Source organism: Rhizobium sp. Root1212 (assembly GCF_001424985.1).
In the GTDB taxonomy this organism is placed as follows: domain Bacteria; phylum Pseudomonadota; class Alphaproteobacteria; order Rhizobiales; family Rhizobiaceae; genus Pararhizobium.
Genome location: NZ_LMDA01000006.1, coordinates 1 through 103,256 on the forward strand (window position 1 = coordinate 1; position 103,256 = coordinate 103,256).

Consider the following 103,256-nt stretch of genomic DNA (forward strand, 5'->3'; position numbering starts at 1 on the left):
CATCCCCGCATTTCCTAAGAAACTTCAGAGCGAGTTCGTCGGTCGCCAGCAGCGCCGCCGCCCTCGTTGGTGAGCGGGTTATAGTCCCCCACCAACGAAATAGTCAACAGGGTTTTTCAGAAAAAATCGAAAATAAGTTTTTGGCGCCGACGATCGGGCCGCCGGGGTCACTGCGGCTCAATACGTGACCGTGTTGAGTGTGACGTTTACCGGTGAACCCAGCTTGAGCGGTGCGCTGCCCCGCGCCACCAGCCAGCCATCCGCGCGCTCCAGGCGCACAACGATCCGCAGTGCCGGCGAAACGGTCGACCCGGCGGGCGAAGCCAAGGAAAAGGCGATCGTCTTTGATCCGCCATCGCTCTTGATACGGGTCTGCGCGGAACGACGCGCTTTGCCTTGGACGGCAGGGTCTTCGAGATAAATTTCGAGATGGCCTTTGGGGATAGCACTCCCGCTCTCGAGCGTGACTGCTCCATGAATGTCTGTCGATTGCGCAGCGGCTGGCGTAGCGACTGCGGCGAATGCCATAGCACCGACAGTCATCGACATTGCACGGCGGCCGAACGGGTATCTCATCACACTCTCCCTGATCGCCCCGCAAGACGATTGCGGCCGCGACTTCCTGCTTGGCTTGCAAAGGGCGATGGGGCGCCAAAGCGCCCCATCTTCTGTCAGATCAGACGATAACGAAGTCGTCCGCCGAGAGTTTCAGATTTTTGCTAAGCTGTGCGAACTGAATGGCCGCAACTTCGCCGCTGCCATCCTCATCGTAGGACAAGGCTCCGCTATCGGTATCGTAGATGATGCGATCGTCGGCATCATGAGCGACACCGGCTGCGCTCCTGTAAAATGCGCCCAAGGCAAGAGCTCCGTTGCCACCCACAGTCTCGAAGATGAGATTGTCCAGCAGGATCGTGTCGTCGGTTACCTTGAAGTCCTTGATCCAGTCGATATTGCCGTTGCCAAGCGCGGTCGAGAAGCGGAATGTGTCCTCTCCCGCACCGCCGGTGAGCGTGTCCGCGGCGAGACCGCCATCCAGCAGGTCGCTGCCGCTGCCGCCGTTGAGCGTATCAGACCCCGCAACACCCGGCTGGGCCGGCTCCGGCGGGAACTCAACCGATACATTCACCTTGTATGTGGAACCTGCCGGCACAGCGGCCGTCCAGCCGTCGCCCGGTGCAGTCGGCGACCAGCTGCCTTCCAGGACATAATAGCTTCCCGTCTCCTGGACGACGAAGACCAGGCTGGAATCCCGGTTGCTCGTGGAGCCGGGATCGCCGCCGCCGTCATCGTTCTGGGCAACGACGTTGCCGTCGCTGTCCAGCAACCTCACCCAGCTGTCGTGCACGTCGGGATCGGCAATTCCGTCAATATCGACGGTAATGACCGTGCCGGCCGCAAGATCGACCTTGTAGTATCCGCCCTGACCGTTTCCGGTCGCGTTGACGGTCGTGTGCAGGGTCGTCGTCGAATCGAAGATATCGGGGTCGCTGACCAGGGAGAAGTTGGTGGAGACGTCGAACGCGGTTGCAATGGAGTTGTTCGTGGCGTCCGGTCCCAGCGTGGCATAGCCGGTTCCCATCCCGGGACGTGGCGGAGCATCACCCTGATAGGCGAAGTCGCCAAGCAGGGTGTCATCGCCGCGGCCACCGTCGAGCACATCGTTTCCGCCCTGCCCGGTCAACACATTGGCCGCGCCATTGCCGGTCAGATGATCGTTGAAGCCCGACCCGGCGAGATTTTCGATCGAGATATAGGTATCGCCGGCAGACTTGCCGCCGGTGAGACTGAGCCTGACGGCACTCGTTGCGTCCGCATAGTCTGCCGTGTCGCTGCCGGCGCCGCCATTCAAGCGATCGGCCCCGCGGCCGCCGGTCAGAATGTCGTCGCCGGCACCGCCGGAAAGTTCATTGGCCAGCGCATTGCCGATGAGATGATCGTCAAAGGATGAACCGACGGCATTTTCAAAACCGACAAGTATATCGTGCCGGATGACGGAGCCCCGGCCGACGATTTGCACCGGACCGTCGCCATCACCACCATTGGCCGTGCCATTGGCCAGATCGATTGTGACGCCGCCGGAGCTGCCCGCATAGACCACCGTGTCGATGCCGGCGCCGCCATCCAGATAATCCTGGCCGGCGCCGCCGATGATCGTGTCGTTGCCGGCCTCGCCATAGAGGATGTCGCCATCGTTTCCGCCATCCAGGATGTCGTTGCCGCCGCCCCCGTTGAAATAATCGCCGCCGCCCTGGCCCCAGAAATGATTTGCGGCGGACGTACCGATAAAGCGGTCGATGCGATCATCCGAACCGATGAGGTTTTCGATGCTGTAGAAGGTGTCTCCCGAGGCCGTGCCGCCGCTGGCGACGTTCGTGGCGAGGTTGACGAGCAACTGGAAAGGGCTTTCCTTGCTGTAGTCGACCGTATCTACGCCTGAGCCGCCCCTGAAGATATCGATCCCATCCTGGCCGCTCAGCGTATCGTCGCCGGCGCCGCCATCGAGGATATCGTTGCCCTGGCCACCCAGAATCGTGTCGTTGCCGGCGCCGCCATAAAGCGTGTCGTTGCCGTCATCGCTTTCGGTCTGGTCTTCAAGATCGGCGACATCGATCGTGTTGTTGATGTCGCGACTGGCAAGCGAGTCGCGCCCGCCGATGATCAGGTCGTCACCGCCTTGGCCGAAGATCGTGTCGTCGCCAGCGCCGCCGTCGAGCGTGTTGTTGCCGTTATCGCCGAAAATGATGCTGGTCATGGTGTTGTCGCCGAAGATCGGCGGCAGGTCGTTGCCGCCATTACCCGGCTGGAGCGTCGACTGGTCGGCATAGATAATGTGCTCGACATTGGCGATCTTGCGGATATGCAGGTTTCGGGACAGGAGGACGACCGTGTCGTTGCCGCCATTGGCGTTCTCGCGCACGATGTCGTCGATTGAATCGACGAAGTAGATATCGTCGCCGCCATTGCCAGCCATACGATCGCCGCCAAAACGGCCGTCAAGGACGTTGTTGCCGTCGTTGCCGATCAGGATGTCGTTGTACCGGCTGCCGATGCCATTCTCGATATAGTAGTCGCTCCCGTCGGCATTGTGCCCGGCGAAGATCGACACGTTGTTGCTATGGCCGTTGACACTGGAAAACTGCCCGGCGCGCAGGTCGAGAATGGTGCCGGCCGTGGAGCCGGAGAAGTCCAGCGTGTCCGTGCCACCGGTGTCATGGATCACGAAGCCGATATCATGCTGCATGCCCGACGTTGTGAACCGATATCCTTCCTGCGTGGCTCCGAAACCGTAGACATTGTCGCCGGTATTGAGGTCGATGTGCTGATAGGTGCGCACACCGTTGTCGTCGACGGTCGAGAAAAAGCGGCGGATGACGGCCTCGATGTCGGCCATCAGTGGCGTCGTTGCCGACCAGCGGCTGGTTTCGCCGACATCGATACCATCGAAATAGGACATGACGCTGTATTGCTGGCGATCATAGGTCCAGGTCGCATTGTTCAGGTAGTTGATCTGCACGCCGCCGGGACCGCTGTAGTTGTAAAGGCCCGGATGGTTCAGGCCAAATTCATGGCCGAATTCATGGATGAAGGAATCGAAGACATAGCCGCCGACATCGGTCTTGTTCGGTTCGGTGTCATGGAAGCGTTGGCCGATGCTGACATAACGGTTGGCCGAATAGGCGCTGCCGTCGTCCTCCTCACCGAGCTCGGGGCTGACCACTTCAATCCAGTCTTTTGTACCGTCGAACGGCGCATCATCGACGATCTCGAATTTCAGAGGCGTGACGGACGCCCACATTTCGAGCGCGCCGATCGCGGCAGCCTTGTATTCCGGGTGGTCGTTGAGTTCGGAAACGTTGATCCTGAGCGTTCCCGCGGCGATCTCCGGCGTCAGGCTGCGGGGCAGCGCTCCGAGATAGTCGAGAAAGGACCCGTAGTCCTCGCTCTTGCCGTAAGGATTGTCCGGGGTCTGGTCGTTGACCCACCATTCGTTGCTGGTCTGGCTTGGATTCGGCATTGTGAAGTTCCTCGCTGACGATTGTGAGCAGGCACGGCTACACCGTTCTGCAGCTACCAATTCCTACAGGCATCGCGTGCGTCTGCCTGTCAGCCCCATCATCCCGTCAAGGAATGTAGTCAGGATCGCCAGTTTTCCAGCCCTAAAAAAACAGGGGTAATGCCGCCTCCGGCGGGCAATTCTCTATCGCGCCGCGTCAAGCGTCCGCAGGATGCCGATCAATTGCAGCGCCATCTCGCGAATTTCGGTGATATGCGGCTGCCCTGTCCATCAATGCCGGGGTCTCGCGCGCGGGTCGCATGGCGCGCGATAGCAGCCGCTCGGCCAGCTTGCCAACGGTTATCGCCTCGTCGCGATCGTCGGCGATTTCACGACCGGCCAGCGCCAAAATCTCTTTTGGAAACCGGAAAGCATCGTCGTCACGACTGCATCCACATCCAGCCAGAGCCAAAATTCCGCTCCGACACACACGCCAACACCGCTAATCCGCAAGCTTTTCAAGGGGTATCGCTATCGATATCGCCAGCCCGTCGCCTCGCCATTCGCGAACAAGCGAACCATCAAGCCCTTGCAGTGCGGCCCTCTCCAGAGTTGTGCCGAAGCCTTCCCTTGTTTCACCCTCTTTCGAAGGGGCACCCCCCTCCTCAAACCATTGAAGATGCAGCATGTCGTCGCTCGAAGATATGTTCACGACAAGACGCCCGACGGTCGAAGAAAGCGCGCCGTACTTTGCCGCGTTGGTCGTCAGTTCGTGAAGCAGAAGAGCAAGGGACGTCAAGGCACGTCCTTTGACCGGAGCATCTCCCCCGGTAATTGAAAAACGCGGACCCTCGCTATTTTCATGCGGCGCCATGAGCGCTCCGAGCAGGGTCGAGACCATTGTTGCGTTTTGTCCAACGTCTTCTCTGTCCAGCTCCGGCAGGGTCAGTTCATGGGCGCGCGCCAATGCATTCATCCGTGAGCGGAGATTACCAACGAGGTCGCTGACACTGCTGGCCGACTTGGCGCTTAAGGAAATCAGGCCGGCCGTCAGGCCGAACAGATTCTTGATCCGGTGATTGATTTCCCGAAGCAGGATATCCTTATGACGCGCCGCTTCCTGTAGCGCCGCGGCCTGCTTGGCGAGTTCGTCGCGTTGCTCCGCCAGTTGCTGGCGCTGCCGATAGAGTTCGAAGAACACGTCCACCTTGCTGCGCAGGATGCAAGGCTCGATCGGTTTCTGAATGAAATCGACGGCGCCGGCCTCGTATCCCTGGAACCGGCGCTGGCCGTCGGCGCTTCCGGCCGTGACGAAGATGATCGGAATCCGCCGGGTCCGCTCGTTGCCGCGCATGAGTTCGGCCAGTTCGAAACCGTTGAGGCCCGGCATCTGCACATCCACGAGGGCAAGAGCAACGTCGTGCTGCAGCAGCAACTCCAGCGCCTCGTCACCCGAGCGGGCCTTGAGGATCAGCAGGTCGTCGCGCCGAAGCAAGGCCTCGAGGGAGATGAGGTTTTCTTCCAGATCGTCGACCAGAATGAACGGTACCGGCTTCATGATGTGTCTCAAACCTCTTTCAAATAATCGGCGATGGCCAGGAGCGGCATGACGCGCGCGTCCGGGCACATGTCGAGCGCTGCTTCCGGCATCGCCGATGCGAACGCACCGTCCGGGTCCTGGACGATCACGATGCCGCCGGCCTCGGCGACCGCGCGTAGGCCACGCGCGCCGTCCTGATTGGCGCCGGTGAGAACGATTGCGATCAGTTCCGGACCGTAGGCATCGGCTGCGCTTTCGAACAGGACGTCGATCGATGGACGGGAGAAAAGAACTGGCTCATCATTGGAAAGCGAAAGGCTTCTGTCGGCCTCGATGAGCAGATGATAGTCCGGCGGGGCGAAGTAGACGGTGCCCCCGGCAAGCGGCTCCTTGTCCTCCGCTTCGCGAACGGCGAGCTGGCATTTGGCCTGGAAAAGTTCGGCCATGATGCTCCGCCTGCCGGAAGGGACATGGACGACGACGACGATCGGCAGATCGAAACCCGCGGGAAGCGACGGCAGAATCGCCGAAAGCGCCTCGACCGCCCCGGCCGATGCACCGATGATCACGGCTTTGGTTTGAGTTCGCCTCATTCCACCCGCCTCTGATAGATCTTCTCTTCGCGGACGAAATCCGTGAATGCCCCGGCATGGCGGGAAAACCGCAGGCTTTCCTTCGAGCCCAGCCCCAGAAATCCCCTGCGCGCCAGGGAGTCCCTGAAAAGACCCAGCGCCCGATCCTGAAGCTCGCGGTCGAAGTAGATCATCACGTTGCGGCAGGAGATGAGATGCATCTCGCCGAAGACGGCGTCGGTGACGAGGCTGTGATCGGAAAAGACCACGTTGCGACGCAGGGTCTTGTCGAAGGACGCCCGGCCATAGGCCGCCTGATAATAGTCGGAAAGCGAGGATTTTCCGCCGGATTTTCGATGATTTTCCGTGAAGAGCTGCAGGCGATCCAGCGGGAATATGCCCGCCTCGGCAGACTGCAACGCCTCGTGATTGATATCCGTGGCGTAAAAGATGGTCCGGTCCTCAAGGCCTTCCTCGCGAAACAGGATGACGAGCGAGTACAGCTCCTCCCCGCTGCTGCAGCCGGCAACCCACACCTTGAGGGAGGGATAGGTGCGCAGATGCGGCACGACCTTCTCGCGGATGGTCCTGAAGTAGCTGGGGTCGCGAAACATCTCGCTGACCTGAACGGTCAGGTACCGCAAAAGAAGAGGCAGCATGTCCGCATCATGCAGCAGCGTCTCCTGCAGCGCGGAAAACGTCGCAAATCCAAGCTGCGTGCGGGCCTGTCTCAGGCGGCGTTTGATGGAGGCCATCGCATAGTTGCGGAAATCATAGTGATACTTGAGAAAAAGCGCCTCCAGCAGAAGGCGGATCTCGATGTCCTCTATCTTTTCCGATCGCGCTGGCTCGCTCATTTCGGCATCCACACGCGCACGAGCGAAAGCAGCTTTTCCACGTCGAGGGGCTTGGCCATATAGTCGTTCGCGCCCGCATCGATGCAACGTTTCTGGTCGTCGGGCATCGCCTTTGCCGTCAACGTGATGATCGGCAGCTTCTTCCAGGCCGGATTGCGCCGGATCTCCCGCGTCGCGCTCAGTCCGTCCATGACGGGCATCATCACGTCCATGAGCACGAGATCGATGGGCACACCCGTGTCGGCCGCGGCCTTCTCCAGCACCGCCAGCGCTTCGCGGCCGTTTCGCGCGATCTCGACGATCGCGCCGCGCGGCTCGAGGATGTTGCTGAGGGCATAGACGTTGCGAACATCGTCCTCGACCACAAGGATACGCCGCCCTTCGAGCAGCGCGTCCCTGTGCCTGGCCTTGCGGATCATTTTCTGCTGCTCGTCGGGAAGTTCGGAAATGACCTGGTGCAGGAAGAGGCTCACCTCGTCGAGCAGGCGCTCCGGTGACTTGGCGCCCTTGATGATGATGGACTTCGAATAGCGCCGCAACTGCTGCTCGTCGCTCGCCGAAAGTTCGCGACCGGTATAGACGATAACCGGCGGGAAGGCATAGCCGCTCTCCTGGCTGAGGGTCTCCAGCAGCGAATAGCCCGAGGCGTCCGGCAGCGAGAGGTCGAGCACCATGCAGTCGAACGGGTTCTCCCGCAGGAGATCGAGACATTCGGCGGCCGTGCTGGCGGTGATCGTCGTGACGCCCTGGGTTCCCAGCAGCTTTGCGACGGCCTCGCGCTGCACGGGATCGTCCTCGACGATCAGGACACGATGGACTTTCTGGGAAAGCCGCGCCTCCAGCTTCTGGAGAACCTCGACAAGCTGCTCGCGATTGACGGGCTTGACGGCGTAGCCTGCCGCACCGAGCGAATAGGCGGTTTTGGTATGGTCGCTGCCGGACACCACGTGAACGGGTATGTGGCGCGTCTGAACATCGTGTTTCAGCCGGTCGAGAACGGCAAGGCCCGACTCGTCCGGCAGGCCGATATCGAGCACGATGGCGCTCGGCAAGAAGTCCTTGGCGAGAGACAGGGCTTCCTCGGCAGTGCTGGCCACGATCGTCTGGAAGCCCATCTCGCGCGACAGGTCGCGCACGATGGATGCGAAAGCGGAGTCGTCCTCGATCACCAGGAGAACACGTTTCGAATCGTTCAGTGCATTGCGATCGTCCTCGACCTTGCGGGACGGTCGAGAAGGTGCCGTCCGCGCCGGCTCGGCAGCCACGTCCACGGCCATAGCAGCGGCGGGCGCGTTTGTCTGCCGGTCGCGGGGCGCGACGTTCGACGGATCGTATCTTTCCGGCAGCGTGACGGTAAAGGTGCTTCCCCGCCCCGTCTGGCTTTCGAGCGAAATCGTTCCGCCGAGCAGGCGCACGAGTTCGCGAGAGATCGAAAGGCCAAGGCCTGTGCCGCCGTAGCGCCGGCTGATCGTCCCGTCCGCCTGGTGAAACGCTTCGAAGATGCTCTGCTGCTGCTCTTTCGCGATACCGATGCCGGTGTCGGAGACGTTAAAGGCGATCGTCCCGTTTTGTGCCGGGGCTATCACAAGATCGACCTTTCCGGCCTCGGTGAACTTGACGGCATTGGACAGCAGGTTCTTCAGAACCTGTTCGAGCCGCTGCGCATCGGTCTCCATGGTGGCCGGGCAATCGGGGGCGATCTCGACGGAGAAATCGAGCTTCTTGTCGGCCGCCAGAGGCTGGGCGACCTGTCGAAGATTGTTGACCAGCCTGTCCAGCCTGACGGTTTCGGGGCGGATTTCGACATGGCCGGCTTCGATCTTCGACAGATCGAGAATGTCGTTGATAAGGTTCAGGAGATCGTTACCGGAGGACTGGATCGTCCTGGCGAACTTGACCTGCTCGTCGGTGAGGTTGTCGTCGGGATTGTCCGCCAGAAGCTTGGCGAGGATCAGCGACGAGTTGAGCGGTGTGCGCAGCTCATGCGACATATTGGCGAGGAAGTCGGACTTATACTGGCTCGCCTGTTCCAGTTCGCGGGCCTTGAGCTGGACCGCCGCATTGACCCGTTCCAGGTCGTCGCGCTGCGCCTCCAGCTGTTGGGCCTGTTCTTCCAGCTGCGCATTTGTCTGCTCGAGCTCGACCTGCTGCTGCTCGAGGCGAACCTGAGACTCCTTCAGCGCGCGGCTCTGCTCCTCCAGCTCCTCATTCGAAACCCGCAGCTCCTCACTTTGGGTCTGCAACTCCTCGGATTGCCTTTGGGTCTCCTCCAGCAGGTTCTGCAGCTCGCTGCGATAAACCGCCGAGCGGACGGCGATGGCAATGGCACCGGAGGCGCGCTCCACGAGCTCGACGACGTGATCGTCGATCGGACGGAGGAAACCAAGTTCGATGACGGAATTGACAGCTCCGTCTGCGACGCCGGGAAGGATGGCGAGATGCGTCGGCTTGTGGCGGCCGAGCGCGGAACCGAAGGCGAGGTAACCGTCGGGAACGTCGTCCACCAGGATCGACCGGCCCTCTTCAGCCGCCTGGCCGAGCAGGCCTTCACGCCGTTTGAACCGCAGCGGAACCTGCGCGCCTTCGGGCACGCCGTAGACGGAGACGCGCTGATAGCCGTCGCCGTCGGCTGCGTAGACCGCCCCTGCGGCGGCGCCGACATAGCGCGCCAGAAAATCGAGAATACTATTGCCGAGTTGCTCAAGCGATTGGTCGCCCATCATGGCGGACGCCAGCCCGACCTCTCCCGACTGCAACCAGTCGCTGCGGCGACGCGCCAGAGTGGCCCGCCGGGCAAGAAACGCAATCGTCGCCGTCAGCACAATGCCGAGAGCGGCCGAGAGAACGGCGCTGACAAAAGCCCTTTGTTGCGCATCCGCCATTTCGGTAAGCCGGAGCGCACGAACCTCGCCTTCCGCTTGCGCCATGGCGGCGATTTGCGCGCGGATCGAGTCCATCTCGATTTTTCCGCGATCAGAGCCGACGACCTTCAGGGCCGCCTCGAATCCCTGGCTTCGCCGAAGCTCGATCGTGGTGCCGAGTTCGGAGAGCTTGGCTTCGACATGCTGCCTCAGCAACGTCAACCGTTGAGCCTGTCCGGGATTGCCGGCCGTGCGCCGGGCGATATCGTCCAGCCTGTCCGGAATCGCCCGAAGGGCCGTTTCGTAGGGAGCGAGATAGCTCTCCGCGCCTGTGAGCAGGAAGCCGCGCTGACCGGTCTCGGCATCCTGCACCTGCGACAGCAGCTCATCCAGGCTGACAATGGCGACATGGGTCTGGACAACTTTCTCATTCCCGACCCGCAGGGCCTGCAGATTGAGATAGGCGACCAAACCACTGACGACAAAAAAGACGATGGCGCCGGCAAGACCAAGAGCAACTCCGGGATCGAGACCGAGCGCGCGCGTCGAGAGTTTGGACATTTCCGTTCGGTTCATCGGCTCAGGTTCCAGGATGGCAAGGCAAAGGCACGTCGTACGGCACCAAAGTACCGCTTCAGACATTTTGGGACGGCTGGCAACCCTTGGTATAGGAACTTGCGAACGCCAAGGCGATAGGCGACAGCCGGCAATCCAAACATTCCATCGCCGCCAAGGGCGGTTTCCTTACAGAAAGACCGTTCGCAAATACCTCCGGCGGCCGCGAAGGAGACCCTCGGGGCCTGCGCGCTGGTCAAGGCATTCGTCATTTGGGGGAATACGGATCGCTTCGCGATCCCATGCTCAATGGGCGGCAAAGCAATCGCCTTCGGCATCGCAACGCAAGAGCGAAAGCCGCATCGGCCGCCATCGCGGCGCGCCCCACGCCAAGTCCCGAGCGTCCGGCAATAGCAGCAAAGACTGCCCCCGCGCCCTGTCGGCCCGGTCGGCATGCCAGAGGAAATGCACCTCATTCACCGCATCACGCAGCATCCTGACAACGTCAGGCAACTCGCAGCCGGTTCGGATGAGGCCGGAAGCAAGCAATTTCAGGTCGGTCGCGACAAGCGTCGTCGTCATGCGGAATAAGCCCCAATTCCGTTGCTAAACGCGCGACGCCAACGCTTGTTCCAAAAAAAAACGATTTTTATATGGGGGAGCGATCGCATGTCGCCGGCGCTGAACGGATTCGGCGGTTCCGATGCAGCCGAATTCCTAACCAGGACCGTGATGCCGCGTTCAGCGCGAGAATTACCGCAAGCCTTCGCAGGTCTGACGTTTTTCCCGACACAAGATCAGGTATTCCCAGATCGAGACTAAAACCAGCCCTTGAGTTTGAACCAGATCAAGGGAACGACGGTGCTGAGGATTATCGCGGCCCAGGCATAGGGGTAGCCCCAGGGCCAGCCGTATTCAGGCATGAACTTGAAGTTCATGCCGTAAATCCCCGCGACCAGCGTAGGGGGAATGCCGGCGATAGAGACAATCGTCAGGACCTTGATCACATCGTTCTGGACGATGCCGATCAGCCCGACGAGAGCATCGAGAACGAACTGGACCTTGTTTGCGAGCTGTTCTTCGTACTCGGCCAGCGAATGGATGTCCTGATGCAAGCTGGCGATGGCGGACTTCGGCGCTTGTGCCAACCCGCCGCCGCAGTTTTGCTCGGTATAGGCCACGACGCGTGCCAAGCCCTGTATGCCGTCTCGAACTTCAGAGAGCCTGTCACCGAGCCGGCCAACCTGGCGAAGTTGCACCCGCAGAAGTCTGTTCGAACGAGCCGTATGCCGGCCGCGCGTATCGTCGGCATGAAATGTGTCGACGGCGAGAGCATTCAGTTCCCCGGCCAAATGTTCGAGGATGTCTGCGACGCGGTCCACGATCTCTTCACAGAGAAGAACAAAGACATCGAGGCTCGATTTCGGCGTTTCCCGACCGGACGTGAATTTGTCCGCAACAGCATCGAAGGTCGCCAGTGCCATGAATCGAACCGTGATCAACCGATCGCGCGACAGGACAAATCCCAACGGCGGCGTCACCTGACTTTGTTCAGGATGCATCGCGGCGGACGGTGTGCTCATATACAGGACGCCGTGTTCGTTCCTGAGGCGACGCGAAGCCTGGATTTCGCTGAGCGCTCCCATGGATGGGAGCATCGCGCCGGTCATTTTTTCGATTTGCGCAACCTCGTCGGCGCTGGGATCAAAAACGTCTATCCATAGCGGCGGTGTGGTCCCTGCTGTTTGATCGCTACCGGCCGGATAGAAACGCAGCATCGTCAATCACTCCCAAACAAATCTCGCCATCATCGATATCGACGCCAATAAGACCGGAGGCATCTTCGCGGCTGCCTTCGCCGAGTGTCCTGGGAGCACGCATACATGAATATATAGGCGCGGAGCTGGCGCCATGTACGATTGGACATCGTATAAGGGCAACAACCAACGCGAAAGCGGCTTACGGGTCGACTTCACAGAAACGATGTCCAGATCATACCGGCAACCGCGGCCATCATGACGGTCGTCGCCAGCCAACCGATCCATTGCAAGGGGCCGCCGATGGTGTTCGTGCCCATGATGTCGGCTCGCCGGGTCATGAGCATCATCGTCACCATGACAGGACACGAAACGACGCCGTTGATCACGGCGCTCCAGTAGAGCGCCTTGATCGGATCGATCGGAGAGAAGTCCACCGCCGTTCCCACGAGCGTCGCGAGTGTAATGGTCGCATAGAAGGCTTTTGCCTCCATCGGCTGACGCGCCAGGCCGATCGGCCATTTGCGCGACTCGCCCAAGGCGTAGGCCGCCGACCCTGCGAGAACCGGGATCGCCAAAAGCCCCGTGCCGATGATGCCGAGCGCGAAGATGGTGAAGGCGAAGCGGCCGGCTACGGGTCTGAGCGCCTCCGCCGCCTGGCTCGACGTCTGGATGTCGACCGTGCCGGCGGCATGCAGCGTGGCAGCGGTCGTGACCATGATCGCCAGGGCGACGAGGCTGGAAAAGCCCATGCCGACATAGGTATCGACGCGGATGCGGGCGAAGGCCCGTTTGCTTTGTTCGGGCGCATCGACCAGCGCCTCGCGCCTGGGCATGGCGTTTTCGTCCTCGACTTCCTGCGATGCCTGCCAGAAGAAAAGGTAGGGGCTGATCGTCGTGCCAAGGATCGCGACAACGGTCGTCCAGAAGGCCGTCTCGTTCGAAAACGTCGGAATGAACAGCCCGCTGGCCAGTTCGCCGAAAGGGACCTTCACGAACATGACGGTCCCGAAATAGGCGAAGAGCGAAAAGGTCAGCCATTTCAGGACGGAAACGTAGCGGGTGTATTGCAGGAATATCTGGAGACAGGCGCTGACGACGGCGAAGAACACGACGTAGATCGCCGTTTGACCGCCGATGAGGAGGCCGACGGCATCGCCCATGGCGCCGAGGTCCGCGCCGATATTGATGATGTTGGCGATGAACAGGAGAACGACGATGGCCGGCAGCAGCCATGCCGGATAGTGCTTGCCAAGATTGGACGCTATTCCATGCCCCGTTGTACGGCCGATCCGGGCGCTGATTTCCTGGATCGCCGCCATCAGCGGGTAGCTGAAAAGTATCGTCCAGAGAATGCTGAAGCCGAACCGCGCCCCGGCCTGCGAATAGGTCGCGATGCCGCTCGGATCGTCGTCGGCTGCTCCCGTGATCAGACCGGGGCCGAGAACATCGAGCAGGCGCGGCATCGAGGCGCCCGCTACCGGGTCCGGGTTTTCGGAATCATTGACCTCGGGCATCATCGGCTCTCCCGCCGTCTGTTTCTTGCCACCGGTGGATCGAGCCTGAATCCAGGGAATTGAAGACCGCGGCCAGTCAGGGGTGCGCCAGAGCGTAAACGAACTGCGGGCAGGAAAGTTCAGGTCGTCGCGAATGCGAGCGGATATCCACGCAATGCCTGCTCCTTCATCATGCGTGCGAGGGGTGAAATCTATTCCAGCTGAGCATCGTAGATACTTTCCTGGAGAAACCTATCGCCGGCCCCAGCCGTCGCGAAAAATAAGCTCTTCGAGTGGAAGCCGTTGCCGCCAGCCTTTCACGGCAAGTTCCGGCTGGGTGTAAAGCTGATCGACATAGCCGACGCAAAGCCATGCCACGATCGCGACATGGTCTGGAACGGAGAGGATCGCCTTGACCTCCGTTTCATGGAAAATGCTGACCCATCCCACGCCGATGCCTTCCGCCCGCGCCGCAAGCCAGAAATTCTGCACGGCGCAGACGGTGGAGTAGAAATCCATTTTCGGATTGTGCGTCCGCCCCAGCACCACCTCGCCGCCCCGCGTCGGATCGCAGGTGATGCAGACACCAAGGGGTGCCTTGAGGATGCCTTCGAGCTTGAGCGCCTGGTAGGTTTTCCGGCGCTCGCCCTCGAACATTTCCACTGCCTCGCGGTTGGCCCTGTCGAACGCTTCCCAGACACGTCTTCGAACCGTGGCCTCTTCAACAACGATGAAATTCCACGGCTGCATGAAGCCGACGGAAGGTGCGTTGTGCGCCGCAGTCAAAAGCCGCATCAGCACATCCTCCGGCACCGGATCGGGCCGGAACTGATCGCGGACATCGCGGCGGGTCAAGATCGCACGATAGACGGCATCGCGCTCGTCATCGGAAAAGGCAGACGCGCTTTCGAGCGCATCTCCATGGAAGGGTCGCATCGTCAAATCCCCAACAACGCAACCGTCCCGCCGTCCGCGCGGGATCAGTCTATGGTGTCGGGCCGGTCTTCTGACTCGGCTTCATCCGCCCGCCACAGCCTTCCCGGCCGGAGCCAGTGGCGTTGTTTGCAGCAGGCGTCGGCCTCACAGCGTTGGGCACGTTCCGGTCTTCCACCGAATTCCCGATTCTCCCGCCCATGGCGGGCACCCGACAAGCGTTTTTGCCCGTTTTTTGCTGGTGGTTCAAGCCAGGCGCTGAAATTCCCGGAAGGCCGACCGCTGTTCAGCGAGAAGCGCCGCACGCAGGACCGCCTCCGAGCCGATTGTGACACACCCTAATTCACGATGCCGCCTGCTGGTGGGGGGCCGCAAGAACGCCTCGACACAAGAGAGCAGGCGATTTTGTGGGCCGGTTTTACCTCTCCGGATGGTTTCTGGAACTGGCGAATTGCCCAGGCGCCCATTGCGCGGTGAGGTAGGTCGAGCGTCGTCAACTGCGGCTTCATATGGCGCGCGACCTCGTCGTCGTCATATCCGACAACGGAAATATCATCCGGGATGGAAAGGCCCGCATCGCGGATCGCGTTGAAACAGCCGGTCGCCATCTTGTCGTTCTGGCAGAAGATAGCCGTCGGGCCATCGGCCAGGGACAACAGCTTCTGGGTCGCCTCGTAGCCGGAACTCGGCGTCCAGTTGCCTTCGACGACAAAGCGGTCGTCATAAGGCAATCCCGCCTTCGCCAACGCTTTCCTGTAGCCGCTCAAGCGATCCTGCGCGGCCTCCATAAAGCTTTCACCGACAATGGTTGCAATGCGCCGATGGCCAAGATCGATCAGGATAGACGTCGCCGCCTTCCCACCGTTGATCTCGTCGGGAACCACGGAAGGAAAGCGCTCATCGCCCGTGTAACAGTTGAGAAGGACAAGCGGCACCGGCAGACTGTCGAAGATCGCATCGAGCGCCACGCGGCGCGTGAAGATCGACATATACACGATGCCCTGTGCGCCGGCCCGCAGCAGACGCTCAAGGGCACGCTTTTCCTGCTCCACCCGCCCCTGCGTCTGGGCGACGAGAATGGTGACCTCTTCCTCCCAGGATTCCTGGCGCGCGCCTTCGATGGCATTCACCGCCTCCGGCGTCGTCGCAAGCTGATCGACGATGAAACCGATACAGCCGCCGCGAAGCTCTTCCATCGCCGCCCGGCGGATGGGGCTGCCTGTTCCATAACCGAGCGATCGCGCAGCCTCGAGAACACGCGAGCGTAAATCCGCGGAAATCTTGATGTCCGTAACGCTGTTGAGAACGAAGGAGACCGTGGCTTGTGAGCAACCCGCAAGCTTCGCCACGTCCATCATCGTCACGCGCTTGATCGTCTTGCGGCCGCCCATGCACCCCTCCGTCGGTGCGTTTTTAACCGAACTAAAAATATTGGTCTATTGACTAATAATTATTAGTTGCCGTAGCCTCGACGCATTCCGGAGGAGGAAGAGCAATGACTGCACACACGCAATTCGCCTACGATATCGCCGAGCAGACCGCTCAGTTGCATGAGGACGGGATTATTGGACTGAAGAGCGCCTTCAGCCCCGAATGGGCGGATGAGATGCGCGAAGACATGATGACAGCATTCTGGGCGGCGATCCAAAGACCCGGCGGCGCCGTGGGACGTGGCCCCCGGCGGTGGTATGTCGAAATTCACCCGCAGGATTTCCGTGGCTTCGTCGATCTCGTGACCCATCCCTGGGTGGTGGATGTCTGCAAGAACGTGCTCGGACCGGATTATCAGATTGTCGAGATCGGCCTCGATGTGCCCTTCCAGGGTGCGAAATACCAGCCCTGGCATCGGGATTTTCCCTCGCCGCCGGATACCTATCGCGACCGCAAGATTACTTCGCTGGCCTTTAACCTCACCGGCGTCGACGTCACCGAGGACATGGGGCCGTTCGAGATCGCACCTGGCACCCAATATGACGACGGTCGCGACTGGAAGCATGAGATGTTTCCCGACAAGGCGCTCTGGAGCCGCTTTCAGGACAGGGCAACACGCAAGTATCCGCGCCGCGGCGACATATCCTGCAGATCGGCTCTGACGGTGCATCGCGGCACCGAACATCAATCGCCGATTGCTCGCCCCGTCATGGTTCTGGGCGTCGATGCGCCGGGTGCCGGTCACGCGGAACTGCACGACATGATGGTGACCAAGGACTGGCACGACGCCCTGCCGGATATCGCCAGAAAGCATCTCGTCTGCCGTGTTGTCGATGAGCTTGTGCCGATCACCCAGAAGCATGACATCGAGGGTCTGGTCATGGGGGCCGACCCGACCTGACGCAAGGGATCGAGTTCAGACGGCTGTAGCCAGCGATCAAGATTGCTGCGGTGGCAATCGCCGGCCATTCGTCGAAGGCGAAAGGCTTCGAACCGAAGTTCCGCATAGCCGCCGTCGAGGGATGAACCTGCCGCCATTTTACGGCAGGTTCAAATCTCAATATCGTCTCGGATCGAGCTAGTTTGAAGAAAAGCGCTCGGGCCTGAAGGTGGCAAGCATCGGATGCTCCCTGCGTGTTGCCACCTCAAACGCCAGCAGTTCGCCCACGATAAGGCCGAGCGTTGCGCCGCTATGGCTGAAGGCGACGTAGTAGCCGGGAACCGCCTTGAGCGCACCGACCACCGGCTCGCCGTCGCCTGGGATAGGCTTGCCGCCGATGCCGATGGAAGCAACTTCAAGCTTCGGATTGCCTTCCATCACCTTCGCCGCCTCTTCCAGCAAGGCATCCACGACGGTCTCGTCGATATCGTAGCTGCCATCGGCGCGTAGTTTTACGCCTTCGTCCGCCGCCCAATCGGCATCCACCGAGAAGGTGCCGCCCGGTGCGGGACGGACTGCGACGCGCGGCGTGTTGAGGACGGCGCGCAGGGGATGGGCAAGCGGCTTGGTCTGCACGAGCAGGGCGATCGGCGTTCCGTCGCCGATCGTCTGACCACTATCCGCCACCATCCGCGGCACGGCAGGCCCGGTGGCAAGCACGACGGCATCCGCGGCGAAACGACCGCCGTTCGCGGTTTCCGCCCCCACGGCACGGCCACCCTCGACGGTGACCCGAGCCGCGCCCTGATCCGTCACCAGCACCCCGCCGAGCGCGGAAAGCTCTTCAAGAAGCACGCCGATCAAAGCCGGTAGGTCGACCCAGCCTTCGCCGGGATTGAAGATCGCGCCCTGCGGCGTGATTGCCCTCGCATCGAGACCAGGTGTGACACCGGCGACGTCGCTCGCCGACAGAAGCTGCGCGTCATAGCCAAGCGAAACCTCGTGGCGATAGGCCGCGTCGATTTCGTTGCGCGCATCGTCGGCGTCCCAGCTCAGGCCGCCGTCGAAACGGAGCCAATCGGCATCGGGATATCGCGCCGAAAGCGTCCGGTAACGGTCGATGCCGGCCATGCGCAGGCGGTGATAGGGTTCCGAGCGCATGCGCGCCGAGTTCAGCCAGGAAAGCGAGCGGCCGGAGGCGCCATTGGCGGGCGGCCCGTCGTTGAGGATGGTGACGCGGATGCCGCGGCGGGCGAGCTGGACGCCCGTGGAAACGCCGAAGATGCCGGCGCCGATGATGACTGCCGAAGATATGGTGTTGTCTGTCATGGGATGTCTTTCAATCGGTTGGTCATGCGGATGAAGGGAGCGGGTCAGGGCTCTTCCCAGCGGCCGGTGACGACGGAGCGGAACAGTGCGTCGATCGCCTTCATGTTGGCGACCGCATCCTCCATCCCCGTTGCGGGTGGTTTGCCGGAAAGAACGGCTTCGGCGAAAGCGTCGGCCTGTTCGCGGTACTGGTCGACCGGCTCGATGGCGATCTCCTCGCGTCCGCCGCCGGCAAGGTCGCGGCCGTCATCGAGGACGAGCACGGTCGGTTCGTCGGCCGGTGCGTTGAAGGGAATGGGGATTTCCAAACGCCCACGCGTTCCGAGCACCGTTACCTTCTGCGTAAGGGCAAGCTGCGTCGAGCAGGTGAAGGCGAGTTGCCGCCCCTCGGGAAAGGCCAGCAGCCCGCTCGTCAGCCGATCCGTGCCGAAGGTCGGGTCGCGTTCAGCCAGAGCGATCGCCCGCAACGGTTCTGCGTCGAACAGGAAACGGGCCGTATTGATGGCGTAGCATCCGACATCGAACAGACCGCCCCCGCCAATATCCGCCTGGTTGCGGACGTTGCCGGGATCATCGAGATAGTAGGTGAAGATCGTCTGGATCGCCCTGACCTCGCCGAGCCGCCCCTCCGCCATCAGCGCACGCGCCTTCTTCCATTGCGGATGATGGCGCACCATGAAGGCCTCCACGACGGGCAGGCCGGCAGCCTTTTGCGCGGCCACCAGCGCCATGGCCTCGGCGGCATCGAGGGCGATAGGCTTCTCGCATAACACCGGCTTGCCGTGTTGCAGCGCCTTTATCGTCAGGGCTACATGGAGATGGTTGGGGAGCGGGTTGTAGATCGCATCGATCTCGGGATCTGCAAGCAGGGCCTCGTAACTGCCGTAGGCCTTGGCTATCCCAAAACGCGCCGCCAATGCCTTCGCCTTGTCAAGATCGCGCGACGCAATCGCCTCGACCCTGCCCAGGCGACTGGACTGGATGGCGGGAATGACGGCCTTGGCGGCAATCCCAGCGCAGCCGAGCACGCCCCATCGTATCGTTGGTGACATTTTTCTCTCCTCGTCCGCTTCAAAGGACTTCCGCGAGGAAGCGCTGAAGACGCGGGCTTTGGGGGTTGTCGAAGATTGCCTCGGGCGTGCCCGCTTCCACCACGCGTCCCTCGTCCATGAACACGACCTGATCGGCAACACGGCGTGCAAAGCCCATTTCATGGGTGACAACGACCATGGTCATGCCGCGCTGGCCGAGATCAGCCATGAGGTTGAGCACGCCCTTGACCAGTTCGGGATCGAGGGCACTCGTGACCTCGTCGAACAGAATGACCTCCGGCTCCATCGCCAGCGCACGCGCAATGGCGACGCGCTGCTGCTGACCGCCGGAAAGACCACCGGGCCGGTGGTGCTGGCGGCTGGCAAGACCGACATCGGCGAGCCGCGCCTTGGCGATGCGCTCGGCCTCGGCCGCTGGCAGGCCCTTGATCTTGGTCAGCGACAGCATGACGTTTTCGAGCGCCGTATGGTCCGGGAACAGGTTGAAGTGCTGGAAGACCATGCCCACCCGGCGCCGCAGGCGCTCCGGCTTCATGGCAAGAATGCTTTCGCCGTCGATGAGGATATCGCCACTCTTGGGCTCGACCAGCCGGTTGATGCCGCGCAGCAGGGTCGACTTGCCCGAACCCGACGGCCCGATGACGCAGGTGACGCTGCCGGGCTTCACCGTGAGATCGACACCCCTGAGCACGTCCAGATCGCCATAGGCCATTCCAAGATTTCGCACATCGAGGCTACCCCCCTTGAAGGTCGCCCCGGAGGCGCGGCCGGCGCCATCGAGTTCGCTGACTTCCTCCAGCCCGCTGGTGATGACCGCCGGGCGCTGCTTGCCGATCCGCAGGCGGTTGTCGATCCCGTTGACGACGTGGGTAAGCGGCACCGTGACGACGAGATAGAAGACGCCGGCAAGGAGGAGCGGTGAAAGATTGCCGGTCACCACCGCCTGGTCCTGGCCAACGCGGAAAATCTCGCGCTCGGAAGCCAGCAGGCCGAGGAAGTAGACGAGGCTCGAATCCTTCACATTGCCGATGAACTGGTTGACGAGGGCCGGCAACACGCGGCGCACGCCCTGCGGCACCACGATCAGCCGCATGCCCTGCCCATAGCTCATGCTGAGCGCCCGGCAGGCTTCCATCTGGCCGCGCTCGACGCTCTGGATGCCCGACCGGAAGATTTCGCCGATATAGGCGCCGGCGATCAGGCTGAGCGCCAGGATGCCGAGCGGATAGGGCGAAGGCCCGAAGAGTTCGCGGCCGAGACGGGCAAAGCCCTGGCCGATGAGGAGAATGGTGACGATAGCGGGCAGGCCGCGAAAGACGTCGGTATAGATGCGGGCCGGGATGCGCAGCCACGCCGAGCGCGAAATGCCCATGATGGCCAGCACCATGCCGATGACGACACCGAGCACCGTCGAAGCGGCGGCGAGGATCAGGGTATTCTTGAGGCCGACCGTGATCATGGTCGGCAGAACTTCGGCCATGGCGTTCCAGTCAAGGAAGCTGCGGCGCAGGTTTTCGAGCCAGTTCATCAGGAGATTCCTTGAAGGAAAGGCCGGTCCGACCGAAAACGGCCGGACCGGAAGGTGGCATCACTGCTTGGGAAGATAGGCGTCCGGCATCGGCGTACCGGGGAACCACTTTTCGTGCAGGGTCTTCCAGGTGCCGTCCTGCATGGCGGCGGCGAGACCCTTGTTCAATGCCTCACGCAGCGCGTCATTGCCCTTGCGGATGACGAAACCGGCCGGTGCGTCGAAGCTCGGAATGTTGATGGCCACCTTCAGCTGCGGGTAGCGAGCCGAATAGTCCTTGGCAGCCTCATAATCGAGGAAGTGCGCATCGACCGTGCCGTTGTTGAGCGCCGAGACGGCGGAGTTGTTGTCCGGGAACTTCACGAGGTCAGCGCCGATGAAGTTCTTCTCGGCATAGATTTCCTGCAGCGTCCCCTGCACGACGCCGAGGCGCTTGCCCTTCAGGCCGGCAGCATCGGTGATGGCGGCGTCCTGTGTCAGCACGGTGAGAAAGCCTGCGAGATAGCCATCCGAGAAATCGACCGTCTGCTTGCGCTTGTCGGTCGTGCCGATCGCGGCGGCCGCGACGTCGAAACGGCTGTTGGCGACCGAGGGCATCAGGGCAGAGAACTCCTGGCCGGTGAAGATCACCTGCTCCTTCTTGAAGCCCATGCGCTCGGCGACATTGAGGAAGAGTTCGATATCGAAACCGGTGAAATTGCCGTCGGCGGTGGTGAAGGCATAGGGCTTGGCATCGCCCATCGTGCCGACGCTGATGACGGCGGGATCGATCAGGCCGAGCGGATTGTCCTCGGCGAGCGCCGGCGTCGCGGCGCCGGCCAGAACACCGAGGGCGACCGCGATGGCGGCGCGGCGCATTCGGGTAAAGGGGGAAGTGAAGGCTTCAGTAAATCGCATTGGCTTCGTCTCCTCTGGTGGTTGTCGTCTGCGATCTTTCAGGGCGCATGGGTCCCACCCGGACGACGGCACGACCCGTTCGTCCGGCCCATGCATTTCGCATTCCGGGATTACTATTTTCAATTTGAGACCGGTATCAATTAAAAAGAGACCGGTCTCTTTGGCTTTCGGCAATTGTTATCGTCGCATTTGCCAGTCGTCAAGTTCTCTTGTAAGGCTAACGTCATGGACCAGAGCCCTTCCCGTTCCTCCGCCACCACGGTTGCCGATGTCGCACGCAAGGCGGGCGTGTCGAAAGCCACCGCAGCGCGCGTGCTGGGGGGCTACGGCACCGTCAGCGACCGGGTGCGGGATGCCGTGACGGTCGCCGCCCGCGCCCTCAACTACCAGCCCAATGAACTCGCCCGCAGCATGACGACAGGCCGCTCCGGAACGATCGGCGTCGTGGTCGGCGATATCGAGAACCCGTTCTTCAGCCTAGCCATGCGGGGGATCACCGATGTTGCCCGAGAGGCCGGCTTCACCGTCATCCTCATCAACTCGGGCGAGGATGCCGACGCTGAAAAGGCTGCGATCCGCACCTTGCTTGCCAAGCGGGTGGATGGCCTGATCGTCTCGCCGGCCAAGGAGAGCGATATCGACCATCTGAGGGAGGCCACCCGTTCCGGCCGGCCGCTCGTGCTGCTCGACCGGGGCAGCGAAACGCTCGACGTCGATACGGTGATCGCCGACGACCGGCATGCCGCCGAGGACATCACACGCCGGCTGATCGCGCTCGGCCACAGCCGCATCGCCTATCTCACCGCCTGCGACACCGCGGATCACCGCTTCCACACGCCGGCCGACATCAATACCGGCTCGGTGCGCCGGCGCATCGAGGGTTTCCTCTGCATCTGCCGGAAAGCCGGCCTGGAGGGTATGGAAGAGTGGGTGCATGTGGGTGCGATCACGCCGGACCACACACACCGCATCGTGACCGCGATGCTTAAATCTCCACAGCGCCCGACGGCAATCATCGCATCGGACAGCGTCATCGGCCTTGAAGTGTTCAAGGTCTGCCGCGAACTCGGCCTCGCCATTCCTGACGACCTGTCCCTGGTGTCGTTCCATGATGCGGACTGGACGTCCGTCACCACGCCGCCCGTAACCGTCGTGCGCCAGCCGGTCTATCGCCTCGGCGAGACGGCGGCGAAACTGCTGGTCGAGCGGCTGAACGGCGACGGCACAGAGGCAAACCGCATCGTCCTGCAAACGGAAGTCATCGAGCGCGCCTCCGTCGCCGGCGCACCCGCGTAGAGTTCGATCATATTCGAAACCAGGTCCGAGCCGCTCAAGCTCTGCCTCCGCCGCATGAACGGCAAGACAAGCCGCCCTTCCTAGGGGAACGGCTTTTCACGCGCGAGTCCAAACGAAATTGACGCATTCGCGCGGGCGCCTTTCGGAAAACTCCGTTCATCCCTTCATAGGGCTCAACGCTGAAACAAGGAGATCTGGAGGCGGCATTGCGCATGTGAGAACGTTCGCAAAAAATTCCGCCGACGATGTCAAGGGAGCTTGACGTGGATGATGGTCGTATAATACGTATTATAACGTCATATAGAAAGGTACGATCATGTCCCTCCCCTCCGCCTTCGATGCCGGCGTCGTCGCCGCACTTTCCGCCCTCGATGCAAAATCGGTGAAGCATGTGTTCTTCATCGCCTGCGGCGGCTCGCTTTCGATCATGCATCCGGCCAAGTTTCTGCTCGACCAGCACTCGCCGCTGCCGTCGGACGTCTACAATGCCGCCGAGTTCGTCGCCCGCGCGCCGCGGTCGCTGGACAAAAACGCGCTCGTCATCCTCTGCTCGATGACCGGCACGACGAAGGAAACCACCGCGGCCGCCGAATTCGCCCGCTCGAAGGGCGCGGCGACTATCGGCCTGACGGTCGAGCCCGCCTCCCCGCTCGGCAAGGCCGTAGATCACGTCGTCGGCTTCGAGGCTCCCTATACGACCGGCGTGCCGATCGATGCCAAGAACAGCAATTATTCGCGGATCTACCAGATCGTCATGGGCCTCGTCGCTCTCACCGGCGGCGAAGACCTGACAGGAACGCTGATCGAAAGCCTCCTTGCCCTTCAGCCGGCCATCGACCGCGCGCAAGCCGCCTTCGCACCGATGTTCGAAGACTATGCGCCGCGCTTCGCCAAGGAAGACGTGATCTATACGGTTGCCAGCGGCGCGAGCTACGGCGCGGCCTATTCCTTCGCGATCTGCGTGCTCATGGAAATGCAGTGGATCAACAGCCAGGCGATCCACGCCAATGAATTCTTCCATGGCCCCTTCGAGGTGTTGGACAAGCAGCGCGCTTTCATCCTGATGAAGGGTCTCGACAGCACGCGGCCGCTGGAAGAGCGCGCCGACGAATTCCTGCATCGGTTCGGCTCGGTTGAGAATATTCTGGTTCTCGATGCCGAAAAACTCGATCTTTCCGGCATAGACCCGCAGTTCCGCGGCAATGTCGTGCCGCTGATCTTCTTCGACACGCTCTGGCGTTTCGCCTATAAGATCGCCGACCTGCGCAAGCACGAAATGCTCGAGGCCCGGCGCTACATGAAGAAAATCACCTACTGATCGATCCTGGATGGGCGGATGGAAGACCAAGCAAACCTTTTGCCGCTCTATGAACAGGTTCGGCGCGCGATCCTGGCCGGCATCGAATCCGGCCAGTTCGCGGAGGGTGGCTTCCTGCCCACCGAACCGGAACTGATGGCGCTCTACGGCGTCAGCCGGATCACGCTGAGGCGTGCCATCGGCGAGCTTTGCGCCGATGGCCGCCTGCAGCGGCAGCAGGGGCGCGGCACCGTGATCATGCCGGGCAAGGTCCGGCAGACGCTCGTTTCGCTCTCGGGCTTTTCCGAAACCATGGACGGGCTCGGCCGAAAAGCGGGCCACCGCATTCTCGCCCGCAACGACACTCCCGATGCGCCGGCCATCCGCGACCGCCTGCAGGCCGGGGCGCTGATCCGCTTCGACCGGCTGCTGGAGGACAACGGCCGGCCGATGACGCTCGAAACGCTCTGGTTCGACCGGTCGCGTTTTCCCGACGTCATCGCGCCGGTCGCCGCCGGCGGCTCCTTCTTCGCCGCGCTGCGCGACACGGCCGGCATCGTGCCGACCCATGCGGAACGGCAGATCGATGTCGGCTTCGCCTCGCCCGGCGAGCGCGCCATTCTGGCCGTGACGGCCGCCCAGCCGGTCTACCGGATCGAAAAGATCGTCACCGATGCCGAAGGGCGCCCGCTCGCCCTGTCACAGCTCGTCACTCCAAGCCATCTGGTCACCTACACGATCAAGACCTGAAAGGTTCGATATGCACATTTTCGATGCGCCCGCCGTACACGCGGCGCTCCCCTGGTCTTTTCTGATCGAGGCGTTGCGCAAGGCGCATCTCGGGCCGATGCCCGCCTCGGATGTCATGGTGCAATCCGATCCTGCGGGCGGTGAAGCGCAGTTCGTCACCTTGCCCGGCTGGGCGCCCGGCGGCCCGATCGTCGTCAAAATGGTTGGTGTCTTTCCACAGAATGCCGCGCTGCAGCCGCCACAGCCCGCCGTCCAGGGGCTGGTTGTGCTGTTCGACGGCGCAACGGGCGGGCCGCTTCTCGCAGCGGACGGCGCTGCCATGACGGCCCGCAAGACCGCCGCGGATTCCGCTCTCGGCGCCGCACTTGTTGCGCGGGAAGACGTGGAGGATCTGCTGATCGTCGGCGCCGGCGCGCTTGCGCCCCACTTTGCCGAAGCGCATCTGGCGGCGCGGCCTTCGCTACGCCGGGTCACGATCTGGAACCGTACTACGACCCGAGCCGAAGCCGTTGCCGCACAGCTTCGCGATAAAGGCATCGACGCCACGGTCAGCGACGATCTCGACGGTTCGGTCGCCCGCGCAGATGTCGTGTCCTGCGTCACCATGTCTGACAAGGCGCTTATCAAGGGCGCGCTCCTGCGGCCGGGCTCCCATCTCGATCTCGTCGGCGCCTACCTGCCGACGCTCAGGGAAGCGGACGATGCGGCGCTGACGCGCGGCACGATCTTCGTCGACAGCCGCAACAATATGGAGGGCGGCGGCGATCTCTCGCAGGCCATCGCATCCGGCGCGATCACCTGGGATGCCGTGAAGGCCGATCTTTTCGAGCTTGTTCAGGCTAAACGGGAAGGCCGCACCGGCGCCGATCAGATCACCGTGTTCAAGAACAACGGCGGCGCCCATCTCGATCTGTTCACCGCATCGGCGCTTTCGCAGACGCTTAGCTGACGCGTCAAGCGTCAGCCAGAACCCGCGCCAGGAAAGCCCGCGTCCGGTCGTGCCGCGGGCTCGTCAGCACGTCGGCCGGACGCCCCTGTTCCACGATCACCCCGCCGTCCATGAAGATCAGATGGTCGGCGACATCCCGCGCAAAGCCCATTTCATGCGTGACGACGACCATGGTCATGCCGTCGTCGGCGAGTTGGCGCATGACGGCGAGAACCTCGCCCACGAGTTCGGGGTCGAGCGCCGAGGTCGGTTCGTCGAAGAGCATGACATCGGGCTTCATCGCCAGCGAGCGGGCGATCGCCGCGCGCTGCTGCTGGCCGCCGGAAAGCTGCGCCGGATAATAGTGCGCCCGCTCCTTCATGCCGACACGCTCCAGAAGCAGCATCGCCTCTTCGATCGCCGTGGCGCGCGGCACGCGCCTGACGAGGACCGGAGCCTCGATGACGTTTTCGAGCACGGTCTTGTGCGGGAAGAGATGAAACCCCTGGAACACCATGCCCATGCGCTGGCGCTGGCGGGCAAGTTCGTTGAAGCTCATTTCGTAGAGCTTGTCGCCTTTCCAGCGCACGCCGACAGGCTCGCCACGCAGGAAAATCGCACCGCCCGTCGGCTTTTCGAGATAGTTGAGGCAGCGCAGCAGCGTGCTCTTGCCGGAACCCGAAGGGCCGACGATGCAGGTCACATCGCCGCGCATCACAGCAACATCGATACCGCGAAGCACCTCGTGGGCGCCAAAGCTCTTGCGCAGGCGCTCGACCTTCAAGAGCGGCTCGCCGTTCACATGGTCGTTCATCACAGGATCTCCTGCTGGCGGGCAAACAGCCGGACGCGGAAAATACCGCCCGCTTTCTTCGTGCCGGCGCGGTGTTCGGATTTCAATCGGTGCTCGACGGTATGTTCGACGACCGTCAGGACCGTGGTGAGGACGAGATACCAGACAGTCGCGACGAGCAGCAGCGGCACCGTCTGGTAGGTGCGCGCATAGACCATCTGCGCGGAATAGAGCAGATCGGGCAGCGCCAGCACGGAAACGAGCGAGGTGAATTTCAGCATCGAAATCGTGTCGTTGCCGATGGGCGGAATGACGATGCGCAGCGCCTGTGGCAAAACGATGCGGCGCAGCGTCTGGCCGCGCGTCATCCCGAGCGTTGCGGCCGCTTCCGTCTGGCCGGCATTGATGGCCTGGATGCCCGCCCGGATCATTTCAGCGGCATAGGCGCTTTCGGTGAAGGCAAGGCCCATGATGGCGGCACTGAACGGGGTGATGAGTTCGTTGGTGTTCCAGGAGATGAACTTCGGCCCGCCGAACGGGATGCCGATCGATATCTCAGGCAGGAGCAGCGCCAGATTGTACCAGAAGATCATCTGGACCAGCGGCGGCACGCCGCGGAAGAACCAGATCCAGCCCCAGCTGACCGACTGAAAGACGCTGCTGGCCGAAAGGCGCATGATCGCGAGCACGACCCCGATCGCAAGGCCGAGCACCATGGCAAGAACCGTCAACAGAAGCGTCATGCCGAGGCCCGACAGGATAGCGGGACTGAACATGTATTCGGCAACCACGCTCCACTGCATGTTCTTGTTGGTGACGAGCACCTGCAGGAAGATGACCGCGAGGATGGCCAGAACCACGCCGCCGATCCAGTGGCCCAGCTTCGGCACTGCAATGGGCTTGAGGTCGTGGATCGAGGGGCGGTGTGGCGGTTCTTCAGCCATCGTCTTTCCTTGCTGCCCGTTGCGGGCTGTCTGATCCGGCCCGAGGAAACCCTCGGGCCGATGAGCGGTATTTTGCCCGGCAACGGCGCCTTAAAGGTCTGCCGGGTTCTCTTCGGTGATCAAAAGCGCCTTGCTCAGCATCCCGCTGTCGTTCAGGCCCCACTTGGCCATGATCTTCTCATAGGTACCGTCATCGATCATCGACTGGATCGTGTCCGTCAGGACCTGGCCGAGCGGATCGCCCTTGCGCACGCCGATGCAGCTGTTGACGGGCGAGAGAACCAATTCCGAAATCTTCAGATCGCCTGTCTGCTTGGCCATATAGGCAAGCTTGACCGATCCGCCCACCGTCGCCTGGGCGCGGTTGGAACGAACGGCAAGTTCGGCCTGCGCCTGCGTGCCGTGCGTCTGCATGACGACCGGCTTTTCCTTGCATTCGTTGGCGTTCAGCTTTTCGAGAAGGCCGATGTCCCAGGCGCCGTTCAGGACGGCAATGGTCAGGCCGCAGACATCGGCGGTGGACTTGATGGCGAGCTTGCTGTCCGCCGGATAGGCAAACGAGGTGCCGATGCGGCGCTGCGATACGAAGTCGAGCGTCTTCAGGCGCTCTACCGTCGTGCCGAAGGACGAGAAACCGGCATCGAAACGCTTGGACTGGAGGCCGGGAATAATGGCGTCGAAGCTGGTGCCCTCGAACGTGAAGGGCACGCCGAGGCGCTCTTCCATTTCCTTGGCGATATCGACGCTCCAGCCCTTGAGCTGGCCGTCGGCATCCTGGAATTCATCCGGCGCCCAGTCGTTAAAGACAGCCGCCTTGATACCGTTGTCCTTGTATTCCTGCGCAAGAGCATCGTGCAGCGCGGGGATGACGTCGGCGAATGCCGGCATTGCCAGCACAGCGCTCAAGACGCAACCAGCCAGAATGGATTTAAACATGACAGCCTCCTTGTGGTGGCGAACCGACAGGTCCGCGATTGCGTTCTCCGGTTCCCCTTGCAGATCATGACGAGAACGTTCTCACATATGAGACACGGAGATGGCCTGTCCGTCAAGCGTCCCTCACCCGGATTTGTGGTCAAATGCCGTTGAAAACGTGCCCCAATCTGATAACACCCTATAAAGAACTGCCGTTTTCCTGTGCTCCCGTATGAAAAGATTCTCATCCGTCAGGGGCCGTCATGTGAGAGGGAAGTGCCAATTGGCTCCTAAAAGCAAAGCGACCATCACGGATGTCGCACAGGCAGCCGGGGTCTCCACGGCAACCGCAGGACGTGTTCTCGGCGGCTACGGCTATACCAGCGAGGAGAAGAAGGAGCAGGTTCTCAAGGCCGCACAGGAACTCGGCTATCGACCAAACGCACTTGCGCGCAGCCTCATCACGGGCAAGACCCGCACGCTCGGCGTGGTGGCCGGCGACATCCAGAACCCATTCTACGCTTCGGTTCTGCGCGGCATTTCCAACGTGGCGGAGGCGAACGGCTTTGGCCTGCTGATCACCAACAGCGACGAGGCACAGCCCAAGGAGGTTCACTCGGTCGAACTGCTGGCGCAGAAGCAGGTTGACGGGCTGATCGTTACCCCCAGCGACACGCGCAAGGCGCGGCATTTGCACAACCTGAAGGCCATGGGCGTGCCTCTTGTACTGATCGACCGTGCCGTCGCCGGCCTCATGGTCGACCGCGTGGCAACCGACAACATCGCCGCCGCGGAACACGCGGTCCGCCATCTGATCGCAGCCGGACATCGCCGGATCGGCATCGTCGCGGAACTGGTCGATGAGGAAAGCGGCGGACTGGACGCGTTCCTCACCCGCGCCATCGCAGGCGATCCGATCGAAAGCGAGACGCTCTATCCCAGTTGGCAGCGCCTTCTCGGCTATATCCGGGCGCATCGGATCGCCGGCCTGCCCTTGGACCCGCGCCTGACGTTGCGGGCAGGAAGCTATTCGGCTGTCGCCGCGCAGGCGGTAGTCCCGCGCCTGATGGCAGCGGACGATCCGCCGACGGCACTCTTCACCACAGACGGCACTATGTCCGAAGGCACCATGCGGGCGCTTACCGACCTCAATCTGTCGATCCCGCAGGACCTCTCGATCATCTGCTTCGACGATCTCGACTGGATGAGCTTCCATCGCCCCGGCATTACCACCGTGGCACAGCCGCGATTGGCCATGGGCGAGGCTGCCGCGCGAATGCTCCTGGAGCGCATTCGCGGCGAAGACTATCCGCCACGCACGGTGCTGATGCCCGCTGAACTGATCGAGCGCGGCTCCGTCGCCGGGCTCTGATCCTACCGGCTCGGGCAGAGGGCTCGCCGGCGCTCCTGTGCGCGAGGCTGTACATAAATAGTTGTTTCATATAGATTTTCTCAGTAAAATCCTCGCGGCTTCTACCGCACGCCGTCATGGCCCTGCCTCCCCGGCGCACCCCGTATTCCATGCCAACCGCCCGCCAACCGTGCTCCCGCCGGAGAAACCCCGTTGCACTTCGCGGCGTTGTTCTATAATTGAGAACGTTCTCAGTTTTCTTCTCAGGAGAGCTTTTCAGATGCCGCGCCCCGCCAGAATCCTCGCTTTCGGTGACAATGTCGTTGATTGCTACCGCGACCAGAACCTGATGTTTCCCGGCGGAAACTGCGTCAATCACGCCGTCTTCGCCCGTCGCGCCGGGGCCGAAACAGCCTATGCCGGCGCCGTCTGCGACGACGACGCCGGGCATCTGATCCGCCGGGCGCTGCTTGAGGAGGGCGTCGACATTTCCTCCCTGCGGATCGAGCCGGGACAGACGGCCTATTGCGTGATCGAGACACCGGATGGTGACCGGGTGTTCGTCGGCGCCAATCTCGGCGTATCGATCATCGCGCCCTCCAAGGCGGACCTCGCGCGGCTTTCGGATTTCGACGCCGTCCATACCGGCCGGTCGAGCCATGTCGATGCATGGCTGCCGCACTTCGCCCAGGCAACGAAGGTGTCCTACGATCTCGCGACCGTCTACGATCCAGAGCGCATCGCTCGGGTCGCGCCCCATTGTTTCCTCCTCGCGTTCTCGGCTGGCGGCGTGTCGCGCAACCAGGCGCTGGCCCTGGCGCAAGAGGCGCGCGCCGCCGGCGCACGCTGGAGCCTCGCGACCCGCGGCGTGGAGGGCGCCCTGCTGGCTGGCGACGCCGGCGTGTTCGAGGTACCGGCCCAGCCCGTCGATGCCATAGACACGCTGGGCGCCGGCGATACCTACATCGCCAACGTGCTCGTCGGATTGCTCGAAAGCCGCGAGCCGGAAACGATCCTGACAACGGCCGCGGCGGCGGCGGCAAGGACCTGTCTGATACGCGGCGCCTTCGGACATGCGGCCACCATGAGCGTCGACGTCTCGAACATGATGAGCCTGGAGGAAGTCTATCGCACCACCCGCCCCGCAGAGGCGCCGGAAGAAACCCAAGGGGCGATATTTGAAAGCAAGACAACGATCGCAAATGCGAAATGATTTGGCGTTGAAGGGATCGGAACCGGCAACGCTGCTACATCTCCCATCCGTATGAAATTGTTTGATCCCGACATAGCCTCTGGGCTTGGCACAATGACGGATTTGCGGGCGGCGGCGGATCGACCACGCCACGATCGTCATTCAAGGTATGTCGGCGCATCTTGGCTGCCAAGCATGTCGAATGCTTCCCGATGCCGGGGATGACGCGGGTCGTCGTGGGGGTTCAGCAGGAAACGGCACGCGATATCCCAGTAGCCGTCATAAACAAGCCCGCCATTGATCGCGACCAACGTGTTTCTGTGCCGGCGATAAAGAGCGGGAATGCGATACCAGGGCAGCGCCGGACGCTGGTGATGCAGGACATGCAGGTTGTTGTAAAGAAACAGCAGGCCGAAGAGTGGGCTGTTTTCGACGATGGCTGTGCGCTCGTCGTGATGGTCGGCATAGCGATGCTCGGCGTAGGAGCGCAGCCGGCTCAGCGCCGCGCCCACATAGACGAAGCCGAAAAGATAGAGCCAGAGCGGCATGCCGCATACCCATAACACCCAGAAAAGCACCACGGCCACACCAAGCGCATGCCGTGCCCAGAGGAACGCGCGCTGCCGGTCGCCGGCCATGATCACGGCCATCTCCTGCGCCAGGAAGCTTGCGATCATCACCATCGGCCCGAGCGTCAGCCGGCCGAAAAGCGTCGTGTTCCAGGTGGCCAGAAGACGGCCGAAGCGGCCCATGCGCGCCCAGGCGGCCTGGGTGAAATAGGAGGATTCCGGGTCTTCGATCGGGTCCGTCAGGTGCTCGTCGCGGTGATGGGTCAGATGACCTTCGCGGTAGATGGCATAGGGCAACCAGAGGGACAGGGGCGGCCAGCCGATCGCGTCGTTGATGCGGCGGCTGCGGGTCGGATGCCCGTGAATGACCTCGTGCTGCAGCGATCCGTGCCAGGCGATCAGCCAGCCGCCGAAGGAAATGACGGCCAGCAGCGGCAGCGACTGCCAGAACCAGGTCACGGCAAAAAAGCCGCCATAGATAACCACGGCCAGCGCCACCGTCTGCCATTCGAGCCGGGCGATGGTGGAAAGCGCGGATGGTGGAGGAAGTGTATCGACCGAGGGGCGATTGGACATGAAACGGGTTCCGGCGGAAAAGCGATTGTTTTGAAGCGCCAATATAAAACCGCGCCCGCCATGCCCGCGCCGTATGGCTTTGCAGAAGGGCCTCGAAAAAAGGAAAACCGGTTGCGCTCAAAGCCGCAAATGGAAAATATTTATTCTATGTAATTTGTAGATTATTGGCTTTAATCCCTGCATCGAAGTGAAGCCCCTGCCCTCGGCCGGGTGCGCAACCGGAGGGACAATCCATGACATTCAACCCAACACGACGGCAAGTTTTGCTTGGCGGCGCATCCATCGCGACCGTTGTCGCTCTCGGCGGCGTACACCCCGCCTTCGCCGCTGCCGACCGCAGCAAGATCACCGTGCGCGTCGACAAGGACCTCTCCAACCTCGACCCGGCCAACCGCTCCGGTCCGGTCGATCTCAATGTCATCTGGTCGGTGCAGCAGGGCCTGATCTCCTTCAAGCCGGGCTCGACGGAATGGGAGTTCGACGCGGCGGAAGAGCTGGAGCAGGTGAGCGACACGGAAATCCGCTTCAAGCTGCGCAGCGGCCTCGCCTTCACCGGCGGCTACGGCCCGTTGACGGCCGAGGATGTGAAATTCTCCTTCGAGCGCTTCATCAAGCCGGACACCGAGGGCAAGCCCGTGACCTATGCCAAGGACTGGTCGGCGCTTGATCGTGTCGAAGTGACCGGCCCGCTCGAAGGCCGCATCATCCTGAAGAACCCCGCGCCGGCGCTCTACACCATCGCGCTCGCCGATGGCTCGGGCCGCATCGTCTCGAAAAAGGCCTTCGAAGCACTCGGCGAAAAGGCGATCGCCACGACGCTGATCGGCAGCGGCCCCTATATCCTCAAGGAGTGGACCCCGCGCGAAACATTCGTGCTTGACATCAACCCGGACTACAAGGGGCCGATCAAGCCGCACTTCCAGCAAATTATCGGCAAGCCTATCGGCGAGCAGAAGACCTCGGAAATCGCATTCCAGTCCGGCGAGATCGATTTCACCGCCATCGATCCTGAAAACGGCAAGGCGCTTGCGGCCCTGCCGGATGCGAGCATCACGGAAATTCCCGCCATCGACTATGTCTGGTTCGGCCCGAACATCGAGAAGGCGCCGTTCGACGACATCCGCGTGCGTCAGGCGATCCGCTATGCCGTCGATATCGACGCGATCCTGCAGGGTGCCTATTCCGGTCTCTATCCGCGCGCCAATGCGCTGCTTGCCCCGAGTTTGCTCGGTTACTGGAAGGATGCACCGGTCCACACCCGCGATCTTGAAAAGGCGCAAAGCCTGCTGGCCGAAGCCGGTCACCCCGATGGCTTCAAGACCAAGCTGACGATCGAGGCCAATGCCCGTTACGAGGCGGTTGCCCAGATCATCCAGGCAAACCTGGCCGAGGTCGGCATCGAGGTTGAGATCGAGGCGCTGGAATCGGCCGCCTACTGGGCGCTTGGCGAAAACGACGCCAGCAAGGATCTCGAACTGTCGCTGATCAAATACAACGGCAAGTTCGATCCCGGCTTCCAGACGCAGTGGTTCACCTCGGCCCAGGTCGGCCAATGGAACTGGCAGCGCTGGAAGAACGCCGATTTCGACGCCCTGCACGAAAAAGGCGGCGTCACCGTCGATCCGGCCGAGCGCGAAAAGATTTACATCGAAGCGCAAAAACTGCTGGACGACTCCGCGGCGTTCATCTGGATCACCCACAATCTCAATGCTTTCGCCTCCCGCAAGTGGCTGAAGCCTGGGGTCCTGCCGAACGGCAACAACTGGCTCTACACGGCCTTCACGGAAGCGACGGCCTGATCCGGTGACTGGCTCCAGAGTAAAAGATCGGGATGCGCTGCCATGAGGAGCGCATCCCTCCAGATTCATCTCGCCTTCAAGCTGACAACGGCGCTGCTCGCCGTTGCCGGTTCCGTCGTGCTTCTCCTGACGCTGACGCGGCTGATCCCCGGCGATCCCGCAACCGTCATCCTTGGTTCCCGCGCCACTCCCGAAGCGGTTGCCGCGCTCAATGCCCGTATCGGCCTCGACAAGCCGCTGATCGAGCAGGTCTTTGCCTTTTTCAGGCGGCTCTTTTCCGGCGATCTTGGCCAGGATGTCTTCAATGGCCGCCCGGTACTCGGCCTCGTTCTCGGCGCGCTTCCGAACACGGCGGCTCTCGCGATCTCCGCCATGCTCTGTGCCATCGCTTTCGGCGTGCCGCTGGCATTGCTTTCGGCCCGCCGGCCGGGCGGCAGGGTCGACCGGCTCGTCGCATTCCTGAGCGTCGGCTTCATCTCGACCCCGAGCTTCGTCGTCTCGGTTTTCCTGCTGATGGTGTTTTCCGTGACGTTGCGCTGGTTTCCGGTGCTGGGCGCCGGGGAAAGCGGCGATCTCGGCGACCAGCTCTGGCACCTCGTGCTGCCGACCGCGGCTCTGGCCGCAGGCTGGATCGGCTACATCGCCCGCCTCCTGCGCTCTTCGCTGCTCGAAATGCTCGGTGAAAACCATATCCGCACGCTGCGCGCCTATGGTGTCAGCGAAGCGAAGATCCTGATGAAATACGCGCTGAAGCCGGCCGTGCTGCCGACTGTCGCCGTTGTCGGCATGGGTTTTGGCGAGCTTCTGGGCGGCGCCGTCTTCGCGGAAGTGATCTTCAACCGCCCCGGTCTCGGCTCGCTGATCTACGACGCGATCCGCACGCGCAACTATCCGGTCGTTCAGGGCGGCGTCTTCGTCATTGTGCTGCTCTATGTGCTGACCAATCTCATCGCCGATCTCTCCCAGAGCCTGATCGATCCGCGCGAGCGCGCCCGCCTCGCTTCCGGCCGGGGGCAGTGACATGACGGCGCTTGTTGATCTCTCCCGCCGTCCCGGCGGCACCTTCGCTCTTTTCGCGGTGACGCTTCTCTGTCTCGTCGCGATCGCCGCGCCGCTCATCGCCCCCTATGGGCCGAATGCGATTGCGCCTGCCAGCCGCCTCATGGACCCCTCGCTGCAGCACTGGCTCGGCACAGATCAGCTCGGCCGCGATATCCTGAGCCGCCTGATTTTTGGCGCAAGGGTGGCGCTGGGGATTTCGCTGTCGGTCATCGCCATTTCGCTGACGGCCGGTGTTGCCCTTGGCGTTGGAGCGGCACTTTCGCCCCGCGCCGTCGATCTCGTCATCGTCGGCATCTTCGATATCGTCACTTCGTTTCCGAGCATCATCCTGGCGCTGGCGCTGGTTGCCGTTTTCGGCCCCGGCCTCGGCAATGTCGTCCTGCTGGTCAGCATCGTCTTCATCCCGCATTTCGGCCGCGTCGCCCGCGCCCAGACGATCGCCATCCGCAACAGCCCCTTCATCGAGGCGGAAAAGGTGCTCGGCGCCGAAACCTGGCGGGTGATCCTGCATCATGTGACGCCCAACATCATCGGCCCGATCTTCGTGCTCGCCTGCATGGATATCCCGGTCGTCATCACGATCGAGGCGGGCCTGAGCTTCCTCGGGCTCGGCGTGCGCCCGCCGCTCGCCAGCTGGGGCAACCTGCTCAACGACGGCTACACCTATCTCGACCAGTCACCCTGGCTCGCCACCTTCTCCGGTCTGTCGCTGATGCTTGCCACGCTCGGTTTCGCCCTGCTCGGAGAGGCGCTCCGCGACACGCTCGACCCGAAGCTGAGGAAAAACCTGTGACCGAAGCCCTCCTCACCATCGAAAACCTCAACGTCTCCTATCGCGGCAACGGGCGCTCCGCCCATATCCTCGACGGCGTCGATATAAAGATCGGCCGCGGCCAGTCCGTCGGTCTCGTCGGCGAAAGCGGCAGTGGCAAATCGACGGTCGCCTTCACCCTGCTCGGGCTGCTGGCCGATAATGCCGAGGTTTCCGCAGGCTATGCCGCCTTCGACGGGCGGACACGCAATTTCGCCGCACGCGAAACCGCAAGCCTGCGCGGCACCGATATCGCCATGGTCTTCCAAGACCCGATGACCGCGCTGAACCCGATGTTCACCATCGGCACGCAGCTCGTCGACATCCAACGCCGCCGCTTTCCGAGGGAAAGCCGGAAGGCGCTCTGGGCGCGGGCGGAAGCGGTACTTGCGGATGTCGGCGTTCAGGATGCGGCAGCCCGTATGCACCGCTACCCCCATGAATTTTCCGGCGGCATGCGCCAGCGCGTGGTGATCGCCATGGCGCTTCTGGTCGAGCCGAAACTGCTGATCGCCGACGAGCCGACGACGGCGCTCGACGCGACGATCGAGGCGCAAGTGGTCGAGGTGCTGCACCGCCTGCGGCAACGCACGTCCGCCTCGATGCTGGTGGTCAGCCACAGCATGGGGCTGATCGCCGAGCTCTGCGACAGCGTGGTCGTGATGTATGGGGGGACGGTGGTGGAAAGCGGAAAGGTGGCCGATGTGCTGCACCGCCCGCGCCATCCCTATACCCAGGCGCTGCTCGCCTGCGAGATCGATCCTTACGCCGCCTTCGATCCGTCGCAGGATCTGGCGACCATTCCCGGCAACGTGCCCGATCCCGCCCGGCGCCCGCAAGGCTGCATTTTCGCCGACCGCTGTCCCGCCCGCCACGACCGCTGCCGCGAAAGGCCGCCGCAGCGGCATGCGCGTGACGGCCAGAACTATAGCTGCTGGCTGGAGGTCGCCTGATGAACGCCCTCATTCTGAAAGACGCCGTCATCCGCTATGACCGGCTCACTGCCGTCGACGGCGTTTCGCTGGAACTGCGGCGGGGCGAAACGCTCGGCCTTGTCGGCGAAAGCGGATGTGGCAAATCCTCCGTCGCCCGCGCCATCGTCGGGCTGCAACCGCTCGCTGCCGGCACGCTGACGATCGAGGGCGAGACGCTGCAGGACGCACCGGCCCGGCGCCGCACCGACCTGCAGCGCCGCATCCAGCTGTTGTTCCAGGACCCGGCCGCATCGCTCTCGCCGCGCATGACGGTGCGCTCGCTTCTGGCCGAGCCCTTGAAAATACAAAAAAGCCATTCACCCGAAGCCTGGACGCGCATCGTAGCGCTGGCCGAGAGCATCGGTCTCGGCCAGCAGCTCCTGTCTCGCTATCCGCATCAACTGAGCGGCGGGCAGGCGCGGCGCGTGGCGCTGGTGCGGGCGCTTGCCGCCGAGCCCTCGATCATCGTGGCCGACGAACCGACGGCCGGCCTCGATATTTCCATTCAGGGCGAGCTGCTCAATCTTCTGAGGACGCTTCGCGGCCGCCTTGGGCTCAGCTATCTGCTGATCTCCCACAATCTCAATGTCGTCGGCCGCGTCACCGACCGGGTGGCGGTGATGTATCTCGGCCAGATCGTCGAAAGCGGGCCGACGGCCGACCTGTTCCGCAATTCCGCCCACCCTTATACGCGCGCCCTGCTCTCGGCCAACCTCACCCTCGATGCCGGCCGGAGGCGCGAACGCATCGTTCTGTCGGGCGAATTGCCGAGCCCCAGCAACCCGCCTTCCGGCTGCCGCTTCCACAAACGCTGCCCGCTGGCGCAGCCGCGATGCACAAGAGAAATCCCCGTCCTGCAAGGCCGACCCGGAGAGCGCAGCTTCGCATGCCACTTCCCGCTTCGGTCCGAACCGGCTCCTGCGCCTCAGGCGATTGCGGGGTAACCATGACGCGCGGCCTCGCGATCCAGCTCCGCCAAGACCTCGTAATCGGCATCGCCAAGCAGGCTGATGCCGCGCAAAGAGAGCGTATCACAGACGTCGGCAAGTGCCGGATCGGCAATGGTTTCGGAAAGAGCGCGACGGAGGATGACGAGGTCTTTCGCCGGCGTCGAGGCCGAGGTGATGAAGGGCAGGCCCGGCCCCTTGGCGGTTTCCGCAAGGATGCGCACGCCGGCGATCCGATCAGGATCGAAGCGCAGCGTATTGCCGAAGGTCACGCAATCGATGGCCGCGACATCCGCATCTCCATTCGAAACCGCATCGATGCTTGCCCGATGCCCGCCAGTCTCGTGGACCGACGAGAAGAACCGGCCATCGACGGCATAAGGAGCGACGAAATGCCGAAAGAGGTTATAGCCGGAATTGCTGCCGGGCTCATTGATCGCCGCCCGCGCGCCGCGCAAATCCTCGATCGACTGTGCCGACGAGCTGGCATTCACGATGATGAAGCTGCATTTCAGCGGCCCGTCGCAGCCCGGAAGTCCATAAACCGGCGACGCGACCAGCTGCACCTTGCCGCGCAGATGCCGGACATAAGGATAACCGCAGGTCTGGCCGAACAGGAGATCGGGTCGAAGCCATGCTTCGTCGTAACGGATATCGTCATCCAGCGCCTCCGGCGCGTCGAGCCCGTGGGCGCGGATGCGGGCGGCCAACGCCTTCCAGAACATCCGTGTCGCCTCCCACACCGGCGGGGGACTGACATACATGGCGAGGCTGGCAAGCGACATCGGGCAACTCCGGTAAATTGAGTTAAAAAGCTATGCAATACATAGATTTGAAGCGCAACGAGATTTCGCAGAAAGGATGTCTGCAGTGACCCAGCCTCGAGAGAAGAGCCTCCCCTCGGCCCATACCGAGATCACTTGCGACGTGCTGGTCATCGGCGGCGGCCCCGCCGGCTGTTGGGCGGCGCTGGAGGCATCCGCGGCCAAGGCGCGCGTCGTGCTCGTCGACAAGGGCTATTGCGGCAGCTCCGGCGCAACGGCTTCTGCCGGCACGCAGATCTGGTATGTGCCGCCGGACCCGGCCGAACGGGAAGCAGCCATGGCAAGCCGCGAGGCGATGGGCGGCTATCTTTCCGAGCGCTCCTGGATGGCGCCGGTGCTCGACAAGACCTTCGAAAGCGTCAACCGGTTGGCCGACTGGGGCTATCCCTTCCCCGTCAACGAGAAGGGGGAGCAGCAGCGCATCTCCGTCCAGGGCCCGGAATATATGCGGCTGTTGAGGCGGCGCGTAAGGAATGCCGGCGTCACCATCCTCGATCACCATCCGGCCACGCAGCTTTTGAATGATGACGGAACCATCGTCGGCGCAAGCGGCTTGCGCCGGCAGGAAGGCGGACACTGGACGGTCCGTTCTGGAGCGGTAGTGCTGGCGACTGGAGGCTGCGCTTTCATGAGCAAGGCGCTCGGCTGCGACGTGCTGACCGGCGACGGCTATCTGATGGGCGCGGAGGCAGGCGCCGAGCTTTCCGGCATGGAGTTCTCTTCGGCCTATGCGATTTCGCCGGCCTTCGCATCGATCACCAAGACCGCGCTCTACCGCTTCGCCCAATTCTACCGCCGGGATCACAGCCTGATCGAAGGTGCAGGCTCTGCCCGCGGCCGATCGATCATCGCCCAGGCGCTGCTGTCCGAACCCGTCTATGCCCGGCTCGATCTTGCCGGGACCGACGAGGTGAAAGCGATCCTGCGCCGCGCCCAGCCGAATTTTTTCGTTCCTTTCGATCGCCGCGGCATCGACCCCTTCACCGAGTTCTTCGAGGTGAAACTCAGACTGGAGGGCACGGTGCGCGGCACCGGGGGCCTGAAGCTCACCGGGCTCGACTGCGCCACCACCGTTACCGGCCTGTATGCTGCCGGTGACAATGCCACCCGCGAACCGATCTGCGGCGGCTTCACCGGCGGCGGCAGCCACAATGCGGCCTGGGCGATCGCTACCGGCGCCTTTGCCGGCGCGGCTGCAGCCGGTTTTGCACTGACGGAGAAAGACACGCGCGAATCCGGGTATCCGCAGCATACCGCCTACCCATTGGCAAAAGCCAAGCGAAACATCGATCCTCAAGCCGTCATCAAGGCGGTGCAGAGCGAAGTCTTCCCGCTCGACATCAATTACTTCCGCACCCATGGCGGACTTTCGGCCTCACTGGAGCGGCTTGATCACCTGTGGGAGCAGATCGCCGACGCGCGGGCCGCCGAGGAAAACGAGGCCCTGCAACTGCGGCAGGCGCAGGCCATGACAGCCACCGCCCGTTTTATGTACCGCGCTGCCCTCGCGCGCACCGAAACCCGAGGCATGCACCGCCGCGACGATTTCCCGAAACAGGACCCGGACCAGCATCACCGGCTGGTCGTCGCCGGTCTCGATACCATCACCATCCGCCAAGAGACGGTCGATCCCGGCGTCTACAGGGAGGCAGCCGAATAATGATCGAAGTTCTGGACACCGACACCTGCACGGACTGCAATCTCTGCGTCCAAGTCTGCCCGACCAATGTCTTCGAGGCGGCGCCCCATGGCCCGCCCAAGATCCTGCGTCAGGATTCTTGCCAGACCTGCTTCATGTGCGAGGTCTATTGCCCTGTGGATGCTCTCTACGTTGATCCGGATGCCGAAGCGGTACACGGGCTGACAGTCGAAATCCTGCGCGACGGCAATCTCTTCGGCAGCTATCGCAAAGCCATAGGCTGGCATAAGGAAACCCGCCATCGCCGCCATATCGACGACCATTTCCGCTTGCCGCAATGAGAGCTGAGCGAAAGCGAAACTTCCATGGTGTCGGAGACATGCCATCTCATGACGCCGACCTTATGAAGAGCGCGCTGGAAACGCCAGAGCGGAAGCCCTGGCGTTCCAGCTTGTTGAAAGGGCCGGCCTAAGCGACCAGACCCTTGGTGAGTTCCAGTGCCTGCCGTTCGAACAACCGGCGATAGATGCCGTTGTTAAGGCGGATCAGGGCCTGGTGGTCACCTTCTTCGACGATTTTGCCTTTGTCGAAGACCAGCAGCCGGTCCAGTGCCCGCACCGTGGACAGGCGATGGGCGATCACCAGCGTCGTGCGGCCGTCCATCAGGCGTTCCATGGCCTGCTGGATTTGCACTTCGCTCTCGCTATCGAGGCTCGAGGTCGCCTCGTCCAGGATCAGCACCGGCGCATCGGCGAGGAAGGCACGGGCAATAGCGACGCGCTGCCGCTCGCCGCCCGACAGCTTGACACCGCGTTCGCCGACCATCGTCTCATAGCCCTTTGGAAGGCTCATGATGAAGCCGTGCGCATTGGCTTGTTTCGCCGCTTGCTCGATCTCGCGCCGCGAAGAGTTCGGCTTGCCATAGGCGATGTTTTCCGCGAGCGTCCGGTGGAACAGGATAGGCTCCTGCTGCACGATGGCGATCTGGCCTCGCAGGCTCGATTGCCTGACTTCGGCGATATCCTGCCCGTCGATGCGGATCGAGCCCGAGTTCACGTCGTAAAGACGCTGAATGAGCTTGACGAAGGTCGTCTTGCCTGAGCCAGAATGCCCCACGAGACCGACGCGCTCGCCCGGTTTGATGGTGACCGAAAAATCGTCGTAAAGCGGATCGGGGTGTGCACCATATTGGAAGGTGACCCGATCGAAGACGATCTCGCCCGCGCCGATCTCGATCGGCCCGGCGTGCGGCTTGTTCTCGATCCCGAGCGACATTTTGTTCAGCAGCACAAGCTCTTCCATGTCGTTGACGGCCCGCTGCAGGTTGCGGATGTCCTGGCCGACATTGCGAAGATAGCCCTGCAGAACGAAGAACATTGCAAGCACGAAGGTAACGTCGCCGGGCGTGGCCAAGCCCTGCTGCCACATGATCAGGCCCGTTCCCAAAATGCCGGCCTGCATGGAGACCATCATGAAGCCCTGGATCGTACCGCTCGTGGTGCCACGCCTCCATGTCCGTCGCGTGCGGCTGTCCCATCTGGCCAGCACCTGGCCCAGCCGTGCCTCTTCACGTCTTTCTGCACCGAAGGCCTTGACGACCGAATTGCAGCTGATGGCATCCGCGAGCGCACCGCCGAGCTTGGTGTCCCAGGCATTGGCAAGCTTTGCTGCCGGCGACACGTAGCCCATCGAAAGTGCCACGGTGACGCCGACATAGAGCACCGAGCCCGCGCCCACGATCAGACCCATGATCGGCCAATAACTGCCTAGCACGATACTGGCGCCGACCAGCATGACCATAGACGGCAGCAGGGCGATCAGCAGCAGGTCGTTGAGCGAATCGAGCGCCCACATGCCGCGGGTGATCTTGCGCACCGTCGAGCCGGCAAAGCTATTGGCGTGCCAGTCGGTCGAGAACCGCTGCACCCTGTAAAAACCGCCGTTAACCACTTCCGCCATGGTGCGCAGTGTAAGCCGGATGATGCCATTGAAGATCAGCCAGCGCAGCACCACGCTGGTCAGCCCCAGCACGACAACGATGATGAAGGCGCGGATCGCAGGGTCGGCCCCATTGCCACCGGCAATGGCGTCGACGATACGGCCGGAGAATATCGGCACCATGACTTCGGCCAGCGTGCTTGCGATCACCAGTGCGATGATGGTGCCGACCAACCCGGGCCGGTGGCTCCAATGATGAAAAACAAAGCCGAGCACCTGGCGATAGGCATCGGCACGAAAATCGAGCTTCTTGAGAGTCATTACTTCAGCCCGGCCCGTCAGGCACCGGTCCTCAAAATCGGGAGTTGGAAGGCAAAGCCCATGCGGGAGACGAATAGAACCCCGTCAGATCAATCGGGCTGTGACGAAAAAGAAAACCGCGTCTCGCGCACCCAAGGCGGGCCGCGAATGGAAATGACCTAGCGTAGGGTCATTCCACACGGGAGGTTTTCGATGGGGTATACTGTCATTCAACGCCTCCCTTTATTCGATCTCAAGCGGTGAGCAGGTTATACCCGAGCAATTCGACATTGCCAAGCAGGCACTGCAACCTGACGGAAAGTGATGCGCATCAACGGCGCCCGGTGGGCGACATGCCATAACTCTCTTTATATCGACGGGCGAAATGCGAGCGCGATGCGTAGCCTGCAGCCTCGGCCGCAGCAAGGCTCGACGCGCCGGAAGCGAGCGCGGTTTGCGCGGCCTGAAGGCGCTGCGATCTTACGACGGCGCGAAACGATGTACCCTCCGCTGAGAGACGGCGCCGCAAGGTAGATGCGCCAAGTCCGAGACGGGTGGCGACGCGCTCTACCGTCCAGTCTTCAGAAGGCCCGCTTCCAATCAGCCAGGCCACCTTTTGCGACAGGTCGGTTTCAAACAGAGGGCGAGCGGCGGCTATAGGCCTTAGAAGGGTCAGTACTTCCAGCAGTCGGACCGTCTTGATCGCGTCCAACGCCTGCCCCCATATCGCGGTCGCGGCATGGACGAGGGAATCCACGAGATCTGTATTCAAAGGCACACGAAAAGTTCGGCCATCGTCGCTACCGCCTATTGTTTCATTGCGAAAGATGGGTGCAACGCCGCTCGGCAGTGACGGGACTTCAAGAAGCAGAGACTCATAGCTGGAGGTCAAGCCGGCAGGAATATTGACGACATCCATCGGCACTCGCGCGGGCAAGACGAAGACCGTTCCTGGTTCGAACAAGTGCGGCGTGTCCCCCAGCCACACCTCCTTGCGGCCGCTTAGTATGATACCGATGATGGGCGACGGAAGTTCGATTGCCTTGAGACGCTCCCTGTCCAAGGAACAGTATGAAAAAAGCTGGCGGCCGTGGTCGTAACGCCCAGCAGTTCCGGGAGGAGCCCGCATCGAACGCAGCCGCTCGACTAGCGCTGATCTCAGTTGTGCCTCGTTGTCGATTGGGAGATGCAGGTTCATGGCGGCACGATAACGCGACACGCATTGCAAGAAAACCGAATGCCGAGCATTTCGGGCTCAAAACTGATCGGACCGGAACCATGCCAGCGCCTTTTTTCAGTCAAGACAAGTCTCTGCATTGGAGAGACTCACATGAACCTGATGGCTTCAACATTTTTTTCAGCAATTCTCCTCGTCGGCTTCGAGGCCCGGTCCGCCGACGTCGAGCTCTGGCGGCTCGACTGTGGCCAGATCATCGTACGAGATTTGTCGCTTTTTTCCGATACCTATGCTCATGCCGGAGAAAAACGGACACTGACCGACAGTTGTTATCTTGTCCGGCACGAGCACGAGTACATGCTTTGGGATGCTGGATTGCCGGCTGCCCTGCTTGGGGCAAAACCGGACGCCAATGCAGTGCTTGCGCCAACTCTTGCAAAGGATATTCCTACACAGCTCGCGGAAATCGGCATCAAGACTGAGCAGATCGGCCGCCTCGGCATCAGCCACAACCATTTTGACCATGTTGGACAAGCTGCGACGTTTCCCCAAGCGACGCTGATCATGGGAGCAGATGATCTTGCCCAGTTCAAGGCCAATCCCCTTCCCTTCGCGGTCGATCCGGCGCTGATCAAACCCTGGCTCCAGCAAGGGTCCAAGGTTCAGGCTCTGTCAAATGACCTCGACGTCTTCGGCGACGGCACTGTTACAATTCTTTCGACACCCGGCCATACGCCGGGTGAAACAAGTCTGCTGGTTCGCCTGGCGGAAACCGGACCAGTCGTGATCTCCGGCGATGTCGCGCACTTTGAAGAACAATTCAAGGACGGTGGCGTGCCAGGATTCAATCACGATCGCGCTGACAGTTTGGCCTCGATGAGCCGTCTGACCGACATGACAAAGGCGCTAAACGCCATCCTTGTGGTGCAGCATGATGCCCAGGATATCGCGAAGTTGCCGGCATTCCCACGAAGCGCCAGATAACCAGCTCCTACCGCGATACAGACCCCGTGGCCGGGAGCACGGACCTGTAAGCCACCGCCGGGTCCTGCTACATCTGGCTTTAGAGCAGAGTGGAACCCCATCATCTAGATTAACGCGAAAGGGGGCAGCGATGTCCGACGATAGATATCTGATCAAAAGGGAGGAAATCGAAGCGATGGAGGGTTTGAGCAAGACCCACTTTCTCAATCCCAATGCCAAGCGGATCAACAAGTCGCTTGGAGACGTAACAGGCTTAACGGGGATAGGCTTCCATCTCATCGAGGTTGAGCCTGGCCGAGAAACGACAGAATATCACCTTCACCACCATGAGGACGAATGCGTCTACATTCTCGACGGCAGTGGGCTCGCCACAATCGGTGACGAGGAAGTCAGCGTGGAAGCTGGCGATTTTCTGGGCTATCGAAAGGGCGGCAAGGCCCACTCCATTAGGAACACGGGTACCGTACCGCTAAGATGTATCGTCGCTGGCGAACGGCTCGCGCATGACGTCGGCGATTATCCTCGGCTGCGCAAACGCGTTTATCGCAACGCTGGTTTAAAATGGAATCTGGTAGATCTTGATGCCATCGAAGAACCCAGTGCTGGCGCCAAGAGGTAAGCAGCTTGCGATAAAAACGAGCCGTTCGAAGCGGCCGGGCAGATCGATGCCCGGTTTTCGACAGGAAAGACCACGCTCTCTTCCAGCACCATTTTAGAGGTGGCCGTGATGTCGGACTGCTCATGGCCTAGCCGCCCGACATCACCGAAAACTGTGTTGCCGCCGCCAGCGCGTATCCACTTGCGCCAATGCAGACGCCGAGATGTTGCTCAGCGCCGCCATTTGCGGCGCTGAGACGATTGCTCCATAACCCCGAAGCCGTGACGGCAAAAGGCACTCGGGAGCTAGGAATTGCTTCCCCCCCAATGACCGATCCGTTGATACTCGGCAGGACGGTTGCTGCGCATCCACAGCGCGCGGGCGACGCCGAGTGCCAGGACGATGAGGTTGACACTCGGAAGTATCCAGTTGATCGCCCCTTCTCGCCCGGTGAACATCGGGATGTTGATCAGCACGAAGAACACGACGACAGCGAGCGCGACCGCCGATATGGCGGGCGCGATCTTGCCCTCCCACGCGGAAACGCCGCGATTGTCACGCCGGAAGAAGGCGAAGATCGCAATGGCCGTAAGTAACTCCATGGCCGGGATACTGACCGCGACCGGCACGCTGCCGACGACGAAAAGATCGAGATAAGGATCAAGCCCCTGGACGGCGCAGAACACCAGCACCACGGCGCTGAAGGCTGTGTGGAACAGGCTTGCGACCCAGGCAGACCCGCTGCGGCGCGATTTGCGGGCAAAGACCGGGGAAATGGCATGATCCCGGCCAAGCGCATAGAGATACCGCGCCGTCGCGTTGTGGAACGCCAGGATGGAGGCAAACCAGCTGCCGACGACGAGAAGCGTGATCACCTCGGCGAAACCTGCCCCGACATACTGCGTGGCAGCGATAGTGAACATTTCCGTCGGCTTCTCGTTCGCCACGGAGACCGCGGTGTCGCCGAACGCCTGGATGATTGCCCATGTCACGAAGGCCTGGAAGAGCGCAATCAGGGCGATGGAGCCGAAAGTGGCCTTGCGGACGGTGGCAACCGGATCACGCACGTCCTCGCGAAAGAGCGCCGTGGCCTCGAAGCCTGCGAAGGCCGCGAAGACGACAAGCAGGACCACGCCGATTTCCCCGCCGACGATGGTATCCGGCCGGAAGGCTTGCAACGACAGCCCCTGTGCACCACCCGATACGATGATACCTGCCGACAGCACCACAAGCACGACGACCTCGACCAACATGATAATGCCGAGCACCCGGATATTGAGTTCGACATTCAGCACGCCAAGAATGCCCATGGCGGCCACCGCCCCGAAGGCCCATGGCTCCCAGGGCGTCTGGATGCCGGTGACGGACGCCATCGCCTGGCTGGCGAAGACCGCGAAGGGGCCGATCGCTCCCGTAGCGGCGATCGCATAGGCGAGCACGGCCACGAACGCCGTGCCAAGACCCAAAGGCCGGCCCAGCCCTGCCGCGATGTAGGAAAACAGCGCACCGGCATTGGGCACGAAGCGCGTCATCGCGGTATAGCCGACGGCGAAGATCGCAAGAAATGCGCCCACCACCAGAAACATGCCGGCGGTCCCGATACCGCCACGGCCGATGGCAAGCGGCGTCGAACCGACGGCGAAGCCAAGCGGCGCCGCCGCCGCAACCACGAAGAATACAACATGGCGGGCGCTGAGCTTGCCCGTGCCCGTATTGTCGGCCGCGCCCGCGAGGTCCGGCGCACCGGGTCCTCCCTCACGCGTTGAAGACAGATTGGTCATTTTGTTCCCCTTTTCTATGTCTCGGATGTACGTTTAAGCGGTTTCGTCAGACAGCCTTTCCAAAGCCGCCGCCCCCGCCGGTCATGATTGCCAGGCTGTCACCCTCCGCGAGCTGGAGCCCGTTGACTTTCAGGAGATCGCTCCGGTTGACGCTTCCGGCGATTTCAACACGCGGCGGAAGCCCGGCTTCGCCGCCCATCAGGCCCCAGCCCGGCGTCAGCGAACGGTCGAGCCAGAGATAGAGCTGCGTGGGCGCATCGAAGCGATAACGCCGGATGATGCCGCAGCCGCCCTTTTGCCGGCCCGCGCCGCCGGAACCGCGGCGGATCGCATATTCCGTCACCGTCACCGGCAGGCGCTCTTCCAGCGCCTCGACGGGCGTGTTGCGGAAGCTGCCGTTCAGCACGTTGATGACGCCGTCCGCCCCGTCTGTCGACGCGGAAGCACCCCAGCCGCCGGCATGGGCCTCCACGCACATCGCCGTGTTCCTGGGATCGCGCCGGTCCTGCCCGACGAAATAGGTGATCATGGAATCGCCGAACTGCGCGGCGGTCGCCCGTTCGGGCAGCACATCGGCGAGCGCGCTGATGAAGAGATCGATGAGCAGGCCGAAAGAGGAATAATACCAGCCGCAGGCCGCGGGCTCGACGGCATCGTGCAGAGAGCCCGGCCGCGTGACGATCTCGATGTTGCGAAAGCAGCCGCCATCGAAGGACCGTTCCGGCGCCAGCAGCATCTTGTAGGCGACGCGCATCGCCGCGATGGTTTGGGCGCGGCCGCAATTGATCGGCCCTTTCGTGGCATCGGGGCTGTCGCTGAGGTCCACCACCAGCCGTTCTCCCTCGACGACGATCTTGATGGCGATCGGCACCGGCTGATCGAGAACGATACCGTCGTTGTCGAGATAGCCCTTGCCCCGGTAGGTGCCGTCGGGAATGGCCGCCACCACCTGCCGGTCGGCAAGCGCGCTCTGACGGAAGATCTCGTCGCGGCAGGCCTCGATGGTCTTGAGGCCGAAGCGGGTGAGGATCTCCAGCATCCGGCGCTGGCCGGTGCGGCAGGCGGCGATCATGGCGTTGATATCGCCGACGATCATGTCCTTGCTGCGGCTGTTGCGGCGGATGATATCGATGATGTCGTCTACCGGACCTGTCTTGGTGCCGATCTTGACCGGCCCGAAGCGGACGCCTTCCTGATAGACCTCGGTCGTTTCCGTTCCGCCGCCGGGGTCCCGTCCGCCAATATCGGTGATGTCGGCGCGGGCGGCGACATAGCCCGCCAGTTCGCCTTCCAGATAGAGCGGCGCGAACATCGTCACGTCGTTGAGATGGGTGCCCTGAATATAGGGATCGTTGAAGAAGACGATATCGCCGTCCTGCAGCCAGCCCGGACCGCGAAGTCGCACGGCCTCCTTGACGGATTCGTCGAGACTGCCCAGGAACAGCGGCAGGCCGCTCGATTGGCCCAGCACATCGGCGTTACGGTCGAGCAATGCCACAGCGGCGTCGCCGTTTTCATAGATCAGCGGCTGGAAAGCCGAACGCACAAGCGTTGCCAGCATGTCATCGGCAGCGGACAGAAAGAGATTGCGGACAATCTCGGTGGTAACGACGTCGATGGTCATGCGCGTGCCTTCCGGATGATGAGGGTTCCAAACTGTTCCTGACGGGCAGACCATCCGGGCGGAACGAGCGTGGTCGAGCCCGCTTCGAGAATGATAGCCGGCCCGACGACGGCATCCCGGCGGCCGATGCTTTCCCGGTGCACGATGCGCGCCTCATGACGCTGGCCATCGATGGTCACCATGCGCGTGGCTTCTTCATGGACCTCCGCCGGTGCATCACGATCGAGGAATTCCGCGCCGATGCGGCCGGTCGCGGCAAGCCGCATCTGCACGAGTTCGACCGGCGCGCCCGGCATCGCATGGCCGAAACGCTGGTGGTAAGTCTCGTGGAAATCCTGCAGCAGCGCCGCCGGATCGCGCACGGGCACAGTCACGGCGTGCGTCTGGCCGGCATAGCGCATGTCCACCGTTGCGGCATAGCCGCAGGCCGTAGCCGCGACACCCTCCTGCTGCAGCAGCCTTTCGCCCTGTGCGCGAAGGTCAGCATTCGTGCGCTCGATCAGCTCCTGCGCCGCCGCATCACCGGCAAGGCCTGCGAGCGGCGCGGAAACGTCGTGGCGAATATCGGCGTGCAGCATGCCCCAGGCCGACAGCACACCGGTGCTGAATGGCACGATGACCTCGGCGATCCCGAGTTCCTCAGCCAGCGCGACCCCATGCAGCGGGCCGGCGCCACCGAAGGCAAGGAGCGAGAAGTCGCGTGGATCGATGCCGCGTCGCATGGTCAGCGTGCGAATGGCATTGGCCATCATACCGTTCGCGACAGCCAGCACGCCTGCGGCAGCCGCCTCCACGCCGATGCCGAGTTCGTGTCCCAGCTTCCCCATCGCCTCACCTGCAGCCTCGACGTCAAGGCGCATGCGCCCGCCAAGGAACCAGTCTGGATCGATGCGACCGAGTAGAAGCTGGGCATCCGTGACAGTCGGCCGGGTGCCGCCGAGCCCGTAGCATGCAGGCCCCGGATTGGCCCCGGCGCTGAGCGGGCCGACCCGCAACCCACCAGCCTCGGCGCGTGCGATCGAGCCGCCGCCGGCGCCGATGGTATGCAGTTCGACCACCGGCATCTTCATCACGTTGTCGGCGATTTCGCCTTCGGCCGACAGCGTCATGCGCCCGTCGATCACCAGACTGACATCCGAAGAGGTTCCACCCATGTCGATGGCAATGATGTTCGGTCGGCTCAGTGTGCGGGAAATGGTTTCAGCCGCGACAACGCCACCGGCCGGCCCCGAAAGAATGGTCTGGATCGGCTGGCGGGCAACCAGTTCCGCAGAGCAGATACCGCCGCTGGAGCGCATGACATGAAGAGGTGCCGCGCAATCGCGCACGCCCAACTGATCGACGAGGGCGGCAAGATAGGTTTCCACCGTGCGCGAGACATAGGCGGTCGCGACCGTGGTTGAGGTGCGCTCGAACTCACCCTGCTCCGGCGCGATCTCATGGGACAACACCACCGAAACATCCGGCAGCCTCTGCTGAATGAGGTTGCGAAGCGCCAGTTCATGGGCGGGATTGTGGTGCGAATGCAGGAAGCATACCGCAACACTGCGCACGCCGTCGGCAGCCAGCCGCTCGGCCAAGGTCGCGGCCTCGACCGGATTAAGCGGCGTTTCGATCGTGCCGTCGTAGCGGACGCGTTCATCGACGGTATGGATGTCGCCCGGCTCGACCAGCGGCGCGGGCTTGTGGGGCGTGAGGCTCCAGATATCCTTGTTTCCGGCACGGCCGAGCAACAGGACATCGCCGAAGCCCTTTGTCGTGACCAGCGCGGCCCGTTCGCCGGTGCGGGAGAGAATGGCGTTCAGCCCCGCGGTTGTACCATGCACGAGGAATTCGATATCCCTGGCGATGCCGAGGTCGTCGAGCCCCTTGAGCATGCCCTTGGCAGGCTCAAGGGGGGTGCTCAGCACCTTGTGGGTGCGGGTGGTATTGGCGTGCGTGTCCATGATGACGATGTCGGTGAAAGTTCCGCCGATATCGACCCCGACGCGCAGATGGGGCGTTTGCATGTTTTCCTCCAGTTTCCCAAAAAGGCTTATTTTGCCGGTTCGCCGGAGACATCCGCCTCCGGGTGGAATGCGCTCAGCCCGAAGGTTGCGCGCAGGCTCCGATTTCATAGAGTCTCGCCGGGCCGACCGCGTCGGGCACATCCGCAAGCAAAGGCAGCATGTGCACCACATCCTCTTCGCGCCCGGCGGAGTCGAGATAGGCTTGGTAATTTGCCAGCGTTTCCCAGAGCGCGGTCACGACCACTTCTTCTTCTTCCCCATGCGGCAAGAGCGTCTGCACCTCGACGCCGAGACAGCCCGGAAAAGCCAAAGCACGCTCGGGAATGCGCCGCTCTTCGAAAAAGCGGACAAGGGCGCGGCTTGCGCCAGTCCTGGGTCGCAGGCTCAACATGCTTCTGATCATCGATCTCTCATTGTCATGACAGGTCCTTCCGGGCCGGCAAAGCCGGCCCGATTGCAACGTGTGGCCAAGGCAGCCCCTCTCCCGCCGAGCTGTCCGACGGGTAGTGCGCCTCAATTGAATTTGAAGTGTAGGAATGCCTGTGCCCACGGCACGAGGCCGGGCTCAGAAAGCCTGCCGTCGGTCAGCCGACGCCGCTTGGCCCATCTCCGAAGTATTCCATCGTGCAGGTATGCAGCATGATCGCAGGGCGATCCGTATGGTTCCAGGTCGTATGCGTGCGGCTGGAGGCGAAATGCAGTGAATCCCCCTGCTCCAGCAGATAGACCGCCCCCTCGATCTCCACCGTCAAAGCCCCCTCCACCATGAAGATGAACTCCTCCCCTTCATGCGACATCGGCTCCGTGCGGCGGCCGGGCGGCTCGGTAATCAGGGCGCTGTTGAGAACACTGCCCGGAAACTTGGACGATAGCCGTTCATACATTGCCGAATTGGGGCCGAGCGCATAGGGGACACGCCGGTTATGCCGCGTATCGGCCGCGCCACCCGTGGGTTGCTCGAGGAACTGGTTGATCGAGGTATCAAGCGCTCGCGCGAGTGCGAGCAGCGAAGTCAGCGACGGCATCGTCAGGCCACGCTCGATCTGCGAGATGAAGCTGAACGACAGCCCGGACTTCTCCGCGACATCCTTCAACGTCAGCTTCAGTTCCTTGCGACGACTGCGCAGGCGATCTGTCAGCGGTGTCGTGGCAGCTGCATTGATCTGATCCACGAGGCCCCCCAAAATTGTTCCACCGGCACAATTTGCACTTCGATGGCAAAGTCGTCAAGCAAAATTGCAATCGGGATACAATTTTCGCCTCGCGGGCCAATACGCGGCGCGACCGTCACCCTAATGAAGTGAACAGCCCGAGTTTCGTAGACACGCTCGGCGCCCAAGCCGGTCAGCTCACGAGGCGACTCCGTTGAGTTGGCCATGTCGCACGGCATGCGTCAAATGCAAGCTCAGGGCTTGGTCGTAGGACCGGGGTCGGTAGGTGCTGTTACCGCCGCTCGAGCATGCGCTTCACCTCACGACCACGCTCCCGCAGAATGGCGGCCCATATCTTTTCGCGAATAGACTTGCGCTTACCGGCTACGTTGTGGCTCATGAGAACTTCCTTCCAAAACGCAGGAAATCTAACAGGTTTCGGATAGATGGCAGCCCGTCCATTTTGCATTGCAGCATTGCACTTTTCCGAGGCTTAAGACCGTACGTGCCATTTCGCTTGCCTCCGGATTGGATTAGCGTCGCGCGGGCCAATCACGTGGGACAGGAATGCAGCTTCCAATCAAGGCAATCCTCGTTTTTCATGCTGCGGCACGCGCCGGCAGCATTTCGCGCGCTGCGGAAGACCTAAGCGTCACCCCGTCGGCCGTCAGCCAGCAGATTCAATTGCTGGAGACCCAGCTCGGCGTCTCGCTCCTGACGAAAGCCGGCCGCGGTGTCGCGCTCACCGAAGCCGGCGAGCGCTACTTCTCCATGATCTCCGACCAGATCGAAGGCATAGAGGAAGCAACCGGCGCGATCCGTGGTTTTCGCTCGGTGACCACGCTCACCGTTCGCGCCACCCCTACCCTCTCCAACAAGTGGCTGCTGCCCCGACTCGGCGCCCTTCTTGATCAGCATCCCGATCTCGAAGTCCGCCTCGACGGGACCAACGAACCGACCGACTTCAACCAGGAACTGGTGGATATCGAGCTGCGGCACGGCAATGGTCGGTGGCCCGGCCTTTTCGTCGAGGGTATCGCAGAAGAGCAGTTCATTCCGGTGTGCGCTCCAGACTATGCGGCGCCCGGCAGCCTGGGCGTTGACGAGCTGCCGAACCACCGTCTGATCCATTCCGTAAAATCGCAGGCGCAGTGGGCGACGTGGTTCCAGCTCGCCGAGGTCGCACCCGCCGAACGCTGGCGTCGCGTGCTTTTCGATCGCAGCCACATGGCCATCGATGCCGCCGTGCGCGGCATGGGCATCGCGCTGGAAAGCACGCTGATGATGGACGACGAGCTGAAAAGCGGCCGCCTCGTCTGCCCCGTGACGGCCGCACCGGAACTGCGCATCGTAACCCAGTGGATCGTCTGCCCGCGCGATCATCTGCGCCAGAAGAAGGTCCGCCTCTTCCTCGACTGGCTGCGCGCGGAGCGCGACGCCTGGCAGGCGGCACAGGTCGGGAAGCGGTTCTAGGGAAGCGTCGGCGTGACGCCCAGAGCAGCCAGCGCCGCCGTTGTGATGTCTTCCGGCGACAAGGCGATGTCGAGCACGATCGCGTCTTCATCGATGCTCGGACGTTCCAGTGTGCGGAGCTGGCTTTCCAGCAGCGCGACCGAGGCGAAATGCCCGCGCCGCGCCTTGAGGCGGGCCGCTATCAGTTCGGCCGGGCCATCGAGGAAGAGGAAACGGGCGGCACCGAGCCGCGCCCGCATCAAATCCCGATAACTCCGCTTCAGCGCCGAACAGGCGATCACGGCCGGGCGGGCCGGAACGGAAAACGCCTTGTCGCAAACAGCATGCAACCAGGGCTGCCGCTGGGCGTCGGTCAGCGCGATGCCCTTGCGCATCTGCTCGACGTTCTCCGTCGTGTGAAGTTCGTCTGCCTCGATGAAATCGCACCGCAGGCTTGCCGCGAGGCGGCGGCCGATCTCCGATTTTCCGGTTCCCGCCGTACCCATGACGACAAGGAAATCGTCACGGGGGGCTTCAACCTGCTGCACCATCTCAATAAAGCCCGAGCAGACGGATCGGCGCGAGCGTCAGCGCCGGGAAGAGCACGAGTGCGAGGATCGCCGCGATGAGGATGGACATGGGTGCAAGCGATCCCTTCACCACATCCTCGATCGACATCTTCGCCACCTGCGCCACCGCGAAGAGGCAGACCCCCACCGGCGGCGTGACGAGGCCGAGCGTCAGTGTGATGACCATGACGATCAGGAAGTGGATGGGATCGACGCCGAGCGACACGGTGGGCGGCAGCAGCACAGGGATCAGGATGAACATCGCTGCGATCGCATCCATGAACATGCCGACGACGATCAGGAACAGAAAGATCAGAATGAGCGCCATGGTGGGGCCGGTGCTGATGGCGCCGAGGAAGGTCGCGACCTGCGCCGGCAGGCCATCATAGGTGAAGACCCAGGCGGCAAGCTTGGCCGTGGCCGCGATGAAGAGGATCGTTCCCGAGGTGCGCGCCGTCTCGATGAAGATGCCGGGAAGCTCGCGCGGCGCGATGGTGCGGTAGAGCACGACCGACAGGAAGAGCGTGTAGAGCACCGCAATGCCGGCCGCTTCCGTCGGCGTGAAATAGCCATCGACGATACCGATCAGCAGGATCACCGGCGTCAGCATGGGCAAGATGGCGGCGATGCCTGTGGTGACGACCAGCCGCAGGTTGAACGGTGTCGGCGGATTGTAGCCATAACGCACCGCATAGAAATGATTGAACACCATGAACATCAGCGCGATGAACAGGCCGGGAATGAGGCCGGCCACCAGCAGCGTGCCGATCGAGGCATTGGCGATCGATCCGGCGATGACGATGAGGATCGAGGGCGGGATGATCGACGAGAGCGTCGAGGTGCAAAGCGTCATGCCGACGGCGTAGCCCTTGGGGAAACCATGACGCTCCATCGCCTTGATCTCGATCGCCCCGATGGAGGCGATGTCGGCGACGGAGGAACCGGAGACTCCGCCGAAGATGACCGAGGAGGCGACGTTTACATGGCCGAGCCCGCCGGGCAGCCAGCCGACGATGGCCTCGGCAAAATCGAACAGCTTTTCGGCGACACGGCCACGCTCCATGAGCACGCCGACGAGGATGAACAGCGGGACGGCCACGAGCAGGAACGAATTCATGGCGGAGAACATGCTCTGCGCCAGAAGATCGACCGGCGTCGACGTGAAGGCAAAGATGGCGATGACGCTGGCAAGGCCGAGAGCCACGGCGAGCGGCACGCCGAGCGCGCTCATGAGAAGGAACAGGGCGAGAAGGACGAGGCTCATAGCTCTTTCTCCAGCTTCGGCTTGGCGTTTTCGGCGAGCGTGATTTCAGGCATGCCCTGGGCCGGATCGGCAAGCTCGATCAGGTCGCGGCGCGTTTTCAAGGATTCGACGATGCCGAGGACCGCAAGCACGGCACTGAGCGGCATGATCGTGCCGATCAGCCACATGGGAACGGCGAGCGTCGCCGCCGTCTCGTTCATCATGAATTGCTGCCGGACGAGGTGGTAGCCGGTCCAGCCGGTGAGCGCGAAGAAGATGACCGAAGACGCGACGTAGATCGGCAGCGACAGCCGCCGGACGACGCTGGGCATCATCGCGATCAGCACCGTGACGCGGGCGGTCTCGACAGTCCGGAACCCTGCCGCAAGGCCGAGGAAGATCATCCAGACGAAGAGGTAGCGGGTCGCTTCCTCCGTCCAAGAGACCGGCATGCCCAGCACGCGGCTGGCGACCTGGGTGAGGACGACGAGAAGCACGCCGACGACGGCGATACCCGCGGCAATGTCCGTCGCGGCCTTTAAGGCCCCGCCCAGGAAAGAGGTGGTTTTGTCCATGGCGTGTCCTCCTTGCCGGACCGGCCGCACGGCCGATCCGGCTGGCGCTGCGGATCAGTTCTTGCCAACGGCGGCGATGGTCTTGTCGAAGAAAGCCTGATCTTTCACAAGGCCGGCAAAGACCGGAAACAGCTCCTTCGAGACGGCGACGAACGCCTGCTGCTGTTCGGGCGTCAACCGGTTGACCACCATGCCGTTCTTCTCAAGTTCGGCGATCGTCGATTCCGCGGTCGCGGCATCGTTCTCGACCTTCCAGGCCTCCGCTTCCTTGCCGGCTTCCTCGAGCGCCTTCTTGTGGGCGTCGCTCAGCCCGTCGAATTTCGCCGGATTGATTCCGAGCACCCACCCGTCACCCATATGATTGGTGATCGACGCATATTTCTGCACTTCGTAGAACTTCGCGCTGAGCGGCACGTTGATCGGGTTCTCCTGACCGTCCACCACCTTCAGCTGAAGCGCGTTGTACACCTCGGCGAAGGCCATCGGCGTCGGTGCAGCCCCCATCTTCTTGAAGAACTCAACCCAGAGCGGATTGTTCGGCACGCGGAATTTGAGCCCGGACAGGTCCTCCGGCTTTTCGATCGGATGCTTGGAGTTGGTCATCTGGCGGAAGGGGCGCGGCCAGAGATTGATGCCCTTGATGCCGATATTTCCGAGATCCGAAATCAGCTCCTGCCCCGGCTCGCCGGAGAGATAGCCGCGCAGCTGGGCCTCGTCGTCGAACAGGTAGGGAATGGAGATCGCGGAAAACTTCGGATTGAAGTTGGCATAGAGCGAAGTGGCGAGCAGCAGCATGTCCAGCGAGCCGCCGGCAAGCTGCTTGACTGCGCCCGACGGATCGCCGCCGTAGAGCGTGCCGTTCGGGAAGACCTTGATCGTCAGTTCGCCATTTGTCTTGGCCGCGACGAGTTCGGCGAACTTGTTGGCCGCGACGGTGATTTCGGAATTGTCCGGATCGGGCGTCGAGAGCGTCAGCGTTTCAGCCTGCGCAAACGATGCGGTGAGCATGGTCGCTGCGGCGAGCAGGCCGCGAAGGGTAAAGTGTTTCATGTCGTTCCTCCCAGTTCAAATTGTTCAAATGGATGACGCGGAATGACCTCCGCGCGGATTCATGCGTTGCAATTCCAGAATGACGCCGCTGTGATCAAGGTCTCCGTCGCCATGATCCACCATTGCCTGGAAGAGCCGGTCGACCTCCTCGCTGACCGGAAGCCTCAATGCACGCGACCTGGCGAAGGCGATCGCGGTAGATGTGTCCTTCACCTGGTATTTCGCCGGGCCGCCGGGCTGGAAGTTGCCTTCCACCATGCGCAGCCCGTGCTGGCGAAACACCGTCGAATCGGCAAAGCCGCCGAGAAGCGCCTCGCGCACCTTTGCCGGGTCGGCGCCACCGCTTTCGGCAAGCGTCAGCGCTTCGGCGACGGCGCAGATCGTCGAGGCGACGATCAGCTGGTTCGCAAGCTTGGTGAGCGCGCCGCTGCCGGACGGGCCGACATGGGTCGTCCGCCCGAGGCAGGCGAAGATGCCGCGCAATTGCTCGACGACCGTCCCATCGCCTCCCGCCATGATGGCGAGCGTGCCCTCCTTCGCCCCTTTCTCGCCGCCGGAGACCGGCGCATCAAGGCAGGCGATGCCGCGGGCAGCGGCGGCGGTCGCGAGCGCGACGGCCGTTTCTACCGGAATGGAGCTCATGACGACCAGTACCGAGCCCGGCCGCATGCCGCCAATCACGCCATCCCGCCCCGCCAGTACAGCCTCGCAGACCGGGCCGGAGCTCAGCATGCAGATGACCACGTCGGCGGCAGCGGCAGCCTCGACCGCCCCGCCGGCTATAACAACGCCCTTTCCGGCGAGTGACGCAGCCTTTTCCGCCGTCCGGTTCCATGCCGTGACGGAGAAGCCGGCATCGGCCAGTCGTTCGGCCATGGGTGCGCCCATGATGCCGGTGCCGAGAAGGGCGATGGTTTCGACCGCGTTGCTCACAATATCACCTCCGCACTCAAGGGTGCTGTCGTTCGGCGAAGCGGACCGGCCGCTCCTCGACGATGAGCGGCGGGAAGGCCCGGCGGAAACGCTCCAGATGGGGCGTTTCGAGATGGGTGTCGAAGGCGGCGCGGCTGTCATAGACCTCGTAGAAGACCACCGTGTCGTCGGCGCCCTCCGGGCAGATGACATCGAACTGCCTGCAGCCGGGTTCGTCGGCGAGCGAGTGTTTCGCATCGTCCCGCGCCGCCTCCAGGAAAGCCTGCAGTTTACCGGGCTTCACCTGGAACTCCGCAATCACGACAAAGGCTGGTGTGCGCATCATCGTCCCCGATCATTCGGCCGCGGTCCGCACGGGGCGGAAGCGATCTTCCATCTCCCGGCGCAGGGACACGACATCAAGGTCGGCGACAAGCTCGACATCGTCGAAGGAGACGATCTGGTCCTTCTTGATCGGCCGCTTGAGCTTAACGTTGTGCGCAAGGCCGATCGGCAGCGCCTTGAGGTCGAGGCTGCGCGCCGCAGGGATGGCGTTGGCCCAGACGGCATAGCCGCCCTCGCCGTCGAGCATCTCACCCGGCTGCATATCCTTCTTGGCGGTCGCGACCGCATCGCCGCGGAACTCCTTGGACGAGCCCGTCGGCTCGTTGCGCAGCACCGCCGAAAGCACGCTGATCGAGGTTTCGAGGCCGATGATGTGGAACGGCCGCCACATGGAAGCGTACCAGCCCGATGGATCGGTCAAAAGACCATATTGCTTGAAACAGGCGCGAGCGTATTCGTTATGCGCTTTGAAGGTGACGAAGACGCCGTAACGGATATTGTTGAAGACTTCGCGGCCATCCGGCTCCTGGCTGGCCGCGATGTCGACGAGGCCCGAGCGCGCCATGCGGCCGCCGTCGGCTGCCGGACGGAAGACGCGGGCAAGGTCGTGCAGGCCGGCCGGCGGGAAGGCGAGGCCGTCATCCGGGCAGTCGAGGCCCGTGCCGTTGGCCACGGCTGCCATTTCGATCGCCGCCTTGGTGCCGTCGGTAAAGGAGTTGTAGAGCTTCGGATTGAGGTTGTCTGCGGCGACCTGCTCCTCGGTCCAGCCGAACAGCCCCCATACCGTATCCGGCGTGGAATATCGGTAACGCGGCTCGAAATTCATGCCCTTGCCGGCGGCGGTGATCTCGAAGCCGGTGGCGCGAGCCCAGTCGACCAGCTCGCAGATCAGCGCCGGCTGGTCGCCATAGGCCATCGAGTAAACAAGGCCCTTGGCGCGCGCCTTTTCCGCCAGGATCGGGCCGACCATGACGTCCGCCTCGACATTGACCATCACCACGTGCTTGTTGTGCTCGATGGCGCCGAGCGCATGGCGCGTACCGGCGATCGGATGGCCGGTCGCTTCGATGATGCATTCGATCTCGCCGCATTCGAAGAGAGCCTTCACATCATCGGTGACGAAAGTGCCGCCGGTCTTGATCGCCTCGCCGCAGCTGGTCGCGGCATAGCGCTCCTTCGGCCAGCCGACGCGCCCCAGCGATTCCTTCGCCTTGCCGACATCGAGATCGGCGATCGCGACCATGTGCAGGCCTGCGATGCGCTGCGCCTGGGCGAGCACCATCGAGCCGAACTTGCCCGCGCCGATCAGGCCGACCCGCACGGGGCGCCCATTGGCGGCGCGAAGTGAAAGCAGTGAATAAAGGTTCATTTCAACATCCTCGGCTGGGGAAAACACTTGAAGAGCGCCCGGCCGGATCATCGACGCGCAAAACCCTCCGGATAGCGGGCGGCACCGCCCTTCCGGCAAACAGGATCTGCTGATCGATGGTTCTCCTCCGGAAACGCAGCAAGCCGCCGCGCCTCTCTCAGCCGCCTCCCACAGCGGCCTGTGATCCAAACTGTAGGATCGAAAAGGAGTTAGCTCAATTTAGAAGAATCAGAAAATACGTTAGAAAATCTACAATTATGAGGACAGCGGGAGTCTGTCTGGTTAGTCTAGGAGAGGCGACCGACACCTCTGCGAGATGAACCCATCGGATCTTTGGGACAGCGGCAACCAGAAGCCCGGAGCCGAGCTTAATCGATGTAAGCAGCTATGCAGCTTGCGACTTGGTTTGCAACGGTGCGGAACCGGACCTGGCGTTACTGTCTCCCAACTCGAGTCTGGTCAGCGCACGCTCAAGGGCCTCGATGCAGATGGGATCGTGTGACTTGCCTGCGTCCTCCCACAAGATCGCAAGTGCCTTGGTGATCGGCATTGCTGCTCTATAGGGTCGATCTGCGGTCAGAGCATCGAAGACATCAGCCGTCGAAACGATTCGGACCTCCATCGGAATACTGTCCGCCATCAAACCTCGCGGATATCCTTTACCGTCCAGCCGCTCGTGGTGAGCTCCCCCGATCACTGCCGACTCAGAAAACGCCCCGATGGTGGAAAGGATATGCTCTGAAAATTCCGCATGCCTCTTCATCTGGAGCCATTCATCTTCGTCAAGCTTGCCCGGCTTGTCGAGTACGCTGTTGCTGACACCGAGTTTGCCGATGTCATGGAGCAAGGCAGCCCTCTTGAGGAGCCGGCGAGCTTCGAAGCCGATGCCCATTTCCTCCGCGATCAGATCGGTAAACAGCGCCACACGATCACTGTGCCCCGAGGTGTAAGGGCTTTTTGCATCGATAACCTTGGCGAAACCGGCGGCAATATCATCGAGATAGTCGTCGTCAGCCATAATCGCGTGTTGCCCTGTTTCAAAGGCCAACACGATTGCTTCAACCTCGGACGACACCAGCGAGTTCCAGAAACCTGGGCGCTCTGACACAGTGATAAATGCCTTGACCAAGGAAGGATCAAACCAATCGCCCCTACGCTTTGTGACCTCTTTAAGCGCGCTTTTATGACCGCCGCTGATATGAAAGATGTCGATCACCTGGGCCAGAAGGGCGATGCGCGAAAACAGCGGTATCCGATCTCCGGCGAGCCCATTTGGCTTCCCGCCTCCGTTCCAGTGCTCGTCCAGCCCAAGGATTCCCTCTGCGACGCCCTCGGAGAACCGCATTTGTCGAGCGATCTCAGCCCCGCGCTGGCAACGCGTCTGGATGAGTTCGGTGGAGAGTTCTCCACCGTTCTGCAGAATATTCAGGATGCTACGAAACCGCTCGGCAAGACCTGACTGCATGCCGGTGTGACTGATGACGAAGCGAAGGACCTGCGTGAGACTGCCGTCAACCAGTTTGAAGTCACGTTTGAAACGCAGATCATCCGCGAGATAGAGTTCGCAGATGCGCGCGGCATTGCTGCTACAGCCGAGATCCTTCAGCAAGAGCGTATAATAGAGATCGCGCAACTGAACTTCGTCAAGACCGATTTCGCGGCCGATATGCATCCCTATGTAACAGCATCGAATGCAATGCCCCTCAGGTTGCCCCTCGGTCATATCGAGCGCCTTGCTCAAAGCTTCGATGATTTCCGCCAAGCGGATTTGGACGCCCGTCATGAACTCGACCTCGTTGGTAGCCGAACCTTATTTGAAGAAGGTTGCCGAAGGATTTAGCGCCTCGCTGAGCGCGGCAAAATCACCTGCGCCGGGGCAGGCAATGCCACCAAATGAGCTGGGAGGGACAACAGATGCTGACGCTTACGGCAGCGCCTGTGGTGGCCGATTTCAATCCCATTGCGATAAAAACACAGGAGATCGCGCATCATCGACCAGAAGCGCGGACGGATCAGGTTGGATCGCAAAGCGCAAGCCTATCGAGATTTTTTGATGCCGTTGGGAAACCGAGAGGTTCTTTGCTTCGTATACAAGTTTCACTGCATCTGACGTAACCGAGGAACAGCATAGACCTGACATCTGCCGCGATGCGATGCCGGCATACCGGCTCCGCTGAACCCGATCCGCGAGATGGTCGTTAGGTGACCATATATATGTACAAAGGACGTCGTTATGCCGCCATATGTTAGCATTCGGATCTTTTCTTCTCTCATGATCGGTCTGGTGGTCAGTTTCACAACTGAGGCTGCTGCAGCTCCGAAAGTCGCCAAGGTCGGGCCTGACCACTATACTGGGACGTGGCTGGAGATCGGACGGACGCCAATGTTCCTGACGGATGGCTGCGTAGCCGGTTACTCGACGTACCGAAGGGGCGAAACACCTGGTGAGGTCCTCGTCGAGGATGGATGTCATGTCGATACGCCGAAAGGTCGTCTAAAGACAGTCAGCGGAACCGGAAAGATTGAGGACTTCGGTACGACAAACGCGAAAATGCGTGTCCGTTATCCGTTGCTGATCACGTTCAACTACTGGGTTCTCTACAAATCGCCGGATAAAACCTGGTTCATCAGTGCCAACCCGTCGATGAAGGATCTTTGGATTTATTCAAGGACGGTCCCTTCGAAGGCGCGTCTACAACAAATGGTCCGTAAGGCCAGAGAGCTCGGATATGATGTCCGTAAGCTCGAGTTTCCGCCAGCTCGCTAAAATAACAATGTGTGGCCACTTGGAAGAGCCGCCGGCGACGGGATACGAAATTCAATTGGTCGTGGTTGTCGCTTTCAAGATTACGACCAAGACCAAATAACACGATGGCGTTTCGCGCCCTATGCAATGGCTCGACTATGCGACATCGCTGGGTGCTGCGATATCCTGTTTGAATTGGGAACTGTCTATTGAAAGCGCTTGTTATCGGATCATCTGGCGGCATCGGCCGCGCACTTGAAGCTCGTTTGCGGGCTGAACCCCGATTTGACGCTGTCGCGACTCTCTCGCGAAGCGAGGATGGTTTCGACATCTGTGACGAGACGTCTATCGCCGACGCCGCCAGTAACTTGCGGATCAGGTACGGGGCGTTCGACTTGATTATCAACGCGACTGGAGCGCTGGTAATCAATGGCAACGTACCTGAGAAGACAATCAAGGCGCTGAGTATCGACGCGATGATGGCGCAGTTTCGTGTCAACGCCATAGGCCCAGCGCTTCTGCTAAAACATTTCCACCCGCTTATGCCCCGTGAGATGCGGAGTGTGTTCGCATCCTTATCAGCGCGCGTCGGCTCTATCGGCGACAACCGGTTGGGCGGGTGGGTGTCCTACCGAGCCGCCAAGGCGGCCCAAAATCAGATCATTAAGACGGCAGCTCTTGAGATCGCTCGGACGCATCCGGAAGCGATCGTGGTGACACTTCATCCGGGAACCGTCGCGACGCGATTGTCGCAACCGTATTCAAGTGGTCACCAAACCGTAACCCCGGATCATGCGGCGGGCAGACTTCTGGATGTCATCGCGAACCTTAGCCCTTCACAATCGGGCGGGTTCTTTTCCTATAGTGGCCAACCTATCGATTGGTAATTTCACACGTAAAGCAGGCGCCGCCGGGAACCAAAGCGATGGGCGCTCGAGCGGTCCGCGGTCAAGGGTCCATCTCGATGACATCACCGTCCGCGGGATAGCCTGAGTTTGCTCTTGATGGGATGTGAACCCTAAAATCGGCCGCGAACACCTCCTGCAGGCTCATGGGGCGTGACGTCCAGAGCCTCCGGTAACCCTTTGTTAACTATTTTCCCGACTTGGCGGAGACTATTGATTCTAAACGGTATTGATCGTCATCGACCTGTGTGCAGGCCCTCCTGTGACGGATGGGATTCGGTCTTGATATGATGCGAACGAGCGACGCGATTGGATATGCATTTGAGCGCTACCTCGCTTTGACGAATCAACCCTGTAACAATCGCCGCCTCAACCGATGTATGTGCGACGCCCCCACGCCGCAGCAGCCGCCGATCATCGAGGCACCGCTTTCGACCCAGTCACAGGCGAAGCCCGCATAGCGATCATCCGTGAGGTCACCGCGAACCTCGTGGAGCGATTCGTTCGCCGCCCCCTCTTCGTCCGTTGTGAACGCATTGGCATAGACACCGATCGCGACGGCGCGGCCACAATCGGCAAGAACGGCGGCGGCGACGGCCACCGCCTGCCGCATGACCTCGGGGCGACTGCAATTGAAGAGCAGCGCCGAGGCGCCGGAGCCGGCTATCCATCGCGCGGCCTCCTCGACGCTTTCACCGGAGCGCAAGGCCGGCGACTTCGCCTCGGCCCCAGGCTCGTCGTGCAGCGTGAAGGAAATCCAGAACGGTTTTCCCGTTCCGGCAACAGCGTGTTGAACGGCTTCGGCCTCCGCGATCAGGCTGAGCGTTTCCCCCAGAAACACATCCACATAGGGATGTAGCTCCTCCACGAGCACGGCGAGATAGTCCTGCACCCGATCGGGCTGGAACAATTCCGGTTCGTAGGAGCCGAAGATCGGCGGAAGCGAACCGGCGACACGAACCGTACCCTCGCCCGCGGCATCAGCCGCCTCGCGCGCTAGTCGCCCGGCGAGGGCAATCAGCCTTCGGCCCTCCTCGCGAAAGCGGTCCTCGCCGATATGAAACGGCACCAGCGCATAACTGTTCGTCGTAACGACATCGGCGCCGGCGGTTATGAATTCCTCATGTACGCGCCGGACGATGTCGGGACTTTCCATCAGGGCGAGCGCCGACCATTCCGGCTGCCGCAGTTCGGCGCCGAGACGCACCAGTTCACGGCTCATGCCGCCATCGAGTATTGTGACTGAGGTCATTGCTTTCTTCTCCCAATAATTCAGCGTTTGATCATCGATGACAGAGCAAAGGCCGTCACCGTATCGCGCACGCCGGATACAGCCGAAATCGCCTGCCAGATTTCCCGGATACGATCGGCAGTACCGGCTTCCACCCGCACGACAAGGTCGAATTCGCCACTCATCACGTCGCAGGAAACGACTTCGGGAATGCTTTTCAACGCCTGGATCACATCGCCGCCGCGCATCCGGTCGTGCCGATAGACGAACATCATCGCCACCATGGTGGCCCCGCCGCCTCTCCCGTCACCGGTGACGATGGTATAGGCCTGGATGACGCCGCTGCGCTCGAGCCGCTCGATGCGCTGGCGCACGGCGTTGCGGGAAAGGTTTATCTTCTCGGCAAGCTCGGCATGGGGAATGCGCGCGTTGCGCGCCAGTTCCGACAGTATGCGATCGTCCGCCCGGTCGAGAAGGCGCTTCATGAAGCTCCACCCTCCAGAAGCGCCCGCGCAGAGAGGTGGGCGCGCACCGCATTCACCTCGACCTCCGCACTTCGGTCAACCTGCGCCAGTGACGCGGCAGTCGCCGCCATGACGAAAGCAGGTAGTGAGCGACGTTCCAACGCCAGAAGCGGCCGCACCTCTTCATAGCCCGTGAGCAAGGCGCGAGACAGCTCGGCAACCAACATTCCGTCCTCCCGAGCCGTCCAGCCAACAAGGAGGTCCGCCAGTTCGGCCACGAGCACGTCGTCATGACGCAGACGGAAATTGATGATTCCGCTGACGGCCTCGCCAACGAAAAAAACATTGTCGCGGCCAAGCGCCCCATGCACGGCCCCTGTGGGCAGAAGCGAACCGCGCCCCTTTGCGCGTCGCGCAAGCGTATGATGCAGGAGCGCGGTGGTCGCGCCCAACGAGCGGCATTTCTCCGCCGTCACCTCACCGGCGCAAGACCCCGGCAGGAAGCCGACAACCGCGGCGAGCTTACCGGAAACATCGATCGTGGCGGCACCCGTTTCAGTGCGGCAGGTGCTGGGGCAAGGCACGCCAGCCGCCGCCAGCGTCTCCATGGTCCGAAATGCCTGTTCAAGGTCATCCGGCCCCGCCCCTGTTTCGAAAAGCGTCACGATGAATTCACCGCGTTCCGCGCGGAACAGGAAGGTGGTTTCAGCGTCGCCGTCGGCGATACCGATCACCGACGTCAAGGCGCCGAGCCTGAAGGCATCAGCGATTTCCGCGCAATCGTTTTCGGAAAGATCGGTGAACACCGCCATGCAGCACCCTTTCAACCGGAAAGGGCTTGATCGAGATCGCCGATAAGGTCGCCGGCCGCCTCAAGGCCGATCGACAGGCGGAAGACCCCATCTCCGGCGAAGCGGCGGTAGTCTTCCAGTGCCGCGCCTTCAAGCTGATAGGTCGAAGACATCATTTCCTTCGTATCGAGCAAGACGACAATGGATCGTTGATGGCCGAGCGAGAAGGCATAGTGGGCGATGCGAAGCCGTTCCGAAAGCTGTTGCGCCATTCGCGCAGGGTCAGCCACCTGGAAGGCGATTATGCCGCCGAACACGTCCATCTGCCGTCTGGCCAGATCATGCTGGGGATGGGAGGCAAGGCCGGGATAGGTGACGGCCTTGACCGACGGATGGTCCTGCAGGAAAGCGGCGACCTGGCCGGCCGCCTGCGAGATGGTCCGGATGCGCGGGTAAAGCGTGTCCACGCCGCGCATGATGAGCCAGGCATTCATGGCCGGCATCGCCGCGCCGAGATAGACGCCCGCCCGCGATCGAATCTTCTCGATCAGATCCTTGCGGCCGCACACCACACCGCCCAGCGCATCGCCATGGCCGTTTATGAACTTCGTCAGCGAATGGATGACGAGATCCACCCCGAGGGCGAGCGGCCGGGTTGCGACGGGTGTCGCAAGCGTCGAATCCACCGACATCAGCGCGCCGTGCCGTTTGGCGAGTGCCGCCATGGCCGCGAGATCGGTCAGCCGCAGGATCGGATTGCATGGGCTTTCGCAATGGACCAGCCTTGTGTTCGGCCGGAAGGCGGCGGCCACGTCCTGCGGACGCGACATGTTCACGGGCGTCACCTCGATTCCATAGTCCGGCAGAATTCGGCGCGCGAGCTCGTTTGCGCCGGCATAGCAGACATCGCTGAGGATCAGGTGATCGCCCTGCTTCAGGATCGTCAGAAACGTTGCCGCAATCGCTGCAACACCCGTCGCGGTGGCAAGCGCGTCGTCGGCGCCCTCCAGAGCGGCGAGCCGCTGCTCCAATTGGCGAACGGTCGGATTCGTCCAGCGCGCATAAAGATAGGGGAGTGCGGTCAGGTCATCGACACCGTCGGCGGAAAAGGCGCCGTCGCCGGGGGAAAGCAGATTGTTGACCGACATGGAAATGTTCGGCGCAATCGCCTTCGTCGAGGGATCGATGACGAGGCCGGCGGAAAGAGACAGCGTCTCCGGCGCCGGTATCCTGCATTCTGTTTTTTCCGTTGTGCGCATCGTTACCGTCACCGGGCGTCTCCCTGCCATGTCTGCATCATTCTAGTCGACCATTGGTGGCTTGGGCCGCACGGTTGGGCGCAAAGCCGCGGAAATGCCGCAGATAACGCCGTAAGGCGCGGGCGAAGCGTGCGTCATGTCAGAACCCCAGCGTGGCGTAATGCGGCATCGATTTCAGCCTCGACGGCAGAAGAAGAGGCGCGATCAGCGCCGGATGGGCACCTGCTGCTCGACGAGACGGAAAGCGCGCGTGATGAGGAGGGTGAGGCAGATATAGAAGACGGTCACGACCATCAGCGGTTCGTAAACGAGAAGCGTGTTCTGCCGGATCTTGTACGCAACGGCGTAGAGATCCATCACCGTGACGGTGAAGGCGAGTGGCGTCGCTTTCAGCTGAAGAACGACCTCGCCGCCGATCGTGGGCAGCGCGATGCGGATCGCCCGCGGCAGCCAGATCCGGCGAAGCAGCGTTAAGGGGCGCATGCCGAAAGCCCGACCGGCTTCGAGTTCTCCCTTCGGCACGGCGAGCAGCGCGCCTCGCAGAACCTCAGCCTCGTAGGCCGCATAGTTGAGCGTGAAGCTCACCGCCGCGAAGAAGAACCCCTCGCGCACGATGGGCCACAGTATGCTTTCCCGCAGGCCTGGGATCATCGGCAGGAACGAACCCACGCCGTAATAGAACAGCCAGAGCTGGATGAGCAGCGGCGTACCCCGGAACGCCGTGCAATAGCCTTTGGCGAGCCAGCGCAGCCAGCGTGGGCCGATCACCTGCGCAAGCGCCAGGCCGATGGCAAGGAGAAAGCCGAACCCGACGGAGATGGCGAGCAGCAGTACGGTCTGCACGGCGCCGGCGACGATCAGCGGCCAATAGGCTGAAATCCACGAGAAATCCATTATCGCCTCCTATGCCGAAACGGGCTGGCCGCGCCGGAAATGGCGTTCCAGTCCGGTAAACAGGAGGTTGGAGAGGAGAGTTATCGCGAGATAGAGCAGCGCCGCGGCAAAGAAGAAGAGGAAATAGTGCTTGGTGTTGCCCGCGGCCAGCCGCGTGGCCAAGGCAAGCTCCTGATAGCCGACGACGGCGATCAGCGCGCTGTCCTTCGTGACGGACATCCAGAGATTGGCCATGCCCGGCAGGGCATTCGGCATCAGGGCCGGCAGCACGACGCGTCGAAACCGCAGCCATGGCCGCATTCCGAACGCGCTGGCCGCCTCGATCTGGCCGATGGGAATGGCGAGGATCGCGCCGCGCAGGACCTCGGTCATGTAGGCGCCCTGCACGATTCCGAGCACCATGACCGCTGCCAGGAAGCCGTTGATCTCGATCGACGGCAGGCCGATCGCGGTAAGCAGCCGGTTGATCCCGTCCGTTCCGGCATAATAGAGGCCGATGATCAGGATCAGTTCGGGAATGGCGCGCACGGCGGTCGTATAGATATCAAGCAGCGCGACGACGGGACGGCTTCCCTTCAGCTTGCCCGTTGCGCCGAGAAGTCCGATGCCGATGCCGAGCAGATAGGCGCCAAGCGAAATCAGCACGGTCGAGACAGCCCCGGTGAGGAGCACGCCACCCCAACCGGGCGGCGTGGGAGCCAGAAGCTCCCATATGGATAGACTAGGCGACATGGGTGGTGGCTCCCCGGCAATCGATCGGATTGCCCCGGCACAGGAAATGGACGGCGGACGGAACGAGGGCGCGTTTACGCGCCCTCATCATGGCCTCACTCGCCGTAGGGGTCGAAGTCGAAATATTTCTTCGAGATTTCGGCGTATTTGCCGCTCGCGCGCACGGCGGCAATGGCGGCGTTCAGCTTGCCGAGAAGTTCCGTATCCTCTTTGCGAAGTCCGCCGCCGATGCCCTGGCCCAGCACTGCCGGGTCATCCTTAACGTTGCCCTTGTCCTCGCAGCAGCCCTTGCCGAAATCCGATTGCAGGAAGGTCATGAGCGGGATGGAATCGCCAAAGACATAGTCGACACGTCCGACCGCAAGGTCCTGGAATGCCTCGTCGAGGGTCGCATAGGTTTTCTCGGACGCAACGCCGGCATAATGTTTCTTGTAATATTCGGTCTGGATCGTGGAGACCTGGATGCCGATGGTTTTGCCCGACACGTCCTCAGGCGCGGTTCCGGTCTTGCCGTCCTGCCCGCCGATCAGCTTGCTCGGTGTGTTGTAGTATTTGTCTGTAAAGGCGATGGACTTCTTGCGCTCGTCGGTGATCGACATGGAGGACCAGATCACATCGAACTTCTTCGATTGCAGCGCCGGGATGAGCCCGTCCCACGACATATCGACGATGGAGCACGTCTCCTTCATTTCCGCGCAGACGGCACCCATCAGTTCGATTTCCCAGCCGATCCATGTCCCGCTGGCGTCCTTGGTGAAGAACGGCGGATAGGCTTCGTTCATGACCCCGAAACGCACTTCGGCATTGGCCGCGGTCGTTGCACAGGCGAGAGCGACGGCTCCCGCCGCAATACGGATTGCTGCTTTCATTTCATTCCCCTTCTTTGTGGCTTGGAGCATTTGGCGTTCAATGACGGGACGACGCGGTGAATTCCCGGCAACGGGCGCTCACCGGCGCGCCGAAGACCTGCGCGGGCGCACCCTCTTCCTCGACGCGCCCCTGATGGAGGAACATCACATGGCTGGAGACGTCCCGGGCGAACTTCATCTCATGGGTGACGAGAAGCATGGTGCGTCCCTCCTCGGCAAGGTCGCGGATCACCTTCAGCACCTCGCCCACCAGTTCCGGGTCGAGCGCCGAGGTCGGTTCGTCGAAGAGCATCACCGCCGGATCGACGCACAGCGCGCGCGCAATGGCGGCACGCTGCTGCTGGCCGCCGGACATGAAGGCCGGATAGGCATGGCGCTTCTCGAAAAGGCCGACCTTGTGCAACAGGACCTCGGCCTTCTCGACAGCCTCCCCGCGCTTGACGCCGAGCACATGAACCGGCGCTTCGATGACGTTCTCCAGCACGGTCATGTGCGCCCAGAGGTTGAAGCTCTGAAAGACCATGCCGAGCCCCGTGCGGACACGCTCGATCTGGCGCCAGTTCGCCGGATGCGCGCGCCCATCCCGTCCGGTGCGAAGCTGGATCTCCTCGCCATTGACGAGGAACCGGCCTTTGTCTGGAATTTCCAGGAAGTTTATGCAGCGCAGGAAGGTACTCTTGCCCGAACCGGACGAGCCTATCAGCGAGATGACATCGCCTTTGTTTGCGGAAAGGGAGATCCCCTTCAGCACCTCGTGAATTCCGTAGCTCTTGTGCACGTCTTCCACCCGCAACGCACAAGGCTTGTCGATGGCCATCAGCTTCATTCCCCGCGCTTGTCCGGCTTTCAGGCCAGAGTGTACCGACACCGGGCGCGGCTCATCCGCGCTATTTAAAGTCAAAAAGGGTTATTGCCGCTCTTTTTGGGTAAAAATCGTGGAAAACCCGCATCAAGTCCGATTAATGCAGACGACCTTTGGCTGGGTCATGTCTTCATAGGCGAACCGCACGCCTTCGCGCCCCATGCTGCCATGCTTGAAACCGCCGAACGGCATGGCATCGAAGCGGTAGTCGGAGGAATCGTTGATCATGACGCCGCCGGCCTCGATGCCATCCGCCGCGGCAAGCGCATGAGCAAGGTTGCCGGTAAAAATGCCGGCATGCAGGCTGTAGTCAGGCTCGTTGGCCATGCCTATCGCCTCGTCAAGTGTCTCAAACCGCTCAAGAACCACGACGGGAGCGAAGACCTCTTCGCGCCAAAGCCGGTCATCTCGCGGAACCGCTTCAAGGATCGTAGGATGGTAGAGCGCGCCGGCGCGCCAATGCCCGCATAAAATCCGCGCGCCGCGTGCATGCGCGGCATCGACGGCGGCCTCTGCCTTTTCCGCAGCGGATACGGAAATCATCGGGCCGACATCCGTGCCTTCGAGTTCAGGGTCGCCTGCGCGAAGTTTTTTCGTTCCTGCGACGAAAGCGTCCCGGAACCGATCGTAGCAGCCTGCCTGGACGAGGATACGTTGCGTGCCGATGCAATTCTGGCCCGCGGCCCAATAGGCGCCTGAGATACAGGCCGCCACGGCCTTGTCGAGATCGCAGTCCGCCATGACGATGACCGGCGCGTTACCGCCGAGGTCCATTGCCAGTTTCTTGAGGCCCGCAGCGCGCGTGATCGCCTCGCCCGTCGCAAAACCGCCGGTAAATGAAACCATCCGTACCGGGCGGGCCGAGACGATCGCATGGCCGAGATCCGCACCGCCGACAGCGACGGTTATCACGCTTTCCGGCAAACCCGCCGCGATGAGCGTCTCGACCAGCTTCAAGGCCGAGAACGGAGCAAGCTCGGACGGCTTGAGAAGCACGGCATTGCCGCCGGCAATCGCCGGGCCGAGCTTGTGCGCCACGAGATTCAAGGGGTCGTTGTAAGGTGTTATCGCCGCGATGATGCCGAGGGGTTCTCGCGTGAACCAGCCTTGGCGCGCCTCAGAGCCGGCATAGGCGTCGAAGGGTACGATCTCGCCTGCGTTACGCCGCGCCTCGTCTGCGGAAAGCTTCAACGTGTTGATGCAGCGTAGCGTTTCCTTACGCGCCTGGGCGATCGTCTTGCCGGCTTCACGCACGATGGTGCGGGCGAAATCCTCGCAAGTCGCGTCGATCTGCTGCGCGGCCGTCTCAAGTATTGTCGCCCTGCGATGGCGCGGCAGGGACCGCGCCGCCGCCGCCCCGTCGCGAGCGCGCGCCAGAAGGACATCAATCGCATCGGCGGGCGTAACCGCGACGCGACCGACCAGAGACCCGTCATAGGGATTGAAAACCCCGAGTTCCTTGACGTCTCCGACCTCACGTCTCATCGCGGCGGTCATTCGGCGGCTTCCTTGTTCTGGCGAGACGATGCGGCACGATGGATGGCGATGATGTCGGAAAGCAGCGCATAAGCGGTTTCGATGCGGCCGGCGCCTGGCCCCGTTACGGTGACGGCGCCGAGCATTTCCGTCATGAAGGAGATAGCGTTTGTCACGCCGTTTATGCCCGCGAGAGGATGGTCCAGCGCCAGCCGGCGCGGGGTGACGGATGCCTTGATTCGTCCGTCCTCGCCGCGAACGGCGCTGCCGATCAGTTTCCAGCGCGTGCCTTCGCCGGCGGCAGCGGCAATGTCTTCCGGCCCGAGCGCCGATATGCCCTTGCAGGCCACGTCCACCGGCGCAAGGCTTGCGCCCAGCAACTGGTTCGCAAGGATGACGACCTTCAAGCGGACGTCGTGTCCCTCAACATCGGCAGTGGGGTCCGCCTCCGCATAACCGAGGGCTTGCGCTTCAGCGACCGCGTCCTGAAAGCCGAGCCCATTCTCCATGCGACCGAGCACGAAGTTGGAGGTTCCGTTGAGAATGCCCTCGAAGCCATTGAGCCCCGCACCGGCGAGCGTCGTCTCCGCCATCCGCAGAACGGGCGTACCGCTCATCACCGCGCCCTCATATTCAAACCGGAGGTTCCGGCGCCGGGCCAGAGCCTCAAGTTCCCTTGCGGCGAGCGCAACCGGCCCTTTGTTCGTCGTGACGACATGCCGGCCATTTTCCAGCGCCCAGCGGCAATGCGAAATCGCGGGCTCGCCTGTTGTCGGGTTCGTGAAGGTGGCCTCGACGATGATGTCTGCCGGTGCCTGCCGGATAACCCTCTCGCTATCGGCTTCGGCCGATCCGCCAGACAAGCGCGAAAAGCCGCCCTTATCGAATTGCGTCTCGATCAGCATCCGCGCGTCGATGCCGTTTGCCGAGATGACGGAGCCGAGATGGAGATCCGTCACCGCCACGATATTGAGGCCGAAGCCAAGCTCCGTCTGCCAGCGTTCGTTACGCTCGGCGATCAGCTGGGCCAGCGCGCGGTTGACCCCGCCGAAGCCGATGAGAGCGATGTTGTATTGCGCCATGTCCTTTTCCCATCTTGTGCGATAGAGGAAGCTTGGACGGGCGGAATGGCAGCCGGAAGCGAACGAAACGGCCAAAACTCTGGCCGTTTCGCAATCCAGCGGGACGAATGCGCAGTTTCCGTATAAAATCGGCCGATCGTGAGGCTTTTCGGCACCAGATCACCCACTAAGGCTGCTTGACAGCGCGAAGAAGCGATATCATGCAGGAATACGCCGCAAGGAGTGAACGATGGAAGCGATTGACGATTTCGACCGCAAGATCCTGAGCATCGTTCAGGTCGATTGCCAGATGAAGGCGGAAGCAATCGGCGACCGCGTCGGCCTTTCGGCGTCCGCCGTCCAGCGGCGGCTGAAAAGAATGCGCGAAACCGGCATCATCACCGCCGAGATCGCACTCGTGGACCGCAAGGTTGCCGGAAACCCGATGACATTCATCACCGGCATGGAAATCGAGCGGGAGAACTACGACGCGCTATCGCGGTTTCGCGCATGGCTGGCAAAGCAGGAGCACATTCAGCAGGTTTACTATGTAACCGGCGCGGTGGACCTCGTCGCAATCATCACCGCACGGGATGTCGGTCACTATGACGAGATAGCTGCCCATCTGATGTCGGAAAACCCGCAAATCAAGCGCATGCATACCAATGTCGTCCTCAAGGAGATCAAGCTTGGAATGTTTGTCCCTATTTCGGACCAGGATGCCGGGTCTTGATAGGATCTGAACTGCCGACCGTTAAGTCCTGCATGCGATTGGCTGACACAGGTATGTATTTCCGACGGAACGGAAAATTGTTTCCGAGGAATTGCCCCCTCATCAGACAACTGGCTGGAGATTACTGATCTGCGGCCATCCTCGAAGTGCTATGAGTTCGAGCACGGTAAAGATCTCATCGCGATATCGTTGGGCGACCAGGAATCCGAAGGCGCGGACGCCTTGTTCGGCGATCGAGACGATATCCTCTTCTGCTTCGACAGAAGGGCTAAATTGCATTAGTCGTGTCCGCGAGGGCTCTCGGCTCGCGCAACGGCTGCGGCGAACAACTCATCCTTCGAACGGGTTCCAACGCCACTTCCGATCCCGTCATCGACGAACCGTTGCATCTCAGCAATCTTGTCGGTGCGGACCTGGTCTCTGCGGATAAGATCCCTAACGTAATCACTTAGGTTTGAATATCGACCAGACTTGGCTTTTGCCTCGACCCAGTCTTTCATCGGGTCCGGCAGGGATACATTCATCGTCGCCATTCGAGTCTCCTTGTCGCCTCGGAATACGTGGCGAACGCTACAAAACCGGCCCGACGATGGCGAGAGCGTTGTTCCACAGGCGCCGCCCAATAGTCCATGCATCGACCTCCTCCGGCAAAATCCGTCGGCATCGCGCGAGATAGGTCTCCTGCCGAGCGCGGAGAGCGGCGGTCAGGTCAGCGTCCTCGACGAGAATGTTGTTTTCGTAATTGAGGTCGAAGCTGCGTCGGTCCATGTTCGCCGAGCCGATCAGCGTGATTTGGCCGTCCATGGTGAGGGTTTTGGCGTGCAGCAGCCCCGCTTCGTATTCGAAGATTTTCACGCCCGCGCGAAGGAGATCGGCGTAATAACTTCGGCTCGCCGCTGCGACGGCGAAATCGTCGTTGCGTGCGGGAAAGACGATTGTGGTGTCGACGCCCCTGTTGGCACAGGCACAGAGCGCGGCTTGCAGGGAAGCATCCGGCACATAATAGGGCGTCGTGACGAAGAGTGAGCGCGTCGCCGCATAGATGAGGGTCTCGAACATTTCCGGCATGGCGGAGTTGCGGAACGTCGGCCCCGTGGCGATCACCTGGGCGGTGAAGCCGGGCTGTACGGCCTCCATCGGCTGGCGTAGCAGATCACTGATATCGCTGCCGCCATTGCCCATCCAGTCACTTGCGAACAGATGCTGGTTCTGGCGCACCACCGGCCCCTCGAAGCGCATCAGCACATCGACCCACGGCGCGAATTTCGCCTTGGGCAGGAATTCCGGATCGGCGCAGTTCTGACTGCCGCAATAGGTAATGCGGTTGTCAATGACGGCGATCTTGCGATGGTTGCGAAGGTCGATGCGGCCGGTCATCGCGCGCAGGAACGGGTTGCCGATCACCAATGCCCGGCGGACCTCCACGCCGGCCGCCGCCATGTCCTGCCAGAGCGGGCCGCGCACGAGATCGCGCGAGCCGAGATCGTCAACGAGAACCCGGCAGGCGACACCTCGCCGCGCCGCGCGCTGCACCGCTTCGCCGACCTTGGTGCCGTTGCCATCGGCAAGCCAGATATAGAAAAGCAGGTGGACGTGCTCCGTCGCCGCATCGATATCCGCCGCCATCGCATCGATGGCAGCGTTCGAATTCTCCATCAGGCGAGCGTTGTTACCGCCGATGGGGTGGTAGAAGCTGATCGATCGCCCTACGGCGAACAGCGCCTCATGTGCCTCCGCTTTCAACGGCGGGAGCGGCCATCCCGCCGCCTCTTGCGGGGTCGGCAAGTCGTGGAAGGCCCCTTTCAGACGACCCACCCTCCGCCGCCCGACATTCGTCTGTCCAAGGAAGAGATAGGCAAGCGCACCGGCATAGGGCAGCGCCATGACCATCACGAGCCAAGCCGCTCGCGATTCCGGCTGCCGATGCGGGCGCAGGAGGATATGCGCGGCGGCGACGCCCACGACGAGGATATGCAGAACAATGAAGATCACGACGGCCATGTGATTTCCTCTTCAGTCGCTCACGCAAGGCATCGGCACGCCGGCGGCCTCAAAAATCGATGGCGCCGATCCGGCGCAGTTCCGCCAGCAAAGGCAGCATCGGCACTCCGGCTGCAGTGAAAGCGTCGCCCTCGATCGCCTCGACGAGCTGGAGCCCAGCACCGTCGATTCGGCAGATGTTCGCGGTTTGCAGACCGTGCACGCCGATCGCGGCCACGTAGCGGCCGATGAAACCCGGATCGAGCTTCAGCATGGCGATGCCAGCGACATCGGTCCGGCGCCAGAAAACCTCGCCGTCACGCGCCAGCGCGGCGGCGACTGTGACGTGGTGCGTCTTGCCCGACAGAAGGAGAAGGCGGCGCCGGGCCTCCTCCATGTCGGCAGGTGCATGCAGGATCTCGTCGCCCAGAGAACAAACCTGCTCGCAGCCGAGAAAAAGCAGGCCGGGATAGCGCCCGCTCACCTCCGTCGCCTTGGCCTCCGCGAGAACGAGGGCGAAATCCTCCGGGGATGCGCCCGTCTCTTCGAGCGGCTCCTCCAGGGCACGATCGTCGAGATCGGCGGCCATCACCTCGACGGTGATCCCGGCATTGCCGAGCAAGCGCCTGGCGGCGGAGTTTTCCGATGCAAGGAAAATGGGCTTCTTCATTCCGTCCCTCCCGTTTGATGTTCCTGCCGGCTAGCCGGCGGTCACGCGTGATTGAGAGCACCGCCTTTGTGGGCAGCGATGTGATCGGTGTTGTCGCTCTTGATTTCGTATTGAGGGTCGTCCGGTGACGCGTGGTGGGTATGGCCCTTGTAATCGAAGTCGCGGGTGTGGATGGCGACGATGGTGCCCGAGACATGGCCGGCTTCCGAATTCCACGTGACGTGATCGCCAATGGCAAAATGCCTGCTCATTCCGGTCTCCTTTGCGGGTTTTTCAGCCCTCGCTCCCGTGATCAGGCGGGCGCTGCGCTGGCCGGTCGAGTAGATCCACAGCCAGCTGAGCGCAACGGCGAGGCGATTGCGCAGACCGATCAGGAAGTAGACATGGGCGATGCCCCAGGTCCACCAGGCAAGCCGGCCCTTCAGTTTGATCCAGCCGAGATCGACGATGGCGGCCCGCTTGCCGATGGTCGCGAGATTGCCGTCGTTGCGGTAGGTGAAGGGCCCCGGCAGTGGATCGCGCTCATGGCGGGCTCGGATGACGCCGGCCACGTAGCGGCCTTCCTGCTTTGCCGCGGGCGCGATGCCCGGCACCGTCCTGCCCTCCCCTATCGCAACATGGGCCGTATCCCCGATCGCGAAGATATCCGGAAAGCCGGGAACGGAAAGATCCGGCGCGACGATGACCCGCCCTGCCCGGTCGGCCGGCACCTTCAGCCACTCAGCCGCCGGCGAGGCGGCAACACCCGCTGCCCAAAGGATCGTCGCCGCGGGCAAAAACTCGCCGCCAAGTTCGATACCTTCGGCGCTGCATTGCGAGACCGCATGACCGGTGCGCACCTCGACGCCGAGGCGGGCAAGCGCCTGCTGAGCATAGGCGGAAAGATCCTCGGTGAAAGCAGAGAGGATGCGCGGACCTGCCTCGACAAGCACCACACGGGCCTCGCGCGTATCTATGTTGCGGAAATCCCGCCGTAGAGTCGCATGGGCCAGTTCTGCGATGGTGCCGGCAAGCTCCACGCCGGTCGGGCCGGCGCCGATAATGGCGAAGGTCAGCAGGCGCCGGCGCTCCGTGTCGTCGGTCTGCCACTCCGCCCGCTCGAAAGCGGCAAGGATGCGTCGGCGGATCGTCGTCGCATCCTCCAGTGTTTTCAGCCCCGGCGCGTGAGGCTCCCATTCGTCATGGCCGAAATAGGCATGGCGCGCACCCGTGGCGAGGATCAATGTGTCATAGGACACCCGCCGCCCGTCCTCGATCAGCACGGCTTTTCCGATCGTATCGACGCCGATGACCGCGCCGAGCAGCGTCGTCGCATTCTGATGGCGGCTGAGGAGCGACCGGATCGGCCAGGCGATTTCCGAAAGGGCGAGCGACGCCGTCGCCGCCTGGTAGAGCAAAGGCTGGAAGAGGTGATGATTGCGCCGGTCGAGCACCGTAATGCGGAACGGGCCTGCCGCCAGATGGCGGGCCGCCTCCAGTCCGCCAAAGCCGCCGCCGACGATGACGACGTGATGCGCGTCCATTTCCGCCATCCCGGCTCTCCCGCTGTTTCAGATCACGTTTGAGGCTGCTCCGGCGCAAGTACCACGGCCGCCTCCGTCGTCAGCGTGCGGAAGGTGACGCTTACCTCCACGTAGAGATCGACGGTCGTGGCGGAATGGCTGAGATAGCCGATGGAAAAATCCTGCCCGACGGTCAGCTCGAAATCTCCCCCACGCAGCGACAGGACAAGGCCGCCCTCGATGGCCGGCGCCCAGATGATGCCCCCGTCGACGATCCGCTCGATATGGTGGAAAACGGGATAGCCGTCGTCGCTGCCGCCGCTGGCCGCCGTATAAGCATCGCCCCCAAGAACGAGTGCATAGGGACCTTCGACACCGGCAAGGCGAAGCTGGCCGACCGCCCGCGCCACCGCATCCGAATACCGCTTCACACTGGCCGGCAGCGGCACGGCGGGATTGCTCGCCTCCACGCGGATGCCCCCGATGCCGGCCGCCGCATAGCCGTCGAACACGGCGCGGTCCTCGGCGAAGGCGATCTTGCGCATCGCTTCCTTGACCGGCGACCAGTCACTGTCGAGCGCCCCGCGCTCCACATCGTCGATGGCGCTGCGCGAAAGTTGGAAGGGCACGCGCAGCTCGACGAGCGGCTTTGCCTCGCGGGTGACGGACTGAATGCCCTCCGCAGGCGGCGTGATGGGCGCGACATGGCCCGTGCCGACCGCCGCAAGGCCAAGGCCGGACGGGCCGACCATGTCGACGACACGCCGGGCCGCAAGGTGACGCTTCAGCGTGCGTGCCGCCTCCTCCTCGATTTCCGCCCAGGCCGCCTCGGAAATGGGTGCGAGTTTACGATGCAGGTTATTCATGGGAAGCCTCTTTCCTGAGAGAGCCGATGCCGAGCGATCCGCCGGGCTGCGATGGCGGTGGTTCGGTTGCCGGCAGTGTCGCCGCCGCAGGCACGGCATCGGGCGTCACCGCATCGAGGAACGAGGCCGGGGGAACGAAGAACAGCGTGCCGGTCACGGCGCGGCTGAAATCGAGCAGCCGGTCGTAATTGCCCGGCGGCAGGCCGATGAACATGTTCTCCAGCATGCGCTCGATGCGATGCGGTGAACGCGCGTAGCCAATGAAATAGGTGCCGAACTCGCCCTTGCCGACATCACCGAAGGGCATGTTGTCGCGAAGAATCTCCAGCGGTACGCCGTTCTCCTCGATGGAGGTAAGGACATTGTGGGCATAGCTCGGCTTGGCCACGTCGTCGAGTTCGATGTCGGAGAGCTTCTCGCGGCCGATGATCCGTTCCTGCTCGGCGACCGGCACGCGGTTCCAGGCCGGAAGATCGTGCAGGTACTTCTGCACGATGACATAGCTGCCGCCGGCAAAATCCGGGTCCTCCGTGCCGATGATCGTCGCCGCGACGGCGGCTGCATCGACCGGATTCTCCGTACCGTCGACGAAGCCGATCAGGTCGCGGTCGTCGAAATAGGTGAAGCCGTGCACCTCGTCGACGACCTCGACTACGCCGTCCAGCCGCTTCATGATCTGCGCCGCCAGCTCGAAACAGAGATCCATGCGCGTGGCGCGGATGTGGAACAGCAGGTCGCCGGGCGTCGAGACCGCGTGATGGCTGCCGCGGATCTCGCGGAACGGGTGCAGATCCCTGGGGCGCGGCGCACCGAAGAGCCGGTCCCAGGCCTCCGAGCCGATGCCCATCACGCAGGAAAGACCGCCTTCGAGATCGCGGAAGCCGACGGCGCGCAGCAGGCCGGAAAGGTTGGCGGAGAGCTTGCGCACCGCCGCTTCGGCCTCGCGGCCCGACGCAAGCGTCGCCACGAGGAAAATAGCGGCTCGCGTCAACCGGGTCGCGACCGGCTGGGGAACCACCGAGGGCACTGTTGCATCCATATTCTATCCATTCGCCGGAGACTGTCTGGGCAGGGACCGGTCCGCCACCGTGGCGGATCAGTCCATGTCGCGGAAGGCGTGGCCATTGGCCTCGACGGCCTTCACCACCTCGGACGGTAGCGAGTCTTTCTCCACCGTGCCACCGAAAACCCAATCCTTCGCATCGGCAAGATCGGAAAGGCCCGCGCCGGCGCGCACGCAAAGGCCGATCGCCGGTTTTGCGGGGTTCAGGTAGAGATCGTAGTTTTCCATGGAGATATCCTGCGCTGCAGGAACTGGGGCGGCCGGAGGAAAGCCGCCCCGGAGCTGTCAGAGATCGACCGGACGGCCGGATTTTTCCTCTTCCAGCGTCACGGCGATATCGGCATTGGCCGACAGGCGCACCTTGTCACCTTCCACGCCTGCCACGAAACCCATCTCGATATAGTGGTGGTGGCCTTCATGGTGACCGAAGCTGTCGCTTTTCTTCAGCTTGATGCGGTTGCCTTCCACGCGGTCGACCGTGCCGACATGCACGCCGTCGGCACCGATGACGTCCATGTTTTCTTTGACCTTGTCGCTCATGTCTTTCTCCCTGGGTTGAAATGGGTCAAATCATGTCGAACTCGCCCTCATGGACGAATTCCGGTTTCTTGCCGTTGAAGGTTATGTCGCCGTCGATGGCGGAGATACGAACGCTCGTGCCGTCTCGTACTTCGCCGGCGAGGATCATTTCCGCCAGCGGATTAGTACATAGCGCTGGATCGGCCGTTTCAAAGGGCGCGCACCATAAGGCCGGATCCCAGCCCTTCTCCGCCAGCCAGTCGCGGCCGGCGTAATCGAGCACGATCTCGACCAGCGGCGGGAGATGGATCTGGATCACATTGATGCGGAAATAGAGGTCCGCCCGGAACGTGCCGGCCTCCACCCGTTTGGCGAGGTCGGAATTGGTCGCGAAGATGAAGCGCGCATTATGCTCACTTTTCTCCATCACCAAGGGCTTCGTCGAACACGCCGAACAGGCCGACATCCACCTGCGCCATCTCGAGGATCAACCGGCCGCCTGAAAAATACCCGGCGCAGCGCAGTGCTATGCCGGGCTCAAGTCTGAGCATTGCGGAACGATGTTCGCCTACTTGTAAGCCGAGACGACGATCTCGATCATCGTCTCTCCACCAAGATCGGCAACGCCGACGGTGGCGCGGGTCGGCAGGATTTCCGGCGAGAGCCACTCCTTCCAGACGGCGTCCATCTCCGGCTTCTTACCGAGATCGGTGACGAAGATGCTCGCCGTCAGGAGCTTCGACTTATCCGTGCCGGCTTCGGCGAGGTAGCGGTCGAGCTTGGCGAGGATTTCACGGGTCTGGCCGGCCATGTCGAGGCTTTCATCGTCACAGGTCGTGCCGCCGACATAGACGATGCCATTGTGCTCGACGACGCGGTGCATGATCGGGGTTTTCAGGGAACGTTGGACCATTTTCGATACCTTTCTGGTTCAGTGTTCGGAATGGGTGCCCGTGACGGCGTAGACCGCATCAGGCGTGTGGGGGAGCGCTGCGATTTCCGAAAGCGGCACCGGCTTGATCGGCGGGCGCAGGCGATAGGTCCCGACCTCAGTAGGGGGGCGCTGCTGCGCATCCGCGAGAATTTCGGTGACGGTCGCCGCGCACATGCGGCCCTGGCACGGCCCCATGCCACAGCGCAGCATAGTCTTAAGCTGGTTCGGCCCCGCGACACCGCTGTCGGCGGCCGCGCGGATGGCGCCGACGGAAACCTCTTCGCAGCGACAGACGATGACGTCTTCCTCGGCTGGAGCGCGGAACGACGGAGCCGGCTGGTAGAGCAGATCGATAAATGTCCGGCCGCGCAGTGCTTTTTGCCGCAGACGGCCGTAGCGCCGCAGGTCTTCGGACGGTTCTTTACCCAAAACCTCCAGCCCAGCCGCAAGACCGGCAATGCGTCCGTCGAATTCCGCAACGAGGGCGCCGCCAATGCCGTTGCCATCGCCGGCGATGAAAATCGAAGCCTTGGTGCTGCGGCCCTGCCGGTCAACAACCGGTGCAAAACATTTCTGCCGATCGTTCCAGCCCATTTCGCAGCCAGCGGCATTCGCGAGATTTGCGTGGGGGATGACGCCTTGATGAAGAAAGACGCTTTTCGCAGGTAGCGAAACCGTCTTGCCCCCAGCCGTGAACGTCACACCGTCAGCGCGGTCCTTGCCGTTGATTTCCAGCGCGGTGACGGAACGGAATACCCGCACCGCGCGCGTCACCTTGAGGATCAAGCCCAAGCCCTTCCACACATAGGGGGATATGAGAAATGGCAGGAGATGCGGCGCGGCCTGCAACCAGTAGCGGCGCGGCGTGGTGTCGAGAATGGCATCGATCACGCCTCCGGCGGCAAGCACCTGGGAGGCGTACAGATAAAGCAACGGGCCACTGCCAGCGAGCACCGCCCGCCCCTCCGGCAGGAGACCGGCGGATTTCAGCGCGATCTGCGCGGCGCCGATGGACATGACGCCCGGCAACGTCCAACCGCGCACCGGCATCGGCCGCTCCGTCGCGCCCGTCGCGAGGATCACGCGCTTGGCATGAACAATCATGCTGCGACCGGAAACGGAAACGCGCAGTTCCGCCTCTTCGTCCTGCTGTTCAAGGCTCCAGACGGCAGCTGCGGGAACGTAACTTGCCGTGGTGGCGACGAATGCCTCCCAAAGGCTGGCACCACGCCAGTAATCCCGACCGAGGTAGGGGCGCGCGGCGGGCGTATTACGGGTGATAGCGCGATAAATCTGGCCGCCCGCTTCGGAGTTTTCGTCGAAGACGATTGTCCTGAGGCCGAATTTGGCACATTCGGTCGCGGCAGCCATGCCGGCGGGGCCGGCACCGACGATGGCGATATCGTAGCGCTCGGCCAGGTCTTCTGCATTGCGGATCATCTGCACTGTCATTGGCCGCCTACTTCCATCGTCCGTGCCCCGCGTTGCGAGGAAATCACCATGCCGTCGCGGACGGGAACCATGCAGGCTTGACGATTCTGCACACCATCAATGGTGACGAGGCATTCAAAGCAGATACCCATCAGGCAATATGGTGCGCGCGGCTCGCCACCGACGACGCTGCGACGCACCGCCGTCATACCGGCGCCGAGCAACGCGGCAGCAACGCTTGCCGCAACATCCGCCTCGATCTCCCTGCCATCGACAATGACCCTCACCCGGCTTTTCGGGCTTTCAATGCTGCGAAACATGGAACCTCCGGCTGGAAAAGCGCGCATCGGCAAGCGTGGCGGCTCGGCCGGCAATCGCATCGGCGATCCGCAGCGCATGATTGGCGGCCAGCGTCACGCCGGAATGGCACATGACGACATAGGCGCCCGGATGATCCGGCGATGCCTCGTAGATCGGCAGTCCATCCAGCGTCTTGACCCGGAAACCGGCCCAGCTGCGCAGCACATTCACATTGGCAAGCTGCGGAAAGGTGCGCACCGCGCGGCTGGCAAGTACGCTGCTGATATCCTGGCTGGTGGCGATCGAGCTGGTATCAGCTTCCTGGCTGTCGCCGATCATCACGCCGCCCTCATCTGCCTGCCGCAGCGTGGTCGAGGTATAAGGAAAGAACGGCTCGCATTTCTCGGTCACGAGGATCTGCCCCTTGCTCTGCAGCGTCGGCGCCGACAGTCCGACCATCGGCGCAAGCCGCGCATTGCCGTTTCCGGCCGCAAGCACCACGCGGCCGGCAAAGACGTCACCCCACGCTCCCTTCAGCAGAAACCCACCGGCCTTCGGCAGGATTTCGGTGACGTCGCTGTGGGCGCGGTAGCTCGCACCGAGATTGACCATGCCGGCATGCAGCGCCCGGAAGAGCCGCAACGAGTTCACATCGCCATCAATCGGCGAATAAATAGACCCAACCACATCCTTGCCGATGGCCGGAACCATGCGCGCCGTACCGGCATGATCGAGCAACACATGCTCAGGCGCATCCTCGCCGAGGGCCGCGGCAACCGACCGGACCTCCCCGCTCCACATCCCCATCTCGCTTTCGGAAAGCGCGAAGGTGAAACCGCCCCGTTGCCGGAGCGCGACATCGATGCCGGAGGTCTCCTTCAGCTCTTCTGAAAAAGACGGCCACAGCTTCGCCGAGCCGATCGTCCAGCGGGCATAATGGGGCGCACCGAGGCCCTTGCCCTGCACCCAGACCAGCGCGAAATTCGCCCGCGAGGCGCGGTGCGCCAGGTCTTCTCCGTCGAGCACGAGCGGGCGCAATCCCTTGCGCGCCAGCCCCCAGGCGACGGCCGCACCAACAAGGCCGCCTCCGACGACGACGATTTCCTGATCAGGTAAGGTTTGCATACCAGCAATCTGAGACATTGAAGAAGAAGGATGCGTCCACCTGCATTGCCGGTGGACGCGGGATTTCGTCAGTCCTGCGGGCTGACGTCGAGCCTGAACCACTTTTCAGACAGCGTCTTGATCGTGCCGTCCGTGCGAGCCGCTTCGATCGCCTTGTCGAAATCGGCCTTCAGGGCGGTGTCTTCCTTGCGCAGGCCGATGCCGATCATGCCGAACACCTTGCCGGAGAACAGCGGACCGGAGAGCTTCACGCCGGCCATGTCTTCCTTTTCGAGCGCGGCAGACAGCACCGTCGCGTTGGCAACGACCGCATCGAGACGGCCGGCGACGAGATCGAGGTTATGTTCTTCCGTCGTCTTGTACTCGCGGGCATCCGCACCCTTGAGATACTGCTCCACGAAGGATGACGCGGTTGTCGAGCCCTGGACGCCGACGGCCTTCCCCTCGATCAGCTTGACGATTTGTTCGAGGACGGGCTTTGCGGCCTCCGAATCCACCGAAAGTGGCTTGCCGGCCATCGGCAGGTTGGCGAGATCGCCATCGCCGAGCACGGCGAAGGAGTTGATCGCAGCCGCATAGGGCTTGGAGAAGGCGATGACTTCCTCGCGCTTCGGCGTGATGCTCATGCCGGCCATGATCGCGTCGTACTTGCCGGCCGTCAGCGACGGGATGATGCCGTCCCAGTTCTGGGCGACGATTTCACATTCCTTGTTCATGCGCTTGCAGAGATCGTTGGCGAGATCGATCTCGAAACCTTCCAGCGTGCCGTTCGGGCCGGAGAAATTCCACGGCGCATAGGCGCCTTCGGTGGCGATGCGCAGCTTGTCGGCGGCGTTTGCCGGCTGCAGCGAAACCGCAAGCACCGCGGCAGACAGGATAAGGGTCAGTTTCATTGCGTTCACCTCTGTTTATTCTCCGGTCTCAATGGGCGTGCTTCGAAATGAACTGCCGGAATCGTTCACTGCGAGGATGGGAAAAGACCTCCGCCGGCGTGCCGTCTTCTTCGATGTAGCCCTTGTGCAGAAAGACGACGCGGCTGGAGACATTGCGGGCAAAGCTCATTTCATGGGTCACGACGAGCATGGTGCGGCCTTCGGCGGCGAGGTCTTTCATGACCTTCAGCACTTCGGCGACCAGCTCGGGATCGAGCGCCGAGGTCGGCTCGTCGAACAGCATGATCCTGGGGTGCATGGCGAGCGCGCGGGCAATCGCCGCCCGCTGCTGCTGCCCGCCGGAAAGATGCGACGGATAGGCATTGCGCTTGTCGGCAATGCCGACGCGTTCCAACAGTGCCTCGGCCTCGGCGATGCAGACCTTGCGGTTGCGGTGCTGGACATGGACCGGGGCCTCGATGAGATTTTCGAGGATCGTCAGGTGAGACCAGAGATTGAAGCTTTGAAACACCATCGTTGCCTGCGAGCGCAGCCTTTGCAACTGGTGCCGGTCGGTGACGCGGGCCGCCTGGTCCACTCGCTGCTCCAGCTTGTATTCTTCGCCGAAGATCGACACCGAGCCCGCATTCGGCACTTCCAGCATGTTGACGCAGCGCAGCAGCGTCGATTTGCCGGAGCCTGAGGCGCCGAGAATGGAGATGACCTCCCCCTGCTCCGCCTTCAGCGAAATATCGTGAAGCACCTTGAGCGAGCCGTAGCTTTTTTCCAGGCGTGCGATCTCCACCGCCGGAATGCAGGTCTGAATTGTCATGCATGTTCTCCGGTGGCGGCCTGATGCGGGCGCCGGTCGCGGGAAAGCCGGTATTCGAGAAGCCGGAGCAATCGCGTTATGGAAAAGTTGAGAAGCAGATAGATCGCACCGGCTGCGATGAAGATCTCGACCGGCCGGTAGGTGGCCGAAATCAGCTTGGCGGCGATGCCGGTGACCTCCATCATGGTGATGGTCGAGGCAAGCGCCGTCGATTTCACCACGAGGATCAGTTCGTTCGAATAGGCCGGCAGCATCAGGCGGAAGGCCTGCGGCGCGATGATCCGGCGCAGAAGCGTCAGACCGCCCATGCCATAGGCCTTGGCCGCCTCGATCTGGCCGAGCGGCACGGCAATCACGCCGCCGCGAATGATCTCGGCGCTATAGGCAGCGGTGTTGAGACAGAGCGCCAGCGAGGCGCACCAATAGGCCTCGCGCAGAAACGGCCAGGCGAAGCTCTTGCGCAGCTCGGGAAACTGGCTGAGCCCGTAATAGATGATGTAGAGCTGTACCAGCAGCGGCGTGCCGCGGAAGACGAAAATATAGCCCCTCGCCAAACCGTCGAGCACCTGGTTGCCCGAGAGGCGAAAACTCGCCAGCACAATGGCAAAGACCGCGCCGGAGGTAACCGACAGCAGCGTCAGTTGCAGCGTCAGCGGAATGCCGCGACAGAGCGCCACGAAATTTTCGGCGAAGAAAGACACGTCGAAAATGTTCATGATGCCCTCCGAATGCCGCGCATGGCGCGCGCTTCGGCTACCCGAAAGGCGGCTCCGGAAACGAGACTGATCAGCAGGTAAAGCAGGCCGGCCGTCAGGAAGAAGGTGAATGGCTTGCGGGTAGAACCGGCACCGATCTGCGCCTGCCGCATCAGCTCGACCAGCCCAACGACCGAAATCAAAGCCGATTCCTTCAACACCAGCTGCCAGACATTGCCAAGCCCCGGTATGGCAAACCGCGCCGCCTGTGGCAGGATAATACGCCGAAAGCGCAGGAACGGCCCCATACCATAGGCCTTCGCCGCCTCGATCTCGCCGCGCGACAGCGCCAGCACGGCACCGCGAAACACTTCCGCCTGATAGGCGCCGGAAACGACACCGATCGCCAGCGCCCCCGTCAGAAACACCGGCGCGCTGACGAAGCCTTCCGCACCGAACAGATGGCCGAGTTGGGTAATGACGGTGCTACCGCCGAAATAGAACAGGTAGATGACCAGCAGATCGGGAATGCCGCGCAGCGTCGTCGTATAGCCGTCAGCCAGATGCCGCAGCGTCGAAACTGGCGACAGCGATGCGGCGGCCGAAAGCATGCCGAAGATCGCCCCGACGCCGAATCCGGCAAGCGCCACGGCCAAGGTGACGGCCGTGGCCCGGAGCATATCGAAGCCCCAGCCCGTCCCGGCAAAACCCATCAAATCGAAATAAGCGCTCAACGCTCCCACCCGTCGCTTATGCCGGCAGCGATGACCGGCACGTTTATGGGCTTGACTTTGACAGGGGCGCCTCCATACCGTCAAATTCGAAATTCAGGCTAGAGAATAATCAAATATTATGGTGACATCGATGAACCTGCGACAGGTCGAAGCCTTCCGGCTGGTCATGCTGACCGGCAAAATGACCGCCGCGGCGGAGTTGATGGCGATCACCCAGCCGGCGGTAAGCCGGCTGATCCGCGATTTCGAACTGGACCTGAAGCTGAAACTGTTCGAGCGACGCGGCAACCAACTCACCCCGACACCCGAGGCAACGACACTCATGAGAGAGGTAGAGCGCGCCTATGTCGGGCTAAACAGGATCAGGGCCTTTGCCGAGGAGATCGGCCGACAGAATGCCGGCATGCTGCGCATCGCCGTGATGCCGGCGCTCGCCAACGGCATCGTGCCGCGCTATCTCGCCCGCTTCCTCAAGGATCGTCCGAACATCCATGTTTCCCTGAGCGGCATTCCCTCGACCATGGTCATCGAGGCCGTCGGCTCCGGCCAGGCCGATCTCGGCTTTGCCGACGGTCCGCTCGACCGACCCGGCTTCCTGACGGAATCCCGACCGGTTGCGGCGGTAGTCGCAATGCCCGAGAGCCACCGGCTTGCCACCTATGCGACGGTCGGACCGGCCGATCTCGAAGGCGAACACATGATTACACTGGAGCCGGGCACGCTGTTTGCCATGCGCGTCGAGGTCGCGCTGGCCGGCATTCCCAGGGCATCGACCATCGAAACGAGGCTTTCCCATACAGCCCTGACGCTGGTTTCAGAGGGTGTCGGGATCACCATCATCGACCCATCCTCGGCAAGCGACTTCCAGAATCGAGGGGTCGTGGTTCGGCCATTCTCTGAATTCGTCGATGCCGGCTTCCTCGCAATCCGCCGCAGCGACGGCACGGGCAATCAACTGGCAGAACGCTTCATCGCCGGCTTCTGGGAATACCACGAAACTCTGCTTGCGCAGTTTCAGGAAGCAAATCGGGTCTAGCTCGATCAATTCGGGAGACCGGGAGAACCGCCCCGCATGACCAAAGTCACAGCGATTGCCCGCGTCAAGGAGGCTTGACCTTCTAAAATTATCGCGATGGGCAGCAGCTTGCAGGAACGACACCCGTCCCAAGCCCGCGCTAGTCGAAGGCCCATCGTTCTGATCTAAGGGGAAGGGTGACTGCTAAGCCCTTGAGCAGATACGAACCGGCGCCCATGCTCAGCGCGAACTGACTGAACCGCCCGGCTTTGCGGGAGATCCCAACTCGCGAGAAGTAGGGTCTATGACAATCACAGCGACGCTTCACCAACCATCGCCGAGTCGCTATCGCGATGATCCCGGGACCGTTCCAGGCCTTGTCAACGAAGCGCTGTAAAGGCGGCTTATCAGACGGTGATGTAGCTTTAGAACGGAGGAGAGCCATGGCAAAGCACCGGATATATACGACCAGCTTTGCGAGCGTTTATCCGCACTACCTCGCAAAGGCCGAGAAGAAGGGGCGCACGAAAGCGGAGAGCGATCAGATCATCCGCTGGCTGACCGGCTACGATCAGGAGGCATTGCAGACAATCCTCGACATGCGCACCGGAATCCATGGGGCAAAGTCCCCGATCCGGCCGCTTCCGCCAGCAGCACGCCATGTTCGTACATCGCTCCGGTCGCAAACCCGGCAAAGTCCATTTTTGAAGGTGCTCGGTCTTTGCTGCGGACATTCTCATACCGTCAGGTGCTTACGCGCCTCGTGGTGATCGAGTGTTTCCACCGCCCCTTCGTGCACGATCACCCCCCGATCCATGATGTAGACGTGGTCTGCAAGCTCGCGGCAGAAATCAAGATATTGCTCAACAAGCAGGATGGCCATACCGGTAGAGTCACGCAAGTAGCGGATCGCCCGGCCAATATCCTTGATAATCGATGGCTGAATGCCTTCCGTCGGCTCGTCTAACACGAGGATCTTCGGTCGCGTTATCAGCGCCCGGCCGATAGCGAGCTGCTGCTGCTGGCCGCCCGAGAGGTCGCCGCCACGCCGGCTGAGCATCGTGTGCAACACGGGGAAAATGCTGAAGATCTCGTCCGGAATGAAGCGCTCAGCGCGCTTCAGCGGGGCGTAGCCGGATTCGAGATTTTCCTTCACGGTCAGCAGCGGGAAGATTTCACGGCCCTGCGGCACATAGCCGATGCCCTGCTTAGCGCGGCCATAGGGCGCCATGCCGTCGAGCTTGACGTCGTTGAACCTGACCGAACCTCCGGAGAGCGGATGCTGGCCGGTGATGGCGCGTAGGAGACTGGATTTGCCGACGCCGTTGCGGCCGAGGACGCAGGTGATCTTGCCCATCTCCGCGGTCAGTGAAACGCCGCGCAGCGCCTGTGCGGCGCCATAGTGAAGGTTGGCTTCCTCGACGGTCAGCATCGCCTCATCTCCCCAGATAGTTTTCGATGACCTTCTGGTGGGCGCTGACGAAATCGATCGACCCCTCCGCCAGAACGGAACCTTCGGCAAGGCAGGTCACCTTCACGCCGAGATCGCGGATGAAACCCATGTCGTGTTCGACCACCACCACGGAACGGGTCTTGGCGATCTCCTTCAGAAGGGTCGCGGTTTCCGCCGTTTCAGCATCGGTCATGCCGGCCACGGGTTCGTCGACCAGCAACAGTTCCGGCTCCTGCGCCAGCAGCATACCGATCTCCAGCCATTGCTTCTGGCCGTGGCTGAGATGGGCCGCGTAATCGTCCTTGCGGCCCACAAGACGTACCGTTGAGAGAATATCCTCAATGCGTGTCTTGTCCTCCGCCGTCAGGCGATAGAACAGCGTGGAGAAGACGCCGCGGTTACGGTTTAACGCCAGTTCCAGATTGTCCCAGACGGTGTGGCTTTCGAAGACTGTCGGCTTCTGGAATTTGCGGCCGATACCAAGCTGGGCGATTTCGGTTTCGTCCTTCTGTGTCAGGTCTATCGTACCCTTGAAGAAGACTTCTCCGGCATCGGGTCGTGTCTTGCCGGTAATGATATCCATCATCGTTGTCTTGCCGGCACCGTTCGGGCCGATGATCGCGCGCAGTTCACCCGGCTCGATGACGAAGGAGAGCGAATTCAACGCCTTGAAACCATCGAACGAAACAGAGACGCCATCGAGGTAAAGGATGCTGGTGGGCTTTGCATTGCTGACAAACGTGTTCATGCCGGTTACTCCGCCGCCTGAGGCTCTGCCGCGAAGGCGGCGGCCTCGGCTTCTCGCGCCTTTCGGTATTCCTTGCGCCGCTCGACGAACTGACGGGCCGTGCCGACGATGCCTTTGGGCAGAAACAGCGTGACGAGCACGAACAGGCCACCGAGTGCGAAGAGCCAGAATTCCGGGAAGGCGGCGGTGAAGATGCTCTTCCCACCATTGACGACGATGGCGCCGACGATGGGACCTATCAGCGTGCCGCGTCCGCCGACCGCCGTCCAAATGACGACCTCGATGGAATTAGCCGGTTCGAATTCACCGGGATTGATGATGCCGACCTGCGGTACATAGAGCGCGCCGGCAACGCCCGCCATCATGGCGGACACCACAAAGGCGAAGAGCTTCATGTGCTCGACGCGGTAGCCGAGGAAGCGCGTGCGGCTCTCTGCATCGCGCACGCCGATGAGGATCTTTCCGTATTTCGAGCGAACGATACCGGAGGTGATGACCAGCGAGAGCGCCAATGCAATTGCCGAGGCGGCGAAGAGGGCCGAGCGCGTGCCGTTCGACTGGATGTTGAAGCCGAGGATATCCTTGAAGTCGGTGAGGCCGTTGTTGCCGCCGAAGCCCATGTCATTGCGGAAGAAGGCAAGCAGCAGCGCGAAGGTCATCGCCTGGGTGATGATCGACAGATAGACGCCGTTGACGCGCGAGCGGAAGGCGAACCAGCCGAAGACGAAAGCAAGCAGACCGGGCACGAGGACGGCCATCAGCGCCGCGAACCAGAACTTGTCGAAGCCATGCCAGAACCAGGGCAGTTCCTTCCAGTTGAGGAAGACCATGAAATCGGGGAGCAGTGGATTGCCATAGGAGCCTCGCGCGCCGATCTGGCGCATCAGGTACATGCCCATGGCATAGCCGCCGAGTGCGAAGAAGGCGGCATGACCGAGCGAAAGAATGCCACAGAAGCCCCAGACCAGGTCGAGCGCCAGCGCAAGCAGCGCATAGGTGAGATACTTGCCGAACAGCGAGACGACGTAGGTCGGCACATGCAGGGCATGGTCCGGCGCGGTCAGCAGGTTCAGCGCGGGCACGAGGGCGGCGAGCGCCAGCAGGATCGCGGCCGCAATGACGATGTTGCGCCCGAGGGCTTTTGCGAGAAACGAGGTGATCATGCTTCCACCGCCCTGCCCTTGAGTGCGAAGAGCCCGCGCGGCCGCTTCTGGATGAAGAGGATGATCAGCACGAGCACGAGGATTTTTCCGAGCACCGCGCCGGCATAGGGCTCGAGGAATTTATTGAGAATACCAAGCGTGAAGGCACCGACGAGCGTGCCCCAGAGATTGCCGACGCCGCCGAAGACCACCACCATGAAGCTATCGATGATGTAGCCCTGGCCGAGATTGGGCGAGACATTGTCGATTTGGCTGAGCGCGACACCGGCGATACCCGCAATACCGGAGCCGAGCGCGAAGGTGAGCGCATCGACCCATGGCGTCCTGATACCCATGGAGGAGGCCATGCGCCGGTTCTGGGTGACGGCGCGCATCTGCAGGCCCATCGCCGTCTTCTTAAGCAGGAAAAGGAGGAAGACAAAGACGGCAAGGGCAAAGACGATGATCCACAGGCGGTTCCAGGTGATCGTCATGCCGCCGAGTTCGAAGGCGCCGGACATCCACGACGGGTTGCCGACCTCCTGGTTGGTGGGACCGAAGATCGAACGCACCGCCTGCTGTAGGATCAGCGAAACGCCCCAGGTGGCGAGTAGGGTTTCGAGCGGCCGGCCATAGAGGAAGCGGATGATGGCGCGCTCCATGACGAGCCCGACCGCGCCGGTGACGAGAAAGGCAAGCGGCAGCGCGATGGCCAGCGACCAGTCAAAGAGGCCTGGAAAGGAGGTGCGGATGACCTGCTGCACGACAAAGGTCGTGTAGGCTCCGAGCATGACCATCTCGCCATGCGCCATGTTGATGATGCCCATCACGCCGAAGGTAATGGCAAGGCCGATGGCCGCCAGCAGAAGCACCGAGCCGAGCGACAGGCCGTACCAGATGTTCTGGCCGGCTGCCCAGATTGCAAGCTGGTCGTCGATCTTCTTTATGCCGGCCTCGATATCGGGACGCAGGCTTTCATCGGCGGAGGCGAGTGCTGCCGAGAGCAGCGAGAGCGAGTCGCGTCCGCCGGTTTCGACGACGGTGGCGACGGCCGCCCTCTTCTCGTCCGCCGGACGGTCGGAGACGAGGATGGAGGCCGCGCGGGCCTGTCCGAGCACGACCTTCACGGCGTTGTCGGTCTCAGCGGCAAGCGCCGCATCGAGCCCTTCCAACGCATCCGCCGAGGGCGTGCGAAGGATCGTGCCGGCGGCCTGCAGCCGCACGGCGACGTCCGGGCTCATCAGTGTCAGGCCGCCGAGCGCCGCGCGGATGGTGCGGCGCAGGCCGTTGTTGACTTTGATCTTTTCGAGCGCGGCCTTGGCCTCTTCGCCGGCCTCTTCTCCCGTCAGCGCATCGATCAGCTTGAAACTTGAACCGGCCGGCCTGACGATGAAGACGATGCCATCAATTTTGCGCTGATAGAGATCGCCTTCCGCGAGCGCTTCGAGCGCCGGTACGACCTTCGGATCGCCGGTTCTGGCCAGCGCCTCGACCTGCTTCTGGTTTTCCTGGAAATTGCCGCCGCCGAGCGCGTCGACCATGACGCGCAGATCGTCGGCGGCCCGCAGATCGGTCGCAAGCAGCGTCACCATCAGACAGACGGTGGCGAACAGGCATTGCAGGAAACGATGGATGAGCCGCGCGTGCATCTCACGTCCTCGGACAATCGGCTGAAAAGTGGGTGCATCCCGGCGACCCACGCCGGGATGCCATGTCGAACTGCCACGAAGGAGAGAGGCGGCAGACGATCTGAAGCGATCAGGAACCCTTGCCGCCGCACTTGCCGGTGGCGACGTTGAAGTTGCCGCATTCCAGCGGCTTGCGCCAATCGGCGATCAGGTCCTTGGAATCCGGCAGATAGTCGGACCACTCGTCACCAACCACGAGGCCGGGCGTCTGCCACACGGTCTCGAACTGGCCGTCGGCCTGAATCTCGCCGATCAGCACCGGCTTGGTGATATGGTGGTTCGGCATCATGGTGGAGTAGCCGCCCGACAGGTTCGGCACGGAAACGCCGATCATCGCGTCGAGCACGGCATCCGTATCGGTGGTGCCGGCCTTTTCGACGGCCTTCAGCCACATATTAAAGCCGATGTAGCTGGCTTCCATCGGGTCGTTGGTCACGCGCTTGTCGTTCTTGGTGAAGGCCTTCCACGTCTTGATGAATTCGGCATTGGCCGGATTGTCGACGGACTCGAAGTAGTTCCAGGCGGCGAGATGCCCAACGAGCGGCCCGGTATCAAGGCCGGCAAGTTCTTCCTCGCCCACCGAGAAGGCGACGACCGGAATATCCTCGGCCTTGACGCCCTGGTTGCCGAGTTCCTTGTAGAAGGGCACGTTGGCATCGCCGTTGATAGTCGAGACGACGGCGGTCTTCTTGCCGGCAGAGCCGAATTTCTTGATGTCGGAGACGATCGTCTGCCAGTCGGAATGACCGAACGGCGTGTAGTTGATCATGATGTCCTCGGGCTTCACGCCTTTGGACTTGAGATAGGCTTCGAGGATCTTGTTGGTCGTGCGCGGATAGACATAGTCCGTACCAGCGAGAACCCAGCGTTCGACGCCCTCGTTCTCCATCAGATAGTCAACGGCCGGGATCGCCTGCTGGTTCGGCGCAGCACCCGTATAGAAGACGTTGCGCTGGCTTTCCTCGCCCTCGTACTGGACGGGGTAAAAGAGGATTGAATTCAGCTCTTCGAAGACCGGCAGCACCGACTTGCGCGACACCGAGGTCCAGCAACCGAAGACGGCCGAAACCTGATCGACGGAGATCAGTTCACGCGCCTTCTCGGCAAAGAGCGGCCAGTCGGAGGCCGGATCGACGACGACCGCCTCAAGCTTCTTGCCCAGCAGGCCGCCCTTCTTGTTCTGCTCTTCGATGAGCATCAGCATGGCGTCCTTGAGCGTCGTTTCCGAGATCGCCATGGTGCCGGAAAGCGAATGCAGAATACCGACCTTGATGGTGTCGTCGGCCGCAAACGCACCATTGAAGGCCGTCGTCGAAAGGATGGCTGCAAGCAATGCGCCGGTGGCGCGCGCCTTGGTGGACATGGTCTGAACCCCTCTGTTCTTTTGACCGCAACGGGGCGGATTGGTTTTTTTCCGTTGCTGGAGGTGACTATCGACCGCTCATGCTGCGCTGCACATACGTCATTCTACGTAGTCGGGAGGGATAAGCCGGAAGTTTTTGCGGCACCGCACCAATTTCAGCGGCGTTGCATCTGTGCTACGAAAACGCCAGGTGGCCGGTAAACAGGCCCATTGGAATAGCAGACATGGCCGCACGCCAGCGCATCATACCGATCCGTCGGGAATACAATCGCTGGGTAGCCAACCAGACGCTGGAAGACTATGCGCTGCGTTTCACCGCCAAGAGTGCCCGGCGGTTTTCCTCCGATCGCATTTCGCAGACCGCCATCGGTGCCATCTCTTTCCTCGCGCTGGAGGCCATCGGCGGCGCGATCACCATGTCCTACGGCACGACGAACGCTATCGTCGCGATCATCGTCGCCAGCCTGATGATCCTCATTGTCGGCCTGCCGATCAGCCGCTACGCCATCCGCCACGGCGTCGATATCGACCTGCTCACCCGTGGCGCAAGCTTCGGCTATATCGGCTCGACGCTGACCTCACTGATCTATGCCAGCTTTACCTTCATCCTCTTTGCCATCGAAGCTTCGATCATGTCCGGCGCATTGGAGCTGGCGCTCGGCGTGCCTCTCTGGATCGGCTACATCCTCTCATCGATGATGGTGATCCCGCTCGTCACCCATGGCGTGCAACTCATCTCGCGCTTCCAGCTTATCACCCAGCCGTTCTGGATCGTGCTCAACATCCTGCCTTTTGTGTTCATCGCCTTTGCGGACTGGGAAAAGGTCGGCGCATGGCTCGCCTATTCCGGCCTGCATCACCCCTCCGGTCCGCCGGGCACCTATGCCCCCTTTACCCTCGTGGAGTTCGGCGCGGCCTCAGCTGTCATCTTCGCGCTGACGGCGCAGATCGGCGAGCAGGTGGATTTCCTGCGCTTCCTGCCGCCAGACGGGCAGCGCAAGCTGCATCACCGTATCGCCGTGTTCCTCGCCGGCTCCGGCTGGGTCATCGTCGGCGCGCCGAAACTGATCGCCGGATCGTTTCTCGTCGTGCTGGCGCTGTCATCCGGCGTGCCCTCGACGCGTGCGGCGGACCCCGCGCAGATGTACTACACCGCCTTTGGCTACATGCTGCCGGGGGACATGGCGGCCCTTCTGCTGATGGTCGCCTTCGTGGTGATCTCGCAGCTCAAGATTAACGTAATGAACGCGTATGCCGGTTCGCTCGCCTGGTCGAATTTCTTTTCCCGCCTGACGCACAGCCATCCGGGCCGCGTCGTTTGGCTCGTCTTCAACGTGGCGATCGCGCTCCTCCTCATGGAGCTTGGCATCTACCGGCTGCTGGAGGAAACCCTCGGCGTTTTCTCCATCGTCGCCATGGCTTGGCTCTGCACCATCTCGGCCGATCTCTTCATCAACAAGCCGCTCGGCCTTTCGCCGCCGGGCATCGAGTTCAAGCGCGCCCATCTCTACGACGTCAATCCGGTCGGCCTCGGCGCAATGACGCTCTCCACCGCCGTCGCGCTGACGGCCCATTTCGGCGCCTTCGGCGAAATCCCGGCTTCGCTTGCCGCCTATATCGCCGCCATCGTCGCCTTCATGGCCTCGCCGCTCATCGCCTGGGCAACCGGCGGCAAATTCTACCTTGCCCGCAAACCCCGAAAGAGCTGGGCGCAACAACACGCCATCACCTGCTCGATCTGCCAGCATCCGTTCGAGCCCGAAGACATGGCCTGGTGCCCGGCCTATGCCGCACCGATCTGCTCGCTCTGCTGTTCGCTCGACAGCCGCTGCCACGACCTCTGCAAGCCGAAGGCGCGCTTCAACGTGCAGGTCGCCGGCGTCGTCAGGACCATCCTGCCGGAGGCGGTAACATCGGCGCTTGCCACCCGCCTCGGCCGCTACGGCATCGCGACCGTGCTCTCTATTACCGGCATCGGCATCATCCTCGCTATGATCGCCCATCAGGTCGGTACCCACTCGCCGGAGACGGCATCGGTGGTGGAGCGCACCATTGCCGTCGTCTTCTTCGTCTTCGCGGTGGTGGCGGGCGTCGTCTGCTGGTTTTACGTGCTGGCGCATGACAGCCGGGTGGTCGCCGAAGAGGAATCCTCCCGCCAGACCACCCTGCTTCTCAAGGAGATCGCCGCCCACAAGAAGACCGACGCCGCCCTCCAGCAGGCGAAGGAAACGGCCGAGGCCGCCAACCGAGCCAAGAGCCGCTATGTTGTCGGCCTTAGCCACGAACTGCGCACGCCGCTCAATGCCGTCCTCGGCTACGCGCAGGTGCTGGAGCGCGACGAGAGCATTCCGCCGCAGCGGCAAAACGCCATCCGCGTCATCAAGCGCAGCGCCGACCATCTCTCGGGCCTCATCGATGGCCTGCTCGACATTTCCAAGATCGAAGCCGGCAAGCTGCAGGTCTATTCGGACGAGATTCATATTCACGATTTCCTCGACCAGATCGTCGAAATGTTCCGCCCGCAGGCGCAGGCCAAGGGCGTCAACTTCGAACACACACGCCCGGCGGGCCTGCCGCACTATGTGCGCACCGATGAAAAGCGCCTGCGCCAGATCCTCGTGAACCTTATTTCCAACGCGCTGAAATTCACCGATCAGGGCAGCATCCGCCTCAACGTCGCCTATCGCAGCCAGGTCGCGACCTTCACGGTTGCCGACAGCGGCCGCGGTATCCTGGAAAAGGACCTGCCCCGCATCTTCGAACCCTTCCAGCGTGGTGATGCCGAACACGGCCGCATGCCCGGCCTTGGTCTCGGCCTGACCATCACCCGCCTGCTCACCCAGACACTCGGTGGCGAAATCCTGGTGAAAAGCGAACGCAGCAAGGGCACGGAATTCCGCGTGCGCCTCATGCTGTCCGCCGTCGACCGCCCCGTCACCCCGAAGGATGCCGTCCGGCGCATCAAGGGCTACGCGGGCCAACGCCGCACCGTACTTGTCGTCGATGACAATGCCGACCACCGCAATCTCATGGAAGAGGTGCTGCGTTCTCTCGATTTCAGCGTGGTGACGGCACGCAGCGGCGCGGATTGCCTGGCGTTGGTCGAGGACCTGAAGCCGGACCTGTTTCTCGTCGATATTTCCATGCCCGGCATGAACGGCTGGGAGCTGGTCGCGCAGTTGCGCGCGCTCGGTCAGCCCGGCCCGATCATCATGCTCTCGGCCAATATCGGCGATGGCTCGGCGGCGTCGGCGCATGCCGGCCACAACGGCACACTGGCAAAGCCCTTCGACCTGCGCCAGCTCACCGACAAGCTTGCCCTACAGATGGGCCTCGAATGGATCTATCACGATCCGGCAAAGACGGGCGACCCGGTGCCAACCAGCATTGTCCTCCCCACCGAGGATCATCTGCAGGAACTGATCCGCCTCGGCGAGATCGGCTATATCAGGGGCATCGAGGCAAAGCTTGCCGAGATCGCACGCAGACCCGAACACCAGCCCTTTACCGAAGCGGTGCGCGCCTATGTGCAGGTCTTCGACCTCGCCGGCTATGACGCTTTTCTGAAAACCATACACCGACCGGAAGGCGCCGCCCGTGACTGAAACAGCCAGCCCGCGCGACATTGTGCTCATCGTCGACGATTCCCCGGAGGCTCTCGGTTTCCTTACCGAAGCGCTCGAGCAAACCGGCTTTTCCGTGCTGATTGCGACGTCAGGCACCTCGGCGCTCAACGTCGTCGATCGCATCACGCCCGATATCATCTTGCTCGACGCCGTCATGCCCGGCCTCGATGGTTTCGAGACCTGCCTGAAGCTCAAGGCCAAACCGGCGATCAGCCCCGTGCCGGTCGTCTTCATGACGGGCTTGACCGAAACCGAGCAGGTCGTGCGCGCGCTGGAAGCCGGCGGCGTCGACTATCTCACCAAGCCGATCAATATCGACGAGTTGCGTGCCCGCATCCGCGTGCACCTCACCAACGCCCGCTCCGCCCAGAGCGCCCGCGTGGCGCTGGATGCGGCGGGCCGGCATCTTCTTGCCGTCAGCGGCGAGGGAGAAATCAGCTGGTCGACTCCGCAGGCGACCCGTCTTGTCAACGCCGCAACAGGCAGCGACGAGGGGCTCGACGCCGTATCCGCCCGTATCCGCGACTGGATGAAGACACGCAACATTGCGCGCGAGAACACCTTCGCCATTCACCAGGCCGGTCAGGCGAGCCTTCAGCTTTCCTTCCTCGGCGCGATCGGCGCGGATGAATATCTCTTCCGCCTAACCGCCGAAAGCCGTACATCCGACGACGAAATGCTGCGCCAGCATTTCTCGCTCACCCAACGCGAATCCGAGGTGCTGCTGTGGATCGCCAAGGGCAAATCGAGCCGCGACATCGGCGAAATCCTCGGCCTCAGCGCCCGCACCGTCACGAAACATCTCGAACAGATTTACGTGAAGCTGGGCGTCGAGAACCGTGCCTCCGCAGCTGTGAAGGCTGCCAATGTGCTGCGCGAGACCTAGATTTGTGTTTCGGCAGAGGATTTGACCCTATCATAGGCGCGGAAGTTGACCCGGGCAGCATTCCAAAATCCTGAATAACTGCCGTCCGTTAGCCCCGAGTCGAACGGGGTCAAAGTTTCATGCCTAAACACATTTGATCGCACAGCGCTCCACACGTTGAGGCATCCGACCAAAGCTCATCATGAGGCCATGACCTCGAAAAGGACCATGACCCCGGCACGGACAAACAGGCTTGACTAAGTCCTCCACTTAAGGGCCGAAACACATCTTCAGTTCATCCGCCACGGGTTTTTGATATGTCTCCTGACGGGCTGCCAAGAGCTGCGACGACCCCCCATCCTGCGGCGCCGCGGCCCTGTTAAGTCCTAGGCACCGTGACCATTCATACTTCATTTCTGGTTCGAAAACGCCTTGGAAATCTCCAGCGAAAGCTGCTGCTGCGTGTAAGGCTTCCCGAGGCGCGCGAAACTCGGATCGGACCCGGATGGTAGTTCCGCATAGCCGGAGGCGATCAAAATCGGAAGGCCGGGGATAAGCCTGCGGGCGGCCTTGGCCAATTCGCCACCCGTCATGCCTGGCATCGAGTAGTCGGTTATCAGAAGATCGAAAGGGCTTCCACTCTTGAGGATTTCGAGCGCCGCCGCGCCTGAACTTGCCTCAACGACATCGTGCCCAAGATCGACCAGCATATCCACGGAACTCATCGCAATCAGGAAGTCGTCATCCACCAGCAGAATGCGTTTAGGGCCTGAAAGGTCGCTTATAACCGGTTCCGAGGCAACGATCTGGGCAACCTGAACCTCATGCGACACGGGAATCCAGAGTTCCGCTGTCGTTCCTCTACCAAGGGTACTTTTTAGCTTCAAGGTACCTTTCAACTGAAGAGCCAATCCGTGGATCATGGACAGGCCCAGTCCCGTTCCCTTACCAAGCTCCTTGGTCGAGAAAAACGGCTCGATCGCTTTCTGCAAAGTGTCTTCGTCCATCCCGTGACCTTCGTCGACAACAGACAAGACGCCGTAACCCCCGGGGGCGAGATCATCCTGATCATTCGTCTGCTTCGCCTGCCTTAGCGATATCCGAATAGTCCCGCCACCCGGCATGGCGTCACGCGCATTGACGACAAGGTTCAGCAAAGCAAGTTCCAACTGGTTCGCGTCAGCCAGCACAAGGATGGGCTGATCGGGGAACGACGTATCGATCACGATGCCGGAACTAACGGAGCGCTTCATAAGGTCCGTCATCTCGCGGATCAGATTGCCGAGATCGACCGGTCCTACGTTGAGATCCTGACGACGGGCGAACGCTAGCAGCCGCTGTGTCAGCGACGCGCCGCGTCTTGCTCCCTGCAGTGCGCTTTCGATCAAGCGGACGGCTTTCGTATCCGTTTCCAGGTGTTTGCGCAAAAGCTCGAGATTGCCGAGGACGGCCATCAGCAGATTGTTGAAGTCATGGGCAACGCCACCGGTCAGTTGTCCGATCGCCTCCATCTTTTGCGCCTGCCGAAGCTGCTCTTCGGCGCGCTCGCGTTGCGCCACTTCCGCCATAACGACCGTATGAGCCTTGTGCAGTTCCTCGGTGCGCTCAGCGACCTTTTCCTCGAGAATTTCATTCAGCAGCCGTTGGTGTTCCTCGGATCGGATTCTGTCGGTAATGTCGGATGAAACACCAACCATCTTCAGAGCTTTTCCGCTCCGGTCACGGTAGAGCTGCGCCCTGGTTTCGGCCCAATGAATAGTTCGGTCTCGCCAAAAAATCCGGTACTCGATGGCATAGTCGACGCCTGTCTCAATTGTCGCTTTGACGGCGTGCTGCATACGGTCGATGTCTTGCGGATGGATGCTCGACAGCAGGTCATCATAGGTAAACTCATCGTCGCCATCGAACCCGAAAATCGCCTTGCAAGTCTGCGATGCCGTCAGCACCCAGGTTGCCAGATCGAGTTCCCATGCGCCAAGGCGCCCGGCTTCCAGAGCGGTTTGAAGGCGGCGCTCGCCCTCATCGAGGGCTTCCATGCGAATGCGCGCCTCATACTGCCTTCGTCTTCCCCGAAGCGCCGACCGTGCAACGCTCACAAACGTCGTGACATGAAACGGTCGCTCGACAAAGCTGACATTGCCCAGCGCTTCCACCAGCCTGGCGGCAGCAGGATTACGCTCAGGACCTCCGCCGCGATGGGTAAGAACAATGAACGGCAGGTCCGCCCAGCTAGGCTGATCGGCTATCCAGGCGGACAACTGCCGGAGGTCGGCGTAACGCAATGCCTCTTCTGTGATAACTGCGAATGCTACATCCTCGTCCAACCCCGCGACAAAGGCCGATAGGTCAGCCGCAATCTTCGAGGGGATCCCAGCCTCCGCAAGCAAGGTTGACGCAATGTGCGCATCTCGCCCAATGGGCGCATGGATCAGGGCGGCAGCGCTTCTATTAGGAATGATCGCCACCGTTGTCTAGAATTCCGGATTTAGCTTGCCCGTCGCCGACAAAGGTTGGCACACCGCGCAAAATACCCTGGAAACCGGCGAGGGGCTCACCGAGCGTCAATCCTTCGTGACTGATCCGCAACTCGCGGATCGTGTCCTCGTGCATGCCAGTTCGTTTCTTGATCACCGAAACTGCACGTTTCACCTTTCCAAGCGACTCGAAGTAGCGCAATAAAATGACCGTGTCGGCGAGATAGGTGACGTCGACTGGTGACTTCATGTCACCCACGAGGCCATGTTGCGCAACGGTGAGGAACGTGTTCGTACCCTGACGATTCAGGTACTGGAGCAACTCGTGCATGTGAAGGATGAGAGCGTTTTCCTCCGGCATTGATGCCTGGTAGCCGTTGATGCTGTCGATAACCACGGTCTTTGCGTCAAAACCCGCCACGCGGTCGCGCACCCGCTGCGCGAACTCCCCAGGTGATAATTCCGCGGCGTCCAACTGCTCGATGTGAACTGCCCCGTCATCCCTGAGCCGTTCGATATCCAGACCGAGCGCCTTGGTGCGTGCAAACAGCAGCCCTAACTCCTCGTCGAATATGAAGATCGCGGCTTTTTCCCCGCGTTCGACCGCAGCGTTTACGAACTGCAGGGCAAAAAGACTTTTCCCCGTACCGGCAGGGCCGATCAAGAGCGTGCTGGAACCACGCTCAATACCCCCGCCAAGCAATTCGTCAAGTCGGGTGATTCCGCTTCCAACGGCCTCCCGCTCGAAGTTCGAACGGTGCTCGATCGCGCGCAGCCGCGGGAAAACGGCAACGCCCCCGGTCTTGATCGTGAAATCGTGATAGCCGCCTCGGAAAGCCCGTCCACGATATTTGATAATACGCAAGCGCCGCCGCTCCGACCCATAATCCGGGGCGAGTTGTTCCAGATGAACGACGCCATGAACGACACTGTGCACGGTCTTGTCCATGCTCTCCGACGTCATGTCATCCAGCAGGAGAACGGTCGCGCCTGTCTTCGAAAAATAGTGTTTCAAGGCCAGAATTTGCCGGCGATAGCGCAGAGAGCTTTGCGCGAGCAGCCTGATTTCCGACAGGCTATCCAGCACAACACGAGACGGTCGCAGCCTTTCGAACGCTTCGAAGATAAGCTTGGTAGCTTCACCGAGCTCAAGGTCTGAAGAGTAGAGCAAGCTCTGTTGTTGATCCGCATCGAGGAGACTTTCCGGCGGCACCAGTTCGAAAATCTCGATGCCATCCGGGAGCTGCATATTATGGGACGCAGCGGTCTCCCTCAACTCTTCCTCGGTTTCGGACAGCGTGATGTAAAGACATCTCTCGCCCTGGTCGGCGCCCTGCTTCAGGAACTGCAGGGCGATCGTCGTCTTGCCCGTCCCAGGAGAGCCTTCGAGAAGAAATACATGCCGCCGGGTAAATCCGCCGCAAAGCACGTCGTCAAGTCCGTCAATGCCCGTCAGAGCCGTCTTTTCCATACACAAATCCTACCAATGCTGTTTGCTGAGATAGAGCGGGAAAAGGAGTTGGCAACAGAATCACGTCCCCACTTGGACATTTTCATGGGGTTTTCAGCCGCAACAAATGAGACGCTCGGTGCTTGATCAGACACCGCGTTTCGCGTTCAAGACGTCGCAAGCTCTGACCCATCTAAAGCTACGCGCCCCTGATTCTGCGTCTCGTGATCGGCGAATTGAAGTGGTCGAGAAGTGCATCGTGGATGTCTCTTACGCCGAGGCGTGGCGGGGCATTCGCTCGAGCTGGAGGTCTTGAAAGGACTCGAGCCACTGACCCGTGCCTCACTAGCTCATATTGCATAAATTTTTCAGTTCGAGCAACGACTTGCTCTCCGGAATTGCCGGTACGGGGCCATCAGCAGACTGTCAGCTTGTGGTCTCGGTTCTCGTCAAGCGG

General features: G+C 62.0%; 96 protein-coding genes, 4 pseudogenes and 1 riboswitch. Of the genes and pseudogenes, 26 read left to right on the forward strand and 74 right to left on the reverse strand.

Features of this window, described 5'->3' with window-relative positions; all coding sequences use genetic code 11:
• Positions 1-188 (forward strand): hypothetical protein (locus ASC86_RS26385; RefSeq protein WP_210170355.1); only part of this gene is annotated, 188 nt, incomplete at its 5' end.
• On the opposite strand, the gene ASC86_RS09390 is transcribed toward ASC86_RS26385, so the two are convergent.
• The 12 genes from ASC86_RS09390 to ASC86_RS09440 all read right to left on the reverse strand — a co-directional run bounded on the left by ASC86_RS09390 (position 178) and on the right by ASC86_RS09440 (position 15,959).
• A complete protein-coding gene (locus ASC86_RS09390; protein ID WP_056319641.1) occupies positions 178-576 on the reverse strand; it encodes a hypothetical protein in 399 nt (132 codons plus the stop codon). The genes ASC86_RS26385 and ASC86_RS09390 overlap by 11 nt on opposite strands.
• Before the next feature lie 100 nt (positions 577-676).
• Positions 677-4,018, reverse strand: coding sequence for a M10 family metallopeptidase C-terminal domain-containing protein (locus ASC86_RS09395; RefSeq protein WP_056319646.1), 3,342 nt, complete (start codon positions 4,016-4,018; stop codon positions 677-679).
• Positions 4,019-4,214: 196 nt separating this feature from the next.
• On the reverse strand, positions 4,215-4,469 hold the full coding sequence (locus ASC86_RS25650; RefSeq protein ID WP_156386967.1) for a hypothetical protein: 255 nt from the start codon (positions 4,467-4,469) through the stop codon (positions 4,215-4,217).
• A gap of 30 nt (positions 4,470-4,499) precedes the next feature.
• Positions 4,500-5,555: a response regulator gene (locus ASC86_RS09400; RefSeq protein WP_056319650.1), complete on the reverse strand. Its 1,056-nt coding sequence runs from the start codon at positions 5,553-5,555 to the stop codon at positions 4,500-4,502.
• A gap of 8 nt (positions 5,556-5,563) precedes the next feature.
• Complete coding sequence (locus ASC86_RS09405) at positions 5,564-6,130, reverse strand: chemotaxis protein CheB (protein WP_056319652.1); 567 nt, start codon at positions 6,128-6,130, stop codon at positions 5,564-5,566.
• On the reverse strand, positions 6,127-6,966 hold the full coding sequence (locus tag ASC86_RS09410; RefSeq protein WP_056319877.1) for a CheR family methyltransferase: 840 nt from the start codon (positions 6,964-6,966) through the stop codon (positions 6,127-6,129). Before ASC86_RS09410 ends, ASC86_RS09405 begins: the two co-directional genes overlap by 4 nt.
• Complete coding sequence (locus tag ASC86_RS09415; protein WP_056319655.1) at positions 6,963-10,403, reverse strand: response regulator; 3,441 nt, start codon at positions 10,401-10,403, stop codon at positions 6,963-6,965. Before ASC86_RS09415 ends, ASC86_RS09410 begins: the two co-directional genes overlap by 4 nt.
• A gap of 285 nt (positions 10,404-10,688) precedes the next feature.
• The gene (locus ASC86_RS09420; protein WP_056319658.1) at positions 10,689-10,964 is read right to left on the reverse strand and encodes a hypothetical protein; all 276 of its coding nucleotides are present in this window, start codon (positions 10,962-10,964) and stop codon (positions 10,689-10,691) included.
• Between the two features lie 236 nt (positions 10,965-11,200).
• A complete protein-coding gene (locus ASC86_RS09425; protein WP_082510001.1) occupies positions 11,201-12,160 on the reverse strand; it encodes a magnesium transporter CorA family protein in 960 nt (319 codons plus the stop codon).
• A 194-nt stretch (positions 12,161-12,354) separates the two neighbouring features.
• The gene (locus ASC86_RS09430; RefSeq protein WP_056319664.1) at positions 12,355-13,659 is read right to left on the reverse strand and encodes a divalent metal cation transporter; all 1,305 of its coding nucleotides are present in this window, start codon (positions 13,657-13,659) and stop codon (positions 12,355-12,357) included.
• Between the two features lie 228 nt (positions 13,660-13,887).
• The gene (gene bluB, locus ASC86_RS09435) at positions 13,888-14,571 is read right to left on the reverse strand and encodes a 5,6-dimethylbenzimidazole synthase (protein ID WP_056319668.1); all 684 of its coding nucleotides are present in this window, start codon (positions 14,569-14,571) and stop codon (positions 13,888-13,890) included.
• Positions 14,572-14,613: 42 nt separating this feature from the next.
• Positions 14,614-14,798, reverse strand: a riboswitch (cobalamin riboswitch).
• 108 nt (positions 14,799-14,906) lie between these two features.
• Positions 14,907-15,959 carry a LacI family DNA-binding transcriptional regulator gene (locus tag ASC86_RS09440; protein WP_056319672.1) on the reverse strand — a complete coding sequence of 351 codons (1,053 nt, stop codon included), beginning with the start codon at positions 15,957-15,959 and terminating at the stop codon, positions 14,907-14,909.
• Positions 15,960-16,063: 104 nt separating this feature from the next.
• Between ASC86_RS09440 and ASC86_RS09445 the strand changes: the two genes are divergently transcribed.
• Positions 16,064-16,900 carry a phytanoyl-CoA dioxygenase family protein gene (locus tag ASC86_RS09445; protein ID WP_056319674.1) on the forward strand — a complete coding sequence of 279 codons (837 nt, stop codon included), beginning with the start codon at positions 16,064-16,066 and terminating at the stop codon, positions 16,898-16,900.
• 177 nt (positions 16,901-17,077) lie between these two features.
• On the opposite strand, the gene ASC86_RS09450 is transcribed toward ASC86_RS09445, so the two are convergent.
• From ASC86_RS09450 to ASC86_RS09465, 4 genes are read right to left on the reverse strand one after another with little or no spacing between them, the layout of a single operon-like run.
• Positions 17,078-18,208: an FAD-binding oxidoreductase gene (locus ASC86_RS09450; protein ID WP_056319677.1), complete on the reverse strand. Its 1,131-nt coding sequence runs from the start codon at positions 18,206-18,208 to the stop codon at positions 17,078-17,080.
• A gap of 44 nt (positions 18,209-18,252) precedes the next feature.
• Positions 18,253-19,260 (reverse strand): Gfo/Idh/MocA family oxidoreductase, encoded by a 1,008-nt coding sequence (locus tag ASC86_RS09455; protein ID WP_056319679.1) that lies wholly within the window; start codon positions 19,258-19,260, stop codon positions 18,253-18,255.
• Positions 19,261-19,279: 19 nt separating this feature from the next.
• Positions 19,280-20,788, reverse strand: a complete 1,509-nt coding sequence (locus tag ASC86_RS26885) for an amino acid ABC transporter permease/ATP-binding protein (RefSeq protein WP_056319682.1) — start codon at positions 20,786-20,788, stop codon at positions 19,280-19,282.
• Between the two features lie 60 nt (positions 20,789-20,848).
• The gene (locus ASC86_RS09465; protein ID WP_056319684.1) at positions 20,849-21,685 is read right to left on the reverse strand and encodes an ABC transporter substrate-binding protein; all 837 of its coding nucleotides are present in this window, start codon (positions 21,683-21,685) and stop codon (positions 20,849-20,851) included.
• 225 nt (positions 21,686-21,910) lie between these two features.
• Here ASC86_RS09465 and ASC86_RS09470 point away from each other — a divergent pair, with 225 nt between their 5' ends.
• The 4 genes from ASC86_RS09470 to ASC86_RS09485 all read left to right on the forward strand — a co-directional run bounded on the left by ASC86_RS09470 (position 21,911) and on the right by ASC86_RS09485 (position 25,977).
• Entirely contained in the window at positions 21,911-22,981 is a 1,071-nt protein-coding gene (locus ASC86_RS09470; protein WP_056319687.1) for a LacI family DNA-binding transcriptional regulator, read from the forward strand.
• Between the two features lie 316 nt (positions 22,982-23,297).
• Complete coding sequence (locus tag ASC86_RS09475; RefSeq protein ID WP_056319689.1) at positions 23,298-24,299, forward strand: SIS domain-containing protein; 1,002 nt, start codon at positions 23,298-23,300, stop codon at positions 24,297-24,299.
• Positions 24,300-24,317: 18 nt separating this feature from the next.
• On the forward strand, positions 24,318-25,028 hold the full coding sequence (locus ASC86_RS09480) for a GntR family transcriptional regulator (RefSeq protein ID WP_056319692.1): 711 nt from the start codon (positions 24,318-24,320) through the stop codon (positions 25,026-25,028).
• A 10-nt stretch (positions 25,029-25,038) separates the two neighbouring features.
• Positions 25,039-25,977 carry an ornithine cyclodeaminase gene (locus ASC86_RS09485; RefSeq protein WP_056319695.1) on the forward strand — a complete coding sequence of 313 codons (939 nt, stop codon included), beginning with the start codon at positions 25,039-25,041 and terminating at the stop codon, positions 25,975-25,977.
• A gap of 4 nt (positions 25,978-25,981) precedes the next feature.
• Here ASC86_RS09485 and ASC86_RS09490 read toward each other — a convergent pair whose 3' ends face one another.
• The 3 genes from ASC86_RS09490 to ASC86_RS09500 all read right to left on the reverse strand — a co-directional run bounded on the left by ASC86_RS09490 (position 25,982) and on the right by ASC86_RS09500 (position 28,629).
• The gene (locus tag ASC86_RS09490; protein WP_056319698.1) at positions 25,982-26,770 is read right to left on the reverse strand and encodes an amino acid ABC transporter ATP-binding protein; all 789 of its coding nucleotides are present in this window, start codon (positions 26,768-26,770) and stop codon (positions 25,982-25,984) included.
• Positions 26,770-27,693 carry an amino acid ABC transporter permease gene (locus tag ASC86_RS09495; RefSeq protein WP_056319701.1) on the reverse strand — a complete coding sequence of 308 codons (924 nt, stop codon included), beginning with the start codon at positions 27,691-27,693 and terminating at the stop codon, positions 26,770-26,772. The genes ASC86_RS09490 and ASC86_RS09495 overlap by 1 nt, the downstream gene beginning before the upstream one ends.
• Before the next feature lie 90 nt (positions 27,694-27,783).
• Positions 27,784-28,629: an ABC transporter substrate-binding protein gene (locus ASC86_RS09500; protein WP_056319704.1), complete on the reverse strand. Its 846-nt coding sequence runs from the start codon at positions 28,627-28,629 to the stop codon at positions 27,784-27,786.
• Between the two features lie 211 nt (positions 28,630-28,840).
• Here ASC86_RS09500 and ASC86_RS09505 point away from each other — a divergent pair, with 211 nt between their 5' ends.
• Together ASC86_RS09505 and ASC86_RS09510 are read left to right on the forward strand one after the other, a co-directional pair.
• Positions 28,841-29,980, forward strand: a complete 1,140-nt coding sequence (locus ASC86_RS09505) for a LacI family DNA-binding transcriptional regulator (RefSeq protein ID WP_156386969.1) — start codon at positions 28,841-28,843, stop codon at positions 29,978-29,980.
• Between the two features lie 259 nt (positions 29,981-30,239).
• Positions 30,240-31,172, forward strand: coding sequence for a PfkB family carbohydrate kinase (locus ASC86_RS09510; protein ID WP_056319709.1), 933 nt, complete (start codon positions 30,240-30,242; stop codon positions 31,170-31,172).
• 137 nt (positions 31,173-31,309) lie between these two features.
• Here the strand turns inward: ASC86_RS09510 and ASC86_RS09515 are convergent, their stop codons facing one another.
• Positions 31,310-32,296: a fatty acid desaturase gene (locus tag ASC86_RS09515; RefSeq protein ID WP_056319712.1), complete on the reverse strand. Its 987-nt coding sequence runs from the start codon at positions 32,294-32,296 to the stop codon at positions 31,310-31,312.
• A 233-nt stretch (positions 32,297-32,529) separates the two neighbouring features.
• On the opposite strand from ASC86_RS09515, the gene ASC86_RS09520 reads away from it, so the two are divergent.
• Genes ASC86_RS09520 through ASC86_RS09540 form a run of 5 tightly spaced genes read left to right on the forward strand, consistent with a single transcriptional unit; the run spans position 32,530 to position 37,886 of the window.
• Positions 32,530-34,095 (forward strand): ABC transporter substrate-binding protein, encoded by a 1,566-nt coding sequence (locus ASC86_RS09520; protein ID WP_056319715.1) that lies wholly within the window; start codon positions 32,530-32,532, stop codon positions 34,093-34,095.
• A gap of 42 nt (positions 34,096-34,137) precedes the next feature.
• Entirely contained in the window at positions 34,138-35,115 is a 978-nt protein-coding gene (locus ASC86_RS09525) for an ABC transporter permease (protein ID WP_056319717.1), read from the forward strand.
• A 1-nt stretch (position 35,116) separates the two neighbouring features.
• Positions 35,117-35,950, forward strand: a complete 834-nt coding sequence (locus tag ASC86_RS09530) for an ABC transporter permease (protein ID WP_056319720.1) — start codon at positions 35,117-35,119, stop codon at positions 35,948-35,950.
• Positions 35,947-36,921 carry an ABC transporter ATP-binding protein gene (locus ASC86_RS09535; RefSeq protein ID WP_056319725.1) on the forward strand — a complete coding sequence of 325 codons (975 nt, stop codon included), beginning with the start codon at positions 35,947-35,949 and terminating at the stop codon, positions 36,919-36,921. Before ASC86_RS09530 ends, ASC86_RS09535 begins: the two co-directional genes overlap by 4 nt.
• On the forward strand, positions 36,921-37,886 hold the full coding sequence (locus tag ASC86_RS09540) for an oligopeptide/dipeptide ABC transporter ATP-binding protein (protein WP_056319727.1): 966 nt from the start codon (positions 36,921-36,923) through the stop codon (positions 37,884-37,886). Before ASC86_RS09535 ends, ASC86_RS09540 begins: the two co-directional genes overlap by 1 nt.
• Here ASC86_RS09540 and ASC86_RS09545 read toward each other — a convergent pair.
• Entirely contained in the window at positions 37,868-38,674 is an 807-nt protein-coding gene (locus tag ASC86_RS09545) for a PhnD/SsuA/transferrin family substrate-binding protein (RefSeq protein WP_056319732.1), read from the reverse strand. The genes ASC86_RS09540 and ASC86_RS09545 overlap by 19 nt on opposite strands.
• 85 nt (positions 38,675-38,759) lie before the next feature.
• On the opposite strand from ASC86_RS09545, the gene ASC86_RS09550 reads away from it, so the two are divergent.
• Together ASC86_RS09550 and ASC86_RS09555 are read left to right on the forward strand one after the other, a co-directional pair.
• Entirely contained in the window at positions 38,760-40,373 is a 1,614-nt protein-coding gene (locus tag ASC86_RS09550; RefSeq protein ID WP_056319880.1) for an FAD-binding protein, read from the forward strand.
• The gene (locus ASC86_RS09555; protein ID WP_056319735.1) at positions 40,373-40,693 is read left to right on the forward strand and encodes a ferredoxin family protein; all 321 of its coding nucleotides are present in this window, start codon (positions 40,373-40,375) and stop codon (positions 40,691-40,693) included. Before ASC86_RS09550 ends, ASC86_RS09555 begins: the two co-directional genes overlap by 1 nt.
• A gap of 127 nt (positions 40,694-40,820) precedes the next feature.
• On the opposite strand, the gene ASC86_RS09560 is transcribed toward ASC86_RS09555, so the two are convergent.
• The gene (locus tag ASC86_RS09560; RefSeq protein WP_056319738.1) at positions 40,821-42,611 is read right to left on the reverse strand and encodes an ABC transporter ATP-binding protein; all 1,791 of its coding nucleotides are present in this window, start codon (positions 42,609-42,611) and stop codon (positions 40,821-40,823) included.
• Positions 42,612-42,921: 310 nt separating this feature from the next.
• Positions 42,922-43,788 carry a helix-turn-helix domain-containing protein gene (locus ASC86_RS09565; RefSeq protein ID WP_056319740.1) on the reverse strand — a complete coding sequence of 289 codons (867 nt, stop codon included), beginning with the start codon at positions 43,786-43,788 and terminating at the stop codon, positions 42,922-42,924.
• 132 nt (positions 43,789-43,920) lie between these two features.
• Here ASC86_RS09565 and ASC86_RS09570 point away from each other — a divergent pair, with 132 nt between their 5' ends.
• On the forward strand, positions 43,921-44,751 hold the full coding sequence (locus ASC86_RS09570) for an N-acyl homoserine lactonase family protein (RefSeq protein WP_082510003.1): 831 nt from the start codon (positions 43,921-43,923) through the stop codon (positions 44,749-44,751).
• Between the two features lie 130 nt (positions 44,752-44,881).
• On the forward strand, positions 44,882-45,370 hold the full coding sequence (locus tag ASC86_RS09575; RefSeq protein WP_056319743.1) for a cupin domain-containing protein: 489 nt from the start codon (positions 44,882-44,884) through the stop codon (positions 45,368-45,370).
• A gap of 284 nt (positions 45,371-45,654) precedes the next feature.
• Here ASC86_RS09575 and ASC86_RS09580 read toward each other — a convergent pair whose 3' ends face one another.
• The 5 genes from ASC86_RS09580 to ASC86_RS09600 all read right to left on the reverse strand — a co-directional run bounded on the left by ASC86_RS09580 (position 45,655) and on the right by ASC86_RS09600 (position 51,935).
• Entirely contained in the window at positions 45,655-47,130 is a 1,476-nt protein-coding gene (locus ASC86_RS09580; RefSeq protein WP_056319747.1) for an APC family permease, read from the reverse strand.
• Between the two features lie 46 nt (positions 47,131-47,176).
• Positions 47,177-48,754: a hydantoinase B/oxoprolinase family protein gene (locus ASC86_RS09585; RefSeq protein ID WP_056319750.1), complete on the reverse strand. Its 1,578-nt coding sequence runs from the start codon at positions 48,752-48,754 to the stop codon at positions 47,177-47,179.
• Complete coding sequence (locus tag ASC86_RS09590; protein WP_056319753.1) at positions 48,751-50,763, reverse strand: hydantoinase/oxoprolinase family protein; 2,013 nt, start codon at positions 50,761-50,763, stop codon at positions 48,751-48,753. Before ASC86_RS09590 ends, ASC86_RS09585 begins: the two co-directional genes overlap by 4 nt.
• A 73-nt stretch (positions 50,764-50,836) precedes the next feature.
• Positions 50,837-51,166 carry an antibiotic biosynthesis monooxygenase gene (locus tag ASC86_RS09595; RefSeq protein ID WP_056319756.1) on the reverse strand — a complete coding sequence of 110 codons (330 nt, stop codon included), beginning with the start codon at positions 51,164-51,166 and terminating at the stop codon, positions 50,837-50,839.
• A gap of 181 nt (positions 51,167-51,347) precedes the next feature.
• Complete coding sequence (locus tag ASC86_RS09600; protein ID WP_156386970.1) at positions 51,348-51,935, reverse strand: XRE family transcriptional regulator; 588 nt, start codon at positions 51,933-51,935, stop codon at positions 51,348-51,350.
• 546 nt (positions 51,936-52,481) lie between these two features.
• On the opposite strand from ASC86_RS09600, the gene ASC86_RS09605 reads away from it, so the two are divergent.
• Positions 52,482-53,387: a LysR substrate-binding domain-containing protein gene (locus tag ASC86_RS09605; protein WP_056319761.1), complete on the forward strand. Its 906-nt coding sequence runs from the start codon at positions 52,482-52,484 to the stop codon at positions 53,385-53,387.
• Here ASC86_RS09605 and ASC86_RS09610 read toward each other — a convergent pair.
• The 8 genes from ASC86_RS09610 to ASC86_RS09645 all read right to left on the reverse strand — a co-directional run bounded on the left by ASC86_RS09610 (position 53,384) and on the right by ASC86_RS09645 (position 61,212).
• A complete protein-coding gene (locus ASC86_RS09610; protein WP_056319763.1) occupies positions 53,384-53,917 on the reverse strand; it encodes a gluconokinase in 534 nt (177 codons plus the stop codon). The genes ASC86_RS09605 and ASC86_RS09610 overlap by 4 nt on opposite strands.
• A 1-nt stretch (position 53,918) precedes the next feature.
• Complete coding sequence (locus ASC86_RS09615; RefSeq protein ID WP_056319766.1) at positions 53,919-55,199, reverse strand: TRAP transporter large permease; 1,281 nt, start codon at positions 55,197-55,199, stop codon at positions 53,919-53,921.
• Entirely contained in the window at positions 55,196-55,753 is a 558-nt protein-coding gene (locus ASC86_RS09620; protein ID WP_056319770.1) for a TRAP transporter small permease, read from the reverse strand. Before ASC86_RS09620 ends, ASC86_RS09615 begins: the two co-directional genes overlap by 4 nt.
• 54 nt (positions 55,754-55,807) lie before the next feature.
• Positions 55,808-56,803, reverse strand: a complete 996-nt coding sequence (locus tag ASC86_RS09625) for a DctP family TRAP transporter solute-binding subunit (protein ID WP_056319772.1) — start codon at positions 56,801-56,803, stop codon at positions 55,808-55,810.
• A 24-nt stretch (positions 56,804-56,827) separates the two neighbouring features.
• Positions 56,828-57,736, reverse strand: a complete 909-nt coding sequence (locus ASC86_RS09630; protein ID WP_082510007.1) for an NAD(P)-dependent oxidoreductase — start codon at positions 57,734-57,736, stop codon at positions 56,828-56,830.
• A gap of 16 nt (positions 57,737-57,752) precedes the next feature.
• Positions 57,753-58,058: a putative quinol monooxygenase gene (locus tag ASC86_RS09635; protein ID WP_082510017.1), complete on the reverse strand. Its 306-nt coding sequence runs from the start codon at positions 58,056-58,058 to the stop codon at positions 57,753-57,755.
• A gap of 12 nt (positions 58,059-58,070) precedes the next feature.
• Complete coding sequence (locus ASC86_RS09640; RefSeq protein WP_056319778.1) at positions 58,071-59,429, reverse strand: SAF domain-containing protein; 1,359 nt, start codon at positions 59,427-59,429, stop codon at positions 58,071-58,073.
• Between the two features lie 385 nt (positions 59,430-59,814).
• Entirely contained in the window at positions 59,815-61,212 is a 1,398-nt protein-coding gene (locus ASC86_RS09645; protein WP_056319781.1) for an HD-GYP domain-containing protein, read from the reverse strand.
• Here ASC86_RS09645 and ASC86_RS25655 point away from each other — a divergent pair.
• The 3 genes from ASC86_RS25655 (at position 61,211) to ASC86_RS09655 (ending at position 63,062) form a co-directional block, all read left to right on the forward strand.
• Positions 61,211-61,483, forward strand: coding sequence for a hypothetical protein (locus ASC86_RS25655; RefSeq protein ID WP_156386971.1), 273 nt, complete (start codon positions 61,211-61,213; stop codon positions 61,481-61,483). The two genes, ASC86_RS09645 and ASC86_RS25655, sit on opposite strands and share 2 nt — an antisense overlap.
• Before the next feature lie 218 nt (positions 61,484-61,701).
• The gene (locus ASC86_RS09650; RefSeq protein ID WP_156386972.1) at positions 61,702-62,196 is read left to right on the forward strand and encodes a lipocalin family protein; all 495 of its coding nucleotides are present in this window, start codon (positions 61,702-61,704) and stop codon (positions 62,194-62,196) included.
• Between the two features lie 188 nt (positions 62,197-62,384).
• Positions 62,385-63,062, forward strand: a complete 678-nt coding sequence (locus tag ASC86_RS09655; protein ID WP_244477573.1) for an SDR family NAD(P)-dependent oxidoreductase — start codon at positions 62,385-62,387, stop codon at positions 63,060-63,062.
• Between the two features lie 364 nt (positions 63,063-63,426).
• Here the strand turns inward: ASC86_RS09655 and ASC86_RS09660 are convergent, their stop codons facing one another.
• The 10 genes from ASC86_RS09660 to ASC86_RS09705 form a co-directional block, all read right to left on the reverse strand.
• Positions 63,427-64,332, reverse strand: coding sequence for a homocysteine S-methyltransferase family protein (locus ASC86_RS09660; protein ID WP_056319788.1), 906 nt, complete (start codon positions 64,330-64,332; stop codon positions 63,427-63,429).
• Positions 64,333-64,352: 20 nt separating this feature from the next.
• Positions 64,353-64,796 carry an Lrp/AsnC family transcriptional regulator gene (locus tag ASC86_RS09665; RefSeq protein WP_056319789.1) on the reverse strand — a complete coding sequence of 148 codons (444 nt, stop codon included), beginning with the start codon at positions 64,794-64,796 and terminating at the stop codon, positions 64,353-64,355.
• Positions 64,793-65,587 carry a phosphotransferase gene (locus ASC86_RS09670; protein ID WP_056319792.1) on the reverse strand — a complete coding sequence of 265 codons (795 nt, stop codon included), beginning with the start codon at positions 65,585-65,587 and terminating at the stop codon, positions 64,793-64,795. The genes ASC86_RS09665 and ASC86_RS09670 overlap by 4 nt, the downstream gene beginning before the upstream one ends.
• Before the next feature lie 11 nt (positions 65,588-65,598).
• Positions 65,599-66,825 (reverse strand): aminotransferase class V-fold PLP-dependent enzyme, encoded by a 1,227-nt coding sequence (locus tag ASC86_RS09675; protein ID WP_056319795.1) that lies wholly within the window; start codon positions 66,823-66,825, stop codon positions 65,599-65,601.
• Between the two features lie 204 nt (positions 66,826-67,029).
• Positions 67,030-67,719, reverse strand: a complete 690-nt coding sequence (locus tag ASC86_RS09680; protein ID WP_056319798.1) for an ABC transporter permease — start codon at positions 67,717-67,719, stop codon at positions 67,030-67,032.
• A gap of 9 nt (positions 67,720-67,728) precedes the next feature.
• Positions 67,729-68,451, reverse strand: a complete 723-nt coding sequence (locus tag ASC86_RS09685; protein WP_056319800.1) for an ABC transporter permease subunit — start codon at positions 68,449-68,451, stop codon at positions 67,729-67,731.
• A gap of 95 nt (positions 68,452-68,546) precedes the next feature.
• Positions 68,547-69,320 (reverse strand): transporter substrate-binding domain-containing protein, encoded by a 774-nt coding sequence (locus ASC86_RS09690; RefSeq protein ID WP_056319890.1) that lies wholly within the window; start codon positions 69,318-69,320, stop codon positions 68,547-68,549.
• Between the two features lie 37 nt (positions 69,321-69,357).
• Complete coding sequence (locus ASC86_RS09695) at positions 69,358-70,137, reverse strand: ABC transporter ATP-binding protein (protein ID WP_056319893.1); 780 nt, start codon at positions 70,135-70,137, stop codon at positions 69,358-69,360.
• Positions 70,138-70,269: 132 nt separating this feature from the next.
• Positions 70,270-71,679 (reverse strand): aldehyde dehydrogenase family protein, encoded by a 1,410-nt coding sequence (locus ASC86_RS09700; RefSeq protein WP_056319803.1) that lies wholly within the window; start codon positions 71,677-71,679, stop codon positions 70,270-70,272.
• Positions 71,676-72,740 carry a homoserine dehydrogenase gene (locus tag ASC86_RS09705; protein ID WP_056319807.1) on the reverse strand — a complete coding sequence of 355 codons (1,065 nt, stop codon included), beginning with the start codon at positions 72,738-72,740 and terminating at the stop codon, positions 71,676-71,678. The genes ASC86_RS09700 and ASC86_RS09705 overlap by 4 nt, the downstream gene beginning before the upstream one ends.
• A 229-nt stretch (positions 72,741-72,969) precedes the next feature.
• On the opposite strand from ASC86_RS09705, the gene ASC86_RS09710 reads away from it, so the two are divergent.
• Positions 72,970-73,452: an Lrp/AsnC family transcriptional regulator gene (locus tag ASC86_RS09710; protein ID WP_056319808.1), complete on the forward strand. Its 483-nt coding sequence runs from the start codon at positions 72,970-72,972 to the stop codon at positions 73,450-73,452.
• Positions 73,453-73,554: 102 nt separating this feature from the next.
• Here the strand turns inward: ASC86_RS09710 and ASC86_RS25660 are convergent, their stop codons facing one another.
• The 21 genes and pseudogenes from ASC86_RS25660 to ASC86_RS09795 form a co-directional block, all read right to left on the reverse strand.
• Complete coding sequence (locus ASC86_RS25660) at positions 73,555-73,731, reverse strand: type II toxin-antitoxin system RelE/ParE family toxin (RefSeq protein WP_156386973.1); 177 nt, start codon at positions 73,729-73,731, stop codon at positions 73,555-73,557.
• Positions 73,731-73,985, reverse strand: a complete 255-nt coding sequence (locus tag ASC86_RS09715; protein ID WP_056319811.1) for a type II toxin-antitoxin system ParD family antitoxin — start codon at positions 73,983-73,985, stop codon at positions 73,731-73,733. The genes ASC86_RS25660 and ASC86_RS09715 overlap by 1 nt, the downstream gene beginning before the upstream one ends.
• A gap of 37 nt (positions 73,986-74,022) precedes the next feature.
• Positions 74,023-75,453, reverse strand: a complete 1,431-nt coding sequence (gene cls / locus ASC86_RS09720) for a cardiolipin synthase (protein WP_056319814.1) — start codon at positions 75,451-75,453, stop codon at positions 74,023-74,025.
• 49 nt (positions 75,454-75,502) lie between these two features.
• Complete coding sequence (locus tag ASC86_RS09725; RefSeq protein ID WP_056319816.1) at positions 75,503-76,102, reverse strand: Maf family protein; 600 nt, start codon at positions 76,100-76,102, stop codon at positions 75,503-75,505.
• 41 nt (positions 76,103-76,143) lie between these two features.
• Positions 76,144-76,353 (reverse strand): DUF2945 domain-containing protein, encoded by a 210-nt coding sequence (locus ASC86_RS26555; protein ID WP_244477575.1) that lies wholly within the window; start codon positions 76,351-76,353, stop codon positions 76,144-76,146.
• A gap of 36 nt (positions 76,354-76,389) precedes the next feature.
• A pseudogene (locus ASC86_RS09730) lies at positions 76,390-77,634 on the reverse strand (NAD(P)/FAD-dependent oxidoreductase); the annotation flags it as partial.
• A 23-nt stretch (positions 77,635-77,657) separates the two neighbouring features.
• Positions 77,658-78,470, reverse strand: a complete 813-nt coding sequence (locus ASC86_RS09735) for a family 1 encapsulin nanocompartment shell protein (protein WP_056319819.1) — start codon at positions 78,468-78,470, stop codon at positions 77,658-77,660.
• Positions 78,463-79,509 (reverse strand): Dyp-type peroxidase, encoded by a 1,047-nt coding sequence (locus tag ASC86_RS09740; RefSeq protein ID WP_200943794.1) that lies wholly within the window; start codon positions 79,507-79,509, stop codon positions 78,463-78,465. Before ASC86_RS09740 ends, ASC86_RS09735 begins: the two co-directional genes overlap by 8 nt.
• Before the next feature lie 57 nt (positions 79,510-79,566).
• Positions 79,567-79,761, reverse strand: coding sequence for a hypothetical protein (locus tag ASC86_RS09745; protein ID WP_056319822.1), 195 nt, complete (start codon positions 79,759-79,761; stop codon positions 79,567-79,569).
• A gap of 57 nt (positions 79,762-79,818) precedes the next feature.
• Positions 79,819-80,073 carry a DUF2171 domain-containing protein gene (locus ASC86_RS09750; protein ID WP_056319826.1) on the reverse strand — a complete coding sequence of 85 codons (255 nt, stop codon included), beginning with the start codon at positions 80,071-80,073 and terminating at the stop codon, positions 79,819-79,821.
• A 25-nt stretch (positions 80,074-80,098) separates the two neighbouring features.
• Positions 80,099-80,344: pseudogene (locus ASC86_RS25665) on the reverse strand (hypothetical protein); the annotation flags it as partial.
• Positions 80,345-80,404: 60 nt separating this feature from the next.
• A pseudogene (locus ASC86_RS27005) lies at positions 80,405-80,518 on the reverse strand (hypothetical protein); the annotation flags it as partial.
• Entirely contained in the window at positions 80,466-80,603 is a 138-nt protein-coding gene (locus ASC86_RS25675) for a hypothetical protein (RefSeq protein ID WP_156386974.1), read from the reverse strand. The gene ASC86_RS25675 and the pseudogene ASC86_RS27005, both read right to left, overlap by 53 nt.
• Before the next feature lie 17 nt (positions 80,604-80,620).
• Complete coding sequence (locus tag ASC86_RS09760; protein ID WP_056319831.1) at positions 80,621-80,965, reverse strand: RidA family protein; 345 nt, start codon at positions 80,963-80,965, stop codon at positions 80,621-80,623.
• 18 nt (positions 80,966-80,983) lie between these two features.
• The gene (locus ASC86_RS09765) at positions 80,984-82,438 is read right to left on the reverse strand and encodes an NAD(P)/FAD-dependent oxidoreductase (protein ID WP_056319834.1); all 1,455 of its coding nucleotides are present in this window, start codon (positions 82,436-82,438) and stop codon (positions 80,984-80,986) included.
• Entirely contained in the window at positions 82,435-82,737 is a 303-nt protein-coding gene (locus tag ASC86_RS09770; protein ID WP_056319836.1) for a (2Fe-2S)-binding protein, read from the reverse strand. Before ASC86_RS09770 ends, ASC86_RS09765 begins: the two co-directional genes overlap by 4 nt.
• Positions 82,721-83,842 carry an FAD-dependent oxidoreductase gene (locus tag ASC86_RS09775; RefSeq protein ID WP_056319839.1) on the reverse strand — a complete coding sequence of 374 codons (1,122 nt, stop codon included), beginning with the start codon at positions 83,840-83,842 and terminating at the stop codon, positions 82,721-82,723. Before ASC86_RS09775 ends, ASC86_RS09770 begins: the two co-directional genes overlap by 17 nt.
• A 68-nt stretch (positions 83,843-83,910) precedes the next feature.
• The gene (locus tag ASC86_RS09780) at positions 83,911-84,735 is read right to left on the reverse strand and encodes a lysine/arginine/ornithine ABC transporter substrate-binding protein (RefSeq protein ID WP_056319842.1); all 825 of its coding nucleotides are present in this window, start codon (positions 84,733-84,735) and stop codon (positions 83,911-83,913) included.
• A 28-nt stretch (positions 84,736-84,763) separates the two neighbouring features.
• On the reverse strand, positions 84,764-85,546 hold the full coding sequence (locus tag ASC86_RS09785; protein ID WP_056319844.1) for an ATP-binding cassette domain-containing protein: 783 nt from the start codon (positions 85,544-85,546) through the stop codon (positions 84,764-84,766).
• Positions 85,543-86,262: an ABC transporter permease gene (locus ASC86_RS09790; RefSeq protein ID WP_056319845.1), complete on the reverse strand. Its 720-nt coding sequence runs from the start codon at positions 86,260-86,262 to the stop codon at positions 85,543-85,545. The genes ASC86_RS09785 and ASC86_RS09790 overlap by 4 nt, the downstream gene beginning before the upstream one ends.
• Positions 86,259-86,954, reverse strand: coding sequence for an ABC transporter permease subunit (locus tag ASC86_RS09795; RefSeq protein WP_056319849.1), 696 nt, complete (start codon positions 86,952-86,954; stop codon positions 86,259-86,261). The genes ASC86_RS09790 and ASC86_RS09795 overlap by 4 nt, the downstream gene beginning before the upstream one ends.
• Before the next feature lie 151 nt (positions 86,955-87,105).
• Here ASC86_RS09795 and ASC86_RS09800 point away from each other — a divergent pair, with 151 nt between their 5' ends.
• A complete protein-coding gene (locus tag ASC86_RS09800; protein ID WP_056319895.1) occupies positions 87,106-88,011 on the forward strand; it encodes a LysR substrate-binding domain-containing protein in 906 nt (301 codons plus the stop codon).
• 422 nt (positions 88,012-88,433) lie between these two features.
• Positions 88,434-88,598 (forward strand): annotated as a pseudogene (locus ASC86_RS25680) (DUF2200 family protein); the annotation flags it as partial.
• Positions 88,599-88,726: 128 nt separating this feature from the next.
• On the opposite strand, the gene urtE reads toward ASC86_RS25680, so the two are convergent.
• The 5 genes from urtE to urtA all read right to left on the reverse strand — a co-directional run bounded on the left by urtE (position 88,727) and on the right by urtA (position 94,384).
• Positions 88,727-89,422, reverse strand: a complete 696-nt coding sequence (gene urtE / locus ASC86_RS09805; protein WP_056319853.1) for an urea ABC transporter ATP-binding subunit UrtE — start codon at positions 89,420-89,422, stop codon at positions 88,727-88,729.
• 4 nt (positions 89,423-89,426) lie between these two features.
• Entirely contained in the window at positions 89,427-90,191 is a 765-nt protein-coding gene (urtD, locus tag ASC86_RS09810; protein WP_056319855.1) for an urea ABC transporter ATP-binding protein UrtD, read from the reverse strand.
• Positions 90,192-90,196: 5 nt separating this feature from the next.
• On the reverse strand, positions 90,197-91,354 hold the full coding sequence (gene urtC / locus ASC86_RS09815; RefSeq protein ID WP_056319859.1) for an urea ABC transporter permease subunit UrtC: 1,158 nt from the start codon (positions 91,352-91,354) through the stop codon (positions 90,197-90,199).
• Positions 91,351-92,925: an urea ABC transporter permease subunit UrtB gene (gene urtB, locus ASC86_RS09820; RefSeq protein ID WP_244477576.1), complete on the reverse strand. Its 1,575-nt coding sequence runs from the start codon at positions 92,923-92,925 to the stop codon at positions 91,351-91,353. Before urtB ends, urtC begins: the two co-directional genes overlap by 4 nt.
• 166 nt (positions 92,926-93,091) lie before the next feature.
• Entirely contained in the window at positions 93,092-94,384 is a 1,293-nt protein-coding gene (urtA, locus tag ASC86_RS09825; RefSeq protein WP_056319864.1) for an urea ABC transporter substrate-binding protein, read from the reverse strand.
• A 224-nt stretch (positions 94,385-94,608) separates the two neighbouring features.
• On the opposite strand from urtA, the gene ASC86_RS09830 reads away from it, so the two are divergent.
• Both ASC86_RS09830 and ASC86_RS09835 read left to right on the forward strand, forming a co-directional pair.
• Positions 94,609-97,989, forward strand: a complete 3,381-nt coding sequence (locus ASC86_RS09830) for an ATP-binding protein (RefSeq protein WP_056319867.1) — start codon at positions 94,609-94,611, stop codon at positions 97,987-97,989.
• Positions 97,982-98,896, forward strand: a complete 915-nt coding sequence (locus tag ASC86_RS09835) for a DNA-binding response regulator (RefSeq protein ID WP_056319870.1) — start codon at positions 97,982-97,984, stop codon at positions 98,894-98,896. Before ASC86_RS09830 ends, ASC86_RS09835 begins: the two co-directional genes overlap by 8 nt.
• A gap of 389 nt (positions 98,897-99,285) precedes the next feature.
• On the opposite strand, the gene ASC86_RS09840 is transcribed toward ASC86_RS09835, so the two are convergent.
• Both ASC86_RS09840 and ASC86_RS09845 read right to left on the reverse strand, forming a co-directional pair.
• The gene (locus ASC86_RS09840; RefSeq protein ID WP_056319872.1) at positions 99,286-101,340 is read right to left on the reverse strand and encodes a hybrid sensor histidine kinase/response regulator; all 2,055 of its coding nucleotides are present in this window, start codon (positions 101,338-101,340) and stop codon (positions 99,286-99,288) included.
• The gene (locus tag ASC86_RS09845) at positions 101,324-102,820 is read right to left on the reverse strand and encodes an ATPase domain-containing protein (protein WP_056319875.1); all 1,497 of its coding nucleotides are present in this window, start codon (positions 102,818-102,820) and stop codon (positions 101,324-101,326) included. Before ASC86_RS09845 ends, ASC86_RS09840 begins: the two co-directional genes overlap by 17 nt.
• Positions 102,821-103,256: the final 436 nt, after the last annotated feature.

Excerpts from the sequence above, each read along its gene's own strand:
- ASC86_RS09425 (WP_082510001.1), bottom strand. The coding sequence starts at position 12,160 with ATGCTGCGTTTCTATCCGGCCGGTAGCGATCAAACAGCAGGGACCACA.
- ASC86_RS09490 (WP_056319698.1), bottom strand. The coding sequence starts at position 26,770 with ATGAACGACCATGTGAACGGCGAGCCGCTCTTGAAGGTCGAGCGCCTG.
- ASC86_RS09445 (WP_056319674.1), top strand. The coding sequence starts at position 16,064 with ATGACTGCACACACGCAATTCGCCTACGATATCGCCGAGCAGACCGCT.
- ASC86_RS09390 (WP_056319641.1), bottom strand. The coding sequence starts at position 576 with ATGAGATACCCGTTCGGCCGCCGTGCAATGTCGATGACTGTCGGTGCT.
- urtA (WP_056319864.1), bottom strand. The coding sequence starts at position 94,384 with ATGTCCACCAAGGCGCGCGCCACCGGCGCATTGCTTGCAGCCATCCTT.
- ASC86_RS25675 (WP_156386974.1), bottom strand. The coding sequence starts at position 80,603 with ATGCTCAGACTTGAGCCCGGCATAGCACTGCGCTGCGCCGGGTATTTT.
- ASC86_RS09660 (WP_056319788.1), bottom strand. The coding sequence starts at position 64,332 with ATGACCTCAGTCACAATACTCGATGGCGGCATGAGCCGTGAACTGGTG.
- ASC86_RS09640 (WP_056319778.1), bottom strand. The coding sequence starts at position 59,429 with ATGAACCTTTATTCACTGCTTTCACTTCGCGCCGCCAATGGGCGCCCC.
- ASC86_RS09790 (WP_056319845.1), bottom strand. The coding sequence starts at position 86,262 with ATGAACATTTTCGACGTGTCTTTCTTCGCCGAAAATTTCGTGGCGCTC.
- ASC86_RS09580 (WP_056319747.1), bottom strand. The coding sequence starts at position 47,130 with ATGACCAATCTGTCTTCAACGCGTGAGGGAGGACCCGGTGCGCCGGAC.
- ASC86_RS09735 (WP_056319819.1), bottom strand. The coding sequence starts at position 78,470 with ATGAATAACCTGCATCGTAAACTCGCACCCATTTCCGAGGCGGCCTGG.
- ASC86_RS09510 (WP_056319709.1), top strand. The coding sequence starts at position 30,240 with ATGCCGCGCCCCGCCAGAATCCTCGCTTTCGGTGACAATGTCGTTGAT.
- ASC86_RS09615 (WP_056319766.1), bottom strand. The coding sequence starts at position 55,199 with ATGAGCCTCGTCCTTCTCGCCCTGTTCCTTCTCATGAGCGCGCTCGGC.
- ASC86_RS09725 (WP_056319816.1), bottom strand. The coding sequence starts at position 76,102 with ATGAAGAAGCCCATTTTCCTTGCATCGGAAAACTCCGCCGCCAGGCGC.
- ASC86_RS09465 (WP_056319684.1), bottom strand. The coding sequence starts at position 21,685 with ATGCGATTTACTGAAGCCTTCACTTCCCCCTTTACCCGAATGCGCCGC.
- ASC86_RS09685 (WP_056319800.1), bottom strand. The coding sequence starts at position 68,451 with ATGTCGCCTAGTCTATCCATATGGGAGCTTCTGGCTCCCACGCCGCCC.
- ASC86_RS26885 (WP_056319682.1), bottom strand. The coding sequence starts at position 20,788 with ATGAACTGGCTCGAAAACCTGCGCCGCAGCTTCCTTGACTGGAACGCC.
- ASC86_RS25655 (WP_156386971.1), top strand. The coding sequence starts at position 61,211 with ATGAACTCGACCTCGTTGGTAGCCGAACCTTATTTGAAGAAGGTTGCC.
- ASC86_RS09780 (WP_056319842.1), bottom strand. The coding sequence starts at position 84,735 with ATGAAACTGACCCTTATCCTGTCTGCCGCGGTGCTTGCGGTTTCGCTG.
- ASC86_RS09495 (WP_056319701.1), bottom strand. The coding sequence starts at position 27,693 with ATGGCTGAAGAACCGCCACACCGCCCCTCGATCCACGACCTCAAGCCC.
- ASC86_RS09705 (WP_056319807.1), bottom strand. The coding sequence starts at position 72,740 with ATGGCGCAATACAACATCGCTCTCATCGGCTTCGGCGGGGTCAACCGC.
- ASC86_RS09430 (WP_056319664.1), bottom strand. The coding sequence starts at position 13,659 with ATGATGCCCGAGGTCAATGATTCCGAAAACCCGGACCCGGTAGCGGGC.
- ASC86_RS09670 (WP_056319792.1), bottom strand. The coding sequence starts at position 65,587 with ATGGCGGTGTTCACCGATCTTTCCGAAAACGATTGCGCGGAAATCGCT.
- ASC86_RS09420 (WP_056319658.1), bottom strand. The coding sequence starts at position 10,964 with ATGACGACGACGCTTGTCGCGACCGACCTGAAATTGCTTGCTTCCGGC.
- ASC86_RS09505 (WP_156386969.1), top strand. The coding sequence starts at position 28,841 with ATGAAAAGATTCTCATCCGTCAGGGGCCGTCATGTGAGAGGGAAGTGC.
- ASC86_RS09485 (WP_056319695.1), top strand. The coding sequence starts at position 25,039 with ATGCACATTTTCGATGCGCCCGCCGTACACGCGGCGCTCCCCTGGTCT.
- ASC86_RS09515 (WP_056319712.1), bottom strand. The coding sequence starts at position 32,296 with ATGTCCAATCGCCCCTCGGTCGATACACTTCCTCCACCATCCGCGCTT.
- ASC86_RS09715 (WP_056319811.1), bottom strand. The coding sequence starts at position 73,985 with ATGGCGACGATGAATGTATCCCTGCCGGACCCGATGAAAGACTGGGTC.
- ASC86_RS09570 (WP_082510003.1), top strand. The coding sequence starts at position 43,921 with ATGAACCTGATGGCTTCAACATTTTTTTCAGCAATTCTCCTCGTCGGC.
- ASC86_RS09565 (WP_056319740.1), bottom strand. The coding sequence starts at position 43,788 with ATGAACCTGCATCTCCCAATCGACAACGAGGCACAACTGAGATCAGCG.
- ASC86_RS09610 (WP_056319763.1), bottom strand. The coding sequence starts at position 53,917 with ATGGTGCAGCAGGTTGAAGCCCCCCGTGACGATTTCCTTGTCGTCATG.
- ASC86_RS09740 (WP_200943794.1), bottom strand. The coding sequence starts at position 79,509 with ATGGATGCAACAGTGCCCTCGGTGGTTCCCCAGCCGGTCGCGACCCGG.
- ASC86_RS09775 (WP_056319839.1), bottom strand. The coding sequence starts at position 83,842 with ATGCAAACCTTACCTGATCAGGAAATCGTCGTCGTCGGAGGCGGCCTT.
- ASC86_RS09675 (WP_056319795.1), bottom strand. The coding sequence starts at position 66,825 with ATGCGCACAACGGAAAAAACAGAATGCAGGATACCGGCGCCGGAGACG.
- bluB (WP_056319668.1), bottom strand. The coding sequence starts at position 14,571 with ATGCGACCCTTCCATGGAGATGCGCTCGAAAGCGCGTCTGCCTTTTCC.
- ASC86_RS09545 (WP_056319732.1), bottom strand. The coding sequence starts at position 38,674 with ATGTCGCTTGCCAGCCTCGCCATGTATGTCAGTCCCCCGCCGGTGTGG.
- ASC86_RS09405 (WP_056319652.1), bottom strand. The coding sequence starts at position 6,130 with ATGAGGCGAACTCAAACCAAAGCCGTGATCATCGGTGCATCGGCCGGG.
- ASC86_RS09530 (WP_056319720.1), top strand. The coding sequence starts at position 35,117 with ATGACGGCGCTTGTTGATCTCTCCCGCCGTCCCGGCGGCACCTTCGCT.
- urtC (WP_056319859.1), bottom strand. The coding sequence starts at position 91,354 with ATGATCACCTCGTTTCTCGCAAAAGCCCTCGGGCGCAACATCGTCATT.
- ASC86_RS09645 (WP_056319781.1), bottom strand. The coding sequence starts at position 61,212 with ATGACGGGCGTCCAAATCCGCTTGGCGGAAATCATCGAAGCTTTGAGC.
- ASC86_RS09400 (WP_056319650.1), bottom strand. The coding sequence starts at position 5,555 with ATGAAGCCGGTACCGTTCATTCTGGTCGACGATCTGGAAGAAAACCTC.
- ASC86_RS09795 (WP_056319849.1), bottom strand. The coding sequence starts at position 86,954 with ATGGGTTTTGCCGGGACGGGCTGGGGCTTCGATATGCTCCGGGCCACG.
- ASC86_RS09575 (WP_056319743.1), top strand. The coding sequence starts at position 44,882 with ATGTCCGACGATAGATATCTGATCAAAAGGGAGGAAATCGAAGCGATG.
- ASC86_RS09410 (WP_056319877.1), bottom strand. The coding sequence starts at position 6,966 with ATGAGCGAGCCAGCGCGATCGGAAAAGATAGAGGACATCGAGATCCGC.
- ASC86_RS09590 (WP_056319753.1), bottom strand. The coding sequence starts at position 50,763 with ATGCAAACGCCCCATCTGCGCGTCGGGGTCGATATCGGCGGAACTTTC.
- ASC86_RS09455 (WP_056319679.1), bottom strand. The coding sequence starts at position 19,260 with ATGTCACCAACGATACGATGGGGCGTGCTCGGCTGCGCTGGGATTGCC.
- ASC86_RS09470 (WP_056319687.1), top strand. The coding sequence starts at position 21,911 with ATGGACCAGAGCCCTTCCCGTTCCTCCGCCACCACGGTTGCCGATGTC.
- ASC86_RS09785 (WP_056319844.1), bottom strand. The coding sequence starts at position 85,546 with ATGACAATTCAGACCTGCATTCCGGCGGTGGAGATCGCACGCCTGGAA.
- ASC86_RS09415 (WP_056319655.1), bottom strand. The coding sequence starts at position 10,403 with ATGAACCGAACGGAAATGTCCAAACTCTCGACGCGCGCGCTCGGTCTC.
- ASC86_RS09700 (WP_056319803.1), bottom strand. The coding sequence starts at position 71,679 with ATGACCGCCGCGATGAGACGTGAGGTCGGAGACGTCAAGGAACTCGGG.
- ASC86_RS09665 (WP_056319789.1), bottom strand. The coding sequence starts at position 64,796 with ATGAAGCGCCTTCTCGACCGGGCGGACGATCGCATACTGTCGGAACTG.
- ASC86_RS09595 (WP_056319756.1), bottom strand. The coding sequence starts at position 51,166 with ATGATCAGAAGCATGTTGAGCCTGCGACCCAGGACTGGCGCAAGCCGC.
- ASC86_RS09635 (WP_082510017.1), bottom strand. The coding sequence starts at position 58,058 with ATGCGCACACCAGCCTTTGTCGTGATTGCGGAGTTCCAGGTGAAGCCC.
- ASC86_RS09745 (WP_056319822.1), bottom strand. The coding sequence starts at position 79,761 with ATGGAAAACTACGATCTCTACCTGAACCCCGCAAAACCGGCGATCGGC.
- ASC86_RS09680 (WP_056319798.1), bottom strand. The coding sequence starts at position 67,719 with ATGGATTTCTCGTGGATTTCAGCCTATTGGCCGCTGATCGTCGCCGGC.
- urtB (WP_244477576.1), bottom strand. The coding sequence starts at position 92,925 with ATGGTGACGCTGCTTGCGACCGATCTGCGGGCCGCCGACGATCTGCGC.
- ASC86_RS09800 (WP_056319895.1), top strand. The coding sequence starts at position 87,106 with ATGAACCTGCGACAGGTCGAAGCCTTCCGGCTGGTCATGCTGACCGGC.
- ASC86_RS09750 (WP_056319826.1), bottom strand. The coding sequence starts at position 80,073 with ATGAGCGACAAGGTCAAAGAAAACATGGACGTCATCGGTGCCGACGGC.
- ASC86_RS09650 (WP_156386972.1), top strand. The coding sequence starts at position 61,702 with ATGATCGGTCTGGTGGTCAGTTTCACAACTGAGGCTGCTGCAGCTCCG.
- urtE (WP_056319853.1), bottom strand. The coding sequence starts at position 89,422 with ATGCTGACCGTCGAGGAAGCCAACCTTCACTATGGCGCCGCACAGGCG.
- ASC86_RS09520 (WP_056319715.1), top strand. The coding sequence starts at position 32,530 with ATGACATTCAACCCAACACGACGGCAAGTTTTGCTTGGCGGCGCATCC.
- ASC86_RS09625 (WP_056319772.1), bottom strand. The coding sequence starts at position 56,803 with ATGAAACACTTTACCCTTCGCGGCCTGCTCGCCGCAGCGACCATGCTC.
- ASC86_RS09620 (WP_056319770.1), bottom strand. The coding sequence starts at position 55,753 with ATGGACAAAACCACCTCTTTCCTGGGCGGGGCCTTAAAGGCCGCGACG.
- ASC86_RS09765 (WP_056319834.1), bottom strand. The coding sequence starts at position 82,438 with ATGACAGTGCAGATGATCCGCAATGCAGAAGACCTGGCCGAGCGCTAC.
- ASC86_RS09395 (WP_056319646.1), bottom strand. The coding sequence starts at position 4,018 with ATGCCGAATCCAAGCCAGACCAGCAACGAATGGTGGGTCAACGACCAG.
- ASC86_RS09770 (WP_056319836.1), bottom strand. The coding sequence starts at position 82,737 with ATGTTTCGCAGCATTGAAAGCCCGAAAAGCCGGGTGAGGGTCATTGTC.
- ASC86_RS09585 (WP_056319750.1), bottom strand. The coding sequence starts at position 48,754 with ATGACCATCGACGTCGTTACCACCGAGATTGTCCGCAATCTCTTTCTG.
- ASC86_RS09760 (WP_056319831.1), bottom strand. The coding sequence starts at position 80,965 with ATGGTCCAACGTTCCCTGAAAACCCCGATCATGCACCGCGTCGTCGAG.
- urtD (WP_056319855.1), bottom strand. The coding sequence starts at position 90,191 with ATGAACACGTTTGTCAGCAATGCAAAGCCCACCAGCATCCTTTACCTC.
- ASC86_RS09540 (WP_056319727.1), top strand. The coding sequence starts at position 36,921 with ATGAACGCCCTCATTCTGAAAGACGCCGTCATCCGCTATGACCGGCTC.
- ASC86_RS09710 (WP_056319808.1), top strand. The coding sequence starts at position 72,970 with ATGGAAGCGATTGACGATTTCGACCGCAAGATCCTGAGCATCGTTCAG.
- ASC86_RS09605 (WP_056319761.1), top strand. The coding sequence starts at position 52,482 with ATGCAGCTTCCAATCAAGGCAATCCTCGTTTTTCATGCTGCGGCACGC.
- ASC86_RS09480 (WP_056319692.1), top strand. The coding sequence starts at position 24,318 with ATGGAAGACCAAGCAAACCTTTTGCCGCTCTATGAACAGGTTCGGCGC.
- ASC86_RS09560 (WP_056319738.1), bottom strand. The coding sequence starts at position 42,611 with ATGACTCTCAAGAAGCTCGATTTTCGTGCCGATGCCTATCGCCAGGTG.
- ASC86_RS09690 (WP_056319890.1), bottom strand. The coding sequence starts at position 69,320 with ATGAAAGCAGCAATCCGTATTGCGGCGGGAGCCGTCGCTCTCGCCTGT.
- cls (WP_056319814.1), bottom strand. The coding sequence starts at position 75,453 with ATGGCCGTCGTGATCTTCATTGTTCTGCATATCCTCGTCGTGGGCGTC.
- ASC86_RS26555 (WP_244477575.1), bottom strand. The coding sequence starts at position 76,353 with ATGAGCAGGCATTTTGCCATTGGCGATCACGTCACGTGGAATTCGGAA.
- ASC86_RS25660 (WP_156386973.1), bottom strand. The coding sequence starts at position 73,731 with ATGCAATTTAGCCCTTCTGTCGAAGCAGAAGAGGATATCGTCTCGATC.
- ASC86_RS09555 (WP_056319735.1), top strand. The coding sequence starts at position 40,373 with ATGATCGAAGTTCTGGACACCGACACCTGCACGGACTGCAATCTCTGC.
- ASC86_RS09845 (WP_056319875.1), bottom strand. The coding sequence starts at position 102,820 with ATGGAAAAGACGGCTCTGACGGGCATTGACGGACTTGACGACGTGCTT.
- ASC86_RS09500 (WP_056319704.1), bottom strand. The coding sequence starts at position 28,629 with ATGTTTAAATCCATTCTGGCTGGTTGCGTCTTGAGCGCTGTGCTGGCA.
- ASC86_RS09450 (WP_056319677.1), bottom strand. The coding sequence starts at position 18,208 with ATGACAGACAACACCATATCTTCGGCAGTCATCATCGGCGCCGGCATC.
- ASC86_RS09695 (WP_056319893.1), bottom strand. The coding sequence starts at position 70,137 with ATGGCCATCGACAAGCCTTGTGCGTTGCGGGTGGAAGACGTGCACAAG.
- ASC86_RS09440 (WP_056319672.1), bottom strand. The coding sequence starts at position 15,959 with ATGGGCGGCCGCAAGACGATCAAGCGCGTGACGATGATGGACGTGGCG.
- ASC86_RS09525 (WP_056319717.1), top strand. The coding sequence starts at position 34,138 with ATGAGGAGCGCATCCCTCCAGATTCATCTCGCCTTCAAGCTGACAACG.
- ASC86_RS09475 (WP_056319689.1), top strand. The coding sequence starts at position 23,298 with ATGTCCCTCCCCTCCGCCTTCGATGCCGGCGTCGTCGCCGCACTTTCC.
- ASC86_RS09830 (WP_056319867.1), top strand. The coding sequence starts at position 94,609 with ATGGCCGCACGCCAGCGCATCATACCGATCCGTCGGGAATACAATCGC.